Consider the following 88347-nt stretch of genomic DNA (forward strand, 5'->3'; position numbering starts at 1 on the left):
AATATCAATGGTAAAGCCTTCTCGCTCAAAAACTGGATACCATGTCGTCAGGTGCTCTCGTACAAACCGAATAACATTGATGTCTTTTGGTTCAAATTTATATTTACTTGCCATGAGCAATGTGTAGGACATTAAATTTTCGATTAAAGCATCAATATTTACTATAGACGTTTCCATCGCACGTAATGCCTGCTTACCTTCCTCTGACAATGCCTCTTTGCTAATGGAGTAGGATTGGGCTCTTACCTTTGTTAAAGGTGTTCGCAAATCATGTGAGAGATTAGCAATCAGTTCACGTCTTAGTTGCTCTTCTTTTTGCTGGCGCTGTTTGCTTTCTCTCAGCTCACAAACCATTCTGTTAAAACTATGCTCCAGTTGCCCAATTTCGTCCTTCTTTTTCACATTGATTTCAATAGGTAAACCATCTACATCTCGTATTTCCATGGCATCTTGAAGATGTAAAAGTCTCTTTCTGATTCCTTTGAAAAATAACAATGATACAACAATGAAAAATAGAATAATGGCAATAACGCCAAGAAATAAGAAGTTACCGTAGTTTTCGTAGATATTAATAAGTGGCGGATTAAATACGTTCCTTGGAACTTCTAATACAATAAAGCCATTGGATACATCATCGCCTAAGAAAGCAATAACTGTAAATGGGTCTCCTCCATACCGCTGTTTTATAAATTTAGTGGTAAATGCGGGTGTCCACTTTGCTGGAAGATCCTCCTGAACATTTACTGTAGTCAATAATGTCCCGTCTTCACTCACCCAGAACATAGAAGCCGTAGGTAATTGCTCTTGCCACCTTTGAAAAAGTTGCGTAATGGCATCATTTGATACATTGGGTAAATTTTTAGACTGAGCGTGCCATTGCTCCTCAATTTCACTTTCCAAAAGCACCTCACTAGAAAATTCCCCTACCCCAGTCTTCGTAATTCCTAATACAAACATGGCTGTTCCCATATAAGAAATTTGAACAATCGATAAAGCTAATAGGATGATTAACATATATTTAGCTAGTAGTGATTGAAAGAATTTCATAGTTTCACCCTATAACCAATTCCTCGAATCGTTTCGATAATCATTGGCTTTGCGGGATTTATTTCTATCTTTTCTCTTAAATACCTAATATGTACCATCAATGTCTTATCTCCTTCGATATAGCTTTCACCCCAAACACCCTCATAGAGTTGCTCTTTCGTTAAAATTTGATTAAGATGGCGAATAAAATACTGTAAAAGATAAAACTGTTTACCCGTCAAGAGAATTTCTTCTTCAGTCAATGTATTAATAATCCTCATATCTTTTGTATACATTTTAAGATGCTGTAGTTCTAACACATCATCACTTTTTTGGTATCTTCTCAGTAATACTTCAAGCCTTGCTACTAACTCATCTGGATGGAAAGGCTTTGTTAAGTAATCATCTGCGAAATTCAAGCCCTCTATTTTATCTTCAACTGCCGTTCTCGCAGATAGCATTAAAATTGGCAGTTCTTTATTTGCCCGTTTAATTCTTTTACCGATAGAAAAACCATCTAATCCAGGTAACATCACATCCAATATGGCAATATCCTTTGAGGAAAGATGTTGCTCAAGACCATCCCCAGACTCTAACCAGGTCACCTCATAGCCTCTTTCAGTTAAATCCTTACTAACCCATTGTCCAATTTCCTTTTCATCCTCTATGTATAAAATACGAATCAATGCTCACCCTCCTTATGTTTAAAAGCTATATTAAAATATCATATTTTGCATTATACATTTATCTTAAAAATAAAAACAAGATAAATTCCATACATGGTTATTATAGGGTAATTCCCTACTTGTTTTCTTCTTAATTTTTAAAACTTTGAATAAGGAGGGAGAATAAAAAAACGCAACTTCTTGTAAAGTTGCGTTCTAAGGGTATATCTATGCATGTTTCTCTGATTCATTCAGTGAAGTGGAATTAGTAAACAAGCTACCAATATAGAAGAAAATAGCTGATGATACTATCCCTGCTACTACAACTGACAGTTGAGGAGCGTAGGCATTTACAGTTAAAGCAACAAGTGCCCCTAAAGCCCAAGCGATAAAGGACAAAGGCTGCCATTTCTTCGTCTCATCATTTTTCCTCTTTAAGATAAGTTGGTCCATAATAATGATGGTCGCAATCGGTGGAACAATTAGCCCAAGAAGGTTTAGCCACGTTTGAAAGGCATTCCATATACCTGAAATAGCAACAGCAATACCAATGACACCAAGGACAATCGTCAATGTTCTCATTTTACCACCTGTCATATGTGACCAACCTACAGCGCCATTATACAAGCAATGTGTACAACCAACACCAAGGTTAATAAATACAAAAATGATAGCTAATATAGAAAGGAACGGTCCAGCATCAGCTAATATCATAATAAAATCGCCGCCAGTCGTTTCAGGTTGTAATACAACGCCAGTTGCTACAATAATAGCTCCAATCACTTCTGCAAAAAATTTTGAAATGGGGAAAGCCGTAAATGCCGCCAAAAATCCTTGCTTCCCATTTTTCGCCCATCGTGTGAAATCAGCAGTCATTGTACCTGAATCAGTAAAAGTGGCAAATACCATTGTCACAGCCGCTCCAAACGATAGAGCGCCTGCACCTGCGATTGGTTGAAAATTAATAATATCTCCGGAACCATTTTTAAAGGCAATGACTACTGAAATAATCCCTAAAATGAGATACAAAGGTGCTGCTATATATCCTAATATTGTGAGCGCTTTGATACCAATAAAAGTGGCTGCAACATAAAGCACTCCGCCTAAAATCGTCATGACTAATAAGTTAGCTCCAAATGAACGGAACATTGTGTCTCCAGTTAGACCAACCATTAAAGCAAACCACCCAACAACAACTGTTGAAAGCAGTCCTGATACTGCTAAATAACCTAATTGACCAAATGTTCTTTTTGCGGAAATCGCAAAGTTTTCACCTGTATTTCCAGCCAGGTAACTAAGTGCCCCTACAATAATACACAATAGCAGGTTACCCGTTAGAATAGCTGCAACACCTATTTTAAAACCAAGCATGGCTGTCACGACACCACCAATAACAGCACTCGTTAATACGAGAGGGAAACTATACCAAACAGCTGAAACCGAAGAGAAACTTTTCCGATGCTCTTTCGGGATTGCTGTATGTTCAAATTCAGGATCTAAACCTTGCTTTTGTTCGTTAGCTATCGTTGACATTGCCCCTCACTCCAATTTTTATGTATTTATGAAAATAAAAGTTGATAGTCTCCTTTCCATTAATTTACTTTATTCATTAATTAACCCCTCCCTATACCTCATTTTTATCTTTATTTAGCTTGGTTGTGATGACCAACAAAATAAAGCGCTTTCATTTCCTATTTTAAAGTTTTGCTTAATTTTGTCCTTGTACAAACATTCCGAAAACTCGGTAGATAATTTAGTAGTTATGCACAATTATTTTCAATAGAACTTCAATATTTAGACATAAGTTACAATAAAAAAAGGTGTAGTAGCCCTACTAGGACTTCCAACACCTTGTGTGCATAGCCTCTATTTTGCTCCTGCTTGAATAAGAATCTTGCTTATTTCCTGAAATCCTCGAGATTGTGCATGCTGCAGGGGTGTGATTCCCTTTGCATCGGCCACATTAACATCCGCTCCATATTCGATCAATAAATGAATGGTTTCTTGATGCATTGGCCCACCATCACCATAGACAATTGCTTCTAACAATGCTGTCCAGCCTGGTTTATTAATGAGGTTTACATCGACATCTGTATGCTCAAGAATCTCTCGAACATTCTCTACATAACCATGCTCTGATGCCGGAATAAGTGCCGTCCCACCAAATCTGTTTAAAATGGTAGGGTTTGCTCCTGCCTCAATCGTTAGCTTTAAAATTTCTAAGTATCCTTCCGCACCCGCATAAAGGAAAGGGTTATTTTCCATGTGATCTCTAATATTGATGTCTGCCCCATGTTCAACTAAAACCTTAACAACATTTGGGTAATTCTTATAGGTTGCAATCATAGCCGCCGTTCTTCCTTGCTCATCAGCAACATTAATATCGATTCCTTTATTTAAAATCTCCGTAACTTGTGCAACGTTCCCCTGATCCGCAGCTTGAAAGAATTTCTTCTTTATTTGAGCTTTATCCGCCTCAGATAATTTTTTAAAGCTGTCATTAGCAAGAATGTTGGTGATTTCCTTAAATCCCTTTTCCTCGGCATGTTGCAATGACGTCATACCTTCTAAATCAGCTAAACTCATATCCGCACCATGATCTAGTAAAAGCTTCACCGTTTCTTGTTGCTTTTCCCTTCCGTCACCTAAAATAACGGCTTCCATTAATGCAGTCCAACCTAAGTTATTCACATGATTGACATCGATAGAAGTTTGCTCTAAGAGATATTTGACAATATCCACATGGCCATGCTCTGATGCAGGGATTAAAGCGGTTCCTCCATATCGATTCGTTAGTGTTGGATCGGCTCCTGCATTACTAACGAGTTTTAAAATATCTATATAGCCTTCTGCACCCGCGTATAAAAAAGGATTGTTATCCATATTATCTTGAATATTCACATCTGCCCCTGCATCAATGAGAGCCTTTACCATTGCCACATCATTGTTATAGGTTGCAATCATGATTGGAGTACGTCCTTTAGCATCTTGAATATTCAAATCAATATTTTCATCTGCTATTAATTTATAGATGGTATCCCTATCTCCTTGTTTTGCCGCATGAAGTAGCTGATCGCCAATCTCTACAACTTCTTCTTTATGGACAGTATCCTTATGATCGTTTGGCATACACGCTTGAAGGAATAACCCTATTCCAAGACATGCAAATACCCATTTCTTCATCATGTAGATGTTCAGCTCCTACTTCGTTTCATTAGTCTGATTTTGCTATTGCATCGAATTATGTTGTTGTAAATGGTCTCCTCGCTTCTTTCCTAATAGTTTCATAGATATAGCGCTACTTACGATTAGGACAAACGCTCCAAATAAATAAGGTAGATTAATTTGAAGATCAAATAATATGCCTGCAAGTACTGGCCCAAAAATTTGCCCAAGACTCATATACGCATTGTTTAAACCTGCCACAAAGCCTTGTTCATTACCTGCTTCTTTCGATAAAAGAGTATTAATGGTTGGACGCAAAATATTATTAAATGAGAAGTATAGCATCGTCATCACCATCACGTAATAAAAATTAGCGGACAGTAGGAGGAGGACAAGCGCCGAAGCTGAAAAAAGAAGCATACTGCTAATGATATGCTTTTCCCCAAACTTATTAGTAAGCCAGCTTGTCAATAATAATTGATTCACTGTCCCAACTAAGGAACAAACCATAAATAATATAGAAATCTGCCTAGTTGTAAAGCCATACTTCTGCGTCACTACTAATGGATAAGCTGTTTCAAAATGTGCTAGTCCAAATGTCAGGGAAAATATCATAAATAGCAGAATAAAATATGGAGATTTAATAGATTGTACAAGTTGTAGAATAATATTTTCCTTTTTAAAAGTCGTTTCAATATGTAGTCTAGTTCTTTTTGATTCTGGCAATAAAAATAAACAGCTCATCGCTGCTAAAATACCGACAGTAGCTGAGGTAAAGAATGGCGCTCTTGTGCCTAATTCCGCTAAAAGTCCACCTACACCTGGTCCAACGATAAATCCTGAAGACATAGATGCACCTAAAAGTGACATCGCCTTCGTTCGTTTTTCTTCAGTAGTAATATCTACGATGTAAGCCATGATAGAAGGAACTAATGCTGCAGAACCCATACCTCCAATAAAACGTGAAATAAGAAAGATGGTAAAATTGCTTGCTAAGGCTCCAACTAAATTGGATAGTGCAAACAAAATAAGGCCACCAATTATCATCGGCTTTCGACCATATTTATCAGAAAAATTCCCAGCTATAGGTGAGAATAAAAATTGTGTTAATCCGAATGCAGATACTAAATATCCTGCTGCTTTGCCACTTGCTCCGAACTCAATCAATAATTGAGGGAGAATCGGTATGACAAGGCCCGCACCAAGCATAGCGAGAAACATATAAACTAATAAAAGTGGAAATATTGTTTTAGTTGGCATTGATGTTATCCCCTTCACACTTAGGTGCTAGAAAAAAGAGATTACTCTCCTTTTTTCTTTTATATAAATATGCTAACATGACACTAACTATATGAAAAATATTTAAAAAATATGTTTTACTTAGGTTTTACGAATAATAAGGAGGTGCTTTTTTAATTGGATATTCGACAACTAAGGTATTTTATAGCGATCGTGGAGGAAAAAAAAATTTCTGCTGCGGCTGAAAGACTACATATTTCTCAACCTCCATTAAGTCAGCATTTAAAAACTATGGAAGAAGAACTAGGTTCAAAACTTGTGGAAAGAAGTGGGAAGTATTTCAAAGTAACGGAGGCTGGAAAGACCTTATATAAATATGCACTACAGGTTGCTCAATTAATGGCAGAAGCTGAAGTGGAAGTTAAAGATGTAGGATTAGGTATTCATGGACGATTAACATTAGGTATCAATACATTTTCAGTTGTTGAACTCCCTCAATTATTACATCAATTTCAGCAACAATATCCTAAGGTGACTTATAAAATTCAACAAAATGAATCCTCTTATCTTTGTAAACTTGTAAGAGATCGTATAGTAGAGCTAGCCATCATTCGTTTGCCCTTAGAATTAGATGATTTTTCTGTCCTTCATATGTATACAGAACCGTTTTACTTTATTCAATCCAATAAAAATGATCGGCTAGAACATGATGTCACATTGGCTGAAATTCAAAACTGGCCACTCCTTTTACCAAGCACTGAAGGTTTAGGCGTTCACTATTCCATATTAGAAGCTTTTTCCCGCTTCCAATTACAATCCCATATTGTTGGAGAATGTTCAGACACCGCACTTTTAATGAATTTAATTGCTACAGGATTTAGCTCATCTATCGTACCTGAAACCATTCTAAAGCAATTTGAAGACCTACCGCTCCATGCCTATAAAATTCCTGCTTCAGAGTTATCCACTTCCGTTGGGCTTGTCTGGATGAAAAACCATTACCTATCTAAAGCTGCCCAAAACTTTGTGGATTTAATGAAAGGGCACTATTGTTAAAGCAAAAAGATAGCAAAACTAGCCACTCTAGTCTGCTATCTTTTTTAGATCATTACTGAATAATCAACATATCATTTTCGTCGAACTGCCACATATCACCATAGGCAACTTCCCAATAGAAGCCATTCGGATCTTGGAAGTAGCCACTATACCCACCCCAAAAGACCGTTTCCGGTTCTTTAACAATCTTCGCCCCAGCTTTTTTTGCTAACTCAAATACCTTATCGACTTCTTCTTTAGATTTGCCATTATAGGCAAGCGTAATGCCTCCAAAGCCTTGACCGATTTCAGGTGGGTTAGCTTCATTAATATCTTTAGCCAATCTTTCAACTGGGAATAGCGATATTTTTGTTCCTCCATTATTAAAAAACATAACATCTGGATCTGTTTCCTCCCCATACACAACAACCTCAAAGCCAAGACCTTCTCTGTAAAAAGCAAGAGACTGTACCATATCCTTAACGCCTAATGTAATTAAATTTAAACGATTCATTATCCAAACCCCTTTTTAAAGTAATATTACTTTAATTCTGCTTCGAAACAAAAAATTCCTTTTATTAAGAGATTCCACTTCAAGCCCAAAGCTTTTTATATAGCAATTGTCATGGCACTTGTTCTATATGATTTTAGTTAATAAATGCGATCTATCAAGTGCATGCTTTGTTAATATGAAAAAAATTTATTCCCACTAACCTTTGTCCACTCACAAAAGTTACCTTAACGTTTCTATGAAACAAAAATGTGCGTACTTTTTTTTACCTTGATGGGAAACCATAATAAAGAAGCAATAAGCAATCAAACAATTGGAGGAATCACAATGATTAATCATTTACAAGATACAATCACATTAAATAACGGTTTACAAATGCCTGGTATGGGTTTAGGTGTTTTTCAAGTAGCCAATGATGCTACTGCTGAGATGGTTAAAAACGCTATTGAAGTCGGTTATCGCAGCATCGATACTGCCGCTATTTACGGCAATGAAGCAGGCGTAGGGGAAGGTATTAAACAAGCGTTAGCATCCACTGGATTACGTCGTGAAGATCTGTTTATTACATCAAAAGTATGGAATGACGGATTAAGCTATGATGAAACTGTTACAGCTTATGAAGAGAGCCTACAAAAATTAGGATTAGATTATTTAGATCTTTACCTTATTCATTGGCCAGGTAAAGACAAGTTTGCTGAATCTTGGAAAGCTCTTGAAGACCTATACGAACAAGGCAAGATCAAAGCAATTGGCGTATGTAACTTCACTGTGGCACACTTGGAAAACTTATTATCATTTGCTCGTATTAAACCAGTTGTGAATCAAGTGGAGTTCCACCCACGTTTACAACAAGTGGAACTTCGTGCATTCTGTGACAAGCATCAAATTCAACTTGAAGCATGGGCACCTTTAATGCAAGGCGGACTTCTTGAAGATGAAACTATTTCAAAAATTGCAACAAAATATGGAAAATCAAATTCTCAAGTTATTTTGCGCTGGGATGTACAAAATGGCGTGATCACTATTCCAAAATCTGTACGTAGAGAACGTATGATGCAAAATGCCGATATCTTTGACTTTACTTTAACAGACGAAGAAATGGCTATCATCAATGCGATGAACCTTGAACAACGTGTTGGACCAAATCCAGATGAATACGACTTTGCTCTATAAGCATTAAAAAGGCAAAGAGACTGTCTACTGTTTGACAGTCTCTTTCTTCCCTCATTACGATGTTTGCTGCATAGCTATATCATCATCACGTTGTTTTAACAATACATCTTCGCCTTTGTCCTGTAATACTTCAACATGCTTTTCGCCCCAAGTGCAAAGCATGTTCAGAATAGGTTCCATTCCTTGTCCATAGTCCGTTAAGGAATATTCAACTTTTGGCGGTACTTGATTGAAAACCTTTCGCAGGATTAGTCCAGCTTGCTCTAACTCTCTTAATTGACTTGTGAGCATTTTTTGTGAAATCCCTGGAATTAATCGTCGAAACTCATTTGTACGAATTTTACCATGGTGGTTTAAATGACAAAGAATGACTGGTTTCCATTTACCCCCAATGACTTCAAGTGTAGCTTCTACACCAATATTATAAATTTTTTGCATTGTAACCCCCCGTAATATTCAAAAGTAACCAAAAGTACTCTACAGATCTTTTAGGTATGCATGAATGTTACTACACATAATAAAAAAAATCAAAGGAGATATTAGTAGTATGTCACAATCAAAAAAGCCAAGTGCTAAATTAACTTTGCTAGCACTTGCAATCAGTGCATTTGGTATAGGGTCCACTGAATTTATCAGTGTCGGTCTCTTACCATTAATTACAGATGATTTTGGTATATCTTTAAGCACAGCGGGCTTAACCGTTTCTATATATGCTCTCGGGGTCACTGTCGGGGCTCCATTATTAACAGCCTTAACCTCTCGTCTCAGTCGAAAAACCGTTTTATTACTAGTTATGGCTATTTTTATCGTTGGGAATTTAACAGCAGCTATAGCACCTTTATTCTCAATACTTATAATCGGGCGCATTATTTCTGCATTAGCACATGGTGTGTTTATGTCCATCGCTTCTGTCATTGCAGCCGATGTAGTTGAACCAAATAAACGAGCAAGTGCAATTGCCTTTATGTTTACAGGATTAACATTAGCCACTGTAACAGGTGTCCCACTAGGCACATTCATTGGACAAGTAACAGACTGGCGTATGTCGTTCATCTTTATCGTCATCATTGGGATTATCGGATTAATTAGTAATGCTTTGTTAGTACCTAGCCAATTATCGAAAGGTAACCCAATCTCTCTCCGTGATATCGGCAAAGTATTAGGCAATATTCGTATGTTATTAATCCTTTTCATTACGGCAATTGGATACGGTGGTGCCTTCGTTGTCTACACGTATGTTTCACCTATTCTAGAACAATATATGGGTTATTCACCACATGCGGTCGTTATTATATTAGTTGTCTATGGTATTTGTGTTGCTATTGGTAATACATTAGGCGGCCGTTTCGCTAATCAAAATCCACTTCGTTCTATCTTTATTATTTTTGTAGGACTTGCCTTAGCATTACTTGGCATTGGCTTCACTCTCGAATCGCCAATTATCGGATTAATCATGGTCCTAATCATGGGGCTATTTATGTTTATGAATGTCCCAGGATTGCAGCTATATGCGGTTATATTGTCTGAAAAATATATACCATCAGCCATTTCAATGGCCTCCGCATTGAATATTTCTGCTTTCAACATTGGTATATTTTTAGGATCATACATTGGAGGATTTATTATTCGACATCAATCGTTAGCACACACACCAATCTATGGATTCTTAATGGTTATGCTTGCAGCGGTTGTTACACTGTTATGGCTACTTTTCGATAAAAAGAAACAATAGTGCTCCAAACTTCATTTTGTATAAAAAATATGTTGAGAATGTGTATTGTTTGTTTTTATGTTGTATCCTATAATTTACTTGAGTCAAACGAGAATGATTATCATTCTAGATTAGGATGATATCCAAGCTGTTTTAGTAAATTTATAGGAGTGAATTGCCATGCGTATAAATCGTTCTTTTACATTGGTACTTTTCTTTGTACTGATGTTTGTTTTAAGTGCCTGTGGTTCAAACGAAACACAAGAAAATTCCGAGATTGAGAGTCAATCAAAAGAAGATACAAGAATTGTAGAAGATGAGTTTGGAGAAGTAACAATTCCTACAAATCCAAAGCGAGTAGCAGCCATCTATATGGAAGATTATTTAACTGCTTTGGAAGTCAAACCTGTCGTGCAATGGTATCACCCATCCTGGGGTAAACAAGATTATTTAGGATTAGATGTACCTGAGTTCGACATTACAGGTAGTATGGAGACCTTACTCCAAGCAAAGCCAGATCTAATCATCGTGAATGGTGCCGCAGATAAGGCAAAATATGAAGAATATTCAAAGATTGCGCCTACTTATCGCTTAAAAGAAGATATACTACAAGATCCACGTGAAATTGTGAAAACAATAGCGGATGTTTTAAATATTCCCGAGAAAGCAAATGAAATCGTTGATAAATATGAGAAACGTGTTACTAATTTAAAAGCTAAGTTAGATGAATCAGTTGGTGACGAAACTGTTGCCGTTGTTCGTCTAAATGTTGCAGATAAAACATTGGCATTATTCGGTATAAAGAATCGCTACACGGGCTACATTTATACGGAAGTTGGTTTAACTCCACATCCATTAGCTCGTGATATGACAGAGTTCCACGAGGTCTTGTCTGAAGAAGCTATTCCAGAATTAGATGCTGATCATATTATACTCTTCCCTTCAAATGGCACTTGGGAAACCGAAGAAAATCAAGAGGCGATTAAATGGTTAGATAGTACACTTTGGAAAACAGTTCCTGCTGTAAAAAATGGACAAGTTTATATTGCTGATCGAACTTATTGGCAGTCTGGTGCCATTACTGCAAACCTACTAAAATATGATGATCTTGAGAAATGGTTCGTGAAATAATTTACAAAAGAAAGCTCTTTAGGGGGCTTTCTTTGTGCTGTTTTCCAAATTTAAACTTTACTTAGGAGTGCGTGGACAATGGGTAATTTAACACAAATCTATCATTTACAAACTATTTCATATACTATTTTTTCAGCGGATATGCAGCCATATAGCAATACATACTATTCGCTTTTCATCCTTATTAGTGGTAACGGAACACTTAAGACAAATCATGAAACTATCCACCTTATGAAAGAAAAATGTGTGATTATTCCACCTAATAGCCATGTCGAAATTCACACTGCCGATGAGCCTCTCTGCTTGTACCAATTGACATTTAACACGATCTATCTAAGTGAATCCCATGCTCCTACTAGTCTCTTTACAAGTGTTAGAGAACTACGTCTTCTTCCCTTTTCTCAATGCAATAGTCTATTAGAAGCTATTTATCGGTGTCGTCAAGCAAAGGATGAACACACTATTTTTGAGCAGCATGTTCGTTTCCAAGAATTGATGCTATTTATTTTTGAACAAAACCAACCGAAGCCTATACTACAAAATGATCGTCAGTCTGTAGAGCAATCTATCCAATATTTGCACAAACACTTTGGAAGGGATTGGACTGTTGAACAGTTAGCAGAACTGGCAGATGTTCCAAGATGGAGTTACTCTCGTATTTTTAAAGATATTACGGGGCAGATTCCTCTTCATTATTTAAATAGTATACGTATTGAAAAAGCCAAACAATTATTAATGACAACTAATGATCGGGTATTTGAAATTAGTCAGTCCATTGGTTTTAATAACGAATATTATTTCAATCGTCGCTTTAAAGAGCATGTAGGTATTTCCCCAGGACAATATCGACGAAATCAGAGCAATAATGTCCGTGTATTCGCACCGTTCTTAGAGGACTTCTTCGTGGCTTTAGGAATTACACCAATTGCTCAATTCAGTCATTCCAAGTGGGGAAAACAAGACTATTTAGGCCTGCAGGGTGTACCCGATATCGATGTACAAAATGGAGAAGTGGATCGCCTCTTTCACTATAAACCAACTTTAATTATGTTAGATGCTGGTATAGAGCGTTGGGAAACTTGTCTTCATTTAAATAAGTTGGCCCCAATCTGTCACCTAAACCACCCTGGGGAGGACTGGCAATCGACCCTATTTAAAATTGCTGATTTAACAGGAAAAACCACTATGATGAAAGATATTATCACAGAATATGAGGATAAGGTACAGAAGGCTCGACGAATTCTCGGTAAATCCGTTTACGGGCAAAGTGTGGCATTTCTTCGCATTTCAGCCATTGGCATTACGCTGTATGCCGGCCCTGAATGCGGTTATACAGGGCCAATCCTATACCGCGACTTAGGCTTAACGCCTCATCCATTAGTATGGAAAATACCGCGTAATCAGCGTAAAGCTCACCTGACATCAGATCAGCTGCTACAACTAGACGCTGATCATTTATTTATCACCTTCGACAAGCAGCACTCCATTTATGAGCATGAAGAGCGTACTATTTTAAAATCTTCTATGTGGAAAAACCTAAGTGCAGTTAAGACCAGCTGTGTTTATGAGGTCGATTTTTTAACGTGGATGAATTATGGAATCCTATCACATAGCAAAAAAATAGATGATGTATTAAATGTTCTTGGCTAAAGAACAAAAAGGAAGCACGCCATGGCTTCCTTTTTTGTTTGTGTAGCATGTCATTCAACATATTATATTTTATACTCCTGTACAGGAATATCTTTATCCAAACACCTAAAAAGATCATGATACATAAGATAAGATATCAGCTTTTGGATAGGAGGAATTGAATTGTATTATAATCCTTATCCGTATTTTGTTCACCCCTACCATTACCCAATACCGTCGACAGCCCATCACCTTACAGCTAGATCCCTTTCTAAACATTTAGCAATGCCTACCAGTAATAGTCCCTTTCCCCCTGTTGATACACAAAAATTAATATCTTCAGCTACGCGGATAAAGACGATTATGCAGCAAGCACAATTACTTACGGATAAAATTGATAGTTCTCAACAATTTGCACATGATTTAAAAAATGCCGCACAACTTTCAAATAAAACAGAGGTCGAAAAATTAATTACATCCACAGGCATCACTACGAAATTCGAAACAAACTATACACCAGATAATTTTAGAATACATCTTATGGATAGTGCTTGCTGTGGGGTAACATTAATTTTAAATTGGTGAATCCATTTTAACCCTGTATTCCTATCAAAGTTGTAAACTATAAAAAAATATGCTAAAGTGTTTGTAATATTGTTTCTGAAAATTCTTATATCATATTTCTTATCAAGAGAGACGGAGGGATTGGCCCTATGAAGTCTCAGCAACCAGCTCAACAGTATGGTGCTAATTCCTATTGGCAAAATTTTTAGCCTTAAGATGAGAAGACGAACTACCATTGTTTGATTCAGGGAGTCCTCTTCTATAGAGGACTCTTTTTTATTTACTACAACTAATAGAAAGCAGGGAATTAAATGTCTAACGAACTTTTACAAGCATTGCACTTACTAAAATCAAAACAATGGGTCGATTTGACACATACCTTCGGCCCTGATTCACCTCATTTTTTCATGTTTGAGGATGCTAGATTTGAAACATTATTCTCGCATGATGATGGATTTTTCGCACAGCAATTTACCTTTCCAGGCCAATATGGAACACATATCGACCCACCGATTCATTTTGTAAGAGATACTCGCTTTCTAGATGAACTAGCGCTAAAGGAACTCGTTCTCCCTCTTATCGTCATTGATAAATCACAAGAGGCTTCCAGAAATCATGACTTTACGCTACGTGTTCAAGATATTCTTGAATTTGAGGCACAACATGGAGAGATTGAAGAAGGTACTTTTGTGGCACTTCGAACAGATTGGAGTAAACGTTGGCCAGATAAAGAGGCATTCAGTAATAAAGATGTGGACGGACATAATCATATTCCCGGTTGGGGCTTGGAGGCATTACAATTTTTATTCAAGGAACGTAAAGTAAGTGCAATCGGTCACGAAACTTTTGATACCGATTCTGCTACTGATTTTCGTCAAAGCGGCAAATTGGATGGAGAATATTTTGTCCTTGATCAAGACACCTATCAAATTGAGCTTATGACTAATTTGGACAAGCTTCCTCCAAAAGGAGCTATTATTTTCAATATCGTACCTAAACCTGAAAAAGCATCCGGATTCCCTGTCCGATCGTTTGCCATTTTGCCATAACAAAAAGTCGGTATGAATCATACCGACTTTCACTTTTGTACGTTTCTTTTTTTAAATAGATAATAAACAATTATCATGACTAGGATAAACAACAAGATGACATAAATACTATAATGGGATAGATAGTAACCGACAAATCGCCACTTCTCCCCTAGCACTTTCCCTATTGTTATAAATGTGAAAGTCCAGATAAATGCCCCTGTATAAGCAAAGAAAGCGAATTTCTTATAGGGATAATTATTAATAGCGGCAATATAGGCTGTCAGATGGCGTACACCAGGAATAAAATAGCCGACGATTAATAAAAATGGCCCAACTTTCGAAAACATTTTTTTAGTGAAATCGATTTTTTGCTCAGTTATATGAATTTTTGGTCCATATTTCTGCAAGAGCGGTAAGCCAAATCGACGGCCAACATAGTAGCTTACAGTAATACCTCCCATTGCGCCAACCATTGCACTTACTAAGGCGGGAATATGTTCAAGGCTTTCTCGATAAACACTGTAGCCTACATAAGTCAAAAATACTTCATCAGGAAGTGGCAACCCAACAATGCCTCCAATTAGGATCACGATGATGCCAAAATACCCGTAATGTTCAATTAGAGATTGCACATGCTGTGCCATTATCCAACCACCTAACACATTGTTCTATACATTCATAACCATATATCCAAAGAGTTTCTCAAACATCCACTTTACTACCTTATATGTCGTTAAATAATGTGAAGCTGACGTAAAGCAAAATCTATGCCGCCTTCAATGGATTTCTTTGTAACAAAATCTGCAACATTTTTTAGAGCTTGGCTACCATTTCCCATGGCAACCCCGAGGCCAACCTGCTCTAGCATATCTATATCATTCTCTCCATCTCCAAAAGCTATTGCATCCTTAGAATTAATCTCAAAATAATCTAGTACAGCCTTTACAGCTATCGACTTGGACACATCATGCTGTAAGACATTCACAATATAAGGATGCCATCGTTGCCGTAATATATTCGAAAATTGACAAGCTAATCTTTTTTCAGCCTGTTCATCCGCATAGAGACACATAAGAAAAACCTCTTCATCTATAATGCTGTCATTTCTAACGGGAAAATCACGTAAAGACAATGTCTCTTGCATCGCGCTTAAGGCTAACGGATTTTGTATATCATTCATCGTAAGTTGTTCTGTAAAAAATGTTAAGGAATGCTGTTGTTGCTGTGCAAAAGCTTGAACATTTTGAACAATGCCCTTATCAATCGGAATTTTATGTATGACAACATCCTTGTGCTTTACATATGCCCCATTTGCTGTAATAAAGGTTTCAATCCCCAAATTTTTGAGCTCATCACACATGGACAACGGCCTTCCTGTCGCAGCCACTAGATGAATCCCTTTATCCTGTAGTAGTTGAATGGCCTGCCGCGTACTTTCTTCCACAGCGCCATTCTCATAATTGATCAGAGTACCATCCACATCAAAAAATACTATTTTATATGTCATTTACTCCATCCTCTCACACCAAACTTTTGAACTATACAATTCGAATTGCCTATGAAATAAATTGTACATAATTCGACAAAATTTGCTCGAACTATATAACTTACTTTAAGTACACCGATAAATACTATTACGAACCTATTTCTAATAATATTTAACTAAAAACGCAAGCATTATTTTTAAATTAATAATTCTAAAGGAGTATACCAAAGAACACAGAATTGTTAAAATGATAGATAATCAATTAAATACATTGAACGATAATTTACTACGTATAAATAGAACAAAAGAAATAATATTCTAGAGCTTGCAAAGGAGTTGATTCTTATGGCATTTAACATTTACTACTATGAAAGTAGCGTAGATTGTAAATTTTGCAAAAAGCATTTTACAACGTATAAAGTACGCCCAAATCGATATAAAATTATCGAGGAACAAACAGACTTCATGCCTGTTTATGATGGCCTAAACCCTTTGCTGTACGAAGTTGCCGTGTGCCCACATTGTGGCTATGCTTACCATAAATCAATGACACGGACATATGGACCTTTCATGCAGCTCATAGATGAACTATACATTAAAGAGCTCCAGAACCCTATGAATATCTGTCAGGAACGCACGATCGATGATGCTATTATAAGTTTTAAGCTGGCCTACTTAGTATCCCGTGCATCAATGGAAGAATCGCTTTTAATGGCTAATTTCGCCTTAAAAATTGCCTGGTTATATCGCATAAAAGACGACGAAGAATCTGAAAAACGCTACCTTTTTGCCGCTAGAGATTTTTACAGTAAATCATTTGCCTCTAATCAGGAAGGTGGAGAGCGAATTCAGTTTTTACATGCTGAATTAAGCCTCCGACTTGGTGATATGACAGAAGCCAAAAAAGGCTTTTCAAGGTTAATTGCTGATAAGATTGTCTCGCCAAAATATCGAAAGCTAGCGCGTAATCGTTGGGAAAACTATAAATATGACGAACAACCTATAACAGTTAATGAAATCATTAATTGATGTGACGAGGAGAGGACTAGTTATGTTGCTATTTCAAAAAAGAATAGATGTGAGAGAAGAGGATATTTTTTCAGAACTACATCATTTTTTATTAAGAAAAAATAATCGTTATTTAACAAACGATGAGGTTGTGACTTTGACAGGTGTATCATCTGAGCTACTGTATAAATGGGTCAAAGCCGGAAAGTTAAAAAATTCAATTTTCCCTAATTTGGGTGCACCTTGTGAAAGATGTGGACAAATTACACAAGCAAAAATTTGTGTGAGCTGCTCCTCCTCCATTATTGGTACCCTAAAACAAGAGGAAAAGGATCGTGCGTGGTTCAACCAGATTCAACGTAACCATGTTAGAGCTAGTACGTATCATTATAAATAGCTACTGAGCATCTCCGTTTGTACTTCTTCCCTTATCCTTACAAATGGAGATGCTTTCTTTTTTTACAACCATTCCAAATTTAAACAAAATTTAAACAAACTCCCCCTATGCTTTAAACTTTGCCCCCTATACTAAATATCAACATAAAGAGAAGGGCTGATTTTTAATGAAGATATATAGGAAACGTAAAGTTATTATAAGTATGGCACTAACAAGTTTAATAGCATTCAGTGGCATAACTAGTGCCTCAGCGGCTGTCCCTGCAATAAAAGAACAGGAAAACTACGGCATGGTGCAACAGGCTAGGACTTCTAATGAGACATTACAGGATTGGAAGAAATGGGTGAACGATCATGCGTATAGCTTGTCTTCCATCCAACCTGAAGCAATTAGTGCGCAGAAAATCCCATCTAGTAAATTTGAGGATTTAGAAATGCTAAAACCGTTATTACACGATAAACGTATTGTCTTTTTAGGAGAAAGCTCTCATGGGGTCGCACAGTTTAATCTCGCTAAAACTCGTTTAATACAATTTTTACATCAGGAAATGGGCTACAATGTTTTAGCCTTTGAAAGTGGTATGGGCAATGTCATGAACGCCCAAGGGAAAATTGACAAACAAGCTGCTCTACAAACAATGAAGGATGCTATATTTGGAGTATGGTGGACAAAAGAAACATTGCCTCTTTTTGAATACGCAAAAACAACTCAAGCTACAGAGAAACCTCTTGTTCTAGCAGGCTTTGATATTCAACAGCAAGGGGCATTTACGAATGGGGATTGGTTGCAAAACCCACAATTGGCTCAGCAATTCAGTGATGCGGAGAAGCAACTCGCGGAGTGGAGCTCTAGCAAAGATCTAAAAGGCTACCAGAAAGAAAAAACAGCTATTATCAACGTGTATAAACAAGTAATATCTCAAGTTCAAAAGAAGGAAAAAGAGCTTCAAAAGGCTTATCCGAATGAACTTCAAATAGTAAAACTGATGGAGCGCACTTTAGCAGACCGTATCCGTTTGGCAGACGAATATGTAGAGCTAACAATTCAGTCCAATATCGAGATGGAGCAAAATAAATATGAATCATTTTTAAAAACGATGGAGTGGCGTGATCAGGCGATGATGGAGAACTTACTTTGGCTAGCTGAAGAAGTTTATCCAACAGAAAAGTTTATCGTTTGGGCGCATAATGACCATATTCGTAAGGCACAATCAGACGTAATGGGCTCCCCATATCCAGTTAAATTAATGGGTGAACGTTTACCAGATATCTACAAAAAATATAGCTATGTATTAGGTCTATATATGACAAGCGGAGAAACTGCCAATAATATGGGCGAGACGATGGCCGTTTTACCACCTATAAAAGGATCTATCGAAGATATTGTATCTTCAGCCAACAAACCTTACACATTCATTGATTTACGTAATCGTCAAAATGAACGTGGTAATTCATGGATGTTTGAACCTCGCTTATCCTATAGCTGGGGAGTTATACAAGAAAGCCTTGTTCCACGCGATCAATACGATGGTATTCTTTTAATTGATAAGGTGAATAAGCCAACATATGTAAAATAACCTTTCTTATATAACGATAGCAAACTAGGATCCCTAGTTTGCTATCGTTTTTTAGGTATTCATTGAAATAGTATCCCAATCTTCATTTTGATGACCGATCAACCAGAATAAGCCTCTGCGTCTTTCCAACACAATACTTTCATTCATACCAGCAGGAGCTGTTTGTTCTTGTATACGACTATCTACACAAGCCCAGTGTAATCTATAAATCTTATCAGTTTCATCCAGTATTTCTTCCTGGCTACGCATCGCACTTTGAAGATAAAATTGCTCAAACGTTTCATAGTTAGAAACAACTTGAATAGCATACTCACAATCACATACTCCCTCAGGAAAATCAAGCTTCTCAACAAATCCAAGTGCCCAAATCAGTGTCCAATAAGCTTCATATTGCCATGAAATATTAATGGCTTCTTGTACATTTGGTTGTTGATCATTTAAAAAGGCCCTTTCATTGTCAGTTAGACTGGCTTCCACTTCATATTTACGCAACATATTGATGAAGAAGTCTCTTGATTCCCCGATATTTTCTCCCTGTGCCACATCACAAGCAAATTGAATAACAATTAATAAAGCTACAGCTCTCCTAGCAATATCCTCCTTAATTTTAAACTGACAATCCTTCATTGGCGGAAGTTGCGGGAGTGAATCTGTATATGGAATACCTTTTTCTTTTAAATAGGCTAACGTTTTATTCTTTCTTTGATGACCTTCTTCTGATATTGCCTCTTGTACCCTCACCTTTCGTGTACAAGCATAAGGTCTAAAATTAGATGGCCCTGATTGCCCATCCGGATAAACAATAACTACACCTTCCCTGTCTAGTAAGGTGCTATTTGGTAATAAGCCAATCCCCCCTATAGTTGATAGAAGGCTCAGGCATAATTGCATTTGTTCATCCTTTATTTCTTTTTCAGATTCGATCGCAATAACTGTATTTAACACAGAAATTTGTGTTAAAACTAATTCTTTTAAATTGTCATCTTCAAAAGGAATACTGTTGTAATAGTTCATCATTCCAGGAATATTATTCACAAAGTAAGCTGGATTTGTATCCTCAGACATCACTCTAATGATCAATTTGTATTTGTTAAATAATGCTTTGGACTTTATGTGATAGTCATCTTCATTTTTTTCAATAGCAAAACCTTTACCAAAAACATCGGAAATCTTACATTCGATATCTTCCGTATTATTCATAGAAGCGAATATAGTGAAATTGTTCAATCATTTCTCCTCCTGACAGTCATTAAATCTCACCAAAGATCCAAGCCTTTTAGAGCTTGGTTAAATAATTGTTTATGTTTTCGTAGTACTTCATTGTCCTTCCAAAACGTAAGCAAAGGCTGCCATTTCTCCCTATCCACTGAAGCAGTCGGCTTAATTCCTTGCTGCAACATTTGACATACTGCTCGTATAGCAATTAGACGCTCTACTTCACTGCCATTTAACCACTCAAATAAAGTATCTGCACTCGGCTGTGATTCTACTAAAAGCATATCCCACCCATCTATCGGAAAGGAAACATAGCGTTTCATCCAAGTTATCGTTTTTGGGCTATGAAAATGACGTAGTCGATGTAAAGCTGTATAGGCATCAATTCGCCCTTGCTCGATATCTTGAAGAACAAGAAATAATCCCTCTTCTTTTGGTAGACAATAGGCTGTTAAATAATCTCGAATACAAGTAGGCATATCATTTTGGTCTTCCCAAAGTGTCCTTACCCAATCACTTGCCTCTGTCGCACAAACCTTTACTAACACTTTGCACCACGCTTCTTTGTCTGCTAAAGGCCTTGATTGTTCAATTTTATTTCGAAGCGCAGCACACACCTTCTCAGAATCATACCGTGTAAATGCTTCTTGAACTTTGGCTTCTTTCACACCATGCATTGATACATATATGAGTAAGGAATCCAAGTGATACATAGCTTGGTTCCATGTTGTAGTTAAATACTGCTCAAACCACTTTAGCCAGATTTGAGAGTTGTTCAAACTTATATCTAATCCATCCTCACTACAAAATTGTCGATGCTGTCCACAATCTGCCCCTATACACCCTAAAGTCGTGACCTTCTCTATATAATCATTAAAACTCCAGGCAAGAAGGTCAAACTCACCCTCCTCATGACTCCAATACCAAACTGAACCATCCTCATTCTTAATAAGGAGCGCATCACCATTGCCAGCCGTATGAAATTGTAGGTATAGTTGTTCTTTTTCATTATCACTGTCTCCGCCAAAATCAGGACATTCGAGTTCTTCCAAGCTCCAGCCAAAATTACCTAAAGGTGTGTCTTCCAGCTCAATAGGAAGTAGTGCCTCGTCAGGTAAAGACCAATATACCCCCACTTGTCGAGAACAATGAAGTAATACATCACGTAACTCAGAAGGAATCGGAACACCGAGCCGCATCTCTACCATTGATAGTTCATACACAGTAGCCATAGGCTTTATCTCCAGTGGATGAATCCAAGCACCTTGCTGTTCAAGCTGTTTTAATAATTGCGTCCATCGATCCACCCATATTTGCATAACTATTCCTCCATGCTTAGGAAAATTTTTCGGATAATGCTCTACTTTTTTCTCTACTAATTTATCGTCAGGAAGTCATTTATGTATTAGAATTTGACTTTACTTTTCCTAAAAACACTCGGATTTTACTTCCATTTAAATTCAAAATATATGCTAAATTACTTACCTTTACTAGTTCTTTTCTAGTTTTCTTCAGCAATTCTCATAAATCGTATCTTGTTGACAATTTGAAAGGAAGCGCCTATTATTATAAATACATTCGAATGTATCTATAAGGAGATATTTTATGGCCAGAAATAAATATCCAGAAGTTACGAGAAAAAGAATCATTGAATCAGCTGTTAAATTATTTACTTTAAACGGTTGGGATAATGTAACGATTCAAGAAATTGTAGATGATGTAGGGGATATTACTAGAGGAGCATTTTATCATCATTTTAAAACGCGTGCTGATGTTATTGATGCCATCACAAAGGAAATGCTAACAGCAAATAACTATTTTAATGACATCTCTGATTTGGAAAACTTAAATGCTTTAGAGCGTTTAAGACAAGGCATTTCTTTCTCAATTTCTCAAAGCGGAAAGGAAGAAAACTTATCCACGATTCCTTTGAAAATGAATTCTGCCGAGTTTGTTTATAGCCGCATCACTGAAGGAATTCAGGTTGTTGCACCAGGTATTCAAAAAATTATTGATGAGGGCAATCAAGACGGCTCGCTGCAAGTTGTTTTTCCGAAGCAAGCAGCTGAAACTTTTACAATGCTTTTTGATATTTGGATGAATCCTGAAATATTTCGTGTAAGCCGAGCCGAATTTATTCATAAAATCGAACATATAAGTTTGATGTTCAAAGGAATTGGCATACCACTTATGAATGATGAGTTGAAAGATGTTTTTTTAGCATTATTTGATAAAGTGCAGGAATAGTAAACTACTATATGTAGTTTATTATTTTAATCCTATACATACATTCGTATGTATATATACTTAAAAATATTTTTAACTAATTACATACATTCGTATGTATGAAAAGGAGATAAATGATGAAAACCTTAGAAGTACTATTTACACTTATTTTAATACTATCGAGTATATCACTAACTTTTAGACAACGTGGGGTAACTAAAATAAACCTTATTATGATAGCTGCCAATTACGTTTTATTAATAGGAACAATTATAACGATTGGTGCTAACTGGCGCATGATCCCTGCTTATTTTGTTTTGATGTTATTAACATTGCAAGTTTTTGTGAAGCCCAAAAATACAATTGTTTCAAAAAAAATAAGTATGAAAATAATTAAAATTTCAGGCATTGTTGTGGCCACTATTGCAATGTTCACATTACCAACGTTATTTCCAATCATGTCTTTTCCCGAACCAACAGGAAAATACACAGTAGGAACACAGACATTTCACCTGATCGATAAGAATCGCAAAGAATTTGTCGTACCTAATCATCAGGTGAATCGTGAACTGATGATTCAAGTTTATTATCCTGCTGAAAAAGGGACAGGACAGCCTTCACCCTACTTTAAAGATATAGATGCGTTAACACAACAGTTAGCAACGACACAGGGATTTCCCAATATTGCTACAACGCATTTAGGACTAACGAAAACCCATTCTTATCAAGATGCGACAGCTATAAAGTCTAAAGAAAAATTTCCACTTTTATTATTTGCACATGGTATGAGTTTATATAGTCGCCAAAATACCTTCCAACTAGAAGAATTAGTGAGTCATGGCTATATTGTCGTTGCTCTTAACTTTACAGGTGATGCGGCAACAACAATATTCCCCGATGGTGATCGGGTTGATTTTACACCAATTGAAAACACCATTACATTCTTGAATAATCGAATCCATCTTTGGGAGCAGGATGCATCATTTGTTTTAGATGAAGTCATTAAAGGTGATTTTGATAAGAACTTCCATGCAATAGCCTCACTAATTGACTATGATAACATTGGTATGCTAGGTCATTCTTTTGGCGGTGCTACTTCTGCTCAAATGCTAGTAAAGGATAATCGTATTAAAGCAGCCATTGATATGGATGGTGGGTTATATGGCGATTCAATGCCCAAAAATGGTCCTGAAAAGCCTTTTATGCTTATGAATGCTGAGGCATCCATTAACTTTATGAAAGAAGCATATAACCAACAGCCTGGTAATCGTGATGAATTGTTTGTAGAAGCTCATCTACGAAATAAAACAATTGAAAAGCCTGGTGTCTACACAGCTATTATTCCAAAAACAAATCACGGAAGTTTTACAGATTTAGCAGCCGTTTCGCCGATTATTAATGAATCTGGGGCAGATGTAAATGCAATTTATAAATTGATTAATGAATTATCACTTGGTTTTTTCGATAAAAATTTAAAAGGAACCCATGACAATAAATTAAATAAAATACAAAAGGAACATCCGGAAATAAACTTAACTTTGCATTAAAGCATATTTGGGGTTGTTGAAAGGCAGAGATGCATCAACAACCTTCTTTTATTTCCACCATAATTTTTGTTACATATTCCTCTTCACGATTTTTAATAACCGCATCATAAATATATTCCTCATAAACGTATTGCCCCAGTTCATAGCCCTTTTCACTCATAACCTTAAATAATCGCTTGTAGGACTCGCCAAGTGTCGTGGACGTTCCTACATGATATCCAACAATAAAAATTCCTTCAATCGCCTTGAAATAAGGGTGACCTTCCTGTGGATGCGGCTGTTCAATATACAAGTAACTATAATTATCATAGTTACCTGCTAACACTTGCTCCCTCCTTGTAATCCCGCCAATAGGATAACCTGTGTCTAATTGGGAGAGATCCAACTCATCAATAAAATCTGAGACTGCCTTAACAAATTGTTCTTCCGTTGAATCCTCAATATTTCGACTTAAGTACATTGTTGCCTCTGGTAAATGCTCGATTGTAACGCTATCAAAATCGAGATGTAGCGCCTCCTCTGTTAAATCAATTTTGACATCGATAATATCTTCAATCATCTCCAGTTCTCGACGTTTCTTCGCGACAATTTCCTTTTGCTGATGCATCAAATCTAAAAAATTCTCAGGTGATTTCTCTGCCATATACTGCTGGATATCTTTCAAAGACATGCCAACAGCCTTTAATAACTCAATGACGCTAAAAAAGTCGTATTGGGCAAGTGAATAATACCGATAATCTTTACTATCCTTCATGACGGGAGATAACAAGCCAATTTGATCATAATAAATTAAAGTTTGCTTATTAACTTTACATATTTTAGCAAATTCTCCAGTTGTAAAATATTTCACATTTTTATTAAGCATTTTTTGAGTTTCCTCCCTTGACTATATAGTAACTATATACTTTAGATTGTACCTATTCACATTAAAAATAGAAAGGTTTTGACATTATGTTCACGGAGATTCGTGACATTACAGCTTTTAACAAACAGGAAATTTTAGCATTACGCATTGCTGACAATCAGCAAAATTTCATCGAAAGTACAGACCAATGCTTAGCAGAGGCGGAAATGGATCGGCGCTTTACACCCTTAGGTTTGTATAAGGATTGCACCGCGATAGGCTTCGCTATGTATGGCGTATTCCCTCACGAGGATCACAGTCAACGTATTTGGCTCGATCGATATTTGATTGATGAACGATATCAGGGACAGGGTTTAGGTAAACATTTTTTACAGCAGCTTATACATTACTTAACAGTAAAGTTCAACTGTCACAAAATATATTTAAGTGTTTATGACAATAATGCAGTAGCTATTCAGCTATATAAGCAATTTGGCTTTTTATTTAATGGCGAACTAGATGATAAAGGTGAAAAAGTAATGGTCTTGGAGGTGCATGGACATGACAACCATTAATCCAATTGAAACAAGGCCGCTTAAACCATTGTTTTTATCCTACTTATTTCCGGCAATGATCGGTATGTTCCTGATGTCAGTCAATATTTTAGTAGATGGTATTTTCGTCAGTCACGGCGTGGGACCTACCGCCTTAGCAGGGGTTAATATCGCTGTTCCGATTTTCTCTATTTTACTTTCCATTTCTCTTTGGATTGGTATGGGAGGAGCTACACTTTATTCAATTTCTCTAGGGGAAGGCAATAAGCAACGAGCCCATCAGCTCTTTACGTTGGCATTTACTATGATGCTTGTGGTCGTGGTAACAATTATCGGTTTCCTTGCGTTTAATCTAAAGGATGTTTCTTATATATTCGGCGCGAGCGATGATACGTATCCATATGTACAAGAATATCTACATGTTATTTTGTTATTTGGGGTATTTTACACAATTGAAAATTTACTAAGTATTTTTATTCGAAATGATGGTAATCCAAAGCTAGCAATGCTGGGCTTAATTACGACATCTGTATTGAATATTATCTTAAATTATATTTTTATCTTCGTCCTAGATTATGGTGTAACAGGCTGTGCCTTAGCAACAGCAATAGCTACTATCATAGGTACAGCTGTACTATGTCTTCACTTTTTCCGCCCACAATCTGAATTAAAGTTTGTCTCTTCTTTTTTCAATGTATCAGATCTAAGAAAAATTTTTGCTATTGGATTACCTAGTTTTATCGTCGAAGCTTCTGTAGCGGTTATTGTCATTTTGTATAACGTAACCTTTTTACACTATCTAGGAGCAAGCGGTGTGACAGCCTATGCAATGGTCAACTATATCCATACAGTCCTGTTAACGATTTTCCTAGGGATTGGTATGGCCCTACAGCCATTAGTTAGCTATCATCATGGTGCAAGATTACTTGAACGATTAACGGCATTATTAAAAATTGGGTTAGCCACTGCCTTTATTTTAGGGTTAACAACAGCGTTTATAGCTATGCTTTTCCCTTCACAGTTAATGGCATTATTCGGAGATAGCTCATTGGAAATTCGTCATATGGCAACTCAAGGCTTTGTTCATTTCGCCATTGGCTATGTATTCTTAGGAATCAATATGGTGTTCGCCGAATTCTTTCAATCCATCGAAAAAATTCGTATTGCCACAATGATTATGTTACTTCGTAGTATTATCTTATTTATCCCAACACTTATCCTCTTGCCTAAAGTGCTTGGCTCTCAGGCAATTTGGTGGACCTTCCCAGTGGCAGAGGGTATTACAGCGCTGCTCATTTACTGGTACATTAAAAAAAATCCACGGGCAATTGCCTCTCCAGACACTGCTTAAATGGAAAGGGGACCTTGTACTTATACAGGTCCCTTTCCTACTATTTATTCAGTCAAATATCTAATAACAGCCATTTCTTTACCGAAACGATCACCGTAATCAACAAACCCTAAACTTGCATATAGATGATGTGCACCTTTATTTTCTGGACGATAGCCTACTACAACCTTTGTTGCATCCGGTAACTTAGCTATTTCTTTAATCATTAGTTTTGTAGCCTTTACCTTGAAAGTGCTGATCAATCATAATGCGGTAGATCCAGTAGCCACCAACACTACTAATTGTATTATTGAGTTTACTAACTAATATTGATTATTATTTTACTTTTATGTATATTATTACAAATAAGATAAGGATAAACATATAATTTCATAGCTTTATTCCTAAATAATTTTGAACGTGTAGTGAGTCTATTGTGTACAGCAGGTTTTTCATCGCAAAACAAAGGAGAGATGGTAGATGAAAATACAATATCCTTCTATAAAAGCACCTCTAACAATAGGAGTAACCGCTCCATCTAGCGGCGTTGAGCAGCACCTTCGTCTTTTAATAACAGAAGCTAAAAAAAAATTAGCCCAAAGAGATATTAGCGTTATCGTCGGGAATACTACCTGGACGCAGCTTAAAGGTAGAAGTACTACAAAAGAAAAACGTGTCTTTGAGCTTATGAATTTTTTATTAGATAAGAGTGTTGATGTCATCATGCCGCCATGGGGTGGCAGTTTTTTGATGGAGATATTACCTCTAATTGATTGGGATGAATTAAAAAAGGCAGGTCCGAAATGGATATTAGGCTATTCAGATATTAGTACGTTATCATTTGTATACACAACAGTGACTGGATATGCTTCTGCACATGGTGTGAATTTCACTGAATTATCAGCACCTAAATGGGATGATCTATCTTCTAAATGGATAGATGTGCTTACGTGTCATGCGGGTCATTCAATCACTCAAAACTCCTCAGAATATTTTCAATCGAGCTGGGAACATGTTTTTAAAAATCCTGCTACAGGATTTTATTTTGACAATGCTACTGAGTGGAAAGTTTTAAATAACGAACTTCGTAACCGTATGACAGGTAGATTAATAGGTGGATGTTTAAATACATTACAAATACTTATAGGTACACCTTTCGATTACGTAGAGCCCTTTATTAACAAATATTGTTCTGAGGAAGGAACAATATGGTATTTAGAAAGTGTGGGTATGGATGCAGCAAAAATTTATCGAGCACTTTGGCAATTAAAGTATAATGGTTGGTTCACAAAATGTAACGGGGTCCTGATTGGGCGGGCAGGGCTATATGAAGATCTAAAGGATTTTACATTAGTAGATGCTTTACGAGATATTTTTGATGAAATGGGAATACCCGTTTTCTATGACGTAGATATTGGTCATGTACCTCCACAATTAATTTTAGTAAATGGAGCACTTGGTGAAGTTGTTGTTGAAGGTGGGAAAGGTACGCTAAAAATGCAATTTTGTTAGAGTACAAAATTATCCAACTCGAGTAAATAGAAAGGGGCCTTATGTAGGTCCCTTGAATAGAAATGACGAAAACGCATAGCCCACAACTGCCTTTCCTTTCACTCACTTTCATTATTATCTTTTCTCTCAAAACTCTCCATTTCCATTTTCAACTACTCTATATCATATGACACAATTTTCAAAAAGGGTGTAATACATTTATAGAAATGAGACTAAAAAAAACCAACACAAAATTTGTGTTGGCTCAATGTCTATTTGGTATTTTCATATACTCTTCCGAAAGAATACTCATTATGATTTCGTCTGAAAAAGTATTGTTCATAAATAGTGCCTGCCTCAATACACCTTCTTTTTTAAAGCCGACCTTTTCATAGGATTTGATTCCTCTAATATTGTGAGAGTAAACTTGTAATTCTAAACGATTCAGACACAGCTCCTCAAATGTGAATTTTTGAGCAAGTTGGACTGCTTCTGATCCAAGCCCTCTGCCACAATCCTCTATCCCATGCAGAGCTATACGGAACATTGCTTTTTTATTCTCTAAATCCACTTCCATAATGGCTAAATCCCCAATTACTTGATCATTATGTACTAAGCAAATAGCAAAATCATAGCGAGCCGAATCTTCTCTAAAGCGGTGGATAGCCTCTTTAATTTGTTCCTTTGTTAACAAGTTACGATTTCCTGTCATATACATGATTTCTTCATTTTGAAAACATCTCGCAATACTATCTATATCGTTATCAGCGATTTCCCTTAAATATACCTTCTGTCCTTTTACCATCATTGTAAACACCCCCTCTACTTATCTTAAATGAGCTAAGCTTGAAAGTAAAAAGGGATCCTCTCTCCGTACAAGATGATCCCTTTGTAAAGCTATTCTATTCCATCTGTTTTTTGTCCCCTAAGGAGTCTAATTTCTGTTTAGGATCTTCTGAGGAAGTAACACCCAGTATATCAAGTAAGAACATGAATAATGGGATACCAATGATTAATCCCCATACACCAAGGAAATGCTCTGAGAAGAGGATGACCATGAATGTGTAGAAAATCGGTAAATCTGTCTTTGCTGACATTAGCTTTGGATTTAAGAAATATGCTTCAATGGCGTGTAAAACCATAACAATTACTAAAATGTAGACAATGTACATTAAGCCACCAATACTATAGGCAATAATACTTAGTGGGATTAATGAAATAATAACGCCTGCGACTGGCACTAAGCCTAAAATAAAGAGCATAATCCCAAGAGCAATTAGGTGTGGGAAGCCCATAATAGAAAGGGCAATTACAGATAATACACAGTTAACAGCTGCAATAATGAACTGTGCCTCAATCACTTTACCGAATGAGCGGATGAAAATTCTTGAGAAATAATGAAGTTCATCGTAAAGAGGCCCAATTTTACTATCCTTAAATTTTGACGTAAACTCGATGATTCGTTTCTTTTCTAACAAGATGAACAAACTCAATATTAGGGAAATCAAAATTTGCATAATGATTTTACCAATATTCGTAATATTTTTGAGCGTTAAATCCACACCTTGTTCTAAATATTTGCCAAGCTCAATTTTCTCAAAAGTCGGAGCTAAATATCTGGCAATCTCATTGTCATCTGGATCAAGATTAAAACTGGCAATCAAATCAAAAAGCTGTGTGATTTGCTGGGTGACAATGGGCAAGTATTTGTAAATCACAGCTACAATACCAGCGACCAGTAACAAGTATAATGTTACAGTGACAGCTTTTTCATTCATTGGCGTATATTTTCTTATGCCTTTCGTCGTCTTCGTAGTAAGCTGATTCATCAAATAGGTAATAATAAACGTAAGCAAAATTAAGTTGATCATACTACGCATTAAATATAATGCAACAGCAATTCCAACTAGAATGATAAAACGTTTAAATCCATTACTCCGAAAGAAATTACTCATCTATTCACTCCTTCTACAAAATGGCTCGCTGCCTCTGCTACCTAAGGTTACACTAGTAACTAAACATCAGTAGTAAACATTAATTTACATCAATACGCATCATTCTTATGTAAAAATTTCCCTCTCATCTAATGAGTATAGCCATCTACCTTCAAATTAAGACCAAATCCGTATAAAACCTAAGGGTGGTGAAGTGAATTGTATGTCTAGTCAAATTAAAAAGTTAATACTTTTATCCATTTTGAAAGCTTTATCAGCGTATAAGCCTATATTCTATGAATCTATTATAACTCTTAGATTCTACATATCCAATTTGAAAGTTCATCTATAATGGTATTTGTATTACTTTTATCCATTATTGCTCTATGCTATTTTAATGAGAGCTATAAATGATAATAGAAAAGGACTGATTCGATGAAAATTAGTAGAAATCCTCAAGACATTCATCCACCTGTAGCCCCTTATGTCCATCAAATTGAAGTAACTGGCCCAAACAGATGGTTAACATTGTCTGGGCAAATCGGCATGGAGCTCGATGGAACTATACCTGAAGATCCGATCACTCAATTGAAAATTGCCCTAAATAATATTAGAAAAAATCTTGATAGTGCCGATATGGGGATTCAAGATATCACAAAGCTCGTGTTTTATTTGGTGGGGGATATGGAGGCTCATCAACGAAAAGAAACGATCAGTGATTTTTTGGAAGGCCATCTTCCATGTACAACATTAATATACGTAGTAGCACTGGCTGCTCCAGCCTTAAAGGTTGAAATTGATGCATGGGCTTGTAAAGAATTATAGCCTTATTTTATGTTAAATTTTATAGAAATGTGATTTGTATTTATTCATAGAAAATCCCCCTTTAGAGACTCTAAAGGGGGATAAAATCTTTCATTATTGTTTTTCACCAGTAGAGCCGATTTTTGCATGTTTATACCCATAGAATAAATAGATAACTAAACCGATTAACAACCAAATGAAAAAGCGTAAAATCGTAAATAACGGAAGACTAAAGATTAGTGCTAGTGATCCTCCTACACCAACGATTCCTACAAGCCATATAGCTGGAACTTTAAATGCTCGTGGTTGATCTGGCCTTGTATAACGAAGCACAATAACACTGACTGTCGTTAAGGCGAATGCCGTTAAACCACCGATGTTCGCAAACTCGGCTAATTCACCAATCGATAAGAATCCTGATAACAGAATACCCGTTAGTACAACAATGATAGTTGATAATACAGGAACCCCTGTCTTTTTATTAGTTTGAGCAATACGCTCAGGAAGAAGACCATCACGACTCATGGCAAATAGTACACGTGTAGCACTTGTTGTATTTGCAATCATTGTAGCAAGCAACCCAAAGATAACGGCTACCGCGACAATAGCACCTCCCCATTGAATACCTACAGATTGTAATGCGAACACTGTAGGATTTGGGACATCTAAATCAGGGAATGGTACAATCCCTGTCAAGATTGCTGCAACAAGAGCATAAATAAGCGTTAAAACACTCAACCCACCAATCAATGCTTTCGGGATTGTTTTTTGTGGATTTTTTACTTCTTCAAGTACTGTTGTCACACCATCAAAACCTGTAAAGGCAAAGAATACTAATGCTGCGCCCGCCATGACACCTGACCACCCAAATGGTGTAAATGGCGTCCAGTTTACAGGATCAACATGGAAAGTACCGATAACAAGGAACAGGATTATCGCTGCAACCTTAGCGATGGTAAATAATGTGTTTGAACGGCCCACATTCTTAATCCCGCTCAATGCAATCCATGCCACGATAAGCCATCCAATTACGGCAGGCAGGTTAACAATCCCACCGTGTGCAATATCCTTTGTGAGAACCTCTGGTAAATGAATACCTACAGATTGTAAAAATGAATCTACGTAACCACTCCAACCAACTGCAACGGTACTAGCAATAACGGTAAATTCTAATAATAAATCCCATCCAATCATCCAGGCGATAATTTCACCTAACGCGATATAGGAATAGGTGTAGGCACTTCCGGCGACGGGGGCCATTGCTGCAAATTCAACATATGCTAGTCCAACTGCAATTGTCACAATTCCACCAATTAAGAAAGAAACAATTACCCCTGGACCTGCATGTAAAGCAGCTGTCGTTCCTGGTAATACAAATATCCCTGCCCCAATTGTTGCTCCTAGAACATACAGCATTAACTGCCATGAACCCAGTTCACGTTTAAGTTTAAAGCGTTCTACCTCTGTTATCTTGTTAGCTTGTTCGATCGACTTCCTTCGTAAAAAACTCGCCATAATACCCCCCCTTTTTTCAACAAACAACACCAACTATCATTTTTATACATTTTTAATAATAATTGTATATTATACAGTTTTCTAAATATAGTCAACAATTAGATTATTATAATAATTCATTTTTTATAGAATAATTTGTACTCAACAATAAATCAATCTAAATTATTGTATATTTTCTTTTATCTTAAAAAACCTCAGCAAAAATCCCTTTAAAATATTATTTTAAAGGGATACATGGACTACAAAATTTTATTCTTTTAATAGTTTAAAACTTTATTGAAGTAATGTGAGAGTCGTTGCTATTGCATTATCAACAAAGGAACGCTGTGGCTGTGATTTCATCATAACGGTTAATCCAATTAACGATACAATTAGTGCTTGTGCTAAAGATTTTGCATCCATGTCAGCCTCAAACTCACCCGCTTGGACTCCTCGCTCTATCGTCTCCTGAAAAATAACAGCTAGATAAAGTTGATGTTCTCTCGTTAAAATTTCAAATCTCTCGTCATGAGGAGCTAATTCAACCATTGTATTGATACAAAAACAGCCGTTACTAAGATCTTTCGTATATTCAGCTGCAATCACTTCTTCAAAAAAAGTAGCAAATGCCTGCTTTACAGACGTATGGCTTTGGAGTCTTGCTCGTATATCAGCTGCACGAGATGTCGTATATCTTCGAAGTGCCGCTTCGAAAAGCTCTTTTTTGTCACCAAAGGTTGAATAAATACTCGGACGTTGAATACCCATTCTAGCAGTGAGATCACTTAAAGAAGTGGCTTCATATCCCTTCTCCCAAAATAACTGCATGGCAGCCTCTAATACTTTTTCTTCATCAAATTCACGGGTTCTTGCCATAAAAAATCCACCTCCATTATTTAAAGTTAGTGAGTTGGAAACTTCAAAAAATTAAAATACCAAACAGTATGTAATCATTGTATAATTAGCTGCTTTTATTGTCAATTTCCGATATATGAAGTGAATAAGATATAAAAAAACCCCAAATAAATACTTGACATCATTCATAACAGTAAGATATATTTACCAATAATTATATTGTACCGATCGGTATGTTATAATTAAATTCTTTCATGAACGGAGGTTATGGTGTGGATAGTGATCTGATGCAAGAAAGGGATACATCCGTGATGAGCCGACAAACTTCTATGCCTCGTGCTGTCATATTTTTATTCGCAACAGCCTGTGGCATGTCTGTCGCCAATATTTACTTCGCACAGCCGCTGCTTGATCAATTGTCTAATGAGTTTAATATTGATCACTCGATTATCGGTGTTGTTATTACCATCACGCAGATCTTTTATGGGTTGGGCTTATTACTTCTAGTGCCACTTGGGGACTTACTAAACCAGCGACGTTTGATTATCGGACAGATGCTGTTATCCACAACGGCTTTAGTTATAGTCGGTACTGCTTCTTTAAGCGTGGTACTTTTCGCAGGTATGGCTTTAGTCGGTTTACTTGCAGTTGTGACACAGACACTTGTGGCATTTGCAGCAACTATAGCTTCCCCTACAGAACGTGGACGTGTCGTTGGTTTTATCACAAGTGGAATTGTCATTGGCATACTGCTTGCTCGGACCTTCGCTGGATTATTAACAGATTTGGGAGGATGGCGTTCCGTCTATCTAGTTTCTGCCGCCGTTATGCTTGTAATGGCCTGTTTGTTTCTAAAGGTGTTACCGAAAGTGGAGCGTGAAGTAAAAACACTTCCCTATCATCAACTAATTAAATCCGTGTTTACTCTGTTTAAACAAGAAAAAACATTGCGTATCCGCTCAGTTCTAGCCATGCTAATTTTTGCTGATTTCAGTATTTTGTGGACTCCACTTGTGCTTCCACTTAGTGCACCACCATTAGCCCTTTCACATAGTGCAATTGGCGCTTTTGGTCTTGTTGGAGTGGCTGGTGCATTAGCTGCGGCACAGGCAGGAAAACTGGCCGATCGAGGTTACGGACAAAGAACAACAGGCATTGCTTTAGCTCTATTACTGATTTCATGGTTGTTTATCAACTATCTAGAACAGTCGTTATTAGCGTTAATTGTAGGAATCGTGTTGCTTGATTTGGCTGTACAGGCAGTCCATGTTACTAATCAGGCGATGATTCTTCCATTACGTACAGAGGCACGGAGTCGACTTACCGCTGGATACATGATTTTTTATTCCATTGGCAGTGCGAGTGGCTCAATTGCTTCTACGCTAATGTATGCACACTTTGGCTGGGGAGGGGTTTGTTTCCTCGGAGCTTCCATTAGCGCAATGGCTATTCTTTGTTGGGCAACAACTAAAAAGTTGACAAACTATTAAATTAACTAGGAGAGATGACAAATGGAAATAGGAATTACCTCTTTTGTAGAAACAAAACCAGATGTTCATAGTGGAGAAGTGATTAGTCATGCACAACGTTTGCGTGAAGTGGTGGAAGAAATTATTCTTGCAGATCAAGTAGGGCTGGATGTATTTGGCGTTGGCGAGCATCATCGAGAAGATTATGCTGCATCCTCTCCAGCAATGGTGCTATCCGCTGCCGCTTCGCAAACGAAAAACATTCGACTTACAAGTGCAGTGACCGTCCTTTCTTCAGCTGATCCAGTACGTGTCTATCAGGATTTTTCTACTTTAGACGGACTATCAAATGGGCGTGCGGAGATTATGGCTGGCCGTGGATCCTTTATCGAATCTTTCCCCCTATTTGGCTACAATTTAAATGATTATGATGAACTGTTTGAAGAACATTTGGACTTATTACTCAAAATTCGCGAGTCAGAAAAAGTAGTATGGGAAGGGAAGCATCGACCAGCCATCAACAATTTAGGTGTGTATCCAAGATCTGTTCAAAACTCCTTACCCATATGGATTGGAAGTGGAGGAAATCAACAATCTGCCATTCGGGCCGGACTTTTAGGATTACCACTTATGCTAGCAATCATTGGAGGCAGTCCTATGCAGTTTGCTCCAATCGTACAACTCTATAAAAAAGCTGCAGCTCATGCAGGCCACGATTTATCTAAGCTTCAGGTAGGCTCTCATTCAATAGGTTTTGTTGGTCCAAATAAGGAATGGGCAGCAGATACATTTTTCCCATCCACAAAAGCGGGCATGAATAAATTGGGCAAAGAACGCGGCTGGCCGTATTATGATCGTTCTAGTTATGATGCTGCACGAAGTTTTGAAGGGGCATTATATGTAGGTGATCCAAAGACAGTTGCAGATAAAATCATTCATCTTCGTAAACATGTAGGGATCACACGGTTTATGCTATACGTACCTTTAAGTACAATGCCACATGATCAAGTCATGCAAGCGATAGAACTTCTTGGAACAGAAGTGGCACCCCGTGTGCGTGAGGAAGTTGCCAAATGGGAGTCGGAAATGGCACTAGAAGGACATCCATTTCTTTAGGATTTCATTATTTTAAGGGGGAATTTATATGACGATTAATAACCGAGTACTACCAGAATTAAGACAGGCTTACTCACAATTTCCGGGCTTTCGTCTGCAGGAAGATTTAGCGTGGAGTCGCAGCCTCTTAGTCCAGCCACCATTGGAAAAGTCAACACTTGTGCACACGACGAATTGCATGATTCCTAGAGGAGATGGAGGTGAAATGCTAGTTAAAATTTATGAGCCAATTGAACGAAACCGTGATAAACTTCCAGCTATGCTTTGGATTCATGGTGGTGGTTTCGTTATGGGACACCCCGATATGGATGATCTTCTATGTGAACGTTTTGTTCAGACCGCTAACTGCGTTGTCGTTTCTGTTGATTATCGACTTGCTCCTGAGCATCCTTATCCAGCCGCAATTGAAGATTGTTATGCAGGATTAGTATGGATGACAGCTGAGGCTCCATCACTCGGCATTGATGTTAAACGAGTGGCAATTGCTGGTGCAAGTGGTGGCGGAGGGCTAACAGCAGCTCTAGCATTAATGGCTCGCGATAAGGGAGGGCCCTCAATTATATTCCAAATGCCATTATATCCAATGCTTGATAACCGAAATGAAACACCATCTAGCTATGAGATTACTGATGTTCATGCAACATGGAGTAGATCAAATAATTTGACCGCTTGGCGTATGTACTTAGGAGAAGAAAAGGACACCAACGAACTTTCTCCGTATGCGGTTCCTTCAAGAGCAGATAATTTAGCAGGGTTACCGCCAACCTATACATGTATAGGGCAACTTGATTTATTTCGGGATGAAACCTTTGATTATGTAACACGTCTTGCCCAAGCAGGAGTAGATGTTGAAATGAATCTCTACCCTGGTAGCTTTCATTGCTTTGAAGTCTTTGTGCCTGAAGCCGAGGTAAGTCAGCGTGCAAGTCAGAACTATTTAGATGCAATGGCTCGCGCTCTTCACCCTTAATCTACCTTACTGAGAATGTGAACTAGCCTTTATCATAGTCGTTAAGGAGTTCAGTTGCAATCATAATTGACAGGAGCAGAATTTTCTAAATGAAAGTTGCTGCTCTTGGAATGTTTGAATATGGGAAAATTTAAAATGCGAAAATGCTTTGACGATATTTTCGCATTTTTAATTATAACAATTTAGTTATGGTGACCTTGTTGATAAAAACTTCACAGCTATGCAAGTCTAATTCCTCTATTTATGGCTTTCAATGTTTTAAGGATTCATTTATGGCAAGTTTATCGAAAAATAAAATAATGACTTTTTTTATCATCAAATGAACTATGATGTTAAAATTACTATAAAGTGATCCAATCAGGAGGTGTAATCATTTGGAGGAAAAATATACTATAGGTGAAACAGCTAAAATAATAGGTTCTACTATAAAAACAGTTCGTTACTATGATGAAGTTGGGTTGCTGAAACCTACAAGTTACACTGATGGTGGACATCGTTTATACACGGTGGAAGATATATGGCGTCTTGAAATGATTACAAACCTGCGTTATTTGGATTTTGGAATTGATGAAATAAGCAAAATGATATCTGAGGAGATATCATTCACTAGAGCACTTGATTGGCAGATTGAATCGATGGAAACACAGGTTAATACGCTTATGGATATGATATCAATTTTGCGTCAAGCAAAGGAACATAATGGGGATTCATTGCAGTGTATTCATGATTTAATAAATGCTCGAACAATTAAAGCTGAAAATAAAAAACAATTTATCGATAAAAAAGTGAAAGAAATACAATTCTTAAATGACATTCCAAAAGAGTGGAAAGATTCGTTTTTTTATTATTTTGATAAATATATTATTAATCAGGTGAAAGGCTCCGCCAAACAAACCGCTGCTTGGCATGAGTTGCAGGAGCTCATAAATGATCCGCAGTTTATAAAAGACCTGAAAAACACTGAATTTTTGTACATGAATATTGTTCATCAACCAAAATATAATGCTACAACACTGGTCAGAAAGCTCGAAAACATCCATGATCGATTGAATAAGGCGTTGAAACAAAAATCGCCTGCCAGCAGTCCGGTTGTACAGGCCATTGTCGATGATACTGCTAGGCTGTATACGAACTCAGAGCAATTGGACAATAAAGAAGATTACTTCCATTACTTTGTAAAATATATTCAAAGAACCAAAACCAAACGACTCGAACGATGCGAAACGTTATGTGCCATTCTAAGTCCACAATACTACCAACTCTCAAAAGCTAATCAATTACTATTTCAAGGAATAGAATGGCGACTTGAACATACGGAAAATTCAGAAGGCGAATAGTTGAGGGTTAAACACCCTCAACTATTCGCCTTAGCTGTCAACCTTTCTGTAACGTAAATTCTGGATAATCCCCAATATTTTGCTCTAATAGTTTAAATGGCTGTTGCTTTAAATAATGATTAAAGAAATCCAATGAATAGTCGTTAATCAGATGATAAGCCTTTTGGATGTCGACCCCTTCCATCCGTTCATAAAGTGGTGAAAACAGATATAAATCAGAGAAGCCCATATGCTTCATATCTTTAATCTTCATCCAATAGTTCCCACCCACAGTTACATACTCATACCGTGGCAAAGTTTCCTTTATAAACTCGATTAACTCCTTATCATCCGTTTCCTTCGCTTCTCTGATTGAGTCATCTGCACTCATCATCATAAACGGCTTCTTCAGCCCCTCCGTAGGAACTCGGAGTTTTCCATATAGAACGCCGTCCATATTAAGAGCTGCTTTTATTCTTGAATCTGTCATTAGCATTTGGGTGCTCGTTGCCCCACCAAAGGAATGGCCAAACATACCTATATTCTCCATATCCATTCGACCTGTAAAACGGTTTTCAGAATCATTTTGGGCCAGCTGCTCTACTTGATCCAGCACAAATTTAGCATCTTCTACCCAACCTTCATTTGCTTTATCTAAATATGCAATTGATTCCGTTTTTTGTGGGACGTAATTTGCTATACGACCATCAGAAAAAACTGAGGCCGTGCTACTGTAGGTGTGATCTATACCTACCACGATATAGCCTTGACTGACTAATTGCTCAATTTGAAAAGTGTTCTGATTTTTATGCCCACTAAAGCCATGAGAGAAAAGGAGTACCGGATAGGTTGTTTCCTGATTAGAAATCTCAGCGTTCTCAATAGCATGTGTTTTGACATAACCAAAATTTGTGAATAAAAACTTCGGTAAATTTAAAATTTTACTATACCCCTCTGCAAAAACAGCAGAATCGGAAATATAAGGAGCCGTATTACCTTTAGCATTCATATCAGCAGGATACCAGATCTGTACCATTAATTCGCGTTTGTCGCCAGGTTCTGGTGTGAGAGTCTCTTCCCTCTTAGTATCCTCCCAATCGTAGGTGACTGTTCCAATTTTGTACGGACCCGCTGGCTTTTCAAAGGTAAATACCGGAAGAACGATAGGCAGACTAACTGCTATGGCAGAATAAAGTACGGCTAATGTTGAATTCAGAACAACGCGTAATCGGCGCATACTTGATTGTTGTTCTTTTTGAACTTTTGAGTTAAAAAAGTGCCTTATCACAACAACAACGAGAAAAAATAATGTCATCAAATAAGTCGGTATCATTTGCCACCGCATCCCTTCGATGATTCCATGGACAAGTAGAAATAGCATAGACATACCACCAGCTATCAGTATTCCTCGCTGTGACTTATTTCTACCAAAAACTAACCAACCTAGTAAAACAATATTAAAGATGACATAAAACAATTCAATAGACCTCATAATAAAAACCTCCTTGTTTTTTTGATCTTGCTGATTCAAATCAAAGTGTATTACCTCCAGTAAGAGGAGAATCAAGCGCTTAATACAAAAAAACACTGACATTTTTTATAATTGTCCACCATTTTACAAATTTGAGGCTATTTATTATTAAAAAAAAATTGAGAAGTTATAAAAAATTGTCTTTATAATATCAATAAAGAACTATGAATATTTCATAGGTACAGGTTAAGTTATTTTAGAAGTTAGGAGAGGACAAAAATGGATTCCTATGAAGTATCGACATTAAAAAGGGGCCTTTTGATTTTAGATATATTACGTCAAAAGCATTCTCTTACATTAACTGAAATTATGGAAGAATTATCAATGAATAAGACATCTGTTTTTCGCATGCTTTATACGCTAGAAAAAATGAATTATGTTCTTAAATATAATAAGTATTATCAATTAAATCCGCATATTTTCAGGGATGAGCACTTATATTGGCATAAAGATATCCAATGGGCGTCTCTCGTAGCGCCCTATCAATTAGCCCGCCAAGAAGAAATAACTACTTATATCGGTATTTTGGAAAATTGTGACATTGTAATAAAAAATGTAATTAGAGAGCCTTTTGAACAGCCTGCTTTTCATGCCATCGATACTCGGACACCTATGCATTCAAGCGCGCTAGGAAAAGTAGTGTTAGCTCATCTGTCACCTACAAAACAACGTGAACTATTAAATAGTATTGAACTTAATACCTTTACAGCAAAAACCTTCTATGATTATGGTCTATTGATTCCTCATTTACAGGTTATTAAAGCTCAAGGATATGCTGTTGATAATGAAGAAACGAATGAGGGTAAATGTTGTATTGCCGTTCCAATTTATGTGAATGGGGAAATAATCGGTGCCATTGCTTTGCATGGTTCAACGAATCAAATAAAAAAAACTGCCATTCGGTCATTTGTCAAAAAGTTAGAAGAGGCAAGTCAGCAATTGACAGAAGAAATTCATTATCTTTTAGCATAATGTTAAGGCCCTTGGCAATTAAAATGTAATTGTTTCTATATATGAAACTATAACGATGTATGTTGGTAAAACATCCTTTTTGCTCTATTCTGATTACAGAATAACGAGGAGGTAGGAATATGAAATTTCATACTCTTAAAAAAACAACTATCAAGATTTCCAAAATTGGTCTTGGGACGAATGCTGTAGGTGGACATAATTTATTTGAAAACTTAAATGAACAAGATGGGAAGGAGCTAGTCTCAGCTGCACTTGATTTAGGGATAACTTTTATTGATACAGCAGACATTTATGGAAAAGGGCGTTCAGAAGAACTTGTTGGAGAAGTATTAAAAAAATACTCCAGGGAAGATTTCGCTTTAGCAACAAAGGGCGGTAGACATTGGCTTGAGGACGGTTCAGTAAAAACAGATAATCATCCGCAATATCTACGTGGTGCATTCGAAAATAGCTTGAAACGGCTACAAATGGATTATGTAGATCTTTACTATCTACACTTCCCGGATAACGAAACTCCTCTTGCGGAGTCAATTGGTGAATTGTCACGTTTAAAGGAAGAAGGAAAGATCCGAGCAATAGGCATTTCAAACGTAACATTAGAGCAGCTTATAGAGGCAAATGTGCATAATGATATTTCTGTCCTACAATCTCCTTACAATATGTTAAATCGTTCAGGAGAACAGGATTTATTGCCATACTGTATAAAAAATGAAATTTCATTTATTCCATACGGTCCACTTGCATATGGTCTACTTGGTGGCAAGTATACAAAAGACTTTAAGCTAGGTACTGGGGACTGGCGAATTTCGAACCCTTTATTCCAAGGCGAATTATTTGAACAAACATTAGTAAAAATAGAAGCGTTAAATGGACTTGCAGAGGAAAAGCAAACGACATTACCAAATCTAGCGCTTGCCTGGTTATTAGCTCAAGATGGCGTTGATGCCGTTATCCCAGGTGGGAAACATAAAAAACAAGTGGCTAACAATGTGAAAGCAACTGATATCCTATTAACAAACGAAGATTTAGTGAATATAGAGAGAATTTTAATATAAGTTTGAAACCAAAAAAATGCGAAAATGCTGTTAAATCAACATTTTCGCATTTTATTTTTAAACAGGACGTTCTAACGCAAATATATCACCAATTTTTGCGTAATTTGAGCCAGCTAGTCTGCTAATTGCATTTAGTTTTCTTGGATCAATTCGCCCTTCATTATAAATGGTTTCATCTATATGATATTGTACGACTTCACCAATGAATAAATCGCCTGTCTGCTCCTCACCATTCATCAATGGAATTGTCTGCACTAATCGACACTCCATACGTACCTTTGCCTCTTGAATTCCCGGAACTGCAATTTGTTGACTCTCTATTAGTGTAAATTGAGCTCTATCAATTTCGCTTTCTGTAACAGGTAATGATGCTGCGGTTTCATTCACCTGCTCTACATTATTTTCATCCACAATATGAACCACAAATTGTTGCTGATGATGGATATGCCGAGCTGTATCTTTCAAACGGCCATTCGGTCTTTGAATGGCTAAAGAAATCATCGGTGGGTTGGAGGACACGATATTAAAATAACTAAATGGTGCCCCATTGATAACCTCTTGTTCTGACTTCGTTGTCACAAACGCAATCGGCCTTGGAATAATACTTCCAATTAATAACTTATAGTTTTCACGTTCCGAATTTTTCTTAGGATCAATCGAAATCAAGCGACTCACCCCTCTTAGTCAAGCTCATGTACGTTAATTGGAATTAATGTTCTTTCTAATTGTTCTCGATGTTGCTCGTACTGAGGAGGTAACATTAATTGACTACCCATTGTCTCAGGTGTTTCGTCATGAGCAAATCCTGGAGGATCAGTAGCGATTTCAAATAAAATTTCACCAGGTTCACGGAAATAAATCGCATTAAAATAATTACGATCTTTGACTTCCGTTACATGTTGTCCATGATTCATAACATACTCTTGCCATTCTAAATGATCCGTATTATCTTGAGCTCTCCACGCAATATGGTGAACCGTTCCTACACCCATTTGTCCACGTAAACCTGCAACCGTTTTTAAATCAACTGTATTGCCGATTTCTGCACTAGATTTAAAACGAGTATAGTCACCTTCTGACGCTACTTTTTCAAGACCCATTACCTCTGTTAAAACTTTTGCAGTTTCTTCAGGGTGGCTTGAGTATAGAGTAGCTCCACCGAACCCTTTAATAGCAACCTCAGGCGTTACTTCACCAAATGTCCATTCATTTAATTCACCTGCAGCACGTGCAACCAGTTCAATATGCAGGCCATGCGGATCATCTAGTTGAATAACTTGCTCACCAAAACGTTCAGCTTTTTGGAAAGGAATTGAGAATTTTGCTAAGCGATTAACCCAAAATGGTAATGCCCCTTCGGGTACAACATACGTTGTGACACCGACTTGACCGTCACCAATACGCCCTTGATAAGCATTGGCCCAAGGAAAGAAGGTAATGATTGTTCCTGGTTTCCCACCTTTGTCACCAAAATATAAATGATATGTGCCTGGATCATCAAAGTTTACTGTTTGTTTCACTAAACGCAAGCCTAACACACCTGCATAAAAATCAATATTCTCTTGCGGATGCCCTACGATAGCTGTGATATGGTGAATACCTGCTGTATGTTTTTTCATGTTAACATGCCCTTTCATGTCTAATTTTTCTAATCCATACTTTACCCAATTTCGTACTACCTCAAACTGCTCAAGCTTAACGAATTGTGTATAATGCTTTAGACCATGGAATTACTTGGTCTAACATTTGATTGACTGAATCAGTTTGTACAGCTTGTGGTTTGAAGTCTGAACCATTTTCAAAATCTGTGAATAGTGATAATGCTGGATGAACACGTACATCTGCGATTAATAGTTCGCCCATGATGCCACGTAAATGTTCCGCTGCTCGAGCTCCACCTACAGAGCCATATGAGACAATCCCTGCTGCTTTGTTATTCCACTCAACACGTAAATAATCCAGTGCATTTTTTAGAGCGCCTGTAATAGAGTGATTATATTCTTGTACGATGAACACAAATCCATCTTGTTTAGCGATGATTTCTGACCAAGCCTGTGCGCCTGAAGCATCTTGTCCTGGTTCTCCTAGTAATGGCAATTTATAATCAGCGATATCAATCACTGTATAGTTTGCATCACCTCGTTGATCTGCGATTTCCTTTACCCATTGCGCTACCTGAGGACTTACACGTCCCTCACGTGTTGATCCAATAATAATACCGATATTTAATTCTGCCATTGTCTGTTCCTCCTCTTTTTTTGAAGAAAATAATTTATTAAAAAAACCCATCATTGTACCTCCTTACGAAAGTTAAAGGTTAATTCATTTATCTTGAATTTATTTATCTTGAATTCGAGATAATAATAACACGGTACTTTCTTAAACGTCAACACCTTTGTTTTTTAATTTTAAAAGGCAGAGGAATTTATCTCTCTGCCTTTCTTAAATATCTATCAACTTGTGATTTTAAATAACTATACTGGGCATCATCCGTATCTTGATAAGCCTCTGCTCTATTCGAATCAATGTCTTGATAGTCGATTTTAGATGAAAACTGTTCCTCCGTAAAATCCATTCTCTCTCCATTAATTACATTATAAAAGTGCCAGCCTTCCTCAAGAAATACCTTCTTAATTTCTCCGCCAAGAATATCCTGCACTACTAAAGAAGTAACACCGCATTGTCCTTTTGCAGGGTTCCCATCACTCTATTTAGAACTTGATTGAATCGACCAAGATTGTCTTAAAACATTTAATAAATTGTCCTCCATACTAAAAATCTCCCAAAAGTCACATTAAAATGGCACTTCGTCTATCTTAATCGGCGTTAGATTTCCTAAAACCCAATCTTCTTTGATAGCACCGTAGACAATACTATCAGTCACTGAGCCATCTTCATTTTCCCAAGCATTTCTTAAATAGCCTTCCTTCACAAAGCCTGCTTTGCTAAAACATTTTCGCATCCCTATATTATCTACTCTTGTATAGCCTTCAATACGAATCTTACCTTTCACCTCAAATAAATATGCTTGTAACCAATGAAGTGCTTGTACACCATAACCTTTACCTCTACAATTTGCATCTAAGCGGATATCAAAAAGAGGGATGGTATCACTTATATCATGAATAAAGATAAGCCCTACTCTCTCTCCATTTACAAGTATCCAATATGTTTCACGATCGTTCTCATAATAACCTTCTGCAAATGCTGCTCGAACAGTCTCTTCTTTTAAGTGCTGATTTGTGTGATAAAACCAAATATTTTGAGTTAGTAAATGTACTAAGGCGTCTATTTCGCCCGTAAATAATTTGATTTCCATAAATATCTCCTTATTTTATCAGTCCTCACATATATCAGAAAAAATAAAATTGCTTTTTGTATGTGCATATAGCTGTAATTCATCAATAAATTGCTCTACATCAGGAAAAGAATGAAAATGGGCTTTTAATAAAAAACAACTCTCTCCCGATATTCGATAACAAAAATCTACGTTTGTACATGTCATGATATGATCTTTAAAATCTGCATAGCGGTTATTTTTGATTGTTGCTTCGATTATAGCTTCAATCGGAAAGCCTAATGCTTTCATATTAATGTCCAGTGTATACTTCCTTATAATTTGCTGTTCCTCTAATTGCCGCACCCTTTCACGAACTGCCGGTGCAGATAAGTGTACTCTTCTACCTAATTCACTCATAGAAATTCGACTATCTTTTTTCAATTCTTTTAGTATCGTTTCGTTGATGAAATCCATTGTAGAAATATCCCTTCATTTTAAAAGGGAACGATGACTTTTCCCTTCGAATTTGTATATTAACTTCGTTATTCATATTTTACACTAACTAAAGGAGGGATGATTAATGACACTAATTCATTTACATGACAAGGGCTTAACACCCTTTCAACAACTACTAGGCTATAATGAGGAAATACAGTTTCACTGGTTACAACTAGGGGAAACGCTCGAAAAGGACGGACATTTATCTGCCCATCTGAAAGAAGAAGTCCGAAAAACATTGGCTCAAAAAAATGGTTGTCAGTATTGTCAGGCAAAAGGTAAGCCTGACCCTCAACACTACGATGAGAAAACAGCTGTTTGTACAGGGTTTGCTGAAGCATTCTTAATCGCTAAAGGGCATACTGCTCCCAATGTCACAGCTGTTTTAAAAGAATATTTGACAAAGGCAGAAATCAGTGAGCTACTAGCATTTATTTGCTTCACGACCGCACAGCAATATTTCGGCGCTCTTATGCAATTGAAATAATAACAGAACTAGGGAAGCACCCTAGTTCTTATCCATCAGTTTCAACATTCTATCCGTCACTTTTGGCGTTCTATCCGTCTACCCCATGTTTTTATCGATTTCATTGGCTATATCAATAATAAATTTCTTACTCAGCTCTTCTTTCATATTATTCTCAGCATCCACCATTACTTTTTCGATGAGACAACCTTCGTTATGAAAGGAATCCTCATGATCAGAAGAACAACTAAATAATGAGGTTTGTCCTTCAATAGCATAAATCACATCTAAAAAAGAAATTTCTTGAGGACATTTCGAAATACGATAACCGCCATTGACACCTGGATTTGATTCAATTAAACCTGCCTTTACAAGCTTTGTTAAAATCTTCGAAAGATAGGTTGGAGATAGTTTCTGCATATCTGCTAGTGACTCTACACTCATTGACTTCCCTTTAGGTGTAAGTGTTAAAAACACCATTGTATGTAACGCATAGTTTGTTGCTTTTGAATACTTCATCATTAATCACCTTTCATTAAGGACCTTTACTATCTGCAATTAAAACACATTCTACCACATATGAAAAAAGCATGTTTAATAAAACACGCTTTTTATCCCTTATTCTTCTTGACCATAGCCCGCTTCTTCAGCCTCTGCATCTGCCTTCGTCACATGAATAGTCCCAGATGGATGATTGGGTGGCGCATAAATCGTATAGAGCTTTAATGGTTCATTTCCTATATTCGTAATATTATGCCATGTCCCTGCGGGCACCATGATGGCCGTATCTTCAGAGACATTTCTTTGAAAGTTTAAATAATCTTTAGTTGGCCCCATTTGAACAACTCCCTGACCCTCTTCAATACAAATGAATTGATCAACATGGGGATGCACCTCTAAGCCAATATCATCCCCTATATTGATGCTCATCACAGTTATTTGTAAGTTTGATCCTGTCCACAGTGCTGTTCGGTAATTTATATTTTGCTTCGTCACCTCTTCAATGTCCACAACGAATGGCTCTGGTCCATAATCACTCTGCCTATTATTTCTGGTCCCTTGATCTACCTGAGTTGGATAAGCCCAATAAACAGGGTGATAACTGTAATTATACATTGGGTAATTACCATAATAAGGGTAATTCATTGATCTCAATCCTCTCACACATTATAAATGTATAGTATGCAAACGGATGAATGAATGTACTAATCCCAGCGAGATCAGCAACAATGTCGCTCTTTGAAATTCAAGTTTAAATTGGTATCATTTTAAAAAAGATAGGAGGTATTTATTATGTATGAGAGATTAGCGGCAAAACTAGCACATACTACGTCTATTAAATGGTATCCCAGACATGGTGTCAAAGATAATTGGATAATCGATGCAGAAGCAGAGCTAGGTTTCCAATTACCACCCTCTTATTGCTGGTGGTTAAAAAATTATGGCAATGCACGACTAAATGGCGGAAACATCCTTACGTTATGTCAACCAGAATACAGAGATATCGACGATAGTGATATTCTCTACATACATCGTCTGAACTTGGCTGATGAGGATTGGTACAGAGCGTATCCAAATAGATTAGATTTATTTGTCCCGGACTCAGATGAATTGTACTTCTTTGATCTATCAGCTAAAGATGAACATAGGGAGTTTCCAGTCATGTGTTATGACTTAATGAATGACATGATCTATCAGTATGCACCTACATTCTCAGATTTTCTTGAAAGATTACTTGATGAACATAAATAATCTAGTCGCCTCTGCGATAGAGGCAACTCATCACTCGAATAATTCCGTTTTGAGACGCATTCTGAATTTTTCGTCTGTAAGAAATTTTAATTGAAAACTATTCATACTATTAGATAGTTTCATTTGCTCCATTGTATTTAAGTCGTTAGCAAAAAAGACGATTTCTGTTTGATTACCTTCTTTATCTTCCGCATAGGCTGCTAGTGTCAATACAAAGGCAGTTGACCCTCCTTTTTGACCTGCGTGTGAGAGCCATTCTTGATTTTTCGGATTCTGCATCAACTGTTCCATCACAGGATCTAAGTACTTATGTACATCTTCGCTAAAATAATTTTTACTATTCATTTTTTCTAAAATAGAGATGTAGTCATTTGCGGAAGCTCTTATTAAACGATCAGACCAAACCTTTTGAATATCCATATTGAGCATTTTTAGAGCCTTTGCTTTGTCCTCTTTTGTTAAAGGATGTTCTACCCAATTCTCGTGAATAGCCAATGTCCTTTCTCGATATTCAGTCATATCCATATCTTTTAAAGCAGTTAGTGTTTCTTTTTTCGTTCGGCTGTTGCCATCCATCAATTGAGTGGGGATATAGAGAGCACTTACGATTGGATATAGAGGTTCATGATCTTTTAGGTCAAGTTGAGTAAGAACTTCATTTATATATTGGAGTCCAAGTATATGCATTAAGTATTCTGTATTTGCATTGGAACTATAAGTAATCATGCCATTTGCTACTTCGCTCAACGGCACACTTTCCTCGCCATTGAGGTTTAACTGCGCTAACCATGCTTCATGTGCTCCTCCATCTGTTTTAGGGATATAAAATTTCTCTAATTCCCCTAAACGAACTTGTTGCTGAGGATTGATATGTCCACCTGCTGCTTGTTGAGCATAGGCAATAGCTACAATTATTTTAACTGTACTAGCTAAAGGCAGTTGTTCCTTCGTATTTTGCTCTACCCAACTCTGACGATTGTATTGTATCGCTACTGAAACATTTTTGTTGCCTTTATTTTCTTTCATAAATTGCACAATATATTCGGGATCGTCTTTATTGATTTCCTTTTGAAATTTCCAAAATACAACGCCTATCACTAACCCTGCACAAACTAAAGAGCCACCAATCAACCAATACCACTTCTTCACACCAATCCCTCCTTCACTCAGCTGCTTCCAACAACCATTCCTGTAATGCTGTAGATGATTGATTATTTAATCGAAGCGCTATTTCTGTATTTATTTCTACAGGCGGCATAATTTCCACAAATATGCATATTGAATTCCTAGATTGATTCAAAGCAAATAGTCCCTCTTCATCAAGCTTTTTCATTGCTAGCTCCATAGCCTGTAGTCGTAATGTCAATTCTTTTTGCCATCCTTCGCCACCAGAAAGAAAAGGGCGTGCATCAAAGCATTGACGAACATTTAAAAAGTTCTCTTCACCAAAGCCACAATAAGGAGAATCTGCATAAGACCACTTGATTACAGTAGCCATTTCAGGTTGAGGGATGTTGCTGTTTATTGCCTGTGTAGTAGCTTCTCGCTCCAAAGCTTCCCACGACCACGCAGAGACATTAGGTGCATGCCCTTCTTCTGTTGTATATAACGTACAGTAATAATACCGCTCACCATTTTTAAATAGATTTAGAAATGATTTTCTTGCAGCATTAGCAATTTCCTCCACTAAAATCTCAATATCTTCGATAGGCACCATAACTAAGAATATCCCCTTTAATAAGATCTATCTGTAAAACAACCTTCAATGATCAACTGATTTTGATTTGTCACATTTTTAATTTAAATAGTAAGAAACAAAAACCCACCTATAATCTTCATTCACATAGGATTTAGATGAGTTTTGAATGTAGTAATTTAATCATCAACCCTTCTTGAGAAATAAAACTAATACTAATGAAGCCAAAAAGAATAAACTTAGATGGAAACTCAACAAATTCGCAATGTACTGAATGTAATATTGAGTATTAAGTATTGTATTTTGTTGTAGCATTAACGTAGAAATAATTGTCGGACTAAATAACGCAATAACAGCAATAAAAATTATACAACTTAAAAAAATTTTTTTATCCAAAAAATCACCTATCAATAAAGTATCTATACGTTTTTGTATAAGATACTCCCACTGGTTTTCCTGCAACCCCACTTCCAGCACGTACATATTCAGTAGAAATAATTTGTCTTTCAGGTACCCAATAATCAAAATGATACTGATCAAGTACAGGATAAGCGCTTAATTCTACCCGTCTCCAAAGACCTTTATAACTAGACTTGTCCCCCCTATAGTGGCAGCAACATTTAATAAAGTTTATGGTCATCTAAATACACTAATGAATTAATGAAGCTCTTAAATTGTTTATGCCATTTTCTAAGTATCCTTTGAGACAAGTTAATGTATAGATCCACCCTTCTTTTTGACCCATCATTTTCTTCACAATTTCCGGATCATGTGCGCTCAGTCCTGACTCCACTACCTCAATGATTGTCTGTCCCTGATATTCTTCAAGTGCGATGGTAACAATTGTCACTTCACCATGTTCCTCACCCCAAGAAAATACAATTTTTTTGTTGGCCTCTATTTCAAGTACGGAGATAATTCCCTCTGCGCTATACTCCTCGTACCTCAATGTAATCCTTTTACCCTCCACCCATCTTTCAGAGCTGCTAGAGAACCAATAATGCCCGATTTCAGAAGGAGAAATAATGGCTTCAAAAACTTTATGGGCTGGCTGTTTGATTTTTAATTTAGTCGTCACATCCGTATTCATCATCGATCATCATCCTTTTTATTGTGTTTATCTAGACATTCTCCAAATTTCCCCATTTACCTTTCTTATAATAAAAATTTAATAAAAAAAATGCGATTCTCCTTATCGTAGAATCGCACATTTAAATTTAAAATATCTTTTTATTTTCAATAGTAAACTGTATGTCTGCTACATTTTCAATAAAATTTTTATCATGTGACACAAAGATTATCGTACCCTCATAAGCCGTTATAAATTGCTCTAACGCTTCTAATGCTTGAATGTCTAAGAAGTTAGTTGGCTCATCCAATAACAGTATATTATAGTTCCCCAAAAACAGATAACAAAGCTCAAGGCGTATCGCTTCACCACCGCTTAATGACTTCACACCCTTTTGTATATCCGTTCCTACAAATTGCATGGAACTTAAAACACTTCGTAAAAAGCCTTCCTCGTAATCAGAGCGATTTTTTAAAAATTGGAGGACTGTTTCCTCACTTTTAAATTGATAGCTCATTTGATGAAAATAGCCTATTTTAGCCTTAGGGGAAATAGTCAACCCATCCTCATTATTTGCAATATGTCGTAGTAATGTACTTTTTCCACAACCGTTACTACCTGTCAGCGCAATTTTTTTACCCAATGGTATTTGGAAGTTTATTTCATCTAATAATACTTTGCCTGGAACGTGTAAAGTGAATTGATCCGCCATAATCGGAAATTTATTGTGTAGTTCCAAAGCTTTCGATTGTCGGAAAATTATTTTTCTGTCTACCTGTAGCGCTTCTACTTTCTGAAGCTTCTCTATTCGATGTTCTATCGCTTTAGCTGCCCGTTGTACGCTTTTTTGACTCGTACCTTTGGACTTAGTCATAAACATGCGATTTGGTTTTGCATTTGCTTCTCTTTTTGACATGCTACCTGCTTGGGTAATTTTTTCAGCTTTTTTCATTTTTTCATCGACAGCTTTTTCAAGACGACATTTTTCTTTTAAGTATAAGTCATGAGCCTGACTCTGTTGATCTCGCTCTACCTGCTTTTGCCAAGCATAATTACTATAATTTCCAGAGTAAATATTTACTCTGCCCCCATCAACCTCCCAGATCGTTGTGACCAATTCATCTAGTACAGCACGATCATGGCTAATTAGTACAAGCGCGCCATAATAATAACGTAATTCATCCATTAAAAACGAAATACCTTCTTGATCTAAATGTGTTGTTGGCTCATCAATGAGCAGTGCTTCCTCATAAAAAGAAAATAATTGAGCTAACTTCAATCTCGTTTGCTCGCCACCACTTAGTCCTTTAGAATATGAAGGAATAGCTAATTTCCCTAACAACTGAGCCTCTGCCTCTACTGACGTTGGTGCTTCCAATTGTTCAAAATATCCGAAATGAACATGACTATTTACCATCCCACTTGTCGGCTGAATCTTGCTAGCAAGTAATTTCATTAATGTACTTTTTCCAGCGCCATTTTTCCCAACGATACCGATCCGATCAAATTGGTGAATGGCCAATTTTTCAATGTTTAAAATCTCTTTATCTAAATAATTCACAATTACGTGATCTAATTCAAAGCAAACTTTTTCCATATTACTACCTCCCGAAATTGAATCATTTCGTATCGATAGCTATGGTATCGATACAAGCTTCTAGTGAAAGCTCGTATCAAAAGAATAGTAGCATATGCATTATATATTCCTCCTGATTGGATAAATCAAAAAATCACAGACAATTTGCCTGTGATCCAAGTAACAGAGCTATATGATAAGAGTAAGCCTCACTAAATGATGGCGTAAACTCCCTTTCTTATGCGATGAAGATGATTAAAAAAGGACAGACTATCCTGTATACTCTGGCTTCACAAACAGAGTTTTTGACCCTATTCAGTTATTGGCTCAAAACGGTACAATGTAGTCTCATTAAATATGTCATTTTTTAATAATCCTCCTTAAAAGTGTTATGACTATTATAAATATTTTTTCTAATTAGTCAAGGTCATGTACAATAAAAGGTCGATATATGATAAATAAACATTACAAAAAGTATATCATTTGGTGAAAACCTGATATAGTATGGATTTAAGAAAAAATCTAATTTGATATGGTGGTGTTATGTGAATGAAAAAATACGTAATGGATATTTTAATAATTATGCTTGGATCACTGCTTTTTGCCCTGGCAGTTAACTTATTTGTTATTCCGAATGATTTGGGTGAAGGTGGCGTAACGGGCTTAACGATTATTGCCTATTATCTTTTCGGTTGGTCTCCGAGTATAGTCAGCTTTATTATGAATGCGGCTTTACTGCTAGTTGGTTATAAATTTCTAAATAGACAAACAACAATCTATACAATCATTGCGGTCTCTTTCCATTCTTTATTCTTACATTTAACGGAATCTTGGTCTATTTCCTCTAATGAAATTATCGTTAATACGATTTTTGGTGGAGTATTTGCTGGGGTTGGTATTGGCTTGATAATAAGAGTTGGTGGTACAACTGCAGGTTCTACAATTTTAGCTAGAATCACCAACAAATACCTTGGCTGGAGTATTAGCTATGGACTTTTATTCTTTGATTTAATCGTTGCCTTTTCATCTTATTTTATCATCGGTGCAGAGGCGTTAATGTTAACGATTGTCATGCTATATGTTGGTACAAAGGTGATGGAATTCGTTATCGAAGGAGTTAATCCTAAAAAAGCAGTTACGATCATCTCTAAAAAACCAGAAGACATTGCTGGACAGGTGACTGCTTATATGAATCGTGGCGTTACTGTTCTTGCAGGTCATGGCTATTATACAAAGGAACAAAAAGAAATTCTGTATATCGTTATTAGTAAGCAAGAAGTGGTAAAGCTTAAAAAAATTGTTAAAGAAGTCGACAAGGACGCCTTTATTGCGATTCATGATGTAAGGGACGTTTTCGGAGAAGGATTTATTGAACTAGCAAAATCTTAAGACAGTCAAAAACACCTTTTGTTAGTAACATTATCTAGGGTGAAATATTTATAATCAAACTATTAAAAAGGTATTACATTTTAATGATGTAGTACCTTTTTTATTGTAGTTATACGTAAATATATATGGTATTATTTGTAATATTATAATCAAACTTTAGGTATAGGAGGATATATATGAGATATGTTCAAGTATCTTCAAAAACATATAGGGATAATACAGGCAGGAGCATAGACTTTCCTACTCTTCTCGTTGAGCATAATGGAAAGACCATGCTTTTTGAACAATTACATAGATATCAAATAAAGAATCGTAGTAAAAGCAGAACTTGGCATAAGAAATTAGTACAAGCTGTTGGACTATTGCTTGATTATATGGAAGCAAATCAGAAATATTATTCTTCTCCAAAAGAATTCTTTGATACATTTACGGAGTCTGTTTATTCAGGAACAATAAATGAAGAAGGTTTAGACCCTTCAGGGCTTTATTGGTTACCTAAAAGAGTTGAAACAGCGAATATGCTTTTATCTGCTTTAAATGGATTATCAGATTGGTTATATGAAGAATATGGAGCTGTTCAATTAAACCCTTGGAGAAAAGCTACAAGATATGAAGAACGACTTAACTGGATGGCACAGATAAACAAAAGTCAGAACTCATTTCTAGGGCATTTAAATGATGTTCATGAAATACCTGCTAATAAACTTTTCTTCATTTACATTGCCTCCTTAATTGAGTATGCCATTATTATAACATATATTCCAAATTATACATATTTTAACTATTATTCAAAATATGTTATAATATTAAAGTGTTTTAATTAAAGAGCGTAATTCACATTCTTAAAGAGAAGAGAGGCGTGAAATGAAGAGAATAATTTCCCTTTTATTGTTTATTCTTGTTTTAACAGGGTGTAGTTTATTTCCGACGGAACCAATCCTTCAACCAGAGGGGAAGGTTATTGTAAATGGAGAACAATATAAAATGATTTCAGATGAATATGAATGGAAAGAAGGCAACGTTGAAATAAGTACTGGAAGTTCAGATATAAATGAACTATTAGAGAACTTCGAAACATTAGACATTAAAAAAGGTGATACCTTAAAATTTGAAATTGATAAAAACCCTTCATCTACTACTGTAATTAAACTGAATGAAGACGGTACAAGTGATACTGTTGAAATTAAAAATAATAAAATAAAAATGCCATCAGAAAATGGTTATTATATATATCAACTTACATCAGTATGGCCGCAAGGAAGAGAGACTTTTGTTTTTGATGTTAATGTAAAATAAAAAAGAATGAACTATTAAAAAAATCTGATACCAATATGTTACGAATAGCTCTAGCGAAAGAAATTCTTTCGAGTACTGAGTTATGCGTTACTAATAGTTCGTTATTTTCTAGGTCTTGTATTTAATTATTAATTTGAATAGTAAGCCCCTAGATTTAAGGCTAAGTATTTATCCTCTATACTGCCTCTACCAGACACCTCAAATTCAATACAATTTCGGTGCTACATGTTAAGAGAATTCAGTATTAACTGTACATATTGTAGCTTTGTAATATAGTTTGATCAAAATGGAGCCTTATATTATAATACCAAGATTGATTTTTATAAAAAAGTTGGATTATTTTCTTCCTAATGTTGTTACACAATCGGGCCCTTTCATGAAGAAAGACGCCCGCTTTCTTATTTCAGAAAAGCGCCCGATTGTTGAAAACTTTAATTGCTATTTTTTCCTCAATTGAGTCCTTCTTTCAACAAAATTTCTATCCTAAAAATACAATTTCACCATTTTCTTTTTTTGCTCGAATTGTAATTTTACCCACGCATTGTTTTGGATTTTTATAACCGTTTTCAACTTCTTGAAATAGCGTAGATAATAGATTTTCTACTTCACCTAATGTTGTATCTTTAGAAAGTTTATGTACACGCATTAATTCGATACCTTTATAAGCATCTTCAGTCCCATGAACTTCAACTTCTCCAAATGCTCTAACTTCAATTTCTATTTTCAAATTTTTCAGCTCCTCAAAATTATTAATACATTTACGCATTATAATTTAAAAAAATTTGGACTTCCTTGTCCTATATTCAACAAAAAAGAACCAATCACCTTTATTCAGCAATAGGGCACTTTCCATGAATAAAGACGCTTTCCTTATTTCAGAAAAGCGCCCGATTGTTGAAGATCGTTATTGAACTAAAGCACCCGATTGTTGAGTACCTTATTGAAGATAAGCACCCTGTTAATTGAAGAAGGGTCTTCCATTATTGATTAACATTGTAATAATCCTTAAAAAGAGACATCATTATAAAACGATGTCTCTTTTTTAAATACTTCAAGGGAACTTTTTAGACAAATCTCCAAAAGTATAATTCTTCTGTTTCTTTATACATTTCCGCCCCTAATTTTTCTAATACTCTGTGCGATGGAATATTATCTTTATCAGTATCAGCAATAACGTACAAAACATCGGACTGATTTAACAACCAGTTTTTTAAACTATTAACAGTTTCCGTCATATAGCCGTTTCCTTGATATTTAGGGAGCGTATAGTAACCTATTACTACTTCACCATTTTCATTTGGAAGCCCCTTTAACATTATTCCACCAACACTACAGTTTTTATCTTTTGACACGATTAACCAATTTGTATACCAAATATAATTTTCCACATCGCATAACAATTTTGAAAGTCTTTTTTCCATAGCTTGTTTAAGTTCTGGACTGAGAAATCTATCTGAGTCAATTAATGATAACCTTTGTTCCATTTCCTTTGGATTATCTATTAGCAACCTTAGATTTTCTGCACTCAGTGGAATTAATCTTAATCTTTCTGTGTTTAATTCATTCATTAGTACACTCCTATCATAATTTTGAACGTCATTTTATAGACAAAATCAAATTTAAAAATAGGTATATGTTATTGGCAGCTACTCCCGTTACAATTAATCCAAAATAAAGGAGGCATAATACTTTGCAATCCAATATTAAATGGTTAATAAAGTATATCATTCCATAAATATATTGTAAACTCTTCCAGTAATCGAAAAATGGTTCTCTGCAAACTGTTTTCTTGTTTAACTAAACTGCCTCGTTAGTACATTTATTCAAACTTATCCCTTTTTCGCCTTCTTTCGTATAGGAACACCCCTAATATAAGGAGCTATTATCCTCCAAATCAAATCTAAATAATAATTAATAAAAAAAATCATCTCTATTCATTGAGATGATTCATAACACTTTCGAGAGTTTTATTCTTTAACTCGTTTTCCATTGCTGTTTGTACACTTTCAAAGGTTACATTCAGTGTATGTTGAATTTTTTTACCTACATGGCAATCAGGATTAGGGTTATTGTGTATAGGAAACAACTCTTTTTCTATATGAACGGCTTTATAAATATCAAATAAAGTGATGTCACTAGGGTCTCGAGTTAAGGAAGAACCTGGTACGCCAACTTTAGAAGTCAGAATTCCAGCTTTTTTTAAGTCACTACTTATTCGTCTTATGACAACAGGGTTTGTATTTACACTGCTGGCAATCTTCTCAGATGATAATGTTGAGTCTGTAGAAATTAACGATAATACATGGATCGCTACAGAAAGACGTATATTTATCATGCAAATCACCCCTCATGTAATAATATTAGTTACATATATTTATTTGTCAATTAGATAATATCCAAATAATTATTTAAAAAGATTATTACTGAAAAAAGATTATTGACATTCGTATAAGGTGTAACTATAATCGTTACAGAAGGGTGTAACAATTACTGTTACAACTCAATAACCCTTTGTATTTAATAAAACTATTACTATGCTTTGGAAGAAAGGGAGTATTACAAAATGACAACAGTATTATATATCACAGCACATCCACATGATGAAACAAAATCTTACAGTATGGCGACAGGAAAAGCGTTTATTGATACGTATAAAGAAGTTAATCCTAACGATCAAGTAGTTCACATTGATTTATATAAAGAAAATATCCCTCAAATTGATGCAGATGTTTTTAGTGGATGGGGAAAACTTAGATCAGGGTCAAGCTTCGAGGATCTATCAGAGCAAGAGAAATTAAAAGTAACTCGCCTTGGTGAAATAAACGAACAGTTTATTACGGCTGACAAGTTTGTCTTTGTTACGCCATTCTGGAACTTTTCATATCCTCCCGTTATGAAAGCTTACTTGGATGCAGTTTCTGTAGCAGGTAAATCTTTTAGATATACAGAAAACGGGCAGCCAGTAGGGTTGCTAACAGACAAAAAAGCATTGCACATACAGGCACGAGGTGGTTTTTACTCTGAAGGTCCAGCTGCAGAACTTGAAATGGGTCATCGTCATCTCCAAGTAATGATGAATTTCTTTGGTGTTCCTTCTTTAGAAGGACTCTTCGTTGAGGGACATAATAAAGTGCCTGAAAGAGCACTTGAAATTAAAGAAGATGCTATTGCTCGTGCAAAAGATTTAGCTAAAACTTTCTAAAATTATCAGGGAATAACTATTTAAATTAGTGGGATTAACATGAAAATCGGTATTATTGGAGCAAATGGTAAAGCAGGAAGTTTTATTCTTAAAGAAGCCTTTAGTCGTGGACATGAAGTAACAGCTATTGTACGTAATGCTGCTAAAGTATCTCATGAACAAGTGGTAATATTAGAGAAAAATGTATTTGATTTAAAAAAGGAAGACCTTAATCAATTTGATGTAGTGGTAAATGCCTTTAAGGCTTCCAATGGACAAGAACAACAACATGTGGAAGCTGGTAGAGTTTTAATTAATGCATTACAAGATGCTCCTGAAACTAGATTAATTGTAGTAGGCGGTGCAGGAAGTTTGTATGTAGATGAAACTCAAACAATGAAAAAATTTGAATCACCAGGTTTTCCAGAAGCCTATTACCCAACTGCAAAATATATGGGCGAAAACCTAGAGGATCTTCGAAATACTAGTAGTGTTCATTGGACTTATATTAGCCCAGGTGGGGTTTTTGACCCAGAAGGTGAGAAAAAAGGTTCTTACCAAAAAGGAAAAGATCAAATTATCTTAAACTCAACAGGTGAAAGCTACATTAGCTATGCAGACTATGCTCTTGCAATACTTGATGAAATAGAAAATCAACAACATAAAAATGAGCGTTTCGCTGTAGTGGGAGAACGCTAAGTACAAAAAAATATTATTCTTTTGAAAGGAGCTTTTAGTATGAGTGATAAAGAAATTTCTCTTGTATATGTATGGGATGCTTATTGTGGTTGGTGTTATGGCTTTTCGAAAAGTATTCGTACTTTGCACGAAAACCACCCAGAATTACCATTAACAATTATTTCCGGCGGTTTATTTGTAGGAGATAGAAGTCTTCCTATAAATGAATACCCTCACATTCCTGAAGCAAATAAGCGCATAAGTCAGCTTACTGGTGTAGTGTATGGTGAAGCTTACCAAGAACTTCTAGCAAACGGAACTTTTGTTATGGACTCTGAGGTTGCAGCCATTGGGTTTTCTGCATTAAGATCTATTGCACCTGAACGTGCAGTGTATTTTGCTTCATCCATGCAACACGCTTTTTATTTTGAGGGAAAAAGCCTTAGTGCTGAAGAAACTTATAGGGAGATAGCTATTGCTCATAATCTTAATCCTGATTTAGTTATTGAACGGATGAAGGAAAAAGATACTATAAGCGATGCTTATGCTGACTTTACAAAGGTTCATCAACTTAACGTTAATAGTTATCCTACACTTTTATTGAAAAAAGGTGATGAATACATCAGCTTAGGCGGGGGTGCTATGACTGCTGAAAAGCTTGAAACTCACTTGAAAGAAATTTTAGAAAAATAAAAATAAAGTTTCGGTTTATTCAAGAATTTAATTGATATTCAATAAAAACATCCTCTATGTAATATACAAGATAGAGGATGTTTTATTTAGTATTATTAATGAGTTCTTTATATGTCTCCCATGTACTTTCTTCAACAATCGGGCCCTTTTCATGAAGAAAGACGCTCGCCTTATTCAAGGAAAGCGCCCGATTGTTGAATTGATGGGTTATAACAAAGTTTGATTAAGAAAGTGTTACAACCGTGATTTTGTAATAGAAAAAGCCCTTTTATTTTGAAAAAAGATTGATCAAAATAAGAGAGCTACGTTTTTCTGTATATTTCATTTTTAAAACAAAGTTTGATTACAATTTTTTGTAAACACTACTTTTTTTGTTATATGTAAGCTACAAAAAAGTTGCTTTCTTAAAAAGAATAATATAGCTTCCGGATCGCCTCGATACCTAGCAAAAAACTAATATTATCATTGCATAATCAAAAAGTAAATTTAGCGGAAAGGAAATAGAGATGTAAAGAAATTTAAAATCTAATAACCTGTATTTTTCTTACGTAAATATGGGATTAATGAAATTGCCCCAAGGATTGCTAAACAAGATCCAATCCATAACGGAGATACAAATCCATATCCTTTACTGATTCCAAAACCACCAAGTGACGAACCAATAACAACACCCAGAGTAATAAAAGAACTATGAACGGTATTTATCATTGTTCCATTACTAGCTGTTTTCATTACTCTCGCAACCATTGCAGGATTCAATGCTACACCAGTTAAACCAATAAAAATCATCGAAATAACCGCAATGTATTTATTCTCTGCACTTAAAGCAAATAAAGACAATGCTACTATTAATATAATCAATCCGCTCATCAGTATTTTCATTGTATATTTATCAGCAAACTTGCCAATCACTATATTCCCAACTACCGTCGCGCTACCATAGAGAGCAAGTAAATATGGAATACTTGCACTTGTAAAGCCTGTGACATTTGTAAAGATAGGAGTGAAATAACTAAATGCTGCAAATGTACCACCAATAATAAACATACTTGTTGTGTACGCTGCCCAAAGATGCCTGTTTTTAAAATGCATAAGTTCGTCTTTCCAGTTCAGTTGCTCTTTGTTTGATAATGATGGTAGCAACCACTGAATCATAATCCCTGATACTAGCACAAGAACAGCAACAGCCCAAAAACTAATACGCCAACCAAAATATTGCGAAATAATGGTTGTTATAGGTAAACCTAATACAGTTGCAACCATTAAACCTGCAAGTACAATTGATGCAGCTTTTCCCATTGAATCAGAGTGAACCAATGTTGTAGAAAAGGAAATCGCAACTCCAAAGGCTGAAGCTGAAGCAATACCAGTTATAATACGTGAAATCATCATAATATCATAGTTCCATGCAATAGCTCCTAGCGATTGACCAATTAAAAATATAAACATTAAAAACAATAGTGCTTGTTTGCTACGCATTCGTAAGAGAATTGCAGTTAAAATGGGGCCTCCTACCACCATTGCTCCTGCATAAGCTGTTATTAAATAACCAATAGATGATACAGAAACCTGGAATGCAAGAGCAAGTTCGTTCATCATACCTGCAACCATAAATTCTGATGTAGTCATACAAAAGATTGCTAAAGCTAGTAAATAAATAATCGATGGCATATAAACTCTCCTAAATTCATTATTGTAACAAACGGTACAAAAATAGTTCTAAAAAAAGAGCGCACTAAGCGCCAAAAAGTGACCCTAACGTTCCGTTCATAACCTGTTCTGCCAACCCCCGATTTTGCATTGAAGCATTAAGAACCCGGAACCCGTAATAACTGCTTAAAAAAAGACTAGTTAATTCCTCAGCGGTTTGCTTTTTAGAAATTTCTCCAGTCTGCAACCCTTCCTCCATCACTTTCTTAATAGCTTGGTTCAGAAGTTCAACATGTCTTGAGAAAATTTCTTGAACCATTAAATCATTATTAGCTCTTTCCACACTGGCATTGATCAATAAACACCCTTTTTGGTCAATATTCTCAAAGTCTTCCTTCAATGCCCATTCAAAAAAATTACTTAACCGTTCTTTAACTGGAATTTGGGTAGTTAATAATTCCTTTTGTTCCCTAATTCCAATTTCGTGGTAGCGTTCTAATACTTGTTTATACAGTTCATGTTTACTACCGAATGTATTGTATAAACTTCCTTTCCCAAGTCCTGTATCGTTGCATAAATCTTGTGTAGAACACCCCTCATATCCTCTTATCCAAAATGTTTTCATTGCAACATCTACAATTGAGGAATAATTAAACTCTCTGGGTCTGCCACGATTACTCAATCTTATTCTCCTCTCATTTTAAAAATATAACATTAGTAGAATATCTCTTTTGTACCGAATAGTCAATAAATCTGTTTTATTGTAACTTTAAAATAAAATTAGACTACTTTAGATTACGAATAAATTAATATAGTCCATTATCCAAACGAGATGTTATTTGAATTTATTATTTTATCAATCTTTGTTTTTAATTATCAAACTTTGTTATGAATGATCAAATTTTTTTACAAAGCTACATGAATATGTTTTCAAAATAGCGGTAATGAAAATTAATATTAAATAAAGGAAATATCCTCTTGAAAGTAGAATATTACCCTACAACCATAATTAACTATTCCGATGAGGAGGATTCTTGTGCGTCCACGACCATTATTTATTGAAAATCCAGAGCATGATAGGTATGTTAGTCTTGTGCCAGATGGAGATATTGAAGAAATACTGAGTAAGCAACGAACTAAGACCCTTACCCTCTTAGGCAGCGTATCAGAGGAGTTAGCAAGGAAGACGTACGCACCAGGGAAATGGACTTTAAAAGAAGTGATTGGGCATATGACCGACTCGGAACGTGTGATGTCGTATCGAATGCTTGCCATTGCACGAAATGAAAGTGCACCACTCCCAGCAATGGATCAGGATCAATACGTTTCTGCGGCAAACTTCAACAAATTATCTTGGGAACAGTTACTAGCTGGTTTAGACATGGTACGCTCCAACACGTTAAGCCTGATTTCAACTATTGATGAAGCTGCGTGGGTTCGTAATGGAACTGTAATGAACAGCCCAGTTTCGGTAGGTACCATTGCATATGGCATTGTCGGGCACGAGTTACACCATATGAAAGTGATTAGTGATAAATACTTATAAGTCTCTTTCTATTAATGAAAAAACCTAATTTCTCATTTAATACTGAGAAATTAGGTTTTTTAATAGTGAGACTTCCTTAGTATTATAAATCCGCATTTTCCTGACGCTATCTCTATTTATAAATTCCCTATTTTCTTTAATTTCTTATTCAATTAAATGGCCCGATTGTGGAATAAGAAAATTATCAATCTTTATTAAAAGACCACAATAAAAAATACATCCATTATCTCAATAAGGATTTAATGGATGTATTTTTATATACAAATAAAAGTTTGATTATAAAGTTTGATTATATATAATCAAACTCAAATCCTCTAAATATAAGGTCTGGTTTTATTTTATTATACTATTTACCCTATATTACCCTGATACAAAAAGGTGTTTTTTCTATTTTACTTATTTCTATCAATCTGTATGGAGCTTTCAATAATGCTATCCAATAGCGCCGAATAGCTGATTCCAGCAGCAAGAGCACTTTTTGGTAGGAGGCTATTTTGGGTCATGCCAGGTAATGTATTAACCTCCAATACATAAGGAACGCCCTCCTTAATTAGCATATCTACTCTAGCATACACATTACATTTTAAAGACTTATAGCTGGTCATTGCAGCTTTTGCCACACGATTATGAATCGCAAGCGGGAGTTCCACTGGCTCCTCTATTGTCGAAGCATCATCATATTTCGCCTGGTAATCAAAAAATACTGCCGTATGTTTGATTGAAAGGACTGGCAATAGCTTGTCATTGAGGATTGGGCATGTAATTTCGTCACCAATCAAATATTGTTCAATAATGATTTCGTTATCCCACTTAAATATCTCTGATACAGCAGTCAATAAGGCACTCCGATCATGGATAATTTGGACACCTACACTAGAGCCACCAGCATTGGGTTTGACAACAAGCGGATAACCAATAAGCTCTATATCCTGTAAGGGTAGCTCCTCCCCTTTTATGAGATGCATCCAGTCTGGTGTTGCGACACCTTCATATCGAAGTATTTTTTTGGCCATATTTTTATCCATGCACAAACTACTTGCTAGAAGACCGCTTCCCGTATAAGGAATATCCAATGTTTCTAGCACTCCCTGAATCGTACCATCCTCCCCAAACTTACCATGAAGTGCTAACAAAGCCACATCAATGTCACGCACCTTGTCAATTACCTCTTTGTTGTCATCTAATATAATGGCAGTAACTTTGTATTTTTGCTTATCTAATTGAGTGACCATTTCCTTACCTGTCATGATGGAAACCTGCTTTTCAGAGGAAGTACCACCCATAATTACGCCAACTTTCATTTTCTCAACCCCTCCTATCATTTTTTAATGTGTCACCAATGATTTGAATACCACGGACAATATCCTCTTCTGATAACCGGGAAAATCCTAGGCGAAATGTGTTTCTACCGAGCCCATTTGTATAAAAAACATCTCCTGGATAAAACACCACACCTTTGTCATAACATTTTTCCAATAGCCTTCGAGCATCAATACCCTCTTCTAGTTCAATAAAAAGATGGAGTCCTCCATTTCCTCTGATTCTGCTAAATGGAATGTATTGCATACAGGTTTGACGAGCAAGTTCATATTTTTTCTTATAGACAGACCTTGCTTTTTTTAAATATTTTTCAAAATAGCCATCCTGCAAATATTGATACAACACCGCTTGATCCAGGGTAGATGTATGAATCGTTCGAGCTCTTTTCATGCTTTCTAAATAATTGATTAACTCCTTATCGGCTAAAATCCAACCAACTCGTAGTCCTGGAAAAAGGATTTTAGAAAAGCTGCCGATATACACAATATTATTTCCTGATCCACTAAAAGCAATAAGCGGTGCTAGATGAGAGCTAGAGTATCTTAATTCCTCATTAAAGCCATCCTCTACAATAGGAATTTGATAGGTTGAAAATAGCTGAATGATAGCATCTCTTTTTTCAGAGGAGGTGACGATACCAGTTGGATTATGATAGGAAGGAATAAGATAAGCAAAATCAAAATCCTTTTCTGTTATACTTTTCTCCACCATCTCCATATCAATGCCATCATCCTTCATATCAATGCCGTGTATATCTAGCCCATGTAAACGAAAAAGCTTCAATGCCGCATGATGCGTAGGATTTTCACATAAAACACGCCCAGATTTTTTGGCTATTGAGGATAATAAAATATCTAGCCCTTCCGTAAAGCCATTGGTTATTAAAATATCTTTATTAGAAATATTTACACCCTTCATTTCCATATAACCAAGTAGATAATCAATTAAAGGTTTATAACCTTTTGCATAGCCATAATTCAAGACGATGTCGCCCTCAAGGGACATCCGTGTAAGAAACGCCCTTTTGAAATTCTCAACATCAAAAAGCTTTTCTTCCGGGGCAATACTAGTGAAAGAAATCATTCCTTTTTGCCACTGTATATCTTGCCGTATTAAATCGATTTCATCTGCTAACAAAGTTGCTGTATTAAGCCTATTCTTCCAGTCAAACTCGATCGTCGACGTTTTCAATGTAGTAACCTTTCCTACAAAGTTCCCTTTTCCCTTCACTGCATAGATGATGCCATCCTGTTCTAACTCGGCATATGCATTTAAAACTGTATTTCTGCTAATGGCTAATAACTTACTAAGTTCACGGGTAGATGGAAGCTTTTGATGCTCCAACAGATGTCCCTTAACAATCATGTCATGAACATAATCCTTCAATTGCACGTAAACAGGACGATCATCCATTATCTTAAAATCATTAAACACTTCCTTACCCCCTTGTTTCATTCTTACATAACCCTAGCGTACCAAAAAGGTCCACGCTTTATGTAATTTCCGATTACAGTGGTTGTTCTTCTTTCTATCATATTTTAATATTGTCATTCCTATCAATTACGGCCCTGGTGTAATTTTTTTATCTCATTGTCCATTGGGTCAACAATGGGCGAATAATGAAATGGGGAAATATAGCATTTTATATAGCAAAGTAATCGACTCCTCCAATGCCAAAAAGGTACAATAAAAATTTAAAGGTGGTACATGATCGGTTTGTCTTGTGAAAAGGACAATGCCACTTCCAAATTCAAATGAAGGAGTGATTGTCATGATTAATGAAGGTAGACTCTTACAACATCTTCAAGACTTAAGCCAAATTGGCTACAATGAGGGTACAGGTGGGATTAATCGCTTCTCATTCACACCAGAAGAAAAGCAGGCCATTGAGTTAGTGACGACTTACATGGAACAAGCAGGTATGAGCGTAACGGTCGATGCTGTTGGGAATCTTATTGGTACTTATGGGGAAGGTAAAGAAACCATTATGCTAGGTTCTCACATCGATACAGTTCCAGAGGGCGGTAAATATGATGGTGCGTTAGGTGTGCTAGCCGCAATTGAAGTGGTAAACACGATGCATGAGCAACAGGTGCTTCCCTCTAAAAAAATACAAGTTGTCGCTTTTAAGGATGAAGAAGGCACGAGATTTGGCTTTGGGTTACTTGGTAGCAGTGCAATGGCTGGTCTTTTAACCGGGGAGCAATTACAGCACAAAGATGAAGCTGGCATTTCCATTGAAGATGCCATGAAGGAATTCCAACTGTCACCTTATCCTTTAGTAAATGCACAACGTAATGACATCATAGCTTACTTAGAAATGCATATTGAGCAAGGCAAAGTACTAGAAAATGAAAATTTGCCTGTCGGTGTCGTGACAGGCATAGCAGCTCCTTTATGGTTAGAAATATCTGTAACCGGCGTCAGTGAACATGCAGGTGCAACACCTATGCCTATTCGGCAGGATGCTCTAACTGCGGCAAGCGAGATGATTTTAGCCATTGAACGTCTATTAAATGACACAACAGATGCCGTGGCAACTGTCGGCAAGCTTACTGTATCCCCAAATGGAACAAACGTCATCCCAGGCAAAGCCACTTTCTCTATAGATTTACGAGATATTGACGAACAAAAAGTGAGTACGCTAGAGGCGGCGATATTGCAACAACTTCAACAAATTGCAGAGCGAAGAAATGTCACATTGGCTTCAAAAATATTACAGCGCATTAAGCCTGCAAAAACTGATGAGAAACTACAACAGCAACTTGCAACAAGTATTGAAAAACAAGGGATACGTCCATATTCTCTTATAAGCGGTGCTGGGCATGATGCAATGAATATTGCTGAAATAGCTCCAATTGGGATGTTGTTCGTCCGTTCAAAAGACGGCATTAGCCACAATCCCTTAGAATATAGTTCCGATGAGGATATCATTGTAGCAACTAATATTTTTTACGATTCTGTCGTCGAACTCGCTAAATAGCCAACTATTATATATAAAAGAAACTACTAGAAGCTATCCATCACTTTTGTTGGGTAGCTTCTTGAATTCACTGAATGGGTATTGTCATTTCTAACTCAGGAATATTTTGAATCTTAGGTTCATTATTTTCGTCCATTTGAAATGCACCCTTTGGATATTCTTTAAAGAGATGTATAGAAGGCTTGATCGTAATGGATGCTAATACAGATTCAAAAGGAGTAAAGCGATGGATAATCCATAATTTGTTCACTACCATTGCTCTCATGCCAACCTTTGCCATTAATTAATTCAAGTTTATGCCCCTGCTCATCAAAAATTGGAAGTGACATGAAGTTAGTGCAATTAGTGAACGAAGTTTAAGAGATGTTACCGTTTTCATCACAGTAAAATTCAATGGTAAATCTCTTCTCAGATTGAGCGTTATTTAGCTCATAAATTCCTTCTATTTGAATACTAATTGCTCGGCCTCCATCTATTAAATCTGTTTTAAAGGATGTTTGCTTCCACTCACCACTTTGGGTTTTCACTAGTTTTGTAGAAATATTCTGTACAGAAGTGAACATTTGACGATTGTGAGATGGACTAAATTGTGTTTCAAAATCTCCTGTTACCTCTATTGTTCTAATTAAATCAGGAAAGTACAAATAGGTTTTCTTAGTTGTACTACCATCGTTATCTGTAATTACGGGTTCTGGGTTAATTAACATCATTTTATTCATTTTACGTTCTGTGATTAAATGCTGCTCTATCCACGAATGAACGTCCTGTTCAAACTCTTCTGGTGTAATCCAATATTCATCTTCGAACTTATCTATTGGTGAAACACCAATGACTAAACCTGATTTCAGCGCCATTGCTTCCTCTATTATTTTTAAATATTGCTCATAGTACTGTTTTTTTACCTCATCCGTAAGTGTTGGGGGTGGTTTTTTAGCTAGTTCATCTTCTAATTGTGATTCCTCTTGTTCATCAGGGATAGCCATCGAAGAAGCAGATGGAGGGATATTATCCTTCACATTTTGAATGGTTGGTAGGAGACTAATTCCAATCAGAAAAACCGCCAATATTGAAACCATTAAAGGCTTCCATTGATAGTTTGGTTGATGAGATTGATGTAATTTCGCCATAATATTCGCTTTATCATCCTCTGATAACTTAATAGATGTAGGAATCGACTTTTCCAGTTCTTTTTTAATATTCATATTCTAACTCTCCCTCCTCTATTGTTATTTTTGCTAATTTTCGCCCTCTAACTAATCTTGTTTTCACTGTGTTGGGAGAGCATTTTAACACTTCGGCAATTTCTGTTATTGATAGTTCAACATAATAATGGAGCCAAATCACTTCTCGATATTTAGTAGGTAAAGAATTGACTAATTGCCCGATAGACTTACTTTGCTCTTGTTGTAAAATGTCCAGCTCTAGAGATTCTCGTTTCAACCAATTCTTCATTTTCTCCGTTACTTCAAATTTTTTATAATGCCAGCTTTTTAAATAATTTTGGCATTCATTCACTGCTATTCGATATAAATAGGTTTTGGTAGAAGAACGTCCTTCAAAGGCATCGAGGCTTTTATAAAATTTAATAAAAACTTCTTGTACAAGGTCCTCTGTCTTTTGTAGTTCTTTTACATATGTATAAATTAACCGTTTTAAATAATCTCCATGTTGCTCCATTACTTCATAAAGCAATTTTTCTTTCTCATTAGATGTCATAACAAAACCCTCCCTTCTTTAATGTTAGACAAAACTGGAAATGAACTGGTTTCATTTTACCAAAAGGAATATTCTCTCTTTTTATATGCTATAGTGTATTTATGGTTAATTTTTCTATAATTTAGGAAGGTGCGATGAAATGGAAGAAATTTTAACGATTACAAATTTAACAAAGAGTTATGGAAACAAGGAAATTTTAAAGGGAATTGACCTCCATGCCTCTAGAGGGGAAATCATCGGCTATATTGGTCCAAATGGTGCCGGCAAAAGCACGACTGTTAAAATCATTTTAGGACTTGAAGGTGACTATGGTGGAGAAATTAAGCTCTTTGGGGAGAATATTGGGCAAAATCAAATAGACTATAAGCAGAAAATCGGATACGTTCCAGAAATCGCTGATGTATACGACAACCTAACAGGCTATGAATATTTAACGTTTATCGGGCAGTTGTATGGACTTGAGCTAGAGGAAGCAGCTAGCAAATCCAAATCACTCATGGAGTTGTTTGGGGTTGGTGCAGCATACCATTCTAGAATTTCTTCCTATTCAAAAGGCATGCGACAAAAACTACTAATCATTGCAAGTCTCATACATAATCCAGACCTACTATTTTTAGATGAACCAATCAATGGCTTAGACGCAAACAGTGTCATGATTTTTAAAGAGATTTTAACGCAGCTTGCAGCCAACGGAAAAACAATATTCTATTCATCTCATATTATGGATGTAGTTGAAAAAATCAGTAGTCGTATTATCCTGCTGTATGATGGCAAAATCGCAGCGGACGGAACATTTGCCCAGTTACAAGAAGATAACACTGAAGGAACGTTGGAAAGGATTTTTAATCAATTAACAGGATTCCATGAACATCAGGAGATTGGCGAGAAATTTGTGTCGATCGTTCAAGGAGTACACTCATGACAGATTTCAAAACGCTCCAATTGCTTGATCTATTCCGATGGCTTTTTGTAAAGATAGGCATTGATTATGACATGATGCGAAAAATCCTCCATATAAAATTAACGATGGATGAACGTAAAGTACCAACTCTATTTAATCAGAACAAAAAAAAAGACGATCAAAAATATGGCTATATTAAATCACTATGGATTTATGTTTTATTCGGCCTTATACTCATCCCGCTAATGGGGTTTGGGCAAAATTTTCTTTTTCAAATGAGTATTGCGTTTGCCATGATCATATTTTTAATTATGACGTCATTGATTGCTGACTTTTCTTCTGTGCTCTTAGATGTACGAGATAAAAGTATACTTTCCACTAAGCCTATTTCCGCTAAAACCATTAATGCTGCAAAGTTCATGCATATTTTTATTTATTTATCCTATTTAACAATTGCCTTAACGGGTATTCCTTTAATAGTTAGCCTGTTTACGCAAGGAATTGTGTTTTTTATTTTGGCAGGTCTAGAGATAATATTCATTAATTTATTTATTGTAGCATTCACAGCCATTTTATATATTGCCATTTTACGCTTCTTTGATGGTGAAAAGCTGAAGGATATGATCAACTATGTCCAAATTGCTTTGTCATTGATGCTGATGGTTGGTTATCAGGTTCTTATTCGGTCCTTTGAATTCGTTAATTTGGATATGACAGTGTCATTTCATTGGTGGAGTCTCTTCCTAATACCGATGTGGTTCGCTGCACCCTTTGAATTAACGCTAAATGGAGATACTTCCTTATTAACACTGGTATACAGCATCTTTGCAGTCATCATACCGATTCTTTCGATTGGCTTATACATCAGACTCATTCCAACCTTTGAGCGTAACCTTCAAAAACTGTTAAGTACAAGTAAATCAAAAAAAGAGAAGAACAATCGACTGAAATCATTTTTATTAGCATTAGTATGTAGAAGCCATGAAGAGAGAGCATTCTATCGTTTCGCCTCCCTTATGATGAAACAAGAGCGAGAGTTTAAGCTAAAAGTTTATCCTTCTTTAGGTTTTTCATTTATTATTCCATTTATTTTTATATTTACTTTTAGTAGGTCGGAAGAAATTGATTATTCTACTAGTATGGGTTACTTAAATATTTATTTTAGTATGATGATTATTCCATCCGCTGTACTTTTGCTTGGCCATTCTGCTAAATATAAAGCTGCTTGGATTTATAAAATACTCCCATTAAAAGATTATACGAATTTACAAAAGGGCAGTTTAAAGGCATTTTTAATCAAATTGTATGTGCCATTGTTTTTGGTATTAAGCATAGTGTTTAGCTATATTTACGGTATTCGAATACTCCCAGATTTACTGGTGGTTTTAGTTACAAGTTTGCTGTATACCTTCCTCTGCTTCTTCACGATGAACAACAAAATACCTTTTACCAAACCATATGACGAAATGGGAGATGCTCAAGGATGGAAAACTTTTTTATTACTCATCCCCTTAGCTATGCTAGCAGGTCTACACTATTTAATTGCTAGTCAAGTGGCTCTCGGATCTACGGTTTATTTTATTGTGCTTTTCTTTATCAATATCGTGGTATGGAAGCTCGCCTTCAAACCTGAACAGTAAAGTCAAAAACGGCTTGAGCCCCACATTGTATGGGCCCAGCCGTTTTCCTTTAAAATGCCTTTCGCTCATAAATACGGATGGAGAGCATCCATGAGCCTATATATAATAGAACAATCAGTAATGTGATAATAAGGTATAGTTGTAGCTCCTGTACAGTCATGAAATTTTGTACAACTGTTTTTACTAAATTATTAAAGTTAGGGAAAAAGGATTTAACCATCACCAAATAAATGGCAAACGAAACCATCATAAAAATAGTTAAGTACTTCGTTTTGAATTTATAGGAAATTGGTAGAATAAAAGAAATTACAATCATAACGAGGCCCATAATCAGCAATATTTCTTTCCACAATACAGCTACCTCTTTCCCATTTAAAAGAAAGTCGAACAAATACGTATAGAACATAAAGAACCCTGTAAAAATTAACGTTCCAATATATTTCGAACTAACAATTTCTTTTCTTGTATAAGGTAATGAATTGAGTAAAATATTAGCATTATCTTTTTCATCATTAGAGAAAGCACTTAAAACAAATACGATACTATATATAAAAACTATAAATACCGACGAAACATTAACCATTAAATAAAGAATAATAGTTGCTATGTAGATTATTAGGATGTTTTTTTGAATTAAAATATCTTTTAGAATAAGGTTCAACATATTCTTACCACCCTTTCTTTGTATAATACATAATGTCTTCAAGCGTAGGCTTTTCAACAACAACCGTATCGCCAAATATAGTGGCTACCCGATGTTTATTAGCCGTTAATGCTTCAAAGCCTCTGTTTGTTTTACGTAGGGCAATGAATTCCCGCTCCGTTTCACAATCTAATAAATCCAGTGTTCCTTTAACAATGGCATACTCCTCTTCAATTTTATAAAACTCCTTGGTGAAGATATGCTGGCCATTATGAATAAAGGTAATATAATCTGCAATACGATCTAAATCTGTAGTAATATGTGTGGAGAAAAATATAGTTTTGTCCTCATCTTGCATTAACTCATGTAAAATATTGAGTAACTCTCTCCGGAAAATAGGGTCAAGTCCAGACGTTGGCTCATCCATTATAATTAATTCAGCGTGATGTGCTAATGCAATAGCTAATGATGCCTTCATCTTCATCCCTTTTGAGAATGTCTTCATATTTTTGTTCAAAGGTAGTTCGAACTGTTCAACATAATACTGAAATTTCTTGTCGTCCCATTTTTTATAGGCTGGTTTAATGATCATTTTCATATCCTTTAGCGTAATATTTTCATAAAAGATATTCTCATCATAGACAAAACCGATACGTTCTTTTATTTCTTTTTCATGCTTCTTATAGCTTTTACCGAAAATAGAAATAGTTCCACTATCCTGCTGCAATAAATTCATAATCATTTTAATCGTCGTCGATTTTCCTGCACCATTTCCTCCAATAAACCCTGTGACAAATCCTTTTTTAACATTGATTGAAAGATCCCTTATTTGAAAACCATTAAATGACTTTTGTATATGCTGTAATTCAATAACATTTTCCATCTATTCATCCTCCGTATACAATAAAGTAAGCATATCCTTTAACTCAACTAAACTAATATTCATTTCCTTCGCATTTTGAATCGCTACCAGTAACTTTTCCTCAATAGCCTTCATTTTTCTTTCTTTCATCATTTCTGTATTTTGTTCAGAGATGAACGAACCTTTCCCAACAATCGAGTAAATAAAACCGTTTTTTTCTAGCTCTTCATAAGCACGTTTTGTTGTAATGACACTAATCTCTAAATCCTTTGCTAGTTGACGCATGGAAGGCAATGACTGCCCCTCCTGTAATTCACCTGTTAAAATTAGTTTTTTGATCTGCGCATATATCTGTTCATAAATGGGTTCTTTTGAACTGTTTGAAATAATAATTTGCATGCAAATACCTCTTCGCGAAAATATTGTATATATACTTTATATACAATATATACACATTGACATTAATTTGCAAGTAAAAATTTCCTGTTAATTACTACTAAAAAAAGCATATAGCCAAATGAATGACTACATGCCCTTATTCTTAAAATACAAATGCAACGAGTTCTTCCTTACCGCTTTGCATTTCTTTTATTTTATACATATTATGAGTGACCTCATCTTCTCCTAATACTATGACCTTTTGTGTATTTTCACGATTAGCTTTTTCCATTGCCTTTTTTACTTTCTTCCCACTTAGCTCAACTTCTACCTTATATTCTTTTCGGCGCAATTCTGCTGCCAGCTTTAGCGCTGCCTTTTCCGTTCCAATGGGAATAATATAAATATCTGCAATCGGTGTGTTTCGCTCTATTTTCCCTGAAAGCTCCAAGGCTGTAAATATGACATCTAAACCAAAAGAGATCCCCACAGTGGCATAGGATTGCTCCGACCCCATAAGGCCACCAATCGCCTGATCATAACGCCCTCCACTCCCCATACTGGAACGAATGGTTTCATCGGCTAAAAAGATTTCATAAATGGTCCCTGTATAAATCTCAAGCCCCCGCGCTAAAAACGGATTGAATATACATTGTTCACTTAACTCAAGTGTGTTTAAATAAGCTGTTAGTTCCATTAATTCCTGTAAACCTTGTTGTAACAACATATTTTTGTTCGCGTACTCTTTAAAATATGCCATATTTATTTGAGTACGTTCCTCTAGAAATTGCTTAATCTTATTAATACTGTTATTAGAAATCCCTAATTCCTGTAATTCTGTTAGCATTGTTTTTTGGTCTATTTTTTCCATCTTGTCTAAAATTAAAATGACTCGATTCATTTGCTCCTGCTCTACCTCAAATAATTGCAATAAACCAACTAAAAGTTTGCGATTATTATATTGGATATTAATTTGCAGATTAAGTTTATCAAATGCATCTATCGCCATCATCATTAGCTCCGCCTCAGCAGCCTGTGAGGCTACCCCAACAATATCTACATCACATTGTGTAAATTCACGAAAACGCCCCGCCTTAATGGGGCCGTCTCGAAATACTTTACCAATCTCATATCGTTTAAATGGCATTGAAATAGAAGGGTTCATCGCTACAACCTTTGCAAACGGAATCGTTAAATCATAGCGTAACGCTAAATCACGCTCACCTCTATCCGTTAATGTGTACATTTCCTGTAGAATCTCTGCACCACCAGCATATTTTGAAGCCATCAGCTCTGTATAGTTAAGAATAGGTGTCTCTAACGGCTTGCAGCCATAAGCCATAAACGTATCTTCTAAAGTACGCCGAATAGCACGACGAGTGACCTCCTGCTCTGGTAAATAATCTTGTGTTCCGCGAACATTTTGATAGTCCATTTTTTTCATCACCATTGCCTCCTCATTTTTTGGCAAATAAAAAAACCGTATACGATAAAGCCCCAAATCAGCTTTATTTATACGATTACATAAGAAATAGTCTTTCTATTCAATATTAATAAATTAATAAGGATAGCAAGACTACTGACTATGATGATGTTTTGTTGTGTACGATTGGACAAAAATAATTGTCATATGTATTCCCTCCTTTTATATTAAGGGATACTATAAGACAAAACAAATCAAATGTCAAACTATTTCGTGAAATCAAAAAATTATTTTTTTTAACTTTTGTAATGTACCTAACATATTCGCTAATTCCTCGGGTGTTAAATTGGCTTGATACTTTTCAGAAATCTGTTGATTAAACGCTTCAACTTCCTGTTTATAAAGCCATCCTTTCTCACCTAATTCAATAGAAAAACCACGCTTATCTTCTACATGCTGCCTTTTTATTATATAGCCATCCTTTTCAAGCTTTGCGATCTGCTGGCTCACAGCACTTTTCGTAATAGCCATTTTTTCAGCTAGTTCAGAAGGTGAAGAAGAAGGATGACGAATCACAAATGTCAAAAGGACATATTGTTGATTATTTAAGGAGAAATTAGTATAGTTTCTTTCCATTTTCTCAAGAATGATCCAAATATCTTCAATGGTTTGATTAATTTGCTCCACTACATTATTAGTCTTCATTTTTTTGAGTGTCACCTTTTTCTCGCCATTTTTTAGGATTAAGATAGCTTTTAAACTTGTTAGCTACCTCTTTCCCAACAAGTAAAGCACCTAGCCAAAATAAGATTTCAGCTATAATAATACTCCCTGGTATAATTCCTGCTTTTAATTTCGTAGGTATGGGTGTAAATGGTGTAATGATTGGGATTAGCCATAGTGAAAGAGAAAAGATAATAATGCCTACTCCAAGTTTATAGGCAAAGGGCTTTTGTGCTTTTTCGTTAGATGTCATGAAACCATTCTCCTGTACAATATTTTATTTAAGTTAACTAAACTATATTATAAATTTCTTTAGTATGTTAAGCAATGTTATTATTACCAGGAAAACAAAAACCCCATCTATTTGAAAATTGATGAATCCAAATAGATGGGATGATAGTATTACATTTTTTGTGTTTATTGTTTTACAGATGTAAGTGGCACACGTAACTCATCATTTGGCTTGTTAATTAAATAATTATAAACGAGAATGTCAAGCTCCTTCTTGTCAAAATTCTCATAAACATCCATTCTTTTATTATTATCAAGCATACCCATAAATTCAGGCGTTCCATGGATTTTTTCTTTATCATCTAAATAATAGGTTTGATTGACTCCAGCAAATTCTGGATTAGCGCTTAATGATTCCACATAAAGGTTATTGTCCTTCATGTAATAAGTCCATGAGATCGGATACCCTGCAATATTAGATGTTACACTTTGAGGCTTTGCTGATATGTTCGTTAAACGGGTTGAATTGTAGTCTCCATATATACCTTCAACACGGTGCTTAGCAACAAATGTTATAGGTTGATTTTCCAGAGAAGCTGCATCTAGTCCTTTCATTTCAAAGCGAAGCTCTGTTTCATTAGGATTTCCATCTATACCCGATATATTACCAGTCAATAAAGTTCCGCCCACATCCAGTTGATAATCACTATATGGAAAAGTCTCGTATTTTTCTTGAGTAAGAATCAACCGAACTTGGGTCGGTGTAACCGTCATTTCATGGATTTTAGTCCCACCAGGCACATTGTCAATTGGGATATCTAGTACTTGCTTAAATGACGCATTTTCCAATTGTTTTTTAGCTAGATTTAGTTTTATACGCCAATCACTCTCTTTTGTTTCTAGTACGCGATTATAAGAAATTTGGAATTTAGTCCCTTCTTGGTGTAAGGCATCAGACTCGAATAGTTGCTGACTAAAATATTCACCCTTTGCTCCTTGATTTCCCGAGAAAGATCTTTTCCCATTCTCAATAGAATTTGTTCTGTCATTAATCGCCTCAATGAATATCCCTGTATTTCGAACTTTTAAATCTGTAAGCGTAACTGCTGATTTAAGTAATACTTTACCCTTATCTTGTTCAAAAGATTGGATAGTCACGGTGTCAACCCCATCCTTTTGAATTGGGAAAACTTGCGTAGTCAAGTCATTTGGATTATAGCTGATAGAATGTTTCTCATTGCTGATGAACTGAATATTCTCCATCGTAAACTCCACATCTGCCATCTGGCCTTCTACAACCCAATCCGTTTCAAAATATCCCTGGAAGACACCAAGCTCCTCATTCCAAGAATGTGTATAACTCCCTTCAATAAAGTTACCCTTCGCATTTTTAAGTCCGGTTAATTCAAAGCCTATATCCTCTCCATCCCAAGATACTTCAGGTTTTAAACTATATAGCAGGAAGGTTCTATTATCATCTATAAACGCCGTGTGTACAGTTAATGTAAACCCATCCTTCTTAACAGATTGCTCAATCGTCTGGCCTAAGCCTTGTGCTAATGCAGACTGAATACCAGCCCTATAAGTAAGAATATTGGACCAGTCGTAATTCAGTGCTGCATAAACAGGTGTAGCCATTAGAGCTACAGATAATCCCGCTACCAAAGCAAATCTCTTTCTTTTACGAGGTCGAAGTTCGATTGGTACATCTGCAATCTTTAGCTCGTCCTTCTGGATACTACTCCACATTTGATCAAAATCAGGATACGACATGTTATTGTCTGCCTTCATTTCATTTTTAAGTTTCTTTTCAATGCGTTCCAAATTGATTCTCCCCCTTCAACCATAAGTTTTGATTTTGTTCCAATTTTTTGCGCATGATTTTCAATGCCTTGTGAAGCCTCGACTTCACTGTGCCCACAGGGATCTTAAGAGATTCAGCAATTTCCGCTAATGATAGCTCTCCAATATAGCGCAGGGTGACAACGGCCATTAGCTTTTCTGGTAGCTGTCCAAGTAGTTCCTCCCATTCCTCCCCTGCTGCCTTCTCCAATACGATGGTGTCTACGGACTTAACCAATGTCGTAGATTGCTCATGCAGCAATTGAACCTGACTTTGTTTTTTCAACTGAGCCTGCTTTCTTTTAAGCAAATTTAAGCACTGATTCATCGCTATTCGCATAATCCAAGCTCGCGTATGTTCAACACTTCTCCAATCCTGTCGAAAAACGGTGATAAATACATCATGGCAAAGGTCTTCTGCATCTTGTGCGTTTCGTAGCATGTAATAACAGGTACGGTACACATCCTTGTTGTATGAAACGAATAATTCTCGTTCTGTCAATCTAAGTCACTCCTTTCTGACTGTTCTACTTTATAAACAAATGACTATTAGAAAAGGTTCATCTTTTTTTAGAACTTCGTTGCTTATGTAATTACTTATTAAAAACCCCATAATAAAAACAGATGGCATGATAGAGGCCCATTATTGGACATCTAAACCATCTGTTTTTAACCTGTAGGCATACCATCTCTGCATCATTACTTCAGGAAATTTTCGGGCTCTTCTGGTTACTTCTTATTAAACTTCCCCTTTTTTTCGTGCTGCTATTTCATCCTTCATTTCCTCATTTAACGCTTCAATTGACTGTTTACGTCGCTTATTTTTTTCTTTAAGCAGCTTACTTTGCAGAGGATCTACAAATTCCATACTCATTTCTGCTTCATGAATTTTCTCTTCCGTATTTTTAACGATATCACGAATGCGCTCTACATTATTGGTTCTATCATCAGTTTTTCGATGTCTTGTATTAGCCATGTTAACCTCCCCAAACTTTGACTTAAACATAGTTTGGGTTGTTTTTATGATTATATGTACGCTAACTTCTACTAAGAAAAGCACCTATTCTACTCAGTGCATCTCACTTCAAATAATGGATTTTTCAAAGTACATGTTTACTTATCAATGGATTTGTTTCATTATTGGCTGACACTGTATTTAAACAATCTCTTCTTTTAAACCCTCATAGGCAGATTTCGAATGCATAAATACATATAAAACAAGTGAGAAAATTATAGCTATTGCGCCAAATAGAATACAGACCTCTTGTAGCGAAAACCATTCTGCTAGCATGCCTAATACTAAAGTAAAAATAATCTGTAAGATACTAATGACCATTGTTGAAACACTACCAAAGCGGCCCATAATAGTTGTTGGTACACTTAATTGATAAAAAGTACTGTACCCTGCATTACAAAATGACATACAAATTCCTAATGCAATAAAACTGATAATTGCCATTGTCACATTTGGAGATGCGTAAAATAGCGTGTAGCTGATCGTCGTCAAAAGTAGACCATAAACAATATATTGCCTAGTCGAAAACTTTTTAGCATAGCGAGCAGCCAATGCACCACCGATTATAGCACCTACCCCTGTGATACTAACGATTACACCATATAGACTGTCTGAAGCTTCTAAGTTCTGTTTAATAAATGTGGCTTCCTGTGAGTCTAATGCAAAAGCAATCATTAAAGCCCCTTGAAAGTAAAGAAATACTTTGGTAAACACTTGCTCTTTTTTTATAAAGGAGTGGACAATAATATAATCCTCTTTTAACAGCTGCCATGTAATTGGCTGACGACGGACTTCCTGATGATCCTCTACTCTCGGCAGTTTATAAATGACCAAAGCACAGACAAAGAATGTAAGTGCATTAAACCAAATCGCCACTTGTACATTTGAAATAGCAATGATAAACCCAGCGAGTGCAGGACCAATTAAAAATGAACCAGAGCTAAACATTCCCAAAATCGCATTAAAAGATTGTTTATCTTCGTCTGGAACATATTTCGATATATAGTAGGTACTACTTGGACCAAAAAAGCTACTAGCTATATTAGATAAAAATAACACACAATAAATGAGCCAAATAGACGACGTGAAAGGTAATAATAAAATCAATATACCTCGTATGATATCGCTATAGATCATCAATTTTTGTTTATTTGTTCGATCAATAATAGAACCTGCAAAAAAGCTTGTTAAAATACGAGCTATCGGCCCCACAATAAAGATACTAGCCATAGCTGCAGGCGACTCTGTTAAGTGCCAAACTAATAAATTAAGCGCAACTAGATTTACCCAATTCCCTAAATATGAAAAGCCAAAGCCAAACAAAATGAGTTGGTATTTCCTAATCATGCGCATAATTCCTCCCTATGTTTCTTCATATATTCAATCTGCAGATAGAACATTAATTGAAAGTAACGGAATATATTTTGGTTTTTTTTCACATAAAAGTATCTCTTTAGATAATCATAGCTATCGATAGATTTCGGTGCAACTAAAAACGGCAACCTTAGCTAAGTTCATAGCCTCGGGTTGCCTTGTTAGTTTTTTATTGATAAAATGGTTTTACATTGTATCCATTTTTCTCCAAATGATAGCGGATATTTTTATCGATTAGGAAGTGACCTGATCCAACAACAACAAAGTAAGTTCCTTTTTTCTCTTCAAGTACATTCATGATTTTCTTGGCCATTTGTTCATCACGTAAACCAAATAGCATTTCATTGAACTCTGATGATTCACCTTCCATCGCTTGGAAACTTTTTGCGAAAGCTTCAACGTTTCCTTGTTTCCAGCTTGTAAACCACTCTTGAAGGATTTTGTGTTGGTTTTCTTCCGATGGATTAATGATACTGTCCAACACAGCGACCAATGACTGCTCCTGTGCTTCTGGTGATAATGCTTCAAACATGTCGACTTGTGCTTTTGTTCCTTCTAATTCGATCACTGGCTTTTGCTGTAGCTGTGCATTCAATAAAAAGTATATATCAATACCATGCATTGCCATCTCCTGTGGTGTCATTCCAAAGGAATCGTCCATTGACAGCATTGATAATGAGCTAGATAGCATCCATGGCTTTTGCATTGTCAGTTCCTCCATTGGAAGATCGTAAAGCTTAGCGACTTGCTCAAGCTTCGCATATGTTTCCGGTGCAATAGCGTCTTTCAGGGATGAACCATCCGCATACATCGCCTTTTCTGTATAATATTGAAGCCCTTCTGTATCTAAAATATTGGCCTCGACTAACAGCGCATCTGCTTCATCAAACGCCGTCACTAGTTTTTTATTAAATGGATATAAATCAGGTGTACCTAGATGAATAGAGCCTAGTAAATATACTAGTGTATCCTCATCCTCGACAACCCAAGCTACTCCTTTTGCTCCTTGCTCTGCAAGTGCATATGTACTCTGAATGAAACGAACTGCTAGTAAAACAGCTTGTTGCGTAGTTGCTTTTTTCTCTAATTGCAGTCCATTTGGAGAACCTTGTAATATGTTATGCTCTTTCATAAATTGAACAGCATCTGTACCAACAGGTAAATCATAGCGCGCCACAATATTATACAGGCGTTTTACAATATCACCACGTGTGTTATCATTCTTCACACTCACTGGTTTATACTGTTTATTTTCAGCTAAACCTAGAGAGGCAATTTTCTTTTCTGTTAAAGCTAGTAATTCATTGACCTTGTCCACAGGGATTTCTTGAAGGAAGCCATCAAAATACCATTCGGTTGGATAGATCCCGTATTTTTCACCTTCATTTAATGTTCCAATAGCCCAATTACTAATCGATGGTACTAGTGGTGGTTGTGTTTGCTCCTCTGCATGAATCACAGGAACAACTGTTGTCAGCATCAATGAAGCACCAAGCAATACAGCGCTTGTACGTTTCATTATCTTTTTCATCATATTCTTTTCTCTCCTTTTCCTATATCTGAATTTGCATCGTTTGAAATTATATCATACATATTCCAACTATTTTATACTTAAACGTGAAAATATTTACAAAATTGTATCAACAAAAAATTATGTTGATATAGTTATCGAGATCAAAAATTTAAATTAGTTTCATATAATTATAAATTGCTATCGCAACCTTCAATAACATGAAATAAGACGATGACACACAGTTCTTGTCATCGTCTTTTTAAATGAAAGCTTATTGAGTAAATTTAGGATCTAATATACCTAAACCACTGCCCTCAATTTCAAATTTTACTTTTGAAGCACCATCTAAATTAACATTAACCATTACCTTGTCTTTTATCGATCCACTATCATAAATCAATTTATTATCTGCGTAAATTTTCATATAACCTATGCCGAAAGAGCCAGCTACTAGCTTTTTAACAGGTGCTAGGTAAGTTTGGAATCCTTTATAATTTCCATTAGCTAAGTATTCAACTGTATGATCTTGTACAGCTCCTCCACCATGATACCCCCCTAGTTGATAAGATTGTTCAAACTTTTCTCCGGTACTAATAACGATAGAGCTTGGGTTATGGAAGAAGTGATCTTCATCACTCCCAATAGGTTTTACATCTTTTAAAGAGATGAATTTTGGAACATCACCAATATAAACGGATTTTGATTTTCCATCCCATGTAACTTTTTCCCCTAAAGATTCAGCAATAAAACGCATTGGAACATATGTTGTTCCTTCATAAATAAAGCCAGATTGACCCTCTTGTGGTTTTTTTTCAACCTTATCAACATAGTAATTAATTGTTTCTTGGAAAACGTTGATCTTTTTCATACTGCTTGCTGCCTCTGTTGTTGAGAGGTAAGTAAAGGTTAAACCTCCTAATATAAAAAAGCCTAAATAACTTGTTATTATAAGTAGTTTTTTCATATAGTCACTCCTTAAAATATATTTATACGTAATTATACCAAAAATTACATATCACATTTCAAGATATTGATCCAGAATAGGAAAAAATTCTGCATATCTACATTGGGTTATTAAGCAATCTTTATTCTATATAATCGAAGGTGGCCTTTAAATAAAGTTTAATGCCACTCTACATAGTATTTCTAATATCAAGTTGAATGTTCTTCAAACTCTTTATGTTGATTTATGAAATGGTAAAATATAATTTAAATACCCCAATAGCTTTAAATTTTTTTATACCATTTTTATTTATAAAGAAAGGACCCCTTATATATGTCCAAAATGGTTAATATGCTTTCTATAATATGGCTCCTCAAAACTCGGAAACAATTGACTGCTAAGGAGCTAGCAGAGGAATTAGAAATCAGTAATCGTACGGTTTATCGCTATATCGATGATCTGTGTGCAAGTGGCGTACCCATTATTTCAGACGCAGGACATAATGGTGGGTACAGTTTACTGAATGAGTTTACAAAAGCCCCTTTGTTTTTTAATCTAGATGAGCAGAAAGCGCTTGTTCATGCTGCAAAATTTGCAATAGATGCAGGGTATCCTTTTAGTGAAACTTTAGACGAGGCAATTTCTAAATTGAAAATGTATACAAACAAAGAACAATTGAATCATATCAATCGACATTTAAGAGGGTTCGAAGTCATACATCCTACTGTCGAACCGTCTTTGAAATCTATTCTTCAAGATTTAGAAATTGCTGTTGCGGAAAGTTATAGATTACTTATTGTTTATCAAAAAGATAGGGAAATTGAAGCACAATCCCGGCACATTGATCCTTATGGTCTTGTTTATTGGAAAGGTAAGTGGTACACCGTCGCCTATTGCCATTTGCGTGAAGAAATTCGAAGTTTTCGAATCGACCGTATTCAATCATTATCCAAAACGGATAAAAGATTTGACCGACCCTTGGGATTTTCAGCACGTTCTTTCTTTCTAAAAGACATTTTACCTGATGCAAGTCAACTTGAAAAACTCATTTCTGTCCGTATCCAAGGCCATACACATGCGCTTGATGATTTATGTCAACATTGGTTATTTAATCATGCTTTAATAGAACGGAACAACAATCAAGCTCTTTTTAAAGTTGATAAAGAGTCTATTCATAGCTTGGTACCTTACTTTCTTCTCCCTTATGGTAAATCTATTACCATTTTGGAACCAACTTTATTACAAGAAAAATTAGCAACTATCAGCTTTGAATTATTCAATCATTATCAAAATACTTCACTACACTGACCGTACTTGTCAGTGGAGTTTTTTTATAATGTACATGTTCCAAATAAAATTTTTTAGGAGGCATAAAATTATGAAGGATTTGAAGTATCATTTTTATATTGCAGGTACACCAGAGGAAGTTTGGAAGGCACTTATCTCACCCGAGGGTACAAAAAAAATTTATTATGGGTCCGTCATTCTATCTACATTTCAAGTGGGCGATCTCTTGGAGTATGTGGGTCCTGGGGTAGATGGAGATAAAACTTTGCATGTATACGGAAACGTCTTGGAATATGAGCCCAATCAGGTACTTCGATTTACTCACTATCCTGGGAAATCTTATTTAAAAGATGATGATCATGCATTCGAGTCACGAATTTCGTATTTTTTAGAACCTATTGGCTCATGCACGAAATTGACGCTCATTCATGACCAGTGGAAAGAAGGAGATTCCACTTATGAGAATAGCGAAAAGGCTTGGTGGATGATTTTAAGTAACACAAAGACTTTAGTAGAAACAGGGAATGTTCTAGACTTTGATGAAGATTCATCGGCCCATCAAAATTAGTTAACAGAAAGAGAATACTAGCCCTTCACTCGCTAACGTATTTGGAATTTATTTGACAAATAACTACTAGAGAATAATCCATTTTTAATGGCACTTTCTTCAAAATGGATTATTCTTATTTATCGATAACACAAGTAAACTTTTCAAGTAATTTTTTCCTCAGTTGCTGATTTAAGCTAAAATGTGACCGCCTTCTACATGAAGAACAGTCCCAGTCACAAAACTATTTTGCAGCAAGTATAATACGCTTTGTGCAACATCCTCAGCTTTTCCTATCCGTTTTACTGGTAGTTTGTTTTCAACAGTAGCATAGAAATTAGTACGTGCTTCTTCTGGCATTTTACTACGGGAAGGTGTATCAATTATACCCGGTGAAATAATGTTTACACGGATAGGGGCAAGTTCTAATGCCAAAGTCTGACCTAGATTTGAAACAGCCGCATTGACTGCGCCTAGAATGGCTGAACCAACCATAGACTTGTAGGCTACAACCCCAGAGAATAAAGTGACTGAACCATTTGGTAAAATTTTCGAAGCACCATATTTCGCTGCATAATATTGTCCCCAAAATTTGTTTTCAAACAGTTGTCGGGCTTGGATTGTATTCGTTTGGAGAAATGACCCGCTGGATGTTTCTGCTGCGCTTACAACAAGATGATCGAACTGGCCGACTTTTTCAAAGAAAGACTGGACTTGCTGTTCTTGTGTAGTATCTAGTGTATAGGCTATAGCCCTAACTCCTAATTGCTCTTTTGCATTCCGTAATTTATCTTCGGATCGGCTAGCAATGATTACTTCTGCACCTTGGGCTATTAGCTGTTTCGCTGATTCAAACCCAATCCCGGAACTTCCACCAATAATGACAATTTTTTTATCCTTTAACATGTTTTTATCCTCCTATGGGTTTGCTTGATAGAATTAAAAATTCAATACCTCTTGCAGGTGTATATCAAGTTCAGATACAAACTTTTCAATCTTCGGATTTTTGACTACATCATAGCAAGAGAAACTCTTTAAAGTTTTCATTCCGAGAAATTTCTGTATCCGATGTAAATGACTTAATGCATCTTCTAGGGTGTTCCCTTCAAAAAATTGACTTGAATCGTTGAATGCTTTTTCAGGAGCATTCCAGGTAGTCGAAAACATATATTTCTTTTCCGTCAATAGCCCTCCTTTTCCATACTGATCAGCGCCTTTAAAAAATAAACCATAAGCATATACTTCATCCATATACGTCTTCAATAATCCCGGAACACTGAACCAATAGATAGGCGTTTGGTAAATGATGATATCAGCCCATATAAATTTTTGCTGTTCTTCCTCGATGTTATATCCGTTTTGAACAATGGTTGTTTTTACGTTGTTCTTTTCGCTAAAAAAGCTGATCAACTTGTCCATCAATGTTTGGTTCAAATTTCCTTCTGCCGAACTATATTTCTGATGACCGTTAATAATAAGTATATTTTTCATTCTTTTCTTGCTCCTTCAATTCCGTGGTCTCTTAAAAAACCGCATAGTATATGGCCAGTAACTAATAACCCTTGTTGCACTTTAAGTATCATTTAATCCACATGATGACTCCCATCGTGCTGATAGCAAAAGCACTGATTAAGTGAGCAATACGTGCTAAAGGTAGTTTGTTGCGTTGATTTCTCGCACTAAATTTAATCACCTCTACAATATAGGAATGGAATAATAGGTTCATCGGTATTATATATATAGTTACTTCATTTTAGGAAGTAGTGATATTTAATTCATAAAGTTTCTGAAAATATACTATTGTGATATGATAAGGTAAATTAGTCAAAAAAATTTTAGGGAGGATGTATAATGAGTGTTATTGAGCCTGTCGTGTTGACCAAAGGAACCCCAGGTGAGACTTGCCCTATCGCTAAAACGCTCGACGTGATTGGGACTAAATGGACCTTTTTAATTATTCGTGATCTGCTTATTGAAGGAACGATGCGATTCAGTGACCTTTTAAAATCAATGGATGGAATTAGCCCAAAAACACTTTCACTCCGCCTTAAGGTACTGGAAGACCATGAGATACTGGAACGAAAGGTATTTCCAGAGGTTCCTCCTCGTGTGGAATATACGTTAACAGAAAAGGGAAAACAATTGGAAGGTATTTTCATTGAATTAAAGAGATTCGGATTAAATATATAAAAGATTAAATATAGGTTGTTCTTTAAATTTAGCCTCTTTCAAACTATGTCTGATATGGATCATCTCTCTGTAAGGTGTGGAAGTTCATACTAAAATTAAGGATATTTATTTAATCCTTAGGGGAATATGACATCTTCTTCACCTCAGTTTTTGAAAAAAACACCCCGCTTTAAATACGATTAACTCATCTATAGCCTTTGCTATTATTATCTTCCTGTACTCTAATTTTTCACTTTCAACATTGTGCTATACTGATTCTATTATTTTCCAAAATGGAGGAATTTTAATGAATAAAGAAGATCAAACACGCGATCTTATTATCCAAACTTCTCTTAAATTATTTAATAAAAAAGGTTACGATCAAACTTCTATTCAAGATATTATGAATGCCACGGCATTACCTAAGGGTTCTATTTATAGACGTTTTGAAAATAAAAATGACATTTCTATTGCTTCCTTCAAATATTCTATGAGTATTATTTGGCAACATTATTTTGAAGCAATAAAGTCTAAATTTACAGCGACAGATAAAATAATTGCTATGTTTGAAGTTTATCAAGATGCTGTTCATACCCCCCCTGTTGATGGTGGTTGTCCACTACTAAATACCGCAATAGAAAGTGATGATGGATTCCCAGAACTACATGAGTTAGCCGCTAACACACATAATGAAACGCTACTTTTTCTACAATCTATTATTGAGGAAGGTATTCATTCCAAAGAATTTAGCCAAGATGTAAATTCTTATTCTCTAGCATCTTTTTTATTCTCTACTTTAGAAGGTGCTATAATGTCTAGTCGTTTAGCTTTAAATAATGATCATATGAACCACAGTATCGAACAAATAAAATACCTTTTACAACAATACGCATCAAAAAACCAAGAGGTTTAAAATGTAATACCTCTTGGTTTTCACTAAAATGTAAGAAATATTTTGTTGAAATTACAGGCATTAGCATATAAGATACTCTTAAGGACCGGACGGTTCGGTCTGAAAGAAAACTTAAAGGAGAGATAGTATTGGAAATTGCCATTTTACTTTATGACGGAATCACAGCTTTGGACGCTATTGGTCCATACGAAGTGTTTGCAGCTACACAGCAATGCCATGTGAAATTTGTTGCTAAAGATAAAGGAATGATTAAACTAGATTCAAAAATGGGCTATTTGCATGCAGACTATAGCTTTTCTGACATTACTTCTGCCGATATTCTTGTTGTTCCTGGCTGTAGTCCCCCTAACTACAAAAATCCAATGAATGATGAAGTAACGCTGAACTGGATCCGGAACATACATCAAACAACGAAGTGGACTACTTCCGTTTGCAATGGTTCTCTTATTTTAAGTGCTGCTGGTCTATTAAAAGGGATGAAAGCTACTAGTCACTGGGGTTCCTTTGACATCCTACAATCGCTTGGCACTATTCCAACTGAAGAAAGAGTTGTTCGTCAAGATAAAATGGTTACGGCAGCTGGAGTCTCTTCTGGTATTGATATGGCTCTGCAATTAGTTGCTTGGGAATTTAATGACGATCTTAGTAAGGGAGTTCAGTTAATACTGGAATATGATCCGCAGCCTCCATTTGATACAGGTTCCGTACAAAAAGCACCTCAACCTTTAGTGGAGGGTATTAAAAAAATGCTTCAAGAATTTTCCGAGAAAGAGCCTGATAGGTCATTCAAAAATAGTTAAGGGCAAAGTAACTTAAAAAGAATGTATTTTAAAGGAATAGTTACAAGATGTTAACTTGCCTGATAGTTGTGGGTGCTGATGCTAGCACAAAATAACAGTATTGGATTGTTGTTTCTTCACATGGCCATGGAATGTGAAAGTTGCTTTGAAAATAATTGTTCAAAAAAACACTCTCAACCTAGAGAGTGTTTTAGATTGTAGACAAAAGCCATCGAGAAGTTCACTCTCGATGGCGCTTTTGTCATTTTTCTTTCTCTTTCATTTTCAATATTTGGTAAATCAAT

At 36.0% G+C, this 88347-nt stretch carries 91 protein-coding genes, 3 pseudogenes and 1 riboswitch (1 of these 95 cut by a window edge); of the genes and pseudogenes, 39 read left to right on the plus strand and 55 right to left on the minus strand.

Features of this window, described 5'->3' with window-relative positions; translation table 11 throughout:
* The 6 genes and pseudogenes from AO843_RS02430 to AO843_RS02455 all read right to left on the minus strand — a co-directional run.
* A protein-coding gene (locus tag AO843_RS02430) for a sensor histidine kinase (protein WP_054609560.1) crosses the window boundary here: on the minus strand, window positions 1-1047 show its 5' portion. It extends 336 nt beyond the left edge of the window; 1047 of the gene's 1383 nt are visible here — the first part of the coding sequence; the start codon lies at window positions 1045-1047; its stop codon lies off the left edge, out of view.
* Entirely contained in the window at window positions 1044-1712 is a 669-nt protein-coding gene (locus AO843_RS02435) for a response regulator transcription factor (RefSeq protein ID WP_054609561.1), read from the minus strand. The genes AO843_RS02430 and AO843_RS02435 overlap by 4 nt, the downstream gene beginning before the upstream one ends.
* 207 nt (window positions 1713-1919) lie before the next feature.
* Complete coding sequence (locus AO843_RS02440) at window positions 1920-3224, minus strand: cytosine permease (protein ID WP_054609562.1); 1305 nt, start codon at window positions 3222-3224, stop codon at window positions 1920-1922.
* 333 nt (window positions 3225-3557) lie between these two features.
* Window positions 3558-4211 (minus strand): ankyrin repeat domain-containing protein, encoded by a 654-nt coding sequence (locus AO843_RS24445; protein WP_369814395.1) that lies wholly within the window; start codon window positions 4209-4211, stop codon window positions 3558-3560.
* Window positions 4197-4874: pseudogene (locus AO843_RS25015) on the minus strand (ankyrin repeat domain-containing protein); the annotation flags it as partial. The gene AO843_RS24445 and the pseudogene AO843_RS25015, both read right to left, overlap by 15 nt.
* Window positions 4875-4919: 45 nt before the next feature.
* Complete coding sequence (locus AO843_RS02455; RefSeq protein ID WP_156313926.1) at window positions 4920-6116, minus strand: MFS transporter; 1197 nt, start codon at window positions 6114-6116, stop codon at window positions 4920-4922.
* 156 nt (window positions 6117-6272) lie between these two features.
* Here AO843_RS02455 and AO843_RS02460 point away from each other — a divergent pair, with 156 nt between their 5' ends.
* Window positions 6273-7151, plus strand: coding sequence for a LysR family transcriptional regulator (locus AO843_RS02460; RefSeq protein WP_054609563.1), 879 nt, complete (start codon window positions 6273-6275; stop codon window positions 7149-7151).
* 52 nt (window positions 7152-7203) lie between these two features.
* Here the strand turns inward: AO843_RS02460 and AO843_RS02465 are convergent, their stop codons facing one another.
* Entirely contained in the window at window positions 7204-7644 is a 441-nt protein-coding gene (locus AO843_RS02465) for a VOC family protein (protein WP_054609564.1), read from the minus strand.
* A gap of 324 nt (window positions 7645-7968) precedes the next feature.
* Here AO843_RS02465 and AO843_RS02470 point away from each other — a divergent pair, with 324 nt between their 5' ends.
* Window positions 7969-8814, plus strand: coding sequence for an aldo/keto reductase (locus tag AO843_RS02470; protein WP_054609565.1), 846 nt, complete (start codon window positions 7969-7971; stop codon window positions 8812-8814).
* A 54-nt stretch (window positions 8815-8868) separates the two neighbouring features.
* On the opposite strand, the gene AO843_RS02475 is transcribed toward AO843_RS02470, so the two are convergent.
* A complete protein-coding gene (locus AO843_RS02475; RefSeq protein ID WP_054609566.1) occupies window positions 8869-9252 on the minus strand; it encodes a winged helix-turn-helix transcriptional regulator in 384 nt (127 codons plus the stop codon).
* 109 nt (window positions 9253-9361) lie between these two features.
* Between AO843_RS02475 and AO843_RS02480 the strand changes: the two genes are divergently transcribed.
* The 5 genes from AO843_RS02480 to AO843_RS02500 all read left to right on the plus strand — a co-directional run bounded on the left by AO843_RS02480 (window position 9362) and on the right by AO843_RS02500 (window position 14898).
* Window positions 9362-10546, plus strand: coding sequence for an MFS transporter (locus tag AO843_RS02480; RefSeq protein WP_054609567.1), 1185 nt, complete (start codon window positions 9362-9364; stop codon window positions 10544-10546).
* Between the two features lie 159 nt (window positions 10547-10705).
* Window positions 10706-11656 (plus strand): ABC transporter substrate-binding protein, encoded by a 951-nt coding sequence (locus AO843_RS02485; protein WP_054609568.1) that lies wholly within the window; start codon window positions 10706-10708, stop codon window positions 11654-11656.
* Window positions 11657-11734: 78 nt separating this feature from the next.
* Window positions 11735-13306 (plus strand): AraC family transcriptional regulator, encoded by a 1572-nt coding sequence (locus tag AO843_RS02490; RefSeq protein WP_054609569.1) that lies wholly within the window; start codon window positions 11735-11737, stop codon window positions 13304-13306.
* Window positions 13307-13468: 162 nt separating this feature from the next.
* Complete coding sequence (locus tag AO843_RS02495) at window positions 13469-13870, plus strand: YuzC family spore coat inner layer protein (protein WP_054609570.1); 402 nt, start codon at window positions 13469-13471, stop codon at window positions 13868-13870.
* 96 nt (window positions 13871-13966) lie between these two features.
* A riboswitch (SAM riboswitch) is annotated at window positions 13967-14072 on the plus strand.
* Window positions 14073-14160: 88 nt separating this feature from the next.
* On the plus strand, window positions 14161-14898 hold the full coding sequence (locus AO843_RS02500) for a cyclase family protein (protein ID WP_054609571.1): 738 nt from the start codon (window positions 14161-14163) through the stop codon (window positions 14896-14898).
* Window positions 14899-14927: 29 nt separating this feature from the next.
* Here the strand turns inward: AO843_RS02500 and AO843_RS02505 are convergent, their stop codons facing one another.
* Both AO843_RS02505 and AO843_RS02510 read right to left on the minus strand, forming a co-directional pair.
* Entirely contained in the window at window positions 14928-15524 is a 597-nt protein-coding gene (locus tag AO843_RS02505; RefSeq protein ID WP_054609572.1) for a DedA family protein, read from the minus strand.
* A gap of 89 nt (window positions 15525-15613) precedes the next feature.
* Window positions 15614-16387: a Cof-type HAD-IIB family hydrolase gene (locus tag AO843_RS02510; protein WP_054609573.1), complete on the minus strand. Its 774-nt coding sequence runs from the start codon at window positions 16385-16387 to the stop codon at window positions 15614-15616.
* A 324-nt stretch (window positions 16388-16711) separates the two neighbouring features.
* On the opposite strand from AO843_RS02510, the gene AO843_RS02515 reads away from it, so the two are divergent.
* From AO843_RS02515 to AO843_RS02525, 3 genes are all read left to right on the plus strand, one after another.
* Entirely contained in the window at window positions 16712-17395 is a 684-nt protein-coding gene (locus AO843_RS02515; RefSeq protein WP_054609574.1) for a DUF2225 domain-containing protein, read from the plus strand.
* 22 nt (window positions 17396-17417) lie between these two features.
* Window positions 17418-17771, plus strand: a complete 354-nt coding sequence (locus tag AO843_RS02520) for a hypothetical protein (protein ID WP_054609575.1) — start codon at window positions 17418-17420, stop codon at window positions 17769-17771.
* A gap of 166 nt (window positions 17772-17937) precedes the next feature.
* Window positions 17938-19347, plus strand: coding sequence for an erythromycin esterase family protein (locus AO843_RS02525; protein ID WP_054609576.1), 1410 nt, complete (start codon window positions 17938-17940; stop codon window positions 19345-19347).
* Window positions 19348-19398: 51 nt separating this feature from the next.
* Here the strand turns inward: AO843_RS02525 and AO843_RS02530 are convergent, their stop codons facing one another.
* Both AO843_RS02530 and AO843_RS02535 read right to left on the minus strand, forming a co-directional pair.
* On the minus strand, window positions 19399-20574 hold the full coding sequence (locus AO843_RS02530; protein ID WP_054609577.1) for a DUF4272 domain-containing protein: 1176 nt from the start codon (window positions 20572-20574) through the stop codon (window positions 19399-19401).
* A gap of 29 nt (window positions 20575-20603) precedes the next feature.
* A complete protein-coding gene (locus AO843_RS02535; protein WP_197278852.1) occupies window positions 20604-21881 on the minus strand; it encodes an SMI1/KNR4 family protein in 1278 nt (425 codons plus the stop codon).
* 286 nt (window positions 21882-22167) lie between these two features.
* Here AO843_RS02535 and AO843_RS02540 point away from each other — a divergent pair, with 286 nt between their 5' ends.
* On the plus strand, window positions 22168-22809 hold the full coding sequence (locus tag AO843_RS02540) for a TetR/AcrR family transcriptional regulator (RefSeq protein ID WP_054609578.1): 642 nt from the start codon (window positions 22168-22170) through the stop codon (window positions 22807-22809).
* Window positions 22810-22925: 116 nt separating this feature from the next.
* The gene (locus AO843_RS02545; RefSeq protein ID WP_054609579.1) at window positions 22926-24335 is read left to right on the plus strand and encodes an alpha/beta hydrolase family protein; all 1410 of its coding nucleotides are present in this window, start codon (window positions 22926-22928) and stop codon (window positions 24333-24335) included.
* A 34-nt stretch (window positions 24336-24369) separates the two neighbouring features.
* On the opposite strand, the gene AO843_RS02550 is transcribed toward AO843_RS02545, so the two are convergent.
* A complete protein-coding gene (locus AO843_RS02550) occupies window positions 24370-25200 on the minus strand; it encodes a MerR family transcriptional regulator (protein WP_054609580.1) in 831 nt (276 codons plus the stop codon).
* An 86-nt stretch (window positions 25201-25286) separates the two neighbouring features.
* Between AO843_RS02550 and AO843_RS02555 the strand changes: the two genes are divergently transcribed.
* Both AO843_RS02555 and AO843_RS02560 read left to right on the plus strand, forming a co-directional pair.
* Window positions 25287-25754, plus strand: coding sequence for a GNAT family N-acetyltransferase (locus tag AO843_RS02555; RefSeq protein ID WP_054609581.1), 468 nt, complete (start codon window positions 25287-25289; stop codon window positions 25752-25754).
* The gene (locus tag AO843_RS02560; RefSeq protein WP_054609582.1) at window positions 25741-27084 is read left to right on the plus strand and encodes an MATE family efflux transporter; all 1344 of its coding nucleotides are present in this window, start codon (window positions 25741-25743) and stop codon (window positions 27082-27084) included. The genes AO843_RS02555 and AO843_RS02560 overlap by 14 nt, the downstream gene beginning before the upstream one ends.
* A gap of 44 nt (window positions 27085-27128) precedes the next feature.
* Here AO843_RS02560 and AO843_RS02565 read toward each other — a convergent pair.
* A pseudogene (locus AO843_RS02565) lies at window positions 27129-27357 on the minus strand (GNAT family N-acetyltransferase); the annotation flags it as partial.
* A 186-nt stretch (window positions 27358-27543) separates the two neighbouring features.
* On the opposite strand from AO843_RS02565, the gene AO843_RS02570 reads away from it, so the two are divergent.
* Window positions 27544-28575 (plus strand): S66 family peptidase, encoded by a 1032-nt coding sequence (locus tag AO843_RS02570; protein ID WP_054609583.1) that lies wholly within the window; start codon window positions 27544-27546, stop codon window positions 28573-28575.
* 244 nt (window positions 28576-28819) lie between these two features.
* On the opposite strand, the gene AO843_RS02575 is transcribed toward AO843_RS02570, so the two are convergent.
* Both AO843_RS02575 and AO843_RS02580 read right to left on the minus strand, forming a co-directional pair.
* Window positions 28820-29362 carry a GNAT family N-acetyltransferase gene (locus AO843_RS02575; protein ID WP_197278853.1) on the minus strand — a complete coding sequence of 181 codons (543 nt, stop codon included), beginning with the start codon at window positions 29360-29362 and terminating at the stop codon, window positions 28820-28822.
* Between the two features lie 94 nt (window positions 29363-29456).
* On the minus strand, window positions 29457-30509 hold the full coding sequence (locus AO843_RS02580) for an AI-2E family transporter (RefSeq protein WP_054609584.1): 1053 nt from the start codon (window positions 30507-30509) through the stop codon (window positions 29457-29459).
* Between the two features lie 414 nt (window positions 30510-30923).
* On the opposite strand from AO843_RS02580, the gene AO843_RS02585 reads away from it, so the two are divergent.
* Window positions 30924-31313 (plus strand): RidA family protein, encoded by a 390-nt coding sequence (locus AO843_RS02585; RefSeq protein WP_054609585.1) that lies wholly within the window; start codon window positions 30924-30926, stop codon window positions 31311-31313.
* 93 nt (window positions 31314-31406) lie between these two features.
* Here AO843_RS02585 and AO843_RS02590 read toward each other — a convergent pair whose 3' ends face one another.
* Entirely contained in the window at window positions 31407-32807 is a 1401-nt protein-coding gene (locus AO843_RS02590; protein ID WP_054609586.1) for an amino acid permease, read from the minus strand.
* Window positions 32808-33080: 273 nt separating this feature from the next.
* A complete protein-coding gene (locus AO843_RS02595) occupies window positions 33081-33662 on the minus strand; it encodes a TetR/AcrR family transcriptional regulator (protein ID WP_054609587.1) in 582 nt (193 codons plus the stop codon).
* Window positions 33663-33928: 266 nt separating this feature from the next.
* On the opposite strand from AO843_RS02595, the gene AO843_RS02600 reads away from it, so the two are divergent.
* The 4 genes from AO843_RS02600 to AO843_RS02615 all read left to right on the plus strand — a co-directional run bounded on the left by AO843_RS02600 (window position 33929) and on the right by AO843_RS02615 (window position 38533).
* Window positions 33929-35131 (plus strand): MFS transporter, encoded by a 1203-nt coding sequence (locus AO843_RS02600; protein WP_054609658.1) that lies wholly within the window; start codon window positions 33929-33931, stop codon window positions 35129-35131.
* A gap of 21 nt (window positions 35132-35152) precedes the next feature.
* On the plus strand, window positions 35153-36226 hold the full coding sequence (locus AO843_RS02605; RefSeq protein WP_054609588.1) for an LLM class flavin-dependent oxidoreductase: 1074 nt from the start codon (window positions 35153-35155) through the stop codon (window positions 36224-36226).
* Between the two features lie 28 nt (window positions 36227-36254).
* Window positions 36255-37196: an alpha/beta hydrolase gene (locus AO843_RS02610; protein WP_054609589.1), complete on the plus strand. Its 942-nt coding sequence runs from the start codon at window positions 36255-36257 to the stop codon at window positions 37194-37196.
* Between the two features lie 374 nt (window positions 37197-37570).
* On the plus strand, window positions 37571-38533 hold the full coding sequence (locus AO843_RS02615) for a MerR family transcriptional regulator (RefSeq protein ID WP_054609590.1): 963 nt from the start codon (window positions 37571-37573) through the stop codon (window positions 38531-38533).
* Window positions 38534-38570: 37 nt separating this feature from the next.
* On the opposite strand, the gene AO843_RS02620 is transcribed toward AO843_RS02615, so the two are convergent.
* A complete protein-coding gene (locus tag AO843_RS02620; RefSeq protein WP_054609591.1) occupies window positions 38571-40004 on the minus strand; it encodes an alpha/beta hydrolase family protein in 1434 nt (477 codons plus the stop codon).
* 258 nt (window positions 40005-40262) lie between these two features.
* Here AO843_RS02620 and AO843_RS02625 point away from each other — a divergent pair, with 258 nt between their 5' ends.
* Window positions 40263-41015 carry an IclR family transcriptional regulator gene (locus AO843_RS02625; RefSeq protein ID WP_054609592.1) on the plus strand — a complete coding sequence of 251 codons (753 nt, stop codon included), beginning with the start codon at window positions 40263-40265 and terminating at the stop codon, window positions 41013-41015.
* A gap of 119 nt (window positions 41016-41134) precedes the next feature.
* A complete protein-coding gene (locus AO843_RS02630; RefSeq protein ID WP_054609593.1) occupies window positions 41135-42070 on the plus strand; it encodes an aldo/keto reductase in 936 nt (311 codons plus the stop codon).
* A 57-nt stretch (window positions 42071-42127) separates the two neighbouring features.
* Here the strand turns inward: AO843_RS02630 and AO843_RS02635 are convergent, their stop codons facing one another.
* The 6 genes and pseudogenes from AO843_RS02635 to AO843_RS02660 all read right to left on the minus strand — a co-directional run bounded on the left by AO843_RS02635 (window position 42128) and on the right by AO843_RS02660 (window position 45824).
* A complete protein-coding gene (locus AO843_RS02635) occupies window positions 42128-42736 on the minus strand; it encodes a flavin reductase family protein (RefSeq protein WP_054609594.1) in 609 nt (202 codons plus the stop codon).
* Window positions 42737-42750: 14 nt separating this feature from the next.
* Complete coding sequence (locus tag AO843_RS02640) at window positions 42751-43689, minus strand: ring-cleaving dioxygenase (RefSeq protein ID WP_054609595.1); 939 nt, start codon at window positions 43687-43689, stop codon at window positions 42751-42753.
* A gap of 76 nt (window positions 43690-43765) precedes the next feature.
* Complete coding sequence (locus AO843_RS02645) at window positions 43766-44359, minus strand: NADPH-dependent FMN reductase (protein WP_054609596.1); 594 nt, start codon at window positions 44357-44359, stop codon at window positions 43766-43768.
* Window positions 44360-44495: 136 nt separating this feature from the next.
* A pseudogene (locus tag AO843_RS02650) lies at window positions 44496-44840 on the minus strand (hypothetical protein).
* A gap of 24 nt (window positions 44841-44864) precedes the next feature.
* Window positions 44865-45389, minus strand: a complete 525-nt coding sequence (locus AO843_RS02655) for a GNAT family N-acetyltransferase (protein WP_054609597.1) — start codon at window positions 45387-45389, stop codon at window positions 44865-44867.
* Window positions 45390-45407: 18 nt separating this feature from the next.
* On the minus strand, window positions 45408-45824 hold the full coding sequence (locus tag AO843_RS02660) for an Lrp/AsnC family transcriptional regulator (protein ID WP_054609598.1): 417 nt from the start codon (window positions 45822-45824) through the stop codon (window positions 45408-45410).
* Window positions 45825-45930: 106 nt separating this feature from the next.
* Between AO843_RS02660 and AO843_RS02665 the strand changes: the two genes are divergently transcribed.
* Window positions 45931-46335, plus strand: a complete 405-nt coding sequence (locus tag AO843_RS02665) for a carboxymuconolactone decarboxylase family protein (RefSeq protein WP_054609599.1) — start codon at window positions 45931-45933, stop codon at window positions 46333-46335.
* Window positions 46336-46413: 78 nt separating this feature from the next.
* Here the strand turns inward: AO843_RS02665 and AO843_RS02670 are convergent, their stop codons facing one another.
* Together AO843_RS02670 and AO843_RS02675 are read right to left on the minus strand one after the other, a co-directional pair.
* Window positions 46414-46833 (minus strand): Rrf2 family transcriptional regulator, encoded by a 420-nt coding sequence (locus AO843_RS02670; protein ID WP_054609600.1) that lies wholly within the window; start codon window positions 46831-46833, stop codon window positions 46414-46416.
* A gap of 99 nt (window positions 46834-46932) precedes the next feature.
* The gene (locus AO843_RS02675; RefSeq protein WP_054609601.1) at window positions 46933-47460 is read right to left on the minus strand and encodes a cupin domain-containing protein; all 528 of its coding nucleotides are present in this window, start codon (window positions 47458-47460) and stop codon (window positions 46933-46935) included.
* A 147-nt stretch (window positions 47461-47607) separates the two neighbouring features.
* Here AO843_RS02675 and AO843_RS02680 point away from each other — a divergent pair, with 147 nt between their 5' ends.
* The gene (locus tag AO843_RS02680) at window positions 47608-48066 is read left to right on the plus strand and encodes an SMI1/KNR4 family protein (RefSeq protein ID WP_054609602.1); all 459 of its coding nucleotides are present in this window, start codon (window positions 47608-47610) and stop codon (window positions 48064-48066) included.
* Window positions 48067-48096: 30 nt separating this feature from the next.
* Here AO843_RS02680 and AO843_RS02685 read toward each other — a convergent pair whose 3' ends face one another.
* The 4 genes from AO843_RS02685 to AO843_RS02705 all read right to left on the minus strand — a co-directional run bounded on the left by AO843_RS02685 (window position 48097) and on the right by AO843_RS02705 (window position 52428).
* Window positions 48097-49215, minus strand: a complete 1119-nt coding sequence (locus tag AO843_RS02685) for a serine hydrolase (protein ID WP_054609603.1) — start codon at window positions 49213-49215, stop codon at window positions 48097-48099.
* Window positions 49216-49228: 13 nt separating this feature from the next.
* Window positions 49229-49783 carry a DUF4303 domain-containing protein gene (locus tag AO843_RS02690; protein WP_054609604.1) on the minus strand — a complete coding sequence of 185 codons (555 nt, stop codon included), beginning with the start codon at window positions 49781-49783 and terminating at the stop codon, window positions 49229-49231.
* Window positions 49784-50411: 628 nt separating this feature from the next.
* Entirely contained in the window at window positions 50412-50855 is a 444-nt protein-coding gene (locus tag AO843_RS02700; RefSeq protein WP_082389371.1) for an SRPBCC family protein, read from the minus strand.
* Window positions 50856-50979: 124 nt separating this feature from the next.
* Window positions 50980-52428, minus strand: a complete 1449-nt coding sequence (locus tag AO843_RS02705; RefSeq protein WP_054609606.1) for an Msr family ABC-F type ribosomal protection protein — start codon at window positions 52426-52428, stop codon at window positions 50980-50982.
* A gap of 528 nt (window positions 52429-52956) precedes the next feature.
* Here AO843_RS02705 and AO843_RS02710 point away from each other — a divergent pair.
* From AO843_RS02710 to AO843_RS02720, 3 genes are all read left to right on the plus strand, one after another.
* The gene (locus AO843_RS02710; RefSeq protein ID WP_054609607.1) at window positions 52957-53796 is read left to right on the plus strand and encodes a YitT family protein; all 840 of its coding nucleotides are present in this window, start codon (window positions 52957-52959) and stop codon (window positions 53794-53796) included.
* Between the two features lie 176 nt (window positions 53797-53972).
* A complete protein-coding gene (locus AO843_RS02715) occupies window positions 53973-54620 on the plus strand; it encodes a hypothetical protein (protein WP_054609608.1) in 648 nt (215 codons plus the stop codon).
* 40 nt (window positions 54621-54660) lie between these two features.
* Complete coding sequence (locus tag AO843_RS02720; RefSeq protein WP_054609609.1) at window positions 54661-55092, plus strand: membrane lipoprotein lipid attachment site-containing protein; 432 nt, start codon at window positions 54661-54663, stop codon at window positions 55090-55092.
* Between the two features lie 478 nt (window positions 55093-55570).
* Here the strand turns inward: AO843_RS02720 and AO843_RS02725 are convergent, their stop codons facing one another.
* The 3 genes from AO843_RS02725 to AO843_RS02735 form a co-directional block, all read right to left on the minus strand.
* Window positions 55571-55819: a hypothetical protein gene (locus AO843_RS02725; protein ID WP_054609610.1), complete on the minus strand. Its 249-nt coding sequence runs from the start codon at window positions 55817-55819 to the stop codon at window positions 55571-55573.
* Between the two features lie 337 nt (window positions 55820-56156).
* The gene (locus AO843_RS02730; RefSeq protein ID WP_054609611.1) at window positions 56157-56660 is read right to left on the minus strand and encodes a GNAT family N-acetyltransferase; all 504 of its coding nucleotides are present in this window, start codon (window positions 56658-56660) and stop codon (window positions 56157-56159) included.
* Between the two features lie 362 nt (window positions 56661-57022).
* Window positions 57023-57427 carry an Rrf2 family transcriptional regulator gene (locus AO843_RS02735; protein WP_054609612.1) on the minus strand — a complete coding sequence of 135 codons (405 nt, stop codon included), beginning with the start codon at window positions 57425-57427 and terminating at the stop codon, window positions 57023-57025.
* Between the two features lie 228 nt (window positions 57428-57655).
* Here AO843_RS02735 and AO843_RS02740 point away from each other — a divergent pair, with 228 nt between their 5' ends.
* From AO843_RS02740 to AO843_RS02750, 3 genes are read left to right on the plus strand one after another with little or no spacing between them, the layout of a single operon-like run.
* Window positions 57656-58294 carry an FMN-dependent NADH-azoreductase gene (locus tag AO843_RS02740; protein ID WP_054609613.1) on the plus strand — a complete coding sequence of 213 codons (639 nt, stop codon included), beginning with the start codon at window positions 57656-57658 and terminating at the stop codon, window positions 58292-58294.
* A 39-nt stretch (window positions 58295-58333) separates the two neighbouring features.
* Window positions 58334-58972: an NAD(P)-dependent oxidoreductase gene (locus AO843_RS02745; RefSeq protein ID WP_054609614.1), complete on the plus strand. Its 639-nt coding sequence runs from the start codon at window positions 58334-58336 to the stop codon at window positions 58970-58972.
* A gap of 39 nt (window positions 58973-59011) precedes the next feature.
* Window positions 59012-59644, plus strand: a complete 633-nt coding sequence (locus tag AO843_RS02750) for a DsbA family protein (RefSeq protein WP_054609615.1) — start codon at window positions 59012-59014, stop codon at window positions 59642-59644.
* 525 nt (window positions 59645-60169) lie between these two features.
* On the opposite strand, the gene AO843_RS02755 is transcribed toward AO843_RS02750, so the two are convergent.
* Both AO843_RS02755 and AO843_RS02760 read right to left on the minus strand, forming a co-directional pair.
* Window positions 60170-61315, minus strand: a complete 1146-nt coding sequence (locus AO843_RS02755) for an MFS transporter (protein ID WP_054609616.1) — start codon at window positions 61313-61315, stop codon at window positions 60170-60172.
* Between the two features lie 64 nt (window positions 61316-61379).
* Window positions 61380-61976, minus strand: a complete 597-nt coding sequence (locus tag AO843_RS02760) for a TetR/AcrR family transcriptional regulator (protein WP_054609617.1) — start codon at window positions 61974-61976, stop codon at window positions 61380-61382.
* A 354-nt stretch (window positions 61977-62330) separates the two neighbouring features.
* Here AO843_RS02760 and AO843_RS02765 point away from each other — a divergent pair, with 354 nt between their 5' ends.
* The gene (locus AO843_RS02765; protein WP_054609618.1) at window positions 62331-62840 is read left to right on the plus strand and encodes a DinB family protein; all 510 of its coding nucleotides are present in this window, start codon (window positions 62331-62333) and stop codon (window positions 62838-62840) included.
* Window positions 62841-63232: 392 nt separating this feature from the next.
* Here AO843_RS02765 and AO843_RS02770 read toward each other — a convergent pair whose 3' ends face one another.
* A complete protein-coding gene (locus AO843_RS02770) occupies window positions 63233-64141 on the minus strand; it encodes a D-alanine--D-alanine ligase (RefSeq protein WP_054609619.1) in 909 nt (302 codons plus the stop codon).
* Between the two features lie 4 nt (window positions 64142-64145).
* A complete protein-coding gene (locus AO843_RS02775) occupies window positions 64146-65615 on the minus strand; it encodes a MocR-like pyridoxine biosynthesis transcription factor PdxR (RefSeq protein ID WP_197278855.1) in 1470 nt (489 codons plus the stop codon).
* 316 nt (window positions 65616-65931) lie between these two features.
* Here AO843_RS02775 and AO843_RS02780 point away from each other — a divergent pair, with 316 nt between their 5' ends.
* A complete protein-coding gene (locus AO843_RS02780) occupies window positions 65932-67143 on the plus strand; it encodes a Zn-dependent hydrolase (protein ID WP_054609660.1) in 1212 nt (403 codons plus the stop codon).
* A gap of 67 nt (window positions 67144-67210) precedes the next feature.
* On the opposite strand, the gene AO843_RS02785 is transcribed toward AO843_RS02780, so the two are convergent.
* From AO843_RS02785 to AO843_RS02795, 3 genes are all read right to left on the minus strand, one after another.
* Window positions 67211-67393: a hypothetical protein gene (locus AO843_RS02785; protein WP_156313927.1), complete on the minus strand. Its 183-nt coding sequence runs from the start codon at window positions 67391-67393 to the stop codon at window positions 67211-67213.
* A gap of 106 nt (window positions 67394-67499) precedes the next feature.
* Window positions 67500-68345, minus strand: a complete 846-nt coding sequence (locus tag AO843_RS02790; protein WP_054609622.1) for a hypothetical protein — start codon at window positions 68343-68345, stop codon at window positions 67500-67502.
* Window positions 68335-68859 (minus strand): sigma-70 family RNA polymerase sigma factor, encoded by a 525-nt coding sequence (locus AO843_RS02795; protein WP_054609623.1) that lies wholly within the window; start codon window positions 68857-68859, stop codon window positions 68335-68337. Before AO843_RS02795 ends, AO843_RS02790 begins: the two co-directional genes overlap by 11 nt.
* 139 nt (window positions 68860-68998) lie before the next feature.
* Between AO843_RS02795 and AO843_RS02800 the strand changes: the two genes are divergently transcribed.
* Together AO843_RS02800 and AO843_RS02805 are read left to right on the plus strand one after the other, a co-directional pair.
* Window positions 68999-69781: an ABC transporter ATP-binding protein gene (locus AO843_RS02800; RefSeq protein ID WP_054609624.1), complete on the plus strand. Its 783-nt coding sequence runs from the start codon at window positions 68999-69001 to the stop codon at window positions 69779-69781.
* A complete protein-coding gene (locus AO843_RS02805) occupies window positions 69778-71400 on the plus strand; it encodes a hypothetical protein (protein ID WP_054609625.1) in 1623 nt (540 codons plus the stop codon). Before AO843_RS02800 ends, AO843_RS02805 begins: the two co-directional genes overlap by 4 nt.
* Before the next feature lie 49 nt (window positions 71401-71449).
* On the opposite strand, the gene AO843_RS02810 is transcribed toward AO843_RS02805, so the two are convergent.
* The 12 genes from AO843_RS02810 to AO843_RS02865 form a co-directional block, all read right to left on the minus strand.
* Complete coding sequence (locus tag AO843_RS02810; protein WP_054609626.1) at window positions 71450-72064, minus strand: ABC-2 transporter permease; 615 nt, start codon at window positions 72062-72064, stop codon at window positions 71450-71452.
* 4 nt (window positions 72065-72068) lie between these two features.
* Window positions 72069-72926 carry an ABC transporter ATP-binding protein gene (locus tag AO843_RS02815; RefSeq protein ID WP_054609627.1) on the minus strand — a complete coding sequence of 286 codons (858 nt, stop codon included), beginning with the start codon at window positions 72924-72926 and terminating at the stop codon, window positions 72069-72071.
* Window positions 72927-73304: a GntR family transcriptional regulator gene (locus tag AO843_RS02820; RefSeq protein WP_054609628.1), complete on the minus strand. Its 378-nt coding sequence runs from the start codon at window positions 73302-73304 to the stop codon at window positions 72927-72929.
* 142 nt (window positions 73305-73446) lie between these two features.
* Complete coding sequence (locus AO843_RS02825) at window positions 73447-74727, minus strand: histidine--tRNA ligase (RefSeq protein WP_054609629.1); 1281 nt, start codon at window positions 74725-74727, stop codon at window positions 73447-73449.
* Window positions 74728-74985: 258 nt separating this feature from the next.
* A complete protein-coding gene (locus AO843_RS02830) occupies window positions 74986-75411 on the minus strand; it encodes a MarR family winged helix-turn-helix transcriptional regulator (protein WP_054609630.1) in 426 nt (141 codons plus the stop codon).
* Window positions 75401-75682, minus strand: a complete 282-nt coding sequence (locus AO843_RS02835; RefSeq protein ID WP_054609631.1) for a transporter suffix domain-containing protein — start codon at window positions 75680-75682, stop codon at window positions 75401-75403. Before AO843_RS02835 ends, AO843_RS02830 begins: the two co-directional genes overlap by 11 nt.
* 164 nt (window positions 75683-75846) lie before the next feature.
* On the minus strand, window positions 75847-77484 hold the full coding sequence (locus AO843_RS02840) for a DUF4179 domain-containing protein (RefSeq protein WP_054609632.1): 1638 nt from the start codon (window positions 77482-77484) through the stop codon (window positions 75847-75849).
* Complete coding sequence (locus tag AO843_RS02845) at window positions 77471-78004, minus strand: RNA polymerase sigma factor (RefSeq protein ID WP_054609633.1); 534 nt, start codon at window positions 78002-78004, stop codon at window positions 77471-77473. Before AO843_RS02845 ends, AO843_RS02840 begins: the two co-directional genes overlap by 14 nt.
* 237 nt (window positions 78005-78241) lie before the next feature.
* On the minus strand, window positions 78242-78478 hold the full coding sequence (locus AO843_RS02850) for a small acid-soluble spore protein Tlp (RefSeq protein WP_054609634.1): 237 nt from the start codon (window positions 78476-78478) through the stop codon (window positions 78242-78244).
* A 180-nt stretch (window positions 78479-78658) separates the two neighbouring features.
* Window positions 78659-79864, minus strand: a complete 1206-nt coding sequence (locus AO843_RS02855; protein ID WP_231630049.1) for an MFS transporter — start codon at window positions 79862-79864, stop codon at window positions 78659-78661.
* 196 nt (window positions 79865-80060) lie between these two features.
* Window positions 80061-81425 (minus strand): TraB/GumN family protein, encoded by a 1365-nt coding sequence (locus AO843_RS02860; protein ID WP_082389372.1) that lies wholly within the window; start codon window positions 81423-81425, stop codon window positions 80061-80063.
* A gap of 250 nt (window positions 81426-81675) precedes the next feature.
* Window positions 81676-82368 (minus strand): stalk domain-containing protein, encoded by a 693-nt coding sequence (locus tag AO843_RS02865; protein ID WP_054609636.1) that lies wholly within the window; start codon window positions 82366-82368, stop codon window positions 81676-81678.
* Window positions 82369-82680: 312 nt separating this feature from the next.
* On the opposite strand from AO843_RS02865, the gene AO843_RS02870 reads away from it, so the two are divergent.
* Entirely contained in the window at window positions 82681-83655 is a 975-nt protein-coding gene (locus AO843_RS02870; RefSeq protein WP_054609637.1) for a helix-turn-helix transcriptional regulator, read from the plus strand.
* Window positions 83656-83725: 70 nt separating this feature from the next.
* The gene (locus AO843_RS02875) at window positions 83726-84202 is read left to right on the plus strand and encodes an SRPBCC domain-containing protein (protein WP_054609638.1); all 477 of its coding nucleotides are present in this window, start codon (window positions 83726-83728) and stop codon (window positions 84200-84202) included.
* Window positions 84203-84373: 171 nt separating this feature from the next.
* Here the strand turns inward: AO843_RS02875 and AO843_RS02880 are convergent, their stop codons facing one another.
* Entirely contained in the window at window positions 84374-85087 is a 714-nt protein-coding gene (locus AO843_RS02880; protein ID WP_054609639.1) for an SDR family oxidoreductase, read from the minus strand.
* A gap of 33 nt (window positions 85088-85120) precedes the next feature.
* Window positions 85121-85672 (minus strand): NAD(P)H-dependent oxidoreductase, encoded by a 552-nt coding sequence (locus AO843_RS02885; RefSeq protein ID WP_054609640.1) that lies wholly within the window; start codon window positions 85670-85672, stop codon window positions 85121-85123.
* Window positions 85673-86032: 360 nt separating this feature from the next.
* Here AO843_RS02885 and AO843_RS02890 point away from each other — a divergent pair, with 360 nt between their 5' ends.
* The 3 genes from AO843_RS02890 to AO843_RS02900 all read left to right on the plus strand — a co-directional run bounded on the left by AO843_RS02890 (window position 86033) and on the right by AO843_RS02900 (window position 88063).
* Entirely contained in the window at window positions 86033-86371 is a 339-nt protein-coding gene (locus AO843_RS02890; protein WP_054609641.1) for a winged helix-turn-helix transcriptional regulator, read from the plus strand.
* A gap of 286 nt (window positions 86372-86657) precedes the next feature.
* On the plus strand, window positions 86658-87263 hold the full coding sequence (locus AO843_RS02895; protein WP_054609642.1) for a TetR/AcrR family transcriptional regulator: 606 nt from the start codon (window positions 86658-86660) through the stop codon (window positions 87261-87263).
* Window positions 87264-87391: 128 nt separating this feature from the next.
* Window positions 87392-88063 carry a DJ-1/PfpI family protein gene (locus AO843_RS02900; protein WP_054609643.1) on the plus strand — a complete coding sequence of 224 codons (672 nt, stop codon included), beginning with the start codon at window positions 87392-87394 and terminating at the stop codon, window positions 88061-88063.
* Window positions 88064-88347 lie beyond the last annotated feature (284 nt).

This window comes from Lysinibacillus sp. ZYM-1 (assembly GCF_001308875.1).
Lineage (GTDB): Bacteria > Bacillota > Bacilli > Bacillales_A > Planococcaceae > Lysinibacillus.

Bases quoted from the DNA above. Each gene is read 5' to 3' on its own strand.
- AO843_RS02440 (WP_054609562.1), bottom strand. From the start codon at position 3,224: ATGTCAACGATAGCTAACGAACAAAAGCAAGGTTTAGATCCTGAATTT.
- AO843_RS02455 (WP_156313926.1), bottom strand. From the start codon at position 6,116: ATGCCAACTAAAACAATATTTCCACTTTTATTAGTTTATATGTTTCTC.
- AO843_RS02465 (WP_054609564.1), bottom strand. From the start codon at position 7,644: ATGAATCGTTTAAATTTAATTACATTAGGCGTTAAGGATATGGTACAG.
- AO843_RS02470 (WP_054609565.1), top strand. From the start codon at position 7,969: ATGATTAATCATTTACAAGATACAATCACATTAAATAACGGTTTACAA.
- AO843_RS02475 (WP_054609566.1), bottom strand. From the start codon at position 9,252: ATGCAAAAAATTTATAATATTGGTGTAGAAGCTACACTTGAAGTCATT.
- AO843_RS02480 (WP_054609567.1), top strand. From the start codon at position 9,362: ATGTCACAATCAAAAAAGCCAAGTGCTAAATTAACTTTGCTAGCACTT.
- AO843_RS02485 (WP_054609568.1), top strand. From the start codon at position 10,706: ATGCGTATAAATCGTTCTTTTACATTGGTACTTTTCTTTGTACTGATG.
- AO843_RS02490 (WP_054609569.1), top strand. From the start codon at position 11,735: ATGGGTAATTTAACACAAATCTATCATTTACAAACTATTTCATATACT.
- AO843_RS02500 (WP_054609571.1), top strand. From the start codon at position 14,161: ATGTCTAACGAACTTTTACAAGCATTGCACTTACTAAAATCAAAACAA.
- AO843_RS02505 (WP_054609572.1), bottom strand. From the start codon at position 15,524: ATGGCACAGCATGTGCAATCTCTAATTGAACATTACGGGTATTTTGGC.
- AO843_RS02510 (WP_054609573.1), bottom strand. From the start codon at position 16,387: ATGACATATAAAATAGTATTTTTTGATGTGGATGGTACTCTGATCAAT.
- AO843_RS02515 (WP_054609574.1), top strand. From the start codon at position 16,712: ATGGCATTTAACATTTACTACTATGAAAGTAGCGTAGATTGTAAATTT.
- AO843_RS02520 (WP_054609575.1), top strand. From the start codon at position 17,418: ATGTTGCTATTTCAAAAAAGAATAGATGTGAGAGAAGAGGATATTTTT.
- AO843_RS02525 (WP_054609576.1), top strand. From the start codon at position 17,938: ATGAAGATATATAGGAAACGTAAAGTTATTATAAGTATGGCACTAACA.
- AO843_RS02535 (WP_197278852.1), bottom strand. From the start codon at position 21,881: ATGCAAATATGGGTGGATCGATGGACGCAATTATTAAAACAGCTTGAA.
- AO843_RS02540 (WP_054609578.1), top strand. From the start codon at position 22,168: ATGGCCAGAAATAAATATCCAGAAGTTACGAGAAAAAGAATCATTGAA.
- AO843_RS02545 (WP_054609579.1), top strand. From the start codon at position 22,926: ATGAAAACCTTAGAAGTACTATTTACACTTATTTTAATACTATCGAGT.
- AO843_RS02550 (WP_054609580.1), bottom strand. From the start codon at position 25,200: ATGCTTAATAAAAATGTGAAATATTTTACAACTGGAGAATTTGCTAAA.
- AO843_RS02555 (WP_054609581.1), top strand. From the start codon at position 25,287: ATGTTCACGGAGATTCGTGACATTACAGCTTTTAACAAACAGGAAATT.
- AO843_RS02560 (WP_054609582.1), top strand. From the start codon at position 25,741: ATGACAACCATTAATCCAATTGAAACAAGGCCGCTTAAACCATTGTTT.
- AO843_RS02570 (WP_054609583.1), top strand. From the start codon at position 27,544: ATGAAAATACAATATCCTTCTATAAAAGCACCTCTAACAATAGGAGTA.
- AO843_RS02575 (WP_197278853.1), bottom strand. From the start codon at position 29,362: ATGATGGTAAAAGGACAGAAGGTATATTTAAGGGAAATCGCTGATAAC.
- AO843_RS02580 (WP_054609584.1), bottom strand. From the start codon at position 30,509: ATGAGTAATTTCTTTCGGAGTAATGGATTTAAACGTTTTATCATTCTA.
- AO843_RS02585 (WP_054609585.1), top strand. From the start codon at position 30,924: ATGAAAATTAGTAGAAATCCTCAAGACATTCATCCACCTGTAGCCCCT.
- AO843_RS02590 (WP_054609586.1), bottom strand. From the start codon at position 32,807: ATGGCGAGTTTTTTACGAAGGAAGTCGATCGAACAAGCTAACAAGATA.
- AO843_RS02595 (WP_054609587.1), bottom strand. From the start codon at position 33,662: ATGGCAAGAACCCGTGAATTTGATGAAGAAAAAGTATTAGAGGCTGCC.
- AO843_RS02600 (WP_054609658.1), top strand. From the start codon at position 33,929: ATGCAAGAAAGGGATACATCCGTGATGAGCCGACAAACTTCTATGCCT.
- AO843_RS02605 (WP_054609588.1), top strand. From the start codon at position 35,153: ATGGAAATAGGAATTACCTCTTTTGTAGAAACAAAACCAGATGTTCAT.
- AO843_RS02610 (WP_054609589.1), top strand. From the start codon at position 36,255: ATGACGATTAATAACCGAGTACTACCAGAATTAAGACAGGCTTACTCA.
- AO843_RS02620 (WP_054609591.1), bottom strand. From the start codon at position 40,004: ATGAGGTCTATTGAATTGTTTTATGTCATCTTTAATATTGTTTTACTA.
- AO843_RS02625 (WP_054609592.1), top strand. From the start codon at position 40,263: ATGGATTCCTATGAAGTATCGACATTAAAAAGGGGCCTTTTGATTTTA.
- AO843_RS02630 (WP_054609593.1), top strand. From the start codon at position 41,135: ATGAAATTTCATACTCTTAAAAAAACAACTATCAAGATTTCCAAAATT.
- AO843_RS02640 (WP_054609595.1), bottom strand. From the start codon at position 43,689: ATGAAAAAACATACAGCAGGTATTCACCATATCACAGCTATCGTAGGG.
- AO843_RS02645 (WP_054609596.1), bottom strand. From the start codon at position 44,359: ATGGGTTTTTTTAATAAATTATTTTCTTCAAAAAAAGAGGAGGAACAG.
- AO843_RS02655 (WP_054609597.1), bottom strand. From the start codon at position 45,389: ATGGAAATCAAATTATTTACGGGCGAAATAGACGCCTTAGTACATTTA.
- AO843_RS02660 (WP_054609598.1), bottom strand. From the start codon at position 45,824: ATGGATTTCATCAACGAAACGATACTAAAAGAATTGAAAAAAGATAGT.
- AO843_RS02665 (WP_054609599.1), top strand. From the start codon at position 45,931: ATGACACTAATTCATTTACATGACAAGGGCTTAACACCCTTTCAACAA.
- AO843_RS02670 (WP_054609600.1), bottom strand. From the start codon at position 46,833: ATGAAGTATTCAAAAGCAACAAACTATGCGTTACATACAATGGTGTTT.
- AO843_RS02675 (WP_054609601.1), bottom strand. From the start codon at position 47,460: ATGAATTACCCTTATTATGGTAATTACCCAATGTATAATTACAGTTAT.
- AO843_RS02680 (WP_054609602.1), top strand. From the start codon at position 47,608: ATGTATGAGAGATTAGCGGCAAAACTAGCACATACTACGTCTATTAAA.
- AO843_RS02690 (WP_054609604.1), bottom strand. From the start codon at position 49,783: ATGGTGCCTATCGAAGATATTGAGATTTTAGTGGAGGAAATTGCTAAT.
- AO843_RS02700 (WP_082389371.1), bottom strand. From the start codon at position 50,855: ATGATGAATACGGATGTGACGACTAAATTAAAAATCAAACAGCCAGCC.
- AO843_RS02705 (WP_054609606.1), bottom strand. From the start codon at position 52,428: ATGGAAAAAGTTTGCTTTGAATTAGATCACGTAATTGTGAATTATTTA.
- AO843_RS02710 (WP_054609607.1), top strand. From the start codon at position 52,957: ATGAAAAAATACGTAATGGATATTTTAATAATTATGCTTGGATCACTG.
- AO843_RS02715 (WP_054609608.1), top strand. From the start codon at position 53,973: ATGAGATATGTTCAAGTATCTTCAAAAACATATAGGGATAATACAGGC.
- AO843_RS02720 (WP_054609609.1), top strand. From the start codon at position 54,661: ATGAAGAGAATAATTTCCCTTTTATTGTTTATTCTTGTTTTAACAGGG.
- AO843_RS02730 (WP_054609611.1), bottom strand. From the start codon at position 56,660: ATGAATGAATTAAACACAGAAAGATTAAGATTAATTCCACTGAGTGCA.
- AO843_RS02735 (WP_054609612.1), bottom strand. From the start codon at position 57,427: ATGATAAATATACGTCTTTCTGTAGCGATCCATGTATTATCGTTAATT.
- AO843_RS02740 (WP_054609613.1), top strand. From the start codon at position 57,656: ATGACAACAGTATTATATATCACAGCACATCCACATGATGAAACAAAA.
- AO843_RS02745 (WP_054609614.1), top strand. From the start codon at position 58,334: ATGAAAATCGGTATTATTGGAGCAAATGGTAAAGCAGGAAGTTTTATT.
- AO843_RS02750 (WP_054609615.1), top strand. From the start codon at position 59,012: ATGAGTGATAAAGAAATTTCTCTTGTATATGTATGGGATGCTTATTGT.
- AO843_RS02755 (WP_054609616.1), bottom strand. From the start codon at position 61,315: ATGCCATCGATTATTTATTTACTAGCTTTAGCAATCTTTTGTATGACT.
- AO843_RS02770 (WP_054609619.1), bottom strand. From the start codon at position 64,141: ATGAAAGTTGGCGTAATTATGGGTGGTACTTCCTCTGAAAAGCAGGTT.
- AO843_RS02775 (WP_197278855.1), bottom strand. From the start codon at position 65,615: ATGAAACAAGGGGGTAAGGAAGTGTTTAATGATTTTAAGATAATGGAT.
- AO843_RS02780 (WP_054609660.1), top strand. From the start codon at position 65,932: ATGATTAATGAAGGTAGACTCTTACAACATCTTCAAGACTTAAGCCAA.
- AO843_RS02790 (WP_054609622.1), bottom strand. From the start codon at position 68,345: ATGAATATTAAAAAAGAACTGGAAAAGTCGATTCCTACATCTATTAAG.
- AO843_RS02795 (WP_054609623.1), bottom strand. From the start codon at position 68,859: ATGACATCTAATGAGAAAGAAAAATTGCTTTATGAAGTAATGGAGCAA.
- AO843_RS02800 (WP_054609624.1), top strand. From the start codon at position 68,999: ATGGAAGAAATTTTAACGATTACAAATTTAACAAAGAGTTATGGAAAC.
- AO843_RS02805 (WP_054609625.1), top strand. From the start codon at position 69,778: ATGACAGATTTCAAAACGCTCCAATTGCTTGATCTATTCCGATGGCTT.
- AO843_RS02810 (WP_054609626.1), bottom strand. From the start codon at position 72,064: ATGTTGAACCTTATTCTAAAAGATATTTTAATTCAAAAAAACATCCTA.
- AO843_RS02815 (WP_054609627.1), bottom strand. From the start codon at position 72,926: ATGGAAAATGTTATTGAATTACAGCATATACAAAAGTCATTTAATGGT.
- AO843_RS02820 (WP_054609628.1), bottom strand. From the start codon at position 73,304: ATGCAAATTATTATTTCAAACAGTTCAAAAGAACCCATTTATGAACAG.
- AO843_RS02825 (WP_054609629.1), bottom strand. From the start codon at position 74,727: ATGAAAAAAATGGACTATCAAAATGTTCGCGGAACACAAGATTATTTA.
- AO843_RS02830 (WP_054609630.1), bottom strand. From the start codon at position 75,411: ATGAAGACTAATAATGTAGTGGAGCAAATTAATCAAACCATTGAAGAT.
- AO843_RS02835 (WP_054609631.1), bottom strand. From the start codon at position 75,682: ATGACATCTAACGAAAAAGCACAAAAGCCCTTTGCCTATAAACTTGGA.
- AO843_RS02850 (WP_054609634.1), bottom strand. From the start codon at position 78,478: ATGGCTAATACAAGACATCGAAAAACTGATGATAGAACCAATAATGTA.
- AO843_RS02855 (WP_231630049.1), bottom strand. From the start codon at position 79,864: ATGATTAGGAAATACCAACTCATTTTGTTTGGCTTTGGCTTTTCATAT.
- AO843_RS02860 (WP_082389372.1), bottom strand. From the start codon at position 81,425: ATGATGAAAAAGATAATGAAACGTACAAGCGCTGTATTGCTTGGTGCT.
- AO843_RS02865 (WP_054609636.1), bottom strand. From the start codon at position 82,368: ATGAAAAAACTACTTATAATAACAAGTTATTTAGGCTTTTTTATATTA.
- AO843_RS02870 (WP_054609637.1), top strand. From the start codon at position 82,681: ATGTCCAAAATGGTTAATATGCTTTCTATAATATGGCTCCTCAAAACT.
- AO843_RS02875 (WP_054609638.1), top strand. From the start codon at position 83,726: ATGAAGGATTTGAAGTATCATTTTTATATTGCAGGTACACCAGAGGAA.
- AO843_RS02880 (WP_054609639.1), bottom strand. From the start codon at position 85,087: ATGTTAAAGGATAAAAAAATTGTCATTATTGGTGGAAGTTCCGGGATT.
- AO843_RS02885 (WP_054609640.1), bottom strand. From the start codon at position 85,672: ATGAAAAATATACTTATTATTAACGGTCATCAGAAATATAGTTCGGCA.
- AO843_RS02890 (WP_054609641.1), top strand. From the start codon at position 86,033: ATGAGTGTTATTGAGCCTGTCGTGTTGACCAAAGGAACCCCAGGTGAG.
- AO843_RS02895 (WP_054609642.1), top strand. From the start codon at position 86,658: ATGAATAAAGAAGATCAAACACGCGATCTTATTATCCAAACTTCTCTT.